This is a genomic window from Haloarcula sp. CBA1129 (genome assembly GCF_008729015.1).
GTDB lineage: Archaea > Halobacteriota > Halobacteria > Halobacteriales > Haloarculaceae > Haloarcula.
This window is the reverse complement of record NZ_RKSM01000001.1, coordinates 2,300,746-2,410,626: the sequence shown is the minus strand read 5'-3', so window position 1 is coordinate 2,410,626 and position 109,881 is coordinate 2,300,746. Positions and strand designations below refer to the sequence as shown.

113 protein-coding genes and 1 pseudogene (1 of these 114 only partly in view) are annotated in these 109,881 nt (G+C 63.6%); 62 read left to right on the top strand and 52 right to left on the bottom strand.

Annotation, left to right across the window (positions count from 1 at the left end):
- The first annotated feature begins 239 nt into the window (after positions 1-239).
- The 3 genes from Har1129_RS12135 (at position 240) to Har1129_RS12130 (ending at position 2,461) form a co-directional block, all read left to right on the top strand.
- Positions 240-773, top strand: a complete 534-nt coding sequence (locus Har1129_RS12135; RefSeq protein ID WP_004593839.1) for an inorganic diphosphatase — start codon at positions 240-242, stop codon at positions 771-773.
- 131 nt (positions 774-904) lie between these two features.
- On the top strand, positions 905-1,030 hold the full coding sequence (locus Har1129_RS21215; protein WP_255518345.1) for a hypothetical protein: 126 nt from the start codon (positions 905-907) through the stop codon (positions 1,028-1,030).
- 87 nt (positions 1,031-1,117) lie between these two features.
- Positions 1,118-2,461 (top strand): alkaline phosphatase family protein, encoded by a 1,344-nt coding sequence (locus Har1129_RS12130; protein WP_151100891.1) that lies wholly within the window; start codon positions 1,118-1,120, stop codon positions 2,459-2,461.
- Positions 2,462-2,509: 48 nt separating this feature from the next.
- On the opposite strand, the gene Har1129_RS12125 is transcribed toward Har1129_RS12130, so the two are convergent.
- Together Har1129_RS12125 and Har1129_RS12120 are read right to left on the bottom strand one after the other, a co-directional pair.
- Complete coding sequence (locus tag Har1129_RS12125) at positions 2,510-3,583, bottom strand: tubulin/FtsZ family protein (RefSeq protein WP_151100890.1); 1,074 nt, start codon at positions 3,581-3,583, stop codon at positions 2,510-2,512.
- 100 nt (positions 3,584-3,683) lie between these two features.
- Positions 3,684-3,959 carry a helix-turn-helix domain-containing protein gene (locus Har1129_RS12120; protein ID WP_151100889.1) on the bottom strand — a complete coding sequence of 92 codons (276 nt, stop codon included), beginning with the start codon at positions 3,957-3,959 and terminating at the stop codon, positions 3,684-3,686.
- A 141-nt stretch (positions 3,960-4,100) separates the two neighbouring features.
- Here Har1129_RS12120 and Har1129_RS12115 point away from each other — a divergent pair, with 141 nt between their 5' ends.
- Complete coding sequence (locus Har1129_RS12115; RefSeq protein ID WP_151102142.1) at positions 4,101-4,631, top strand: type II toxin-antitoxin system RatA family toxin; 531 nt, start codon at positions 4,101-4,103, stop codon at positions 4,629-4,631.
- 15 nt (positions 4,632-4,646) lie between these two features.
- On the opposite strand, the gene Har1129_RS12110 is transcribed toward Har1129_RS12115, so the two are convergent.
- Positions 4,647-5,309 carry a halocyanin domain-containing protein gene (locus tag Har1129_RS12110; protein ID WP_151100888.1) on the bottom strand — a complete coding sequence of 221 codons (663 nt, stop codon included), beginning with the start codon at positions 5,307-5,309 and terminating at the stop codon, positions 4,647-4,649.
- Positions 5,310-5,437: 128 nt separating this feature from the next.
- Here Har1129_RS12110 and Har1129_RS12105 point away from each other — a divergent pair, with 128 nt between their 5' ends.
- On the top strand, positions 5,438-6,187 hold the full coding sequence (locus Har1129_RS12105) for a hypothetical protein (RefSeq protein ID WP_151100887.1): 750 nt from the start codon (positions 5,438-5,440) through the stop codon (positions 6,185-6,187).
- 47 nt (positions 6,188-6,234) lie between these two features.
- Complete coding sequence (locus Har1129_RS12100; RefSeq protein WP_151100886.1) at positions 6,235-6,417, top strand: hypothetical protein; 183 nt, start codon at positions 6,235-6,237, stop codon at positions 6,415-6,417.
- A gap of 29 nt (positions 6,418-6,446) precedes the next feature.
- Here Har1129_RS12100 and Har1129_RS12095 read toward each other — a convergent pair whose 3' ends face one another.
- Positions 6,447-7,196 (bottom strand): hypothetical protein, encoded by a 750-nt coding sequence (locus tag Har1129_RS12095; RefSeq protein WP_151100885.1) that lies wholly within the window; start codon positions 7,194-7,196, stop codon positions 6,447-6,449.
- A 78-nt stretch (positions 7,197-7,274) separates the two neighbouring features.
- Between Har1129_RS12095 and Har1129_RS12090 the strand changes: the two genes are divergently transcribed.
- A complete protein-coding gene (locus Har1129_RS12090) occupies positions 7,275-7,580 on the top strand; it encodes a MazG-like family protein (RefSeq protein ID WP_151100884.1) in 306 nt (101 codons plus the stop codon).
- On the opposite strand, the gene dnaJ is transcribed toward Har1129_RS12090, so the two are convergent.
- Positions 7,581-8,735 carry a molecular chaperone DnaJ gene (gene dnaJ, locus Har1129_RS12085; RefSeq protein ID WP_151100883.1) on the bottom strand — a complete coding sequence of 385 codons (1,155 nt, stop codon included), beginning with the start codon at positions 8,733-8,735 and terminating at the stop codon, positions 7,581-7,583.
- A 111-nt stretch (positions 8,736-8,846) separates the two neighbouring features.
- On the opposite strand from dnaJ, the gene Har1129_RS12080 reads away from it, so the two are divergent.
- A complete protein-coding gene (locus tag Har1129_RS12080) occupies positions 8,847-9,365 on the top strand; it encodes a hypothetical protein (RefSeq protein WP_151100882.1) in 519 nt (172 codons plus the stop codon).
- A gap of 74 nt (positions 9,366-9,439) precedes the next feature.
- Here the strand turns inward: Har1129_RS12080 and Har1129_RS12075 are convergent, their stop codons facing one another.
- Positions 9,440-9,748, bottom strand: coding sequence for a HalOD1 output domain-containing protein (locus tag Har1129_RS12075; RefSeq protein WP_151100881.1), 309 nt, complete (start codon positions 9,746-9,748; stop codon positions 9,440-9,442).
- A 634-nt stretch (positions 9,749-10,382) separates the two neighbouring features.
- Between Har1129_RS12075 and Har1129_RS12070 the strand changes: the two genes are divergently transcribed.
- Positions 10,383-11,192, top strand: coding sequence for a TrmB family transcriptional regulator (locus Har1129_RS12070; protein ID WP_151100880.1), 810 nt, complete (start codon positions 10,383-10,385; stop codon positions 11,190-11,192).
- A gap of 34 nt (positions 11,193-11,226) precedes the next feature.
- Here the strand turns inward: Har1129_RS12070 and Har1129_RS12065 are convergent, their stop codons facing one another.
- The 9 genes from Har1129_RS12065 to Har1129_RS12025 form a co-directional block, all read right to left on the bottom strand.
- Positions 11,227-11,544, bottom strand: coding sequence for a hypothetical protein (locus Har1129_RS12065; protein WP_151100879.1), 318 nt, complete (start codon positions 11,542-11,544; stop codon positions 11,227-11,229).
- 351 nt (positions 11,545-11,895) lie between these two features.
- Positions 11,896-13,800, bottom strand: coding sequence for a molecular chaperone DnaK (gene dnaK, locus Har1129_RS12060; RefSeq protein WP_151100878.1), 1,905 nt, complete (start codon positions 13,798-13,800; stop codon positions 11,896-11,898).
- Between the two features lie 165 nt (positions 13,801-13,965).
- Positions 13,966-14,652, bottom strand: a complete 687-nt coding sequence (locus Har1129_RS12055) for a nucleotide exchange factor GrpE (RefSeq protein WP_151100877.1) — start codon at positions 14,650-14,652, stop codon at positions 13,966-13,968.
- 68 nt (positions 14,653-14,720) lie between these two features.
- Positions 14,721-14,912, bottom strand: coding sequence for a DUF1328 family protein (locus Har1129_RS12050; protein WP_058997447.1), 192 nt, complete (start codon positions 14,910-14,912; stop codon positions 14,721-14,723).
- A gap of 45 nt (positions 14,913-14,957) precedes the next feature.
- Positions 14,958-15,578, bottom strand: a complete 621-nt coding sequence (locus tag Har1129_RS12045) for a hypothetical protein (RefSeq protein WP_151100876.1) — start codon at positions 15,576-15,578, stop codon at positions 14,958-14,960.
- A 90-nt stretch (positions 15,579-15,668) separates the two neighbouring features.
- Positions 15,669-16,559: an RNA-guided pseudouridylation complex pseudouridine synthase subunit Cbf5 gene (locus Har1129_RS12040; protein WP_151100875.1), complete on the bottom strand. Its 891-nt coding sequence runs from the start codon at positions 16,557-16,559 to the stop codon at positions 15,669-15,671.
- A 4-nt stretch (positions 16,560-16,563) separates the two neighbouring features.
- Positions 16,564-17,142 carry a (d)CMP kinase gene (gene cmk / locus Har1129_RS12035; protein WP_151100874.1) on the bottom strand — a complete coding sequence of 193 codons (579 nt, stop codon included), beginning with the start codon at positions 17,140-17,142 and terminating at the stop codon, positions 16,564-16,566.
- A 45-nt stretch (positions 17,143-17,187) separates the two neighbouring features.
- Positions 17,188-18,078, bottom strand: coding sequence for a DUF106 domain-containing protein (locus tag Har1129_RS12030; RefSeq protein ID WP_151100873.1), 891 nt, complete (start codon positions 18,076-18,078; stop codon positions 17,188-17,190).
- A gap of 87 nt (positions 18,079-18,165) precedes the next feature.
- Positions 18,166-18,816, bottom strand: a complete 651-nt coding sequence (locus tag Har1129_RS12025) for an adenylate kinase (protein ID WP_151100872.1) — start codon at positions 18,814-18,816, stop codon at positions 18,166-18,168.
- 105 nt (positions 18,817-18,921) lie between these two features.
- Between Har1129_RS12025 and Har1129_RS12020 the strand changes: the two genes are divergently transcribed.
- Positions 18,922-19,365 (top strand): peroxiredoxin, encoded by a 444-nt coding sequence (locus Har1129_RS12020; RefSeq protein ID WP_151100871.1) that lies wholly within the window; start codon positions 18,922-18,924, stop codon positions 19,363-19,365.
- Positions 19,366-19,498: 133 nt separating this feature from the next.
- Here the strand turns inward: Har1129_RS12020 and Har1129_RS12015 are convergent, their stop codons facing one another.
- Entirely contained in the window at positions 19,499-20,374 is an 876-nt protein-coding gene (locus tag Har1129_RS12015; RefSeq protein ID WP_151100870.1) for a homoserine kinase, read from the bottom strand.
- 123 nt (positions 20,375-20,497) lie between these two features.
- On the opposite strand from Har1129_RS12015, the gene Har1129_RS12010 reads away from it, so the two are divergent.
- Both Har1129_RS12010 and Har1129_RS12005 read left to right on the top strand, forming a co-directional pair.
- On the top strand, positions 20,498-22,726 hold the full coding sequence (locus tag Har1129_RS12010; RefSeq protein ID WP_151100869.1) for a histidine kinase N-terminal 7TM domain-containing protein: 2,229 nt from the start codon (positions 20,498-20,500) through the stop codon (positions 22,724-22,726).
- Between the two features lie 11 nt (positions 22,727-22,737).
- A complete protein-coding gene (locus tag Har1129_RS12005) occupies positions 22,738-24,096 on the top strand; it encodes an NAD(P)/FAD-dependent oxidoreductase (protein WP_151100868.1) in 1,359 nt (452 codons plus the stop codon).
- 105 nt (positions 24,097-24,201) lie between these two features.
- On the opposite strand, the gene Har1129_RS12000 is transcribed toward Har1129_RS12005, so the two are convergent.
- Positions 24,202-24,810, bottom strand: coding sequence for a DUF6149 family protein (locus Har1129_RS12000; RefSeq protein ID WP_151100867.1), 609 nt, complete (start codon positions 24,808-24,810; stop codon positions 24,202-24,204).
- A 131-nt stretch (positions 24,811-24,941) separates the two neighbouring features.
- Between Har1129_RS12000 and Har1129_RS11995 the strand changes: the two genes are divergently transcribed.
- From Har1129_RS11995 to Har1129_RS11945, 11 genes are all read left to right on the top strand, one after another.
- Positions 24,942-26,192 carry an NAD(P)/FAD-dependent oxidoreductase gene (locus Har1129_RS11995; protein WP_151100866.1) on the top strand — a complete coding sequence of 417 codons (1,251 nt, stop codon included), beginning with the start codon at positions 24,942-24,944 and terminating at the stop codon, positions 26,190-26,192.
- 48 nt (positions 26,193-26,240) lie between these two features.
- Positions 26,241-26,462 (top strand): hypothetical protein, encoded by a 222-nt coding sequence (locus tag Har1129_RS11990; RefSeq protein WP_151100865.1) that lies wholly within the window; start codon positions 26,241-26,243, stop codon positions 26,460-26,462.
- Between the two features lie 52 nt (positions 26,463-26,514).
- The gene (locus tag Har1129_RS11985) at positions 26,515-26,931 is read left to right on the top strand and encodes a hypothetical protein (RefSeq protein WP_151100864.1); all 417 of its coding nucleotides are present in this window, start codon (positions 26,515-26,517) and stop codon (positions 26,929-26,931) included.
- Between the two features lie 72 nt (positions 26,932-27,003).
- On the top strand, positions 27,004-27,843 hold the full coding sequence (locus tag Har1129_RS11980) for a hypothetical protein (protein ID WP_151100863.1): 840 nt from the start codon (positions 27,004-27,006) through the stop codon (positions 27,841-27,843).
- An 82-nt stretch (positions 27,844-27,925) separates the two neighbouring features.
- The gene (locus tag Har1129_RS11975; protein ID WP_151100862.1) at positions 27,926-28,699 is read left to right on the top strand and encodes a hypothetical protein; all 774 of its coding nucleotides are present in this window, start codon (positions 27,926-27,928) and stop codon (positions 28,697-28,699) included.
- Between the two features lie 54 nt (positions 28,700-28,753).
- A complete protein-coding gene (locus tag Har1129_RS11970; protein ID WP_151100861.1) occupies positions 28,754-29,287 on the top strand; it encodes a DUF5815 family protein in 534 nt (177 codons plus the stop codon).
- A gap of 48 nt (positions 29,288-29,335) precedes the next feature.
- Positions 29,336-30,115 carry a hypothetical protein gene (locus Har1129_RS11965; RefSeq protein WP_151100860.1) on the top strand — a complete coding sequence of 260 codons (780 nt, stop codon included), beginning with the start codon at positions 29,336-29,338 and terminating at the stop codon, positions 30,113-30,115.
- Between the two features lie 69 nt (positions 30,116-30,184).
- Positions 30,185-30,415 carry a hypothetical protein gene (locus Har1129_RS11960; protein WP_049943992.1) on the top strand — a complete coding sequence of 77 codons (231 nt, stop codon included), beginning with the start codon at positions 30,185-30,187 and terminating at the stop codon, positions 30,413-30,415.
- Between the two features lie 155 nt (positions 30,416-30,570).
- On the top strand, positions 30,571-33,822 hold the full coding sequence (gene carB / locus Har1129_RS11955) for a carbamoyl-phosphate synthase large subunit (RefSeq protein ID WP_151100859.1): 3,252 nt from the start codon (positions 30,571-30,573) through the stop codon (positions 33,820-33,822).
- A 110-nt stretch (positions 33,823-33,932) separates the two neighbouring features.
- Positions 33,933-36,953: a PAS domain S-box protein gene (locus Har1129_RS11950; RefSeq protein WP_151100858.1), complete on the top strand. Its 3,021-nt coding sequence runs from the start codon at positions 33,933-33,935 to the stop codon at positions 36,951-36,953.
- A gap of 228 nt (positions 36,954-37,181) precedes the next feature.
- The gene (locus Har1129_RS11945; RefSeq protein WP_151100857.1) at positions 37,182-37,808 is read left to right on the top strand and encodes a hypothetical protein; all 627 of its coding nucleotides are present in this window, start codon (positions 37,182-37,184) and stop codon (positions 37,806-37,808) included.
- A gap of 165 nt (positions 37,809-37,973) precedes the next feature.
- Here Har1129_RS11945 and carA read toward each other — a convergent pair whose 3' ends face one another.
- Positions 37,974-39,020 (bottom strand): glutamine-hydrolyzing carbamoyl-phosphate synthase small subunit, encoded by a 1,047-nt coding sequence (gene carA, locus Har1129_RS11940; RefSeq protein WP_151100856.1) that lies wholly within the window; start codon positions 39,018-39,020, stop codon positions 37,974-37,976.
- A gap of 102 nt (positions 39,021-39,122) precedes the next feature.
- On the opposite strand from carA, the gene Har1129_RS11935 reads away from it, so the two are divergent.
- The 3 genes from Har1129_RS11935 to Har1129_RS11925 all read left to right on the top strand — a co-directional run bounded on the left by Har1129_RS11935 (position 39,123) and on the right by Har1129_RS11925 (position 41,776).
- Positions 39,123-39,536 carry an Lrp/AsnC family transcriptional regulator gene (locus Har1129_RS11935; protein ID WP_151100855.1) on the top strand — a complete coding sequence of 138 codons (414 nt, stop codon included), beginning with the start codon at positions 39,123-39,125 and terminating at the stop codon, positions 39,534-39,536.
- A gap of 184 nt (positions 39,537-39,720) precedes the next feature.
- A complete protein-coding gene (locus tag Har1129_RS11930; protein WP_151100854.1) occupies positions 39,721-40,596 on the top strand; it encodes a mechanosensitive ion channel family protein in 876 nt (291 codons plus the stop codon).
- 79 nt (positions 40,597-40,675) lie between these two features.
- On the top strand, positions 40,676-41,776 hold the full coding sequence (locus Har1129_RS11925) for an AI-2E family transporter (RefSeq protein ID WP_151100853.1): 1,101 nt from the start codon (positions 40,676-40,678) through the stop codon (positions 41,774-41,776).
- A 37-nt stretch (positions 41,777-41,813) separates the two neighbouring features.
- Here Har1129_RS11925 and Har1129_RS11920 read toward each other — a convergent pair whose 3' ends face one another.
- The 3 genes from Har1129_RS11920 to btuC all read right to left on the bottom strand — a co-directional run bounded on the left by Har1129_RS11920 (position 41,814) and on the right by btuC (position 46,641).
- Positions 41,814-44,231, bottom strand: coding sequence for a DEAD/DEAH box helicase (locus Har1129_RS11920; RefSeq protein WP_151100852.1), 2,418 nt, complete (start codon positions 44,229-44,231; stop codon positions 41,814-41,816).
- A 71-nt stretch (positions 44,232-44,302) separates the two neighbouring features.
- Positions 44,303-45,574: a heme ABC transporter ATP-binding protein gene (locus Har1129_RS11915; RefSeq protein WP_151100851.1), complete on the bottom strand. Its 1,272-nt coding sequence runs from the start codon at positions 45,572-45,574 to the stop codon at positions 44,303-44,305.
- Positions 45,571-46,641, bottom strand: coding sequence for a vitamin B12 ABC transporter permease BtuC (gene btuC, locus Har1129_RS11910; protein ID WP_151100850.1), 1,071 nt, complete (start codon positions 46,639-46,641; stop codon positions 45,571-45,573). Before btuC ends, Har1129_RS11915 begins: the two co-directional genes overlap by 4 nt.
- Positions 46,642-46,699: 58 nt before the next feature.
- Here btuC and Har1129_RS11905 point away from each other — a divergent pair, with 58 nt between their 5' ends.
- The 3 genes from Har1129_RS11905 to Har1129_RS11895 all read left to right on the top strand — a co-directional run bounded on the left by Har1129_RS11905 (position 46,700) and on the right by Har1129_RS11895 (position 50,552).
- On the top strand, positions 46,700-47,812 hold the full coding sequence (locus tag Har1129_RS11905) for a PGF-CTERM-anchored ABC transporter substrate-binding protein (protein ID WP_151100849.1): 1,113 nt from the start codon (positions 46,700-46,702) through the stop codon (positions 47,810-47,812).
- 4 nt (positions 47,813-47,816) lie between these two features.
- A complete protein-coding gene (locus Har1129_RS11900; protein ID WP_151100848.1) occupies positions 47,817-48,545 on the top strand; it encodes a 5-formyltetrahydrofolate cyclo-ligase in 729 nt (242 codons plus the stop codon).
- A gap of 87 nt (positions 48,546-48,632) precedes the next feature.
- Positions 48,633-50,552 carry an ATP-binding protein gene (locus tag Har1129_RS11895; protein WP_151100847.1) on the top strand — a complete coding sequence of 640 codons (1,920 nt, stop codon included), beginning with the start codon at positions 48,633-48,635 and terminating at the stop codon, positions 50,550-50,552.
- Here the strand turns inward: Har1129_RS11895 and Har1129_RS11890 are convergent, their stop codons facing one another.
- From Har1129_RS11890 to Har1129_RS11880, 3 genes are all read right to left on the bottom strand, one after another.
- A complete protein-coding gene (locus tag Har1129_RS11890) occupies positions 50,553-51,953 on the bottom strand; it encodes an NAD(P)/FAD-dependent oxidoreductase (protein ID WP_151100846.1) in 1,401 nt (466 codons plus the stop codon). It abuts the gene before it with no gap.
- Between the two features lie 92 nt (positions 51,954-52,045).
- Positions 52,046-54,562, bottom strand: a complete 2,517-nt coding sequence (locus tag Har1129_RS11885) for an RND family transporter (protein WP_151100845.1) — start codon at positions 54,560-54,562, stop codon at positions 52,046-52,048.
- 3 nt (positions 54,563-54,565) lie between these two features.
- Positions 54,566-56,491 carry a COG1361 S-layer family protein gene (locus Har1129_RS11880; RefSeq protein WP_151100844.1) on the bottom strand — a complete coding sequence of 642 codons (1,926 nt, stop codon included), beginning with the start codon at positions 56,489-56,491 and terminating at the stop codon, positions 54,566-54,568.
- 204 nt (positions 56,492-56,695) lie between these two features.
- On the opposite strand from Har1129_RS11880, the gene Har1129_RS11875 reads away from it, so the two are divergent.
- On the top strand, positions 56,696-57,316 hold the full coding sequence (locus Har1129_RS11875; RefSeq protein ID WP_151100843.1) for a TetR/AcrR family transcriptional regulator: 621 nt from the start codon (positions 56,696-56,698) through the stop codon (positions 57,314-57,316).
- Here Har1129_RS11875 and Har1129_RS11870 read toward each other — a convergent pair.
- Positions 57,313-57,855 (bottom strand): response regulator, encoded by a 543-nt coding sequence (locus Har1129_RS11870; protein WP_151102141.1) that lies wholly within the window; start codon positions 57,853-57,855, stop codon positions 57,313-57,315. The genes Har1129_RS11875 and Har1129_RS11870 overlap by 4 nt on opposite strands.
- A 124-nt stretch (positions 57,856-57,979) precedes the next feature.
- On the opposite strand from Har1129_RS11870, the gene Har1129_RS11865 reads away from it, so the two are divergent.
- Together Har1129_RS11865 and Har1129_RS11860 are read left to right on the top strand one after the other, a co-directional pair.
- Positions 57,980-58,588, top strand: a complete 609-nt coding sequence (locus Har1129_RS11865; RefSeq protein WP_151100842.1) for a hypothetical protein — start codon at positions 57,980-57,982, stop codon at positions 58,586-58,588.
- A 76-nt stretch (positions 58,589-58,664) separates the two neighbouring features.
- Complete coding sequence (locus tag Har1129_RS11860; RefSeq protein WP_004593774.1) at positions 58,665-58,952, top strand: hypothetical protein; 288 nt, start codon at positions 58,665-58,667, stop codon at positions 58,950-58,952.
- Here Har1129_RS11860 and Har1129_RS11855 read toward each other — a convergent pair.
- Entirely contained in the window at positions 58,949-59,800 is an 852-nt protein-coding gene (locus Har1129_RS11855) for an NAD(+)/NADH kinase (RefSeq protein WP_151100841.1), read from the bottom strand. The genes Har1129_RS11860 and Har1129_RS11855 overlap by 4 nt on opposite strands.
- A 109-nt stretch (positions 59,801-59,909) precedes the next feature.
- Here Har1129_RS11855 and Har1129_RS11850 point away from each other — a divergent pair, with 109 nt between their 5' ends.
- Positions 59,910-61,034: a KaiC domain-containing protein gene (locus tag Har1129_RS11850; RefSeq protein ID WP_151100840.1), complete on the top strand. Its 1,125-nt coding sequence runs from the start codon at positions 59,910-59,912 to the stop codon at positions 61,032-61,034.
- Here Har1129_RS11850 and Har1129_RS11845 read toward each other — a convergent pair.
- Positions 61,031-61,744: a DUF4013 domain-containing protein gene (locus Har1129_RS11845; RefSeq protein ID WP_151100839.1), complete on the bottom strand. Its 714-nt coding sequence runs from the start codon at positions 61,742-61,744 to the stop codon at positions 61,031-61,033. The genes Har1129_RS11850 and Har1129_RS11845 overlap by 4 nt on opposite strands.
- Positions 61,745-61,900: 156 nt before the next feature.
- On the opposite strand from Har1129_RS11845, the gene Har1129_RS11840 reads away from it, so the two are divergent.
- The gene (locus tag Har1129_RS11840) at positions 61,901-62,344 is read left to right on the top strand and encodes a universal stress protein (protein ID WP_151100838.1); all 444 of its coding nucleotides are present in this window, start codon (positions 61,901-61,903) and stop codon (positions 62,342-62,344) included.
- Here Har1129_RS11840 and Har1129_RS11835 read toward each other — a convergent pair whose 3' ends face one another.
- Together Har1129_RS11835 and Har1129_RS11830 are read right to left on the bottom strand one after the other, a co-directional pair.
- On the bottom strand, positions 62,345-62,776 hold the full coding sequence (locus Har1129_RS11835; RefSeq protein WP_151100837.1) for a universal stress protein: 432 nt from the start codon (positions 62,774-62,776) through the stop codon (positions 62,345-62,347).
- Between the two features lie 69 nt (positions 62,777-62,845).
- The gene (locus Har1129_RS11830) at positions 62,846-64,696 is read right to left on the bottom strand and encodes an ATP-binding protein (protein WP_151100836.1); all 1,851 of its coding nucleotides are present in this window, start codon (positions 64,694-64,696) and stop codon (positions 62,846-62,848) included.
- Between the two features lie 87 nt (positions 64,697-64,783).
- On the opposite strand from Har1129_RS11830, the gene Har1129_RS11825 reads away from it, so the two are divergent.
- From Har1129_RS11825 to Har1129_RS11810, 4 genes are all read left to right on the top strand, one after another.
- Complete coding sequence (locus Har1129_RS11825) at positions 64,784-65,575, top strand: endonuclease/exonuclease/phosphatase family protein (RefSeq protein WP_151100835.1); 792 nt, start codon at positions 64,784-64,786, stop codon at positions 65,573-65,575.
- A 42-nt stretch (positions 65,576-65,617) separates the two neighbouring features.
- Positions 65,618-65,953: a hypothetical protein gene (locus tag Har1129_RS11820; protein WP_151100834.1), complete on the top strand. Its 336-nt coding sequence runs from the start codon at positions 65,618-65,620 to the stop codon at positions 65,951-65,953.
- An 85-nt stretch (positions 65,954-66,038) separates the two neighbouring features.
- The gene (locus Har1129_RS11815) at positions 66,039-66,389 is read left to right on the top strand and encodes a winged helix-turn-helix domain-containing protein (RefSeq protein ID WP_151100833.1); all 351 of its coding nucleotides are present in this window, start codon (positions 66,039-66,041) and stop codon (positions 66,387-66,389) included.
- Positions 66,389-66,691, top strand: coding sequence for a hypothetical protein (locus tag Har1129_RS11810; protein ID WP_151100832.1), 303 nt, complete (start codon positions 66,389-66,391; stop codon positions 66,689-66,691). The genes Har1129_RS11815 and Har1129_RS11810 overlap by 1 nt, the downstream gene beginning before the upstream one ends.
- Positions 66,692-66,693: 2 nt before the next feature.
- On the opposite strand, the gene Har1129_RS11805 is transcribed toward Har1129_RS11810, so the two are convergent.
- Both Har1129_RS11805 and Har1129_RS11800 read right to left on the bottom strand, forming a co-directional pair.
- Positions 66,694-67,944 carry a DNA double-strand break repair nuclease NurA gene (locus tag Har1129_RS11805; RefSeq protein WP_151100831.1) on the bottom strand — a complete coding sequence of 417 codons (1,251 nt, stop codon included), beginning with the start codon at positions 67,942-67,944 and terminating at the stop codon, positions 66,694-66,696.
- Positions 67,945-68,080: 136 nt separating this feature from the next.
- Complete coding sequence (locus Har1129_RS11800; protein WP_004593761.1) at positions 68,081-68,473, bottom strand: hypothetical protein; 393 nt, start codon at positions 68,471-68,473, stop codon at positions 68,081-68,083.
- Between the two features lie 160 nt (positions 68,474-68,633).
- Here Har1129_RS11800 and gpmI point away from each other — a divergent pair, with 160 nt between their 5' ends.
- Entirely contained in the window at positions 68,634-70,193 is a 1,560-nt protein-coding gene (gene gpmI, locus Har1129_RS11795; protein ID WP_151100830.1) for a 2,3-bisphosphoglycerate-independent phosphoglycerate mutase, read from the top strand.
- 17 nt (positions 70,194-70,210) lie between these two features.
- On the opposite strand, the gene Har1129_RS11790 is transcribed toward gpmI, so the two are convergent.
- Positions 70,211-70,879: an RNA 2'-phosphotransferase gene (locus Har1129_RS11790; RefSeq protein WP_151100829.1), complete on the bottom strand. Its 669-nt coding sequence runs from the start codon at positions 70,877-70,879 to the stop codon at positions 70,211-70,213.
- Positions 70,880-71,064: 185 nt separating this feature from the next.
- On the opposite strand from Har1129_RS11790, the gene Har1129_RS11785 reads away from it, so the two are divergent.
- A complete protein-coding gene (locus tag Har1129_RS11785; protein WP_151102140.1) occupies positions 71,065-71,799 on the top strand; it encodes a GNAT family N-acetyltransferase in 735 nt (244 codons plus the stop codon).
- Positions 71,800-71,891: 92 nt separating this feature from the next.
- Positions 71,892-72,383 (top strand): pyridoxamine 5'-phosphate oxidase family protein, encoded by a 492-nt coding sequence (locus tag Har1129_RS11780; RefSeq protein WP_151100828.1) that lies wholly within the window; start codon positions 71,892-71,894, stop codon positions 72,381-72,383.
- A 7-nt stretch (positions 72,384-72,390) separates the two neighbouring features.
- Here the strand turns inward: Har1129_RS11780 and nadC are convergent, their stop codons facing one another.
- The 4 genes from nadC to Har1129_RS11760 form a co-directional block, all read right to left on the bottom strand.
- Complete coding sequence (gene nadC, locus Har1129_RS11775) at positions 72,391-73,206, bottom strand: carboxylating nicotinate-nucleotide diphosphorylase (RefSeq protein ID WP_151100827.1); 816 nt, start codon at positions 73,204-73,206, stop codon at positions 72,391-72,393.
- On the bottom strand, positions 73,206-74,759 hold the full coding sequence (locus Har1129_RS11770; protein WP_151100826.1) for an L-aspartate oxidase: 1,554 nt from the start codon (positions 74,757-74,759) through the stop codon (positions 73,206-73,208). The genes nadC and Har1129_RS11770 overlap by 1 nt, the downstream gene beginning before the upstream one ends.
- 2 nt (positions 74,760-74,761) lie before the next feature.
- Positions 74,762-75,889 (bottom strand): quinolinate synthase NadA, encoded by a 1,128-nt coding sequence (gene nadA, locus Har1129_RS11765; protein ID WP_191906195.1) that lies wholly within the window; start codon positions 75,887-75,889, stop codon positions 74,762-74,764.
- Positions 75,890-76,158: 269 nt separating this feature from the next.
- Positions 76,159-77,655: an amidohydrolase gene (locus Har1129_RS11760; RefSeq protein ID WP_151100824.1), complete on the bottom strand. Its 1,497-nt coding sequence runs from the start codon at positions 77,653-77,655 to the stop codon at positions 76,159-76,161.
- A gap of 81 nt (positions 77,656-77,736) precedes the next feature.
- Between Har1129_RS11760 and hmgA the strand changes: the two genes are divergently transcribed.
- Entirely contained in the window at positions 77,737-78,954 is a 1,218-nt protein-coding gene (hmgA, locus tag Har1129_RS11755; RefSeq protein ID WP_151100823.1) for a hydroxymethylglutaryl-CoA reductase (NADPH), read from the top strand.
- A 24-nt stretch (positions 78,955-78,978) separates the two neighbouring features.
- Here the strand turns inward: hmgA and Har1129_RS11750 are convergent, their stop codons facing one another.
- On the bottom strand, positions 78,979-79,329 hold the full coding sequence (locus Har1129_RS11750; RefSeq protein WP_151100822.1) for a hypothetical protein: 351 nt from the start codon (positions 79,327-79,329) through the stop codon (positions 78,979-78,981).
- Positions 79,326-79,850: a DUF5817 domain-containing protein gene (locus tag Har1129_RS11745; protein WP_151100821.1), complete on the bottom strand. Its 525-nt coding sequence runs from the start codon at positions 79,848-79,850 to the stop codon at positions 79,326-79,328. The genes Har1129_RS11750 and Har1129_RS11745 overlap by 4 nt, the downstream gene beginning before the upstream one ends.
- A gap of 95 nt (positions 79,851-79,945) precedes the next feature.
- Here Har1129_RS11745 and Har1129_RS11740 point away from each other — a divergent pair, with 95 nt between their 5' ends.
- On the top strand, positions 79,946-80,284 hold the full coding sequence (locus Har1129_RS11740; protein WP_151100820.1) for a cupin domain-containing protein: 339 nt from the start codon (positions 79,946-79,948) through the stop codon (positions 80,282-80,284).
- A gap of 37 nt (positions 80,285-80,321) precedes the next feature.
- On the top strand, positions 80,322-81,119 hold the full coding sequence (locus tag Har1129_RS11735; protein WP_151100819.1) for a hypothetical protein: 798 nt from the start codon (positions 80,322-80,324) through the stop codon (positions 81,117-81,119).
- 23 nt (positions 81,120-81,142) lie between these two features.
- Here Har1129_RS11735 and Har1129_RS11730 read toward each other — a convergent pair whose 3' ends face one another.
- Complete coding sequence (locus tag Har1129_RS11730) at positions 81,143-81,367, bottom strand: hypothetical protein (protein WP_151100818.1); 225 nt, start codon at positions 81,365-81,367, stop codon at positions 81,143-81,145.
- Between the two features lie 81 nt (positions 81,368-81,448).
- On the opposite strand from Har1129_RS11730, the gene Har1129_RS11725 reads away from it, so the two are divergent.
- A complete protein-coding gene (locus Har1129_RS11725; protein WP_151100817.1) occupies positions 81,449-81,676 on the top strand; it encodes a hypothetical protein in 228 nt (75 codons plus the stop codon).
- Between the two features lie 142 nt (positions 81,677-81,818).
- Here Har1129_RS11725 and icd read toward each other — a convergent pair whose 3' ends face one another.
- Together icd and Har1129_RS11715 are read right to left on the bottom strand one after the other, a co-directional pair.
- Entirely contained in the window at positions 81,819-83,081 is a 1,263-nt protein-coding gene (gene icd / locus Har1129_RS11720) for an isocitrate dehydrogenase (NADP(+)) (protein WP_151100816.1), read from the bottom strand.
- Between the two features lie 158 nt (positions 83,082-83,239).
- Positions 83,240-84,232: a transposase gene (locus Har1129_RS11715; protein WP_151098853.1), complete on the bottom strand. Its 993-nt coding sequence runs from the start codon at positions 84,230-84,232 to the stop codon at positions 83,240-83,242.
- Between the two features lie 77 nt (positions 84,233-84,309).
- Between Har1129_RS11715 and Har1129_RS11710 the strand changes: the two genes are divergently transcribed.
- The gene (locus tag Har1129_RS11710; protein WP_151100815.1) at positions 84,310-85,152 is read left to right on the top strand and encodes an isoaspartyl peptidase/L-asparaginase; all 843 of its coding nucleotides are present in this window, start codon (positions 84,310-84,312) and stop codon (positions 85,150-85,152) included.
- A gap of 43 nt (positions 85,153-85,195) precedes the next feature.
- Positions 85,196-86,092 carry a type II methionyl aminopeptidase gene (map, locus tag Har1129_RS11705; protein ID WP_151100814.1) on the top strand — a complete coding sequence of 299 codons (897 nt, stop codon included), beginning with the start codon at positions 85,196-85,198 and terminating at the stop codon, positions 86,090-86,092.
- A 199-nt stretch (positions 86,093-86,291) separates the two neighbouring features.
- On the opposite strand, the gene Har1129_RS20975 is transcribed toward map, so the two are convergent.
- Positions 86,292-86,489 (bottom strand): hypothetical protein, encoded by a 198-nt coding sequence (locus Har1129_RS20975; RefSeq protein WP_151100813.1) that lies wholly within the window; start codon positions 86,487-86,489, stop codon positions 86,292-86,294.
- Between the two features lie 243 nt (positions 86,490-86,732).
- On the opposite strand from Har1129_RS20975, the gene Har1129_RS11695 reads away from it, so the two are divergent.
- The 4 genes from Har1129_RS11695 to Har1129_RS11680 all read left to right on the top strand — a co-directional run bounded on the left by Har1129_RS11695 (position 86,733) and on the right by Har1129_RS11680 (position 89,671).
- Entirely contained in the window at positions 86,733-87,269 is a 537-nt protein-coding gene (locus Har1129_RS11695) for an HIT domain-containing protein (protein WP_151100812.1), read from the top strand.
- A 133-nt stretch (positions 87,270-87,402) separates the two neighbouring features.
- Entirely contained in the window at positions 87,403-88,290 is an 888-nt protein-coding gene (locus Har1129_RS11690; RefSeq protein ID WP_151100811.1) for a Rieske 2Fe-2S domain-containing protein, read from the top strand.
- A gap of 46 nt (positions 88,291-88,336) precedes the next feature.
- Complete coding sequence (locus tag Har1129_RS11685; protein ID WP_151100810.1) at positions 88,337-89,251, top strand: cation diffusion facilitator family transporter; 915 nt, start codon at positions 88,337-88,339, stop codon at positions 89,249-89,251.
- A 33-nt stretch (positions 89,252-89,284) separates the two neighbouring features.
- Positions 89,285-89,671 (top strand): DoxX family protein, encoded by a 387-nt coding sequence (locus Har1129_RS11680; RefSeq protein ID WP_151100809.1) that lies wholly within the window; start codon positions 89,285-89,287, stop codon positions 89,669-89,671.
- 43 nt (positions 89,672-89,714) lie between these two features.
- On the opposite strand, the gene Har1129_RS11675 is transcribed toward Har1129_RS11680, so the two are convergent.
- Both Har1129_RS11675 and deoC read right to left on the bottom strand, forming a co-directional pair.
- The gene (locus Har1129_RS11675; protein ID WP_151100808.1) at positions 89,715-90,998 is read right to left on the bottom strand and encodes a tRNA (N(6)-L-threonylcarbamoyladenosine(37)-C(2))-methylthiotransferase; all 1,284 of its coding nucleotides are present in this window, start codon (positions 90,996-90,998) and stop codon (positions 89,715-89,717) included.
- A 50-nt stretch (positions 90,999-91,048) separates the two neighbouring features.
- Positions 91,049-91,753 carry a deoxyribose-phosphate aldolase gene (deoC, locus tag Har1129_RS11670; protein WP_151100807.1) on the bottom strand — a complete coding sequence of 235 codons (705 nt, stop codon included), beginning with the start codon at positions 91,751-91,753 and terminating at the stop codon, positions 91,049-91,051.
- 162 nt (positions 91,754-91,915) lie between these two features.
- On the opposite strand from deoC, the gene Har1129_RS11665 reads away from it, so the two are divergent.
- Positions 91,916-92,752 carry a DUF63 family protein gene (locus Har1129_RS11665; RefSeq protein WP_151100806.1) on the top strand — a complete coding sequence of 279 codons (837 nt, stop codon included), beginning with the start codon at positions 91,916-91,918 and terminating at the stop codon, positions 92,750-92,752.
- A 7-nt stretch (positions 92,753-92,759) separates the two neighbouring features.
- On the opposite strand, the gene Har1129_RS11660 is transcribed toward Har1129_RS11665, so the two are convergent.
- The gene (locus Har1129_RS11660) at positions 92,760-93,173 is read right to left on the bottom strand and encodes a hypothetical protein (RefSeq protein WP_151100805.1); all 414 of its coding nucleotides are present in this window, start codon (positions 93,171-93,173) and stop codon (positions 92,760-92,762) included.
- Positions 93,174-93,530: 357 nt separating this feature from the next.
- Here Har1129_RS11660 and Har1129_RS11655 point away from each other — a divergent pair, with 357 nt between their 5' ends.
- Complete coding sequence (locus Har1129_RS11655) at positions 93,531-94,007, top strand: hypothetical protein (RefSeq protein WP_225307809.1); 477 nt, start codon at positions 93,531-93,533, stop codon at positions 94,005-94,007.
- A 1-nt stretch (position 94,008) separates the two neighbouring features.
- On the opposite strand, the gene Har1129_RS11650 is transcribed toward Har1129_RS11655, so the two are convergent.
- Entirely contained in the window at positions 94,009-94,230 is a 222-nt protein-coding gene (locus Har1129_RS11650) for a hypothetical protein (protein ID WP_151100804.1), read from the bottom strand.
- 86 nt (positions 94,231-94,316) lie between these two features.
- Between Har1129_RS11650 and Har1129_RS11645 the strand changes: the two genes are divergently transcribed.
- A complete protein-coding gene (locus Har1129_RS11645) occupies positions 94,317-95,042 on the top strand; it encodes a nucleoside phosphorylase (protein ID WP_151100803.1) in 726 nt (241 codons plus the stop codon).
- Positions 95,043-95,155: 113 nt separating this feature from the next.
- Positions 95,156-96,669: pseudogene (locus tag Har1129_RS11640) on the top strand (HPP family protein).
- Here Har1129_RS11640 and Har1129_RS11635 read toward each other — a convergent pair.
- Entirely contained in the window at positions 96,666-97,874 is a 1,209-nt protein-coding gene (locus Har1129_RS11635) for an NAD-binding protein (protein WP_151100802.1), read from the bottom strand. The pseudogene Har1129_RS11640 and the gene Har1129_RS11635 overlap by 4 nt on opposite strands.
- A 29-nt stretch (positions 97,875-97,903) precedes the next feature.
- Here Har1129_RS11635 and Har1129_RS11630 point away from each other — a divergent pair, with 29 nt between their 5' ends.
- From Har1129_RS11630 to Har1129_RS11620, 3 genes are all read left to right on the top strand, one after another.
- Positions 97,904-99,184, top strand: a complete 1,281-nt coding sequence (locus Har1129_RS11630; protein WP_151100801.1) for a potassium channel family protein — start codon at positions 97,904-97,906, stop codon at positions 99,182-99,184.
- Positions 99,181-100,995, top strand: coding sequence for a TrkA C-terminal domain-containing protein (locus Har1129_RS11625; protein WP_151100800.1), 1,815 nt, complete (start codon positions 99,181-99,183; stop codon positions 100,993-100,995). The genes Har1129_RS11630 and Har1129_RS11625 overlap by 4 nt, the downstream gene beginning before the upstream one ends.
- Before the next feature lie 114 nt (positions 100,996-101,109).
- Positions 101,110-101,388 carry a ubiquitin-like small modifier protein 1 gene (locus Har1129_RS11620; protein ID WP_151100799.1) on the top strand — a complete coding sequence of 93 codons (279 nt, stop codon included), beginning with the start codon at positions 101,110-101,112 and terminating at the stop codon, positions 101,386-101,388.
- 18 nt (positions 101,389-101,406) lie between these two features.
- Here the strand turns inward: Har1129_RS11620 and Har1129_RS11615 are convergent, their stop codons facing one another.
- The 3 genes from Har1129_RS11615 to gatD form a co-directional block, all read right to left on the bottom strand.
- Entirely contained in the window at positions 101,407-103,062 is a 1,656-nt protein-coding gene (locus Har1129_RS11615) for a histidine kinase N-terminal 7TM domain-containing protein (protein ID WP_151100798.1), read from the bottom strand.
- Positions 103,063-103,113: 51 nt separating this feature from the next.
- On the bottom strand, positions 103,114-104,004 hold the full coding sequence (locus tag Har1129_RS11610) for a GNAT family N-acetyltransferase (protein WP_151100797.1): 891 nt from the start codon (positions 104,002-104,004) through the stop codon (positions 103,114-103,116).
- Positions 104,005-104,093: 89 nt separating this feature from the next.
- Positions 104,094-105,341, bottom strand: coding sequence for a Glu-tRNA(Gln) amidotransferase subunit GatD (gene gatD, locus Har1129_RS11605; RefSeq protein ID WP_151100796.1), 1,248 nt, complete (start codon positions 105,339-105,341; stop codon positions 104,094-104,096).
- Positions 105,342-105,534: 193 nt separating this feature from the next.
- Here gatD and Har1129_RS11600 point away from each other — a divergent pair, with 193 nt between their 5' ends.
- The 4 genes from Har1129_RS11600 to Har1129_RS11590 all read left to right on the top strand — a co-directional run bounded on the left by Har1129_RS11600 (position 105,535) and on the right by Har1129_RS11590 (position 108,716).
- Positions 105,535-106,134, top strand: a complete 600-nt coding sequence (locus tag Har1129_RS11600) for a hypothetical protein (RefSeq protein WP_151100795.1) — start codon at positions 105,535-105,537, stop codon at positions 106,132-106,134.
- 73 nt (positions 106,135-106,207) lie between these two features.
- Positions 106,208-106,444 (top strand): hypothetical protein, encoded by a 237-nt coding sequence (locus Har1129_RS20970; protein ID WP_225307808.1) that lies wholly within the window; start codon positions 106,208-106,210, stop codon positions 106,442-106,444.
- Positions 106,441-106,716, top strand: a complete 276-nt coding sequence (locus tag Har1129_RS20965) for a hypothetical protein (protein WP_225307807.1) — start codon at positions 106,441-106,443, stop codon at positions 106,714-106,716. The genes Har1129_RS20970 and Har1129_RS20965 overlap by 4 nt, the downstream gene beginning before the upstream one ends.
- A 434-nt stretch (positions 106,717-107,150) precedes the next feature.
- On the top strand, positions 107,151-108,716 hold the full coding sequence (locus tag Har1129_RS11590) for a Na+/H+ antiporter NhaC family protein (protein WP_151100794.1): 1,566 nt from the start codon (positions 107,151-107,153) through the stop codon (positions 108,714-108,716).
- A gap of 30 nt (positions 108,717-108,746) precedes the next feature.
- On the opposite strand, the gene Har1129_RS11585 is transcribed toward Har1129_RS11590, so the two are convergent.
- Positions 108,747-109,394 (bottom strand): ArsR family transcriptional regulator, encoded by a 648-nt coding sequence (locus Har1129_RS11585; RefSeq protein WP_151100793.1) that lies wholly within the window; start codon positions 109,392-109,394, stop codon positions 108,747-108,749.
- Between the two features lie 99 nt (positions 109,395-109,493).
- Positions 109,494-109,881 carry the 3' portion of a hypothetical protein gene (locus tag Har1129_RS11580; RefSeq protein ID WP_225307806.1) on the bottom strand. 971 nt of this gene lie beyond the right edge of the window, so only the last 388 of its 1,359 coding nucleotides appear in the window; the start codon falls outside the window, past its right edge — the gene reads right to left on this strand; it ends in the stop codon at positions 109,494-109,496.

Below are 109,881 nucleotides of genomic sequence, written 5' to 3'. Positions count from 1 at the left end.
CTGTGGGGCATTAACCACCACACAACTAGCAGCTACACTAGTGTAGGGAAAGTTATATTATGCTGGCATAGTTGAACTACGTTTCCGATTAATCTGCTTTCAGATTGTCGTTTACAGGTAGTAAGTGTTATCTAAGAATATATCTATGTTTAGATATTATTGGGTTATATAGCGCATAATACCGAATAGCTGTGGCTATTACGAAAGGATTTTTTGACGGCGTCGCGCAGTCGCCGGTGATGACGAACCTCTGGGAAGACCTCGAAACTGGACCGAACCCCCCCGAAGAGATCTACGCTGTCGTCGAGTGCCTGAAAGGCGAGCGTAACAAGTACGAATACGAGAAGGACATTCCCGGCGTCGTCCTCGACCGTGTCCTTCACTCGAACGTGCATTACCCGTCTGATTACGGTTTCATTCCACAGTCGTACTACGACGACGAGGACCCGTTCGACGTGCTAGTCCTCGTGGAAGATCAAACGTTCCCCGGCTGTGTCATCGAGGCCCGCCCCGTTGCCCTGATGAAGATGGACGACGACGGCGAGCAAGACGACAAGGTCATCGCCGTCCCCATCGAGGACCCCCGCTACGATCACATCGAAGACCTCGACGACATCCCACAGCAGACCCTCGACGAAATCGACGAGTTCTTTTCGACCTACAAGAACCTCGAAGAGGGCAAAGAAGTCGAAACGCTGGGCTGGGAAGACAAAGAAGCCGCAAAGGACGCTATCGTCCACGCACAGGAACTGTACGACGAAGAGTTCAACTGACGCTCCCGAAACCACCTTTCGCGGTTTTTGTTCCGCTGCCGGCGCATTTCCAGAAGTAATACCGGCAGGTGTGTCCGATTATGTATGAGCATGGGTAATCTTTTGTCCGTGTAACCGCTATCGGTACGTGTATGGCTACTGATGACACCGACGCGGCACTGGACCACACGACTGTCACTCCGCGAGTCGAGCGGCAGTCGACACCCGGAATCGCCCATCTAACCGTGGTTCCGGAGAATGCGGATCAGTCGCGTTGACAGTTCGGTTGTGTCGATGATATTGCCGCTTTCGGTGACGCGGCTCCGAAAAGAAGTTTCTTGTTCCTGACCTGACTAACGGAGTGTATGGGATTATTCGACCGATTGAAGGGCGACGACGCACCGCGTGTTGCCTTCTTCGGCATTGACGGCGTACCGTTCAGCCTTATCGACGAACATCCTGACGTGTTCCCGAACCTCACGGAGATGGCGTCGGACGGAAGCGCTGGACCCATCGACAGCATCGTTCCCCCCGAGTCTAGCGCCTGCTGGCCGGCACTGACGACTGGCGTTAACCCGGGACAGACGGGGGTCTACGGCTTTCAGGACCGTGAGGTCGGCTCCTATGACACCTACGTCCCGATGGGGCGTGATGTGCAGGCGACGCGGCTCTGGGACCGCGTCACCGACGAGGGCCGCAACGCGACGGTGCTGAACGTGCCGGTCACCTTCCCGCCTCAGCGGAACGTCCAGCGGATGGTGTCGGGCTTCCTCTCACCGGGCGTGGACAAGGCCGCCTACCCGGATGAACTCCGTGACCATCTTCAGGACAGCGACTACCGCATCGACGTCAACGCCAAGCTCGGCCACGACGACGATAAGAGCGACTTCGTCGAGGACGCCCACAAGACGCTAGAAAAGCGCTACGAGGCGTTCAAACACTACGTCGAACAGGACGACTGGGACCTGTTTTTCGGCGTGTTCATGACGACGGACCGGGTCAACCACTTCCTGTTCAAAGACTACGAGCGCGACGGCGAGAATCAGGACGCGTTCCTCGAGTTCTACAAGCAGGTCGACGCCTACCTCGGAGATCTGCGTGACCGACTCCCCGACGACGTGACGATGGTCGTCGCCTCGGACCACGGCTTCACCTCGCTTGACTACGAGGTCCACTTCAACGAGTGGCTCCAGCAGGAAGGGTGGCTCGACTACGAGACTGATGACCACTCCGAACTCGGCGATATCAGCGAAGACACCAAGGCGTACTCGCTCATCCCCGGTCGGTTCTACGTCAACCTAGAGGGACGGGAACCGAACGGTAGCGTTCCCGAATCCGAGTACGAGTCCGTCCGCGCGGACCTCAAAGAGAAACTCGAATCGCTCGAAGGCCCGGACGGCAAGAAGGTCGCCGACCGCGTGGTCACCAAGGAGGACGCCTTCCGCGGCGACCACGACGACATCGCGCCGGACCTCACTGTCGTCCCGAACCACGGTTTCGATCTGAAGGCCGGCTTCAAGGGCTCTGAGGACGTGTTCGGCGTCGGACCGCGCAACGGCATGCACAGCTTCGACAACGCGACGCTTCTGGTCGATGACCCGGATGTCCGCATCGAGGACGCCGACCTCTACGACATCGCACCGACGATTCTCGACCTCCTCGACCACGACTTCGACCGCGCGAAGTTCGACGGCAGCAGCCTCGCCTGAGGCGCCCGTCTGGTTGGGGGAGGTCCGATATTCGTCCCGGAACCAGCGCTAAAACAGTCCGTCTAGCTTGTCGTTCGTGAACTCGTCCGGGTCCGTCGTCCCGCCTTGGGAGTCGGCTGCCTCGCGGGCGCGCTTCATGAACTCGTCGACCCGCTCGGACCGTTCGACGCCCGACAGGACGATGAGCGACGCGATTTTATCGGAGCCGAGCGGGAAGTCCCCACCCCGGACCTCCATGCTTCCAGTCTGGTCCTCAACCCAGCGGCGCGCCCGTTCGACGCCTTTCCGCGAGAGCCGTTCGGGGTCGCCCGCGACGACGAGGAGGGCAGAGTCGGCTTTGACCGCATTGGGCAGGCTCATACTCGTAAGGAGTGCTTTCCGGGTGACACTAGTGATGGTGTTGACGTTCTCGCCGGCGTCCTCGCTGGCCTCGGCACTGGCGTAGCCGATAGAGGCGATGCCGCCGCCCCTGAGCGTGTTGATGATCTCCGAGGAGTCGACGACACTCTCGCCGACCCCTTCGACTGCCTCGCCGGAGGCAAACAGCAGCCCGACACGCTGTGAGATGGCGTCGTTGACGCGTTCGAAGCCGGCGGCGACGCTGTCGCCGCTACCGCGATAGGCGTCGTTGTCGACGAGCAGGAGGGAGTCCGCCTCACGGGCGGCGGTTTTGAGCGAGCGACCGGCGTTGGCCTGATAGAGGCCGCCCTCGTCTCGGCCGGGGAGGATGCCGAGGACGTACACCGGCTTCTCGTAGATGCGCTTGAGTTCGCGGGCGAGCATTGGTGCGCCCCCGGAGCCGGTCCCACCGCCAAGTCCGGCGACGACGACGATGGCTTCGGCCTCGGTCGTGATACGGCCGTCGAGCTCGTCGAGCACCTCGGTGGCGTTCTCCTGCATAATCTGGGCCCCGAGCTCGTTGTCACCGCCGACGCCGTGACCTTTCACGCGGTCCTGTCCGATGAGGGCCGTGTCGATATCGAGGCTCTGGAGGTCTGCTCGTGCCGTGTTGACGGCGAGGGCCCCCCGGACAGCGTCGAACCCCATGTCATAATCGAATTGGGCAAGTGACTGGGTTACTTTCCCGCCAGCCTGCCCGACACCAATCAGGACGACTTTCATATCAAATGTCTCGTGAGGGTGACTAATCAACGTTGTCCTCACACTGTGAACGGGCGACAAGGAGGACGAAACGGCTCTTGGCGCGGAGTGCAGAGTGTGGTTACTCGACCCGGAGCGTGTAGATCCGTTTACGCGCGTCGGCGAACGAAAACCGGGAATCGATGACGCCGACATCTTCGAGGCGGGAGAGAGCGTATCGGACTGTCCGCGGTGGCAGCAGCGTCTCCTCGGCGAGCTGACTTTGAGTCAGGGTGTCGTTGTACTCCAGAACTTTCGCGACGAGTTTCGCGCTCGGCGGGAGGTCGCGGACGGCGTCCCACCCGCTGGTCTCGTGCTCACTGTCAGTCTCAGCGGACTGGATGTCGGATGCACTCATGGTACTTTCACTGTATCCAATACAGAGTAATAATATTTTCTGTTCACAATTATGCCCTGTAGAAATGTTTCGGCAAAAGACGTGGCTACGGCCGGGCTCCATGCCCGAAAGTTTACCTTCGGTACATCCGGTGTCACAGACGTGGACGAAGTCGAGGTCAGCACGGTCGTGTACGTCCCACCCGAAGAGGTCTACGAGTTTTTACTGGACTTTCCGGGCTACGCACGATATTCGGAGTATCTCGACCGCGTGGTACAGGACGGCGACGGCTCGCCGGGAACGAACTACGACCTCGTGTTCTCGTGGTGGAAGCTCTCGTACACTGCTCGGTCGGAAGTGACCGACGTGTCGCCGCCGACGCGAATCGACTGGCGCATCGTCAAAGACATCGACGCAGAAGGATACTGGGCGGTCGAACCCGATCCAGAGAGCGTTCCAGCGGACGTGGAAACGGCGTCACGAGTGCGGTTTCACGTCGCATTCGACCCGGGGTCGGCCTCGGACAATGCCGTCGACCTCCCCCGACTCGTTTCGATGGACTGGGTTATCGAGAAAGTCAAGCCGCTCATCCGAAAGGAAGCGACCAAAATCGTCGAACGCGTTGTCGAGGATCTTGAAGGGCAGGAACGGGACGTCGATCTAGAGATTCACGCCGGTCCGGATTCGGTGTAACGCGACGACAGAGCGTTACTCGGGCGTCTCGTAGTCGCCGCCGTACCGGATGAAGAAGTACGCGAGTCCGAGCGTCGCGACCATCACGAACGAGGTTGCGACGCCGAGCGTTTTCGCGCTGTTTGGCACTTCCGGTGGGCCGGCACTCTCGCCACCACCGCCGCCGCCTGAGGACTTCGTCGGGTAGTCCGTCCCGACGACGACGGCCCCTTTCATTCCGAGTCCCTCGTGGGGGACACAGACGTAGGGGTAGATGCCGTCCTCCTCGAAGGTGTGCTCGTAGTTGACGCCAGCGCTCGAGACGGCGCTCCCGGAGTCCAGCGGGCCCTCGCCGTCCGAGACGACGTTGTGGCCGCCGCCGTTGCCCGTCCACTCGAACTGGACGGTCGCGCCGTTGTCGACGTGAATCGCCGGTGGGCCGAAGCCGAAGGCCCCGCCGTTGGCTTGGACACCGACTTCCACCGTCGCCGAGTCCTGCCCGGTCGCATCGGCGACAGAGCCGTCAAAGTTCCCGACCTGATCGAGGAATCCGCCGAAATCCGGCGGGCCACCGCCGCCACCGCCGCCTTCGGTGCTTTCTTGTGCGGTTGCAGTGCCTGCTGCGGCCGACGCAGCCGTGGCCCCTGCCGCCGTCCGCAGGAAGCCCCGACGGGACACGTCCGCTCTACCGTCTGTCATACCTGACCGTTTGTGACTCCCCGTCCTGAATATGTCGGTTTCGAATCGGAGCAGTACTCTTCACAGCGATATCACAACAGCCACGAGTGCCGTGAAACATTTAACGCCGGTAGAACGAAACCACCGGTATGTCTACCGGAAGCCACGGGGTCGTTGGCGGGATCCGTATCGACCTCAATAGATTACACGAAACGTGGATGGAACTCGTGTATCCACGCCAGCGAAACACTGACAACACCGTTCTCGGGACGTGGACACCGGATTCGTCGCTTGGGATGGCCCTCTACCGCCTCTGGTCTGCGCTTGGGGTCCCAGTCATCGCGCTGGTCTACCCGCTGGTGCTGTGTGGCGTCGTCCTGCGGTATCAGACCCGCCGTATCGACGGCACGGCGACGCGTCTGGGTGTTGTCGGTGTCGTTTTCCTCTCTGTGCTCGTCTGGGGCGGCCTCGCGGCCCTCGCCCGGTTCGAGCCGGGGAGCATCGACCTTGTGTCGGGCGGGTTCACCGCCGTCGCTGTCGCCGGCGGGGTTGCGACGCTGTCGGCGGCGCTCGCCGTTACCTTCCGACGGGTCGGCGGTCGCGGGACGACAGTCGCACTGGCGTACCCGTTCGCCATGACGGCTTTCTTCCTGCCGCCGGTCGTCGCAGCGCTGTACTCGACGACGGTCGCCTCGGTCGTCATTCCCGCAAGTGACTCGCTGTCCCGGTGGTTCCTCTACGAGGTGCTGGCTTCCGTCGGTGCTGCGGAGTTCTTCATCCAGAACTTCGACCGGGAAGGCATCGCCTACGTCATCATCTGGCTCGGCATCTCCATCCCGCTGGGATGGCTGCTCGGCGTGCTGGTGACGCTTGCGGACTTCGTCCGTCCGACAGAGTGACCGCAAAGCCAACGTTTAGACGACCTCGGCTCCAATGATCGGCTGTTATGGAATTCGATACGACAAAGACTGCAGTTGCCTTTCTCGTCCTTGTCGGCGTAATGGTGAGTGGCTCGTTCATGGGAATGCCTTCGAGTATCGCACTCCCCGTCAGTGTCGGACAGATAGTCGTCTTCGCGCTAATTCTAGCCCTCGGCGTCAAACACGGCGAGTACCGCGCCACTCGCTAAACGGCCCCGTAGCGGACGATTAAAAGGACCTACGACGGCGTCGCGTCGTCCGGTCGAACGACGGTTTCTTCTGGCACATCTCCCTCGGCAACAGCGATATCCGCAGTCTCGTCACCGCCGAACACGACCGTCGCGCCGGCCCGCATCGGTGCGAGCAGTCCGGCGACGACCGCTCCCGCTGTGGTCATCGGTGCTCGAAGCGCGACCGTCGTCTCCTCGTCAACGTCGTAATCTGCGACGACACGGCCGCTCTCGGCCATGAGCTCGCCGTGCGTGTATGTTCTGTCGGCCGCCAGCACGTCGTCGTCGGGCGCGACCTCACCCGGCGGCTGCAGCGGGTTCTCGCTCCACAGTTCTCGCTCGAACTGGGCGATAGTCGGGTCGTCGACCGGGCCGCCGTAGGCCAGCCCCTTCGTCCCCGGTCCCTGCGTGTAGCGGTCGAGCCACGCCGCCGGTGCGACGAGCGCTGTCGCGTCAACCGCGTTCGGCGGGTCCATGTCCACGACCGCGCCGTCGAGCGCGGCCGCGAGGAACGCGAGCAGCGCGTCGGGCGCGTCGCGGAGGTAGCCCGGCTGGTCATCCTCGGTCGGCTCTTTCGGCCCGACGACGACGGCGACCCGCGTCCCGTGCCGGACACCGTAGTGACGCAGCAGATTCCCGCCTTTCCATGCGTTCGTGGCGAAGTCGGAGTAACTGTACGGTGTCGACCGCTCCGGCGAACGAAAGAGGACGCCGTCGCGGTCGCGCGCCTGTGCGACGAGGTCACCGAGTACCTGCATGCGTCGTCCTTTGGCCCCGCCGATGAAAAACAGCGCGGCCACAAAGCCGATGTAAGTGGCCCACCCGCCGCTCTAGAAATGAAACGACAGGAACAAGTTGCCGACGTACTCAGACACAGCGACATCGATACGCCACCCGCCTATCGATTGCTCGACGTGGTGGCCGAACTCGGTGATATCGCGGCCGAAGTCAACGAAACGACCGGCTACGGCACCGACTCGGCGGCGCTGTCGATACGGGAGGAGGACCTCGGTGACGCTCTGTTCGCGTTGCTTGCGCTATGTGAACAGCTTGACGTTGACGCCGACGCCGCACTCTCGGCAGCGATTGCGAAATACGAGGGACAGTCCGGGACAAACGGGACGGCAGCGAGCGGTGACTGACTACAGCGAGTTCTTCAGCTTCTCGAAGAAGCCTTCCTCGACGTCGACTTCCTCGCCGCCGGCCTCCGCGAACTGTTCGAGGGCCTCCTTCTGTTCGGTGTTGAGGCTGTCGGGCGTGACGACCTGCACCTGTACGTAGAGGTCGCCACGGCCCCGACGGCGGAGGCGCGGCATACCTTTCCCCTCTAGACGGAACACCTCGCCGCTCTGGGTGCCGCTGGGCACGTCGACCTCCACCTCGCCGTCTAGCGTCGGAACGGTGATGGTGTCGCCGAAGACGGCCTGCGGGAACGAGATGGCCTGCTGGTGTTGCAGGTCGTCGCCGTCGCGCTCGAAGTCCGGGTGGTCGCGCACACTCACCTCGATGAGCAGATCACCGTTCGGGCCGCCGTTCTCGCCGGGCGCGCCCTCGCGTCCCATCCGGAGGGTCTGCCCGCTGGCGATGCCGGCCGGAACCTCGATTTCGAGGCTCGCGTCGTTCTGGACGACGCCGTTGCCGCGGCAGGTCGAACACGTCTCGTCGTACAGCGTCCCCTCGCCCTCACACCGGCGGCAGGTCGTGGTCTGCTGGACCCGTCCCATCGGCGTCTGCTGGACCTGTGTTGTCTGGCCCTGTCCGTTACACTCCGGACAGGTCTCCGAGTCGGCCCCCGGCGGATGCCCGGCCCCGTCGCAGTCGTCGCAGGCTTCCGGCCGGGTGACGTTCAGTTGCTTCGTCGCACCGTTGTACGCCTCCTCGAGGTCGATCTCAAGTCGCGTCTGGAGGTCTTGCCCCTGTCGCCGACGGCTGCCACCGCGGCCGCCGCCACCGCCACCACCGAAGAACTGGTCGAAGATGTCCTGCATATCGAAGCCGCCGGCACCGCCGCCAAAGGGGTCTCCGCCCATCCCACCGCGGCCGCCGCCACCGCCAGCGCCGCCGCGCTTCTCGGCCTGCTCGAAGCGCTCGTGGCCCATCTGGTCGTACATCTGGCGCTTCTCCTCGTCGGTGAGGACCTCTTTGGCCTTCTTGGCCTGCTTGAACTTCTCCTCGGCGTCGGGGTCGTCGCTCACGTCCGGGTGGTATTCCCGGGCTTTCTCCCGATAGGCCTCCTTGATATCGTCTTCGGAGGCGTCCCGAGAGACACCCAGTATCTCGTAGAAATCCTGACTCATTCGTTGTACAAGGCTTAGACGATTGAGCTACTTCAAAAGAACGGGTTGCCGACTAGTCGTGTTCGACCCGTACCGGGGCGCTTATTTTCGTGCCGGGGGAGGGTTTGGGCAATGAGTCCTGAGTCGTCGCGTGGTCACCGGGGTCTCGTCACGGTCGAGCGAGTCGCAGTCTGGGGGCTCGCGGCGCTGGCCGTCGTCGGGCTGGTCGCACTCGTCGCCGGCCCCGGCGCGGACTTGCGGACGGCGTCCCCATCGGTCACCATCGACGGCCAGTTCGACGCCGAGGCGGGGACAGTCACGCTCACCCATGCCGGCGGGGACCGGCTCACGGACACCAGCACGCACACGCTCGAACTTGTCGTCACCGACGCCGACCGGAACCATTCGACCACGTTGACATGGGCCGGGGCGGACCAGTTGCCCGTTGCGTCCGGCGATACAGTCGTCGTTGACGATCCGCGCGTGGATTCCGACGGTGACGGGAACTACCTCGACGGCGATGTCTCAGTCGGCTTCTTCTTCGACAGCAGCGATACCGTCGTGGTTCGCTGGACCGGCCGCCCACTCGGTGCGCCGGGCGAGCGGACGACGACGCTCGGCACAGTAACGCTCGGTAACGAGACTGGCTGACTGATACGTCTCACAGGGAGTCGTCCGGGCAGCGTCTCCGGCAATCGATAGCGACGCCCCTGTCCTGCGAGCGGTCACGAGCGGACGGGCTGAGTACGGACATACACGTCCCCGGTTCCGGTCACGGTCACTGCGTACTGCCCCAACTGAAACGAGAGCGAGACGGCACTGTCCGGGCCTGATGAATGGGTAAAGAGTTCGTCAAGCGCGTCCGGATCGAGTGTTTCAATGAGGGGAGCTAACTCTATGGCCTCTCGGTCAGCCGCGATTGCGACCGTTTGTATCACCGCGACTGATGGTGAGACAGCGCCCCAGTCGAACTCCGCGTGGAGGGTGTCCGGGTTGTCGGATGTCCGGTCGGGCCGCCTGTCGGACCCACTCATTACTAGATATATGTTCATCTATCATCTTAATTCTACTGTCAATTTATTAGTTGAAAATATGATGTATGAAACGGCTGTCTACTACTCGAGTAAACACCGGTGAAGCGTTTGTGACCGTACCAGTGCTAATTACATTTTATAACTGTAGACTGATACAATAGCTATCCGATGAACTTGCTTTTCCAAGCAAACTGTTTCCGCCGAGCGGTGAAGTTATGGCCGAAACACGGGCAGTGGGATGACCGCTGTGGTGTCTCTGACAGCAACGGTCCTCGGTAGAATCACGTTCCGGACGCGTCGCTCGAAGCCTGTCAGTGTCGTTTCGTGAAAGTAGCACGCAGCAGATGTGGTTGGGACACATAGAGTGCTGCGTGCCACTTACTCATACTCAGCACCCATGTATAACAGTTGTGTGATTAATTGAGTAAACAAAAGTGTAGTGCCGAAACAATATAGCCATAGATCGTCGATTACAACGGCTAGAAGCCCGTTCCGTCACAACACGCTATGGACCGTCTGTCGGCCAACGATCACCGAGACAAGAGCCGGCAGTGTTACAGTAACAACGTCTTTTACCTGTGGGCGTCATCTCTCTATATATCCTCGGGTTTGACCGAGATGAAGGTTGGGACACATGACATCTGATGCAACACACGAAGAGGCGGTCAGTTTACTTCAGGAGTTGGGATTGAAAGAGTATGAGGCGAAATGTTTTGTCGGACTTTCTCGGATGTCCAGCGGCACAGCAAAGGGGCTGAGCGAGGTGACGGAGGTTCCGAGGACGCGCGTCTACGATGCCGTCCGAATCCTCGAAGCGAAGGGGCTGGTCGAGGTACAGCACTCGAGCCCACAGCAGTTCCGGGCTGTCCCGCTCTCTGAGGCCACCGAAACGCTTCGCACTCAGTACGAGGACCGCGTCGAGCGCCTCCAGTCCACACTGCGCGAGATGGGGAGCATCGAGTCCGAAGACGAAGAGGCCGAGCTACAGGAAGTCTGGTCGCTTTCCGGGTCCGATGCTATCGAGAACCGGGCCGCGGCGATCATCGAGGACGCGACCGAGGAAGTAGTGCTCGTCATCGGCACTGAAGCGGTCCTCTCAGAGTCGCTGATCGAGGAACTCAATTCGCTCGACCCGGACATCGAACTCATCGTCGGGAGCGGGTCCGCCTCGATCCGTGACCGCGTGGAACAGCAAATCCCACGCGCCACCGCGTTTCTGTCGGAGTTGGGGTGGCTCCACGGTGAACTGACTCCTGCGGAGGACGCTGCTGTCGGACGACTCCTGCTCGTCGACCGGTCGACGCTGCTCGTCAGCTCAATCGACCCCCAGACTAGCGACGAACAGGCCATCTTCGCGACCGGACTCAGAAACGGGCTCATCGTCATCGCACGCCGGCTCCTCTCGCAGGGCGTCGTGGAAATGACACCGCTAGAACAGGATTAGCGAGCGACGCGGCTCGGGATTATCACCCGTTCTCTCACTCGTTGTACTGCTCGGCGAGAAACGCAAGTAGCGGCCGGACCCGCTCGTACTCCGAGCCGCGTGTTACCCAGTGAGTCTCCCGATCCCATTCGATGAGCCCCATCTCTGCCAGTTTCGGGAGCTGGCAGTGATAGAGCTCCGCCGGGATCGGCGGCTCTCCAACTGGCGTCCGATCGTCATCAAACGCCGAAACGGATGGCCGCCACCGCTCTACGTCACGTAACGCGAATAGTATCTGGCGGCGGTCTTCATGTCGCACCGCGTCGAGTTGCGTGCTCAGACGATGTGGCTGCATCTGGTTCTGATTGTTCATTGTACGGGTGTATGTCTGACTACCTGATAGATATGCACTATTTTAACCACTCTAACAGTTTTGATTATCAGAGTGACTAATCCGGAGCTACGACCACAGATGTCCCGAATATCGGTGTGAAACGGTGGACCTACGGTGGCGGCACTACCCGTTACTGCCACCGCAAAGTGATAGTATTCTGCTACTGACTCCCATCGGTAACTCTTCTAACCCAGTCCAACTGCTTCACAAATCCGATAACACCCCGTAGACGTGTTCACTCGGTTTCAGTCCTCCGAGCGAATAAAAAATCCGCGCCGCTTGCTTTTCGGAACGCCGTTAGACTACGTCTGACGGGCTGATAGAGACGATCTACTCTTCGTCGTCTTCGTCGACGTCTTCGAAGTCAGCGTCGACGTACTCCTCGCCCTGCTCGGCCGCGCCGCCTGCTGCGCCGCCGGGACCGGCAGCCCCGCCGGGGCCGGCTGCGCCACCCGGACCAGCGCCCGCGGCTCCGCCGGCGGCCTGCTGGGCCTGCTCCTGATACATTTGCTTCCCGATTTCCTGTAGTTCCTCGCTCAGGGTCTCGGTGACCTCTTCGTAGTCTTCCTTCTCGGCGTCCTCGTCTTCGAGGACTTCCTCGACGTCCTCGATTTTCGCCTCGATGTCGGAGCGGAGGTCGTCGTCGATCTCCTCCTCGTTCTCGTCGAGAAGCGTCTCAGCACGGCGGACGGATGCCTCGGCCTCGTTGCGGGCTTCGATGCGCTCGCGGCGCTGCTCGTCCTCCTCGGCGTGCTGTTCGGCTTCCTGTTGCATCTCCTCGATCTGGTCGTCAGAGAGGCCAGCACCGCCTTCGATGGTGATGTCCTCCTTGTTGCCCGAGCCCTTGTCCTCGGCTTCGACGTTGACGATGCCGTTCTCGTCGATGTTGAACGACACCTCGATCTGGGGCGTGCCCGCGGGGGCCGGCGGGATGCCCGAAAGCGCGAACGCACCGAGCAGTTCGTTCTCCTCGGCGATTTCACGTTCACCTTGGAAGACGCGGATCTGGACCTGCGTCTGGTTAGCCTGCGCGGTGGTGAAAATCTTCGACTCCTCGGTCGGGATCGTGGTGTTCTTGTCGATGAGTCGCTCGAACAGACCGCCCTTGACCTCGACACCGAGGGACAGCGGCGTCACGTCGAGCAGGACGATGTCGTCCACGTCGCCCGAGAGGACGCCAGCCTGAATGGCCGCGCCCAGTGCGACGGCCTCGTCGGGGTTGACGTTCTTTTTCGGCTCCTGATCGGTCATCTCCCCGACCTTGTCCTGAACCTGCGGCATCCGCGTCGAACCACCGACGAGGATGACCTCGTCGATGTCGCCCTTGTCGTAGTCGGCATCGGACAGGGCCTGCTCCGTCGGACCGACGGTGCGCTCGATGAGGTCCTCGGTGAGTGATTCGAACTTCGCGCGCGTGATCTTCTGTTCGAGGTCCAGCGGCCCGTCGTCCGTAGTCGCGATGAACGGGAGGTTGATGCGGGTCTCCTTGCGTGAGGAGAGTTCGATCTTGGCTTCCTCGGCGGCCTCGGTCAAGCGCTGGAGCGCCTGCCGGTCGTCGCGGAGGTCGATGCCGTGTTCGGCCTCGAACTCGTCTGCGAGGTAGTCGATGATCGCGTGGTCCCAGTCGTCGCCACCGAGGTCGTTGTCCCCGTTGGTCGCGACGACCTCGTAGACGCCGCCACCCAGATCGAGGATGGACACGTCGAAGGTCCCGCCACCGAGGTCGTACACGAGGACAGTCTGATCGGACTCGTCGTCGAGGCCGTAGGCCATCGCGGCCGCCGTCGGCTCGTTGACGATGCGCTCGACCTCGAAGCCGGCGATCTCGCCGGCGTCCTTGGTCGCTTGGCGCTGTCGGTCGTTGAAGTACGCCGGGACCGTGATGACTGCCTTCTCGATCTCGTCGCCGAGGTACTCTTCGGCGTCGTGTTTGATCTTCTGGAGGATCATCGCCGAGACCTGCTCGGGCGTGTACTCCTCCCCGTCCAGTTCGACCGTGTAGTCGTCTTCGCCCATGTGGCGCTTGATCGACTGGATGGTCTGGTCGGGGTTCTTTATCGCTTGGTTCTTCGCCGGTTTCCCGACGAGTCGCTCGCCGTCGTCGAACGCGACGACAGAGGGTGTCGTGCGCTCGCCTTCACCGTTGACAATGATTTCGGGATCGCCACCTTCCATGACCGCGAACGCGCTGTTCGTGGTCCCAAGGTCGATACCCAGAATCTTGTTGCTCGCCATCTTACCCGCTCATAGCGGATTGCGCCGGTTAAAAGTTGCTAGATGTACTGATTGGAAAAACGGTCAACGACCACTCCTCCGGGCGGTTTTATACTCAACGGCGTTGCCTGACCGGTGATTATTTACCGTACCGCAATACGACCGCTACACCGCCGGAGTTGCCCGCTACTCCTCGCTCTCGCTGACGGTCACCTGCGCCTCGCGCAGCACTTTGTCGGCCATCTCGTAGCCGGGCCGGTGGACATCTGCGATTGCCCCGTCCGGCTGGTCGCTGTCGACGCGGGCGAGCACCTGATGCTGTGTCGGGTCGACGTCTCCACCCGGTTCGGGGTCGATCACTTCGACGTTCTCGGCGTCGAGCACGTCGTCGAGCTGGCGGAGCGTGGACTCGACCCCGCCTCTGATGTCCGTGTCTTCGTCCTGTTCGAGCGCGCGCTCCAGATTGTCCCGAACGTCCAGCAGGCGCGTCACGAGGTCCTCGGTGGCGCGCTTCTGTTCCTGTTCGCGGCGTTTGTCCATCCGCTTCTTGTAGTTCTGGAACTCCGCCTGCTTGCGCTTGAGCTTCGATTCCAGTTCCTCGATTTCGTCGTCTTGCTGTTTGACCTGCGATTCGAGACTGTCGGCACGCGTCCGTAGCGCAGCGAGTTCCCGAGCGATGTCTTCGGGGGCAGATTCGGCGACTCGGTCGATCAGGTCGTTGTCGACGTCGAACTCGCCGAGGTCGACCTCATCCGCGGTGACATCCTCGGGCACGTCCTCGAAATCTGCGTCGACATCGTCGTCCGCTTGCGCCTCGCTCGCGGTCGACTCCGCCGTCGCGGCCGTGTCGTCGGCTGCGTCCTGCTCGGTCATATCCGATAGAAGTCGTCACATGGATAAAAGGATTCAGAAACGGTGTGGCGACACTACCGACGCCGGTGTCACAGGAGGAAGCTAACGACCATCAGGACGAGGAACACGACGACGAGTATCTTCGCGATTCGCATGCTAAGCCCCGCAACACCCCCCAGTCCGGCCAGTCCGGCGACGACGGCGAGGACGAGGAACAGCAGCGCCAGTTCGAGGAACCCACCGCCGGGCTGGAGCGGGACCGCCGTCAGTAGGTGGTTCATGGTTCTCTACAACACACTAGTCCCGGTTTAGTATGTGTCCCCTAATCAGGGACCGACGGCGAACGCGCCCGGGTCGTACTGGAATCGTGTGCGATAGGCCGCCCACTCGTCGAGTTCTTCCAGACGGTATTTGCTAAAGGACGGGTTCCGAACTAGTTCCAGTTCCGCGAGGCGCTCCCGGACCGGATCGAAAAGGGTCGCCCAGTCGAGTTCTTGGAGCGATTCATCCGGGCCCTGCTCGCTTGCGGTGAACGTTAGTCCGTCGTCGGTTCGCTCGATGGTCCCGTACTGGTACCGGCTCCAGACAGTGTATTCACCGAACGGCACGGTTTCAGTGGGCGGCGGCGGTCGACGGTACTGCGCTTGGAACCGCTGGTGTGTTTCGTCGCCACCCCACAGCACCCCGCGGGTGAGGAGTTTGATACGTCCCTTGGTGTCTACACCGCTGTTGTAGACGACGCGGGCGTGTTCGTACTCGTTGGACTGGAACTGCTCGGCGACGCCGTCGGTGTGGTGGACGTCTATCTCGTGTTGATACGGCAGCGGCGTCTGGCACGCACGTTCGAGCACCGAGACCGTCTCTGCGCCCCGGCGCAGGTCATCGTACGGCCCCGTGCCACGCCACTGCGCCGGGTCGGCCTCGTCGGGATCGACCCATTTATCCATGGTAACAATACGTGAGAGACGGCCTTAGCTTTTCGCGCGCCTCATGCATATCCGACCCGGAATAATCAACGCTACCTCCAGAACGACGACTTATACCAGTACGCGGTCGATTTCGACGACGAGGCCGCTGTTGGCATCCGGGTCGCCGACGAGCGTCCCCAGACAGACCGCAGCCCCGTCGGGCGTGACAGAGACGACCTGAGACCCTCTCTCGGGCGTCGCTTCGCCCACTTCGGCCGGCCCGGCTTTGATGACGCCCGGCGCGTACACCGGCGCGCCCTCGGCGACTTCACGCGCCGCACTCGGCGCAATCGTGACCCGTGGCAGGTGGACCAACGCGCGCTCGGCCGGCTGGATGATTCCGCGCAGTTGTGCTTCGTCGCCGTCTTCAGCAAAGGCCAGCGCGTCCACGAGGTCGTGCATCGTCGACAGCGACCCGTCGTCGAAGCTCCCGGTCGCCGTCCGGCGGAGGTCGCCCATGTGCGCGCCGGTCCCCGCCGCCAGCCCGATGTCGTGACACAGTTTCCGGATGTACGTGCCCGAAGCACACCGGACTCGCAGGAGCAACCGGCGCTCGCCCTGTTCGAGGATATCCAGCGAGTGAATCCGGCGAGCGCGTAGCTGACGCTTCACTGCGCTCTTTCGGGGCGGCTTCTGGTAGACCTCGGTCTCGAACTCGGCGACGATATCCGTGATGTCTGCCGGGGCTTGGTCGTGAAGTTCGAGCACGGTGACGTACTCCTTGATGGCGTCGTCGAACACCTGCGCCATCCGGGCGGCGTCGCCGAGCAACACGGGCAGACAGCCGGTCACCTTCGGATCGAGCGTCCCGCCGTGGGCGACCCGATCCTGTCCGGTGGCGTCTCGAATCCAAGCCGCGACCTGATGGGCCGACGGGCCCGGGGGCTTGTCGAGGTTGATGACACCGAAAGAGCGAAGCGAATCGAGGTCCCGTTCGTCGGGCGGGGCACGGAGCGTCATCGGCTCAGAACTCGTACCGGATGTTCTCGACCGGTGCCTTCCCTTCGTCGCCGTCGGGACTGTACGATTCGACGGCGTGCAAGGTCACGCTCAGAACGCCCTGTGGGTCCCAGCGGGCGGTGTTGACCGACAGATCGTAGATAGAGAGATCATCGAAGTCGATGTCGTAGTAGTCGCTGTAGCGTTGGGCCTCGCTCTCGCCGCGTTCCCGCGTTTCAGTCTTGGCCTGCTCGAAGGGCTTGTTCTCCCGCGTCGCGATGCGGTCGGCGCGTACGTCCAGCGGTGCGGTCAGCCACAGCTTCATATCGGCGTACTCGCCCGCCATCCAGCCGGCGAGGCGCGATTCGAGCACGAGGTCGTCACGCTCGGCGGCGATGTCCCGGAGTCGGCGGTCCAGATCGCGATCAATCTGGGCGTCCTCCTCGGCGGCTTTGTTCAGTTCGAGCGGTGTCATCCCGCGTTCCTCGGCCAGCGAGCGGAAGATATCGCCGCCGCTGACGTGCTCGTAGTTCAGGGCGTCGGCCAGACTCTTGGCAAGCGTGCTCTTGCCGCTGCCGGCCGGGCCGGAGACGGTAATCAACATAGAGATGTTCGGGACGCCCCGATAGAAAGGGCTGTCTCTTCGCGCCTATCCGGTCGGCGTCGTCTCGACGTTGAGCGCCTTCCGGATGATCTGGGTAAAGGACAGCGAGCACAGGAAGTACCAGACGATCCACGCCTGAATCGGGCCAGCGACGCTGTTGCTCCACGCCTCGACTTCGCCGAAGATGGGGAGCGTGATGACTGGGCTCGCGTCGACGCCGGCTCCGAAGACAATCCAGTAGAGCCAGAGGAACAGTGGGATGTTGACCAGCATGATCCACACCATCGGGCGGAACTGCTGTTTGAACATCCCCATCTGATCGGTCATCAGCTCCATCTGCTCCTCTTCGAGCCGATCCAGCGCCTCCTGATCATCGCGTTCTTTCGCGGCTTTGCGGCGCTCTTTCAGGTCCTCCATCTTCTCTTGATGGTCACCCATCCCCGACATGTCCATGAGGTTGTCCTGCAGAATCGTCGAGGTAGTTCCGGTGATGATCGCGAGCACCAAGATAACGACGTAAAACGGCAGCATGTCGTTGAGTGGCCCGAGGACAATATCGATGACCCCGCCCGCGATAACGTCCCGGACGGAGGTCATCGAGTAGCCGGCAAACAGGCCGAGCGTTCCGAGCCCGGCGAGCTTGTCCCACTTCGACCAGCCGCTGTCGTCGTCATCGTCGCTCGGGGCCGCGTCGGACTCTTCGAGCGCCTCACGGACGCCATCCGGGTCGTCGATAACAAACCCTTCGCCGTCAGCGTCGATGAGCAGGCCAGACTCGATGAGCCGCCCCCACTCGCCGCTCGTGAGATCGTCACTCACGTCGCTCCAAGTGACGGTCCCGTTCTCTTCGGCCGCAGCGAGCACCGTCGAGAGCGCATCAGTCATTGCCTCGCCGTCTTCGGCGAGTCGTTCTACCTTCGGCGCGGTACGTGCCATTGTGTGTGCTTGAGGTGCGACGGCATATCAACGTTTTACTCTGACTGTCTCGACGATATCGGCCTCGAACGGTGGTTCCGTCGCGTTTCAGGCCGTGTGTGCGTCGACGGCGTCCTGAATCTCGCTCCAGACTTCGTCGGGGGTCTGCTCGCCATCGACGGCGACGAAGCCATCGTGGTCCCCGTAGTGGTCGATGACCGGTGCGGTGTTGTCGTCGAACACGTCCAGTCGGTTGCGGACAGACTCCTCGTTGTCGTCGTCGCGCTGGATGAGGTCGCCGCCACAGTCGTCACAGACTCCGTCCTCTTCGGGCTGATTGAACTCGACGTGGTAGTTCGCGCCGCAGTCGTCACAGACCCGCCGGCCCGTCAGTCGGTCGACCAGTTCCTCGCGGGAGACGTCGAGCGAGAGGATCACGTCGAGGTCGGTCATCCCTTCCAGTTCCTCGGCCTGTTCGAGGTTACGCGGATACCCGTCGAGCACGAACCCGTCGGCTTGGGAGAGCGCCTCCTCGACAATGGCGTTGACCACCGCGTCCGGCACGAGGTCGCCCGCTTCCATGTACTCCCGAGGCGTGTCGTACTCGGTGTCGATGTCGCTGATGTCCATGTCCTTGTTCGCCCGGAGCGCGTCGCCGGTCGTGACGTGTTCGACGCCGTACTCGTCGGCGAGGTTGGCGCTCTGGGTTCCTTTGCCGGCTCCCGGCGGCCCGAGAATCAGGATTCGCGGATTCGACATGGGCAGGGTTTCTAAGGGGTCGGTTAAATGGTTGTCCAAATCCTGCCGTCGGGACGTGCTGCCGCCACCCAAAGGCGTGTAGGTGCTCCGGTCTGATGTCGGGTAATGCTCGAACCCGGAGCACCCGCGCCCGACATCAGCGCACAGAACCAGTTCGGCGAACCCGTCTCGCCCGACTTTGAGGAACCGACGGTGCTGTTTTTCTATCCCGAGGACTTCACCAGCGGCTGTACCATCGAGGCCCGCGAGTTCCAAGACCACCTCCCGCAGTTCCGTGAGGGAGGCATCACCGTCTACGGTGTCTCGATGGACGACGTGGCGACCCACGACGAGTTCGCCGAGGCGGAGGGCCTGCTGTACGACCTGCTCGCCGACCCCGATGGGTCCGTCGCCGACGCGTTTGGCGTGGACACCAGTGGCGGCCGGACGGCCCGTCGGACGTTCGTACTGGCCGACGGCGAAGTCACGTCAGTCTACGAGCCGGACCCGAAAGGCCACGCCGAGGAGGTGTTGCGCGACGTGCGCAACGAGTACGTTCAGGGTGGATAGTGCTGTCCTTCGTGTTGTTGTAGCGGACGCAAAGAGCCAGCAGGTCCCGCTCGGTAACTGAGTTGCCAGTCGATACCCACAGGGCTTGCTGGCTGTTCGAAACAGTACGACGGCGACGTACCGAACGCCCGCTCTAGAACACTTCCGCTCCGCCGCCGATCCGAGTCTGGTACACGCGGGCGTCGACGCCGCGCTCGCCGAAGGCGTCGAGCATCGTGCTCGCAATCTGCCGGCGGTCCGCCTCGGCGCAGGCGGCGATGACGGTCGGGCCGGCCCCGGAGATAGTGACGCCAGTCGCACCGGCCGCTAGGGCGGCCTCTCGGACCTGTTCGTAGCCGTCGATGAGTTTCGCGCGGGCCGGCGTCACGACAGTGTCGTGCATCCCTCGACCGACGAGTTCGGGGTCGTCGCGGTGCATCCCCGTCGTCAGCGACGCGGCGTTACCCACTGTCTCTACCATCTGGTCGACGCGGGCGGTTTCGGGGACGACGTTGCGCGCGTCCCGCGTGGACACGACGATATCGGGCAGACACGCGACAAGCGGGATGTCGGCGTCGACCTGCGTGACGCCCTTTTCGGTCGCGATGGTGAATCCGCCCATGATCGAGGGGGCGACGTTGTCGTCGTGGGCGTCGCCAGAAACGACGGCCTCGCCCTTGGCGGCGATGGGAACCAGTTCCTCGCGGGAGTAGCCCCGGTCGTACAGTTCGTTCAGCCCGACGGCCGCCGCGGCGGCGCTGGCCGCGGAGGAGCCAAGCCCAGACGCGGGACGGACGCCCTTGTCGATCTGGATGTGGGCCGGCGCATCGAGCGCGTCAGCGACAGCACCGACGGTGTTCTTGTCGGGGTCTTCTGGGATGTACTGGCTGCCAGCGCCAGTCACCTCGATGGTGACCCGGTCGGCTTTCTCCAGACGGACGACGTCGGCCGGACGCTCCAGTGCGACGCCGAACACGTCGAAGCCGCTCCCGAGGTTCGCACTGGTAGCCGGCGCCCGGACTGTCAGCATGCCCGGGAATTTCAGCAGTGTAGGCAAAAAGGTAGCGAACCGACACTGTGGCCGTTTCGCAGTACTGAGAACGCGGCCCAAAGGCATAATACTGGGAAACTTGACGTTGGGATAGGTATCGATATGGATGTCGACATCGCCACGGTCGCCATCCTCGGGAACGCGGGTGGGGCACTCATCAGCTTCGCAGTTGCGGTTATCGCCACTCGACACCAAGATGCTCCCGGCGCACGCCAGTACGGCTGGCTCGCGCTTGCCGGGGGGTGTTGGTGTGCTGTCTCTCTCGGGCAGGTCATCGCCACCAACCCGTCCGTTGCAGAAACGGTGTACGTGCTGGCACGGACCACATCGGCCCAGCTGGTCGCCCTCTGGACCGTTTTCGTGCTTGTCTATACCGGTCGACGCTCGTGGCTCCGTCCGTCGCGTCTCGCTCCGCTTTTGCTTGCGGCGAACGCGGACGTGTTGCTCCTGCTCGTCGGCCAGGGACGCTTCGTTGCGGCAACGGCCGTCCCCATCACTCAAAACGGCGCGACGCTGTTCGCCGTTCAGCGTGGAGCAGCCTACACAACAACTCTTGCAGTCTCTTATGTCCCGTTACTGCTCGGATATGTGCTCCTGATCGAGTTCCTGTTTCGGTCACAGAACATCTATCGGCGGCAGACTTCGGCAATCATCATTGGAACCCTCCTTCCGATGCTTATCGCCATGCTGTACGATTTCGGGTACACGCCGCACCCGGCCGTCGACTTCACGCCGATGGCGTTCTCGATGAACGTGCTGTTCGTCGGCTGGGTACTGTTCAAGGACGAGTCGCTGTCCGTGACGACGCTGTCGGGGGACATCCTCGTCGACAACCTTCCCGACCCGGTCATCGCTCTCAACGACGACTGTGTCATCATCGATTACAACGCCGCGGCGGCTAGCGCACTGGAGCATCCAGACCCGGACGGGGAGTCACTCGATACCCTCGCTCCGGGACTTTTGAACCACATCGAGCGTGGCGAGGTGTTCTCGTTCGGTGATTCGTTCACGTACTACAACCCACAGACGACGAGCCTCACCGACCAGTCCGGGACGGAACGCGGTCGGCTCGTCGTTCTCAGGGATGTGACCGGCCAGCAGCGACGGCAGGACCGACTCGAATCGCTGCAGGCCGCGACCCAGCAGTTCATCGAGGCCGAGACCGCCGAGGCAGTCGCGGAGATGGCTGTCGAGTTCGCGACGGCTGTTCTCGACCAGAACGCGGCGGGCGTGTTCCTCGAAGACGAGAGGGTTCTTGAACCGACCGTCATCAGCGAGACGATTGCAAATAACGTCGAGGAACAACTGTTGTACGGCACGCCGACGGACGAGCCCGAGAGCAAGCTCTGGCGGACCTACGAAACCGGCGAGGTACAATCCGTCTCGCTGGACCGAGATGGGCTCGGCCCGCTTGACAATGCGCTTATGCTGCCGCTTGGCTCCCATGGCGTGATGGCCGTTACGTCGTACGACGACACCTTCGCCACGGAAGACAGGCGATACGCCGCGATTCTCGCACAGACGACACAGGTGGCCCTCGATCAGGTCGAGCGCGAGCGCGAACTCCGCCAGAGCCGTAGCTCGGTCCAGCGACGCCGCGAGCAGATCGAGTTCTTCAACGGCGTCCTCAGACACTCGCTGCACAACGCGATGGTCGTCATCCGCGGCCGCGCGGAGCACATCAGAAACGACGTGCCGCGGTCGAAACGGCGGCATCTCGACAGCATCAGCGACTGGTGTGGGAAGCTCACGGAGATGAGCGAAACGATACGCGACATCAACAACACGGTGACGGCGAGTGAAGCTGAGCGGTTAGACGCCGTCGACCTCAATGCCACGCTCCGTCGCGCAACTGAGTCGCTCCGGGCCGAGTACGACTCGGTGTCGGTTTCCTGTGAGCTGGACAGGAACTACAGCGTGCAGGCGAACGAACTGCTCGAAGAGGTCCTCCTGAGCATCCTCCGGAACGCGGTCGACCACAACGACGCCGACATCCCGCAAGTGACGGTCTCGGTCCAGCAGGCCAGCGACTGGCTGCAGGTCCGCATCGCCGACGACGGCCCCGGAATGAGCGACGAACTGAAGACGACGGTGTTCGAACGCGGGCTCTCACCCGACCAGACCGCCGGCGGCTTCGGCCTCTACTTCGTCTCGGTCATGATGGAGCTGTACAGCGGGACGCTCTGGTTCGAAGACAACCACCCGACTGGGACGGTCGCCGTCCTCGAATTCCAGCAGGCGGTGACAGCCGATGAGGCGGAAGCCGATAATCAGCCCGACGAAACAGAGACGGTGGCGACCGAAGCGCAAACTAAATCCCACAACCACTGATACGTCGGGGTATGATTGGCGTCGTCGGTGGCGGTATCGCCGGCCTCTCGGCAGCGTACCGGCTCCAACAACGTGGTCACGAGGTTCGTGTGTTCGAGGCCAGTGAAGACCTCGGTGGCTTGGCAGCGACCTACGAGACGGCTGGTGACCCCATCGAGAAGTTCTATCATCACCTCTCGAAATCCGAGGAAACCATCGTCGAACTCGCCGAGGAACTGGGCCTCGGTGACGCGGTCGAGTGGCACATCGGGGAGAACGCCTACTACGTCGACGGCGTGGTCCACCCGATGGACAAGCCTTGGGAGATTCTCTCGTATCCCCATCTCTCGCTGTACGACACGTTCCGGTTGGGGATGCTCGTCCTCGACATCGACGTTCGCGGCGGCGTCCCATCTTTCGACACCTACGAGCGACTGGAGGACTTCGAGGACGTGCCCATCGAGGAGTTCGTCGTCGAACACACGACGCGGGGCGTCTACGAGAATTTCTTCGAGCCGCTGCTGGACGCGAAGTTCGGCGACCGGAAAGACGACGTGAGCGCCGCGTGGCTACTCGGGCGGGTCAAGTTCCGCGGCGAGCGAGACATCCTGAACGGTGAGATTCTGGGCTACTTCGACGGTGGGTTCGGAAGATTGCTCGACGCGCTGGCCGACGCCGTCGGCCGTGACAACATCGCGACGGGCACGCGCGTAACTGACCTCGATACGAACGGCGGGGCCGTCTCGTCGCTGACGGCCACCGACGGAACCGGGACGGCGGTCCACGAAGTCGACGGCATCGTCGTCGCGACGATGCCGAACGTTCTAGAAGAGCTGACGGGTTACACCTGCGATATCGACTTCCAAGGGACGGTGTGTTCGGTCATCAGCATGGAGGAGTCACTGCTGGATACGTACTGGCTGAACATCGCCGACGAGGCCCCCTTCGGCGCGCTCATCGAACACACGAACTTCGTCTCTGCCGAGCGGTACGGCGGCGAACATCTCCTGTACGTCGCGCGATACATTCAGGACGAGTCCGAAGCCGTCTGGCAACAGAGCGACGACGAGGTCGCCGAGACGTGGCTGGGGGGCATCGAATCGCTCTTCCCCGAGTTCGACCGCGACGCAGTCAACTGGATCCGGACGGGTCGCAACCCCCGGACAGCGCCGGTCTACGAGCGCGGCTATCTGGACATGGTCATCCCGTACGATCTGGGTGACGCCGTCGCGGACGGCCTCTACTACGCCGGGATGGCCTCGCGGGCCCAGTACCCGGAGCGCTCGCTCAACGGCGGCATCGTCGCGGGGTTCGAGTGCGCCGACCGGATCGCACGCGGCCCCACAGCGGCGACAGGCTCCGAGTCACCGCTCTCCGAAGCCCGCCGCTGAGCGTTCTGTTTCTCGAAGCGATATTCTCCGGACCGGCCACCCGTCGGCCGATTCCAGTGATTGCTGCTGATACCGGCAAAGACACACTTCCGACCGCCGCTCGACTCAGTCGCCGGCCGCGTTTTCCACGTCGTCCTCGTCAAGGACCGGCGCGTCGGCCGGACTCACGTCCTCCGGCTCCTCGCGGCCGCCGCCGACGATCATCTCGCCGTCCTCGGTTTCGACGTAGACGTCGTCGGCGAAGCCACCGACGGCGTGGGGGTGTTCCGGCTCGTCAAGCTTCTCCGGCGTCGACGGCGCGTCGGCGATACCGCCGGCCGGTCGGAACGTCCCCAGCGGGTCCGAGATGGTGATGCCGTGCGTGTCGAAGAAGTCCGCGTACCGCTCGTGGTGGGCTTCGAGTTCGTCGGCCGGGAACTCCATCATCTCCGTCCAGCCGTGGTTGTAGAAGTCGAAATTCGCCTGAATGTGGGTTATCTCTCGGGCCTCAGCCTCGGAGTAGTCTGCCTGCAGCGCAGCCACGTACGTGTCCATCGTGGCGTCGAAGAAGTCATCGAGGTGGTCGCGGCGCTCCTCTCGGTGGGCCTCGTCGGCCTTCCCGAGGAAGATCTTGGTGTGGAGTTTCACCAGCCCGTAGTTGGCCACCGACCGGACGCCGGGTGTGGTCAGCGCCTTCTTGCTCGCCCAGTGGCGCGGGTTCTGGTAGATTTTCATTTCGATTGCGAATACGGGCCCCAGCGCCTTCAAATCCTCGACTATCGGCGTCTTCAGCTGTGTCTATCTCGCTATCGCAAACGATACGCAGATAGCAATCCACATTAGGCCCGATTTCGTATCGGCCGTACATGAGCACGTCGCACGTAATCATCGGTGACGGCATTGCGGGTGCGTCCGCAGCCGAGACAATCCGGGAAGCGGACCCGGACGCGTCGGTCACAGTCCTGACCGACGAGGGGGAGGCACTGTACAACCGGATTCTGATCAAGGAGTTCGCCAAGGGGAAGCTGCCGGAAGCGCCGATTTCCATCCACGAGCCGGAGTGGTACGACGAGCGCGACATCGATCTCCAGCTGAACACCCACGTGACGGACATCGACCCTGACGCCCACGAGATCGAGACTCATGAGGGCGACACCTACGAGTACGACAAGCTGCTGGTGGCAGCGGGCGGGACGCCGGCACAGCTGCCGGTCGAGAACAGCGACGCCGACGGCATCCACCACTTCTGGACGTTCCAAGACGCCCGTGGCATCCGCGAGCACGCCGACGAGTCCGACCAAGGCATCATCGTCGGGGCGGGTCTGCTCGGTATCGATCTCGCGGCGGTCTGTGCCGCACAGGAAATCGACGCGAAGTACCTGATGCGTGGCAACCGCTGGTGGCGCTACGCGCTCTCGGAGGACGGTGCGGAGATCATCCACGAGGCGCTCGAAGAGAACGGCGTCGAACCCGTCTTCGAGTCCGGCGTCGACCACTTCGAAGTCGACGACGACGGCCACGTCACGGGCGCGGTCGACCCCGACGGCAACCACTACGACGGCGAGTGGGCCGGCGTCGCCATCGGTCTGGACTTCAACACCGAGTTCCTCAACGGGACGGGGCTCGAACTCGATGACGGCGTTGTCGTCGACGAATATATGCAGACCAACATCGAGGACATCTACGCTGCGGGCGACCTCACGCAGTTCTACGACACTATCCTGAACTCACAGGCGCAAAACGGCGCGTGGGGCTCGGCCAAGGAGCAGGGATCGGTCGCCGGAACGAACATGGTCGCCGACGCCGAAGAGAAGGAGTTCCGCTGGGTTTCCTCGTACTCCATCACGCACTTTGACTTCCCGTTCCTCTCGTTCGGGCACCCGACTCGTGGCGACGACGAGGCCGAACGGAAGTACTCCGACAGCGAGTGGCGGCGTCTCGCCTTCGAGAACGGCCAGCTCATCGGCGGCGTGCTGATCGGCGACCTCTCACAGCAGTCGGCGTTCAAACAGCTCATCCGCGAGGAGCGCCAAGTTGCAGAGCAGAAGGAACTGCTACTGGAGAAGGAAGTGGACCTCGAAGAAGTGAAGGCACAGACACCCGCGCCGGCCGAATAAGGCTCGCCGACACCGATATTTTTACGCGTTGTGGACGTAGCGACGCATATGCGTGATGCCCTCCACCGGCTGGTCGCTTGGCTCACCGGAAGCGGATCCGGCAACCCGGACGAGGCCGACCCGTCGGACGACAGCGTCTTTGCCGGGTCGCTGCTCGACTCGTCAGTCAACTACAGCCACGGTCAGAGCGACGCGCAGGCGGCCAGCGAGATGGATGAGATACAGGCGGAAGCCGAGCGCCTCGCCGAACAGGACCAGCACCGCGAGTAACTGCCAGCGGGAGAACGACGCTCTTTTTTCGCCCTAAAGCGGAGAGTCGCGTATGGATGGCGGCAGCGGCGATATGACCCTCGCGTTCGACCTCGACGCTCTCAAGCAACTGGCCTATCCGGACAGCGTGTTCAACGACGCGCGCCAGTGGTCCGAGTACGTCGGCGTCATCTCCGAACAGCCCACCTACGTCGTGACGAACTTCACCCGGAAACACCGTATCCGGCAAGACTTCTTCTCCGGCCCGCGCGGTCGTGAGGAGAGCCTCGAAAACGTCAAAGAGCAGTTCGACACTGACCGGCACGTCTTCGTCGGCGCTAACGACGACGACGCCGCCCTCGCTGAGACGGCGGGCTGGGAGTACCTCCCCGTCACGCAGGCCGCGGAGGCGGCCGACTGGGACCTCGGCGAACCGGAGACGCCGGACGCGACAACCGACGAAGACGAGGAGCGCGACGACTGGCCGTAGCGATACACCCCCACTGCTGTCGGGGCCTTCGCTTCGACTAGTTTTATATTTTCCCGGAGAGCGACTGAAGATATGGCCCTCCATACCGGCGACGCGTTACGGCGCGGTATCGACGATGTAACCAGCGAAAGCGGCCTTCTGGTCATGGGCGTTTTTCTCCTGTACAGCCTCGGAAACACTGTCGCAAGTTCGTCGGTAATGGGATTGCTGTTCGACGAGTTGATGCCGCAGGGCAGCCCCAGCGGCTCTGCCGGGGCGGGCGGCCCGGGGTTTTCGATGACAGATTTCGTCGGGCCGTTCAGCCTTGATCTGGCGGCTCCAGTCGCCGTGGTGTTGCTGCTGGTGTTCCTCGTGCTCGGACAGCTTGTCAAGTTCTGGGGTATCCGGCTGTTCGCAGACCAGAGCGAAATCAGGAGCGACAACGCGTCGGAGCGTGCCGTGATGACGGCTGTCCTCGGTGGCGGCATCGCAATCGTGATGTTCGCAATCTCGATGAGCTCGACGTTTTTCCAACTCAACGGACAGGTTATACTAAGTCTCGTCGCGTCGCTCGGTAGCGTGCTCGCCTCTCTGGTCGTCGGCCTTGCACTCGTCTACCTGCTGCAGGCGATTGCCCTGTACGACGGCGGGTACGTCGAGACGCTCAAACACGCTGTCGCGCGATTCATGGACGCTCCGGCCCAAATAATCGTCCTGCTGTTCATTCTGGCGCTTCTCGGTATCGTTCCGGGCATTCCTGCGACGGCGTCCGTCATCTCGATGGTCCTGCCCGGCACGTTCGACCTGCCGTCCCAGTCTGTTCTACAGGTCGCGTCGATGGTGCTAAACGCGCCAGTGCAGGCGTTCAGCCTCGCCGTAATTACGGACGCCTACATTCAGGTTCGAGCTGATCAAAACGATGACGCGTTCTGAGAAGTGGGCTTGATTGCGCACTGTCTTCCGTCACTCCGAAATATTCATTCAGCTTTATAGTTCCCGGTTACGGGTGGTGTGTATGGCCCTCCAAATCGGCCGTGCCTTCCAAGACGGTATCGACGAACTACTCAGTGAGCGCGGGGCGGTGTTTGCCGGCGTATTCATCGTCTATGGATTACTCAGCTCTGTCGTCTGGGCGTCGCTTTCGAAGGCGTTCACAGAGCTGTTTCTGGGACAACTGCCGAGCGATGCACAGGTAAATCAGGCGGCAATGGCTGGTGGGACGCCACTGGCACTTGACTTGCCGATTGCAGTTGCCGCCGTCGGCGCGCTCGTGCTGTTTGTGGTCAACGAGGCGCTGAACATCGTCGCGATCCGTGCCTTTGCCAGCGATGACCGTGCACCGATTCCGGACAATGTGGGCCGGCGACTGGGAAAAACTGTTGCAGTCGCGATTGTAGCCGGCATTTTCACGACCATCGCAGTGGGCATCGGCCTCGTTCTGCTTATCATCCCCGGACTGGTGTTTGCACTCCTGTTTTTCTTTGTCCGACAGGAGATTGCGCTGAACGACAGCGGAATCATCGAATCAATCAGCAACAGTGTCGGTATCGTCACCGACAACCTCCTCGCCACGTTTGTTCTGGCTATTGTGCTTGCGGTGCTCGGAATCGTTCTCGGCGGGGCTTTCAGCCTCCTCCCGATATCGCTACCGCCGATGGTCCTGACGACGGTCTCGACGGTCCTCTCTAGTGTCGTCGGCGTGTTCTCGATCGCTGTGACGACCGTCGCGTACCTCCAAGCAACGGAGTCCGGCTACACACAGGAAACAGAGTCCATCGGCGGGCTCTAATCCACTGTAGTTCGTATCGCGGCCTTTAACCACGCGAGCGACCAATCGCGGGTAATGGCTGAACCGCGCGTGCCCGGCGGACGTGAGTCCGAACTCGAACTACCCTGTGGCGAACGCGTCGACACGCATGACCTCCATCTGGGCATGCGGGAGTTCGCGTGCGACTGCGGGAAGACACACGCTGTCGTGCTTGACCCGCACCCGCTGGCACGGTTCGTGCCGGAGTTTCTCACTGAGGTGCTACATGCGACTATCGAGACCAACGACGACTACGACGAGTTCACCACCGTCCACCTGATGGGCGTCGTCATGGAGGAGTTTCCGGAGAAGGTCGTCGCCGCCGACACCAGTGAGGACGGGTCGGTTGGGTTCTCGCTGGCGTGGGTGAGCGGCTTCGACTCCCGCCGCCTCCACGAAATCGTCGTCGAACTGCTCGTGGAACTGATGGAACACGCCATCAGCCACGCAGAGGACGACGACGTGATGGCGGAGTTCGAAGAACAGATGCTCCAGTTCGACGTTGACGCGTTTGTCGAGCAGTACCGTGACGAACGGAACTTCGACGGCCGCTCGGATACCGCGATCTGAGACCGATAACGACCTGAGTACTTAGTGGGGTCGGCTCACACATGTGGTATGGCGGGTCGCGTCGCGGTCCTGCTCGTACTCTTGCTTGTTGCGGGCTGTGGCGCATTCAGTGGAGCGGAGCAACAGACGGTGACTCCAGTTCCGGTTCCCGAGCAGTCTCAGGACGACTCGGTCGAAGCGGTCATCACTGCGGACGGCGTCGACGCTAGGCGACTCGCGGCGGCACATCGCCGGGCAACTCGGAACCGCTCGTACGTTCTGGGAATGCGGCTATCGCTGGAATGGGGGACGCAGATCGTTTCGCTTGTTGTCGAAGACAGCTATCACTACGAATATCGGACCGAAATTGTCGACAAGAACTACACGAAGCGAGTGTACACCGACGGAGCCCGTCGCTACATCTACGACGAGCGAGCGCAGGGAGCTTGGACTGCGACGAGGCGACCCACACCGGTCAGCGATCTCCTCGACCCGGACCCTGCTCGACTGGTCGAGGCATATCTCGCGACGAACAGCAGCGTCGACCGGCCGAGGGACGGCTGTGATACCTGCCCCGTGATACTCACGGCCACGGAGCCGCCGGCGGCGTTCGAACCGGCCGACAATTACAGCGTTCGGGCAGCGGTCCGACCGGATGGACTCGTCCAGTCGCTCACCGTCTCGTACTGGGACCGCTCCAGAAACGCTCTGGTCGACTACGAAATCCGATACTCTGCAATCGACGACACGGATGTCTCCCGACCGGCATGGGTCCGACAACACTGGGCGAACGCGACAGACAGCGACCCCGCACTGTCCGACAGCCACCGACGCGACGCCGTCGGCTGATTTCCCGAAATCAGCCGTCTGACTGTTGTCTGACGGTGTTATATGGTGAATGCGGTGTTGTAATCGTGTATGGCTATGCGTGAGGGAGAGTTCGAGCGCATTCTGACAGTGCTCGAAGAAGCCGACGCCGACGGCACACTGACGGCCCGCGAAATCTGTGACCTGCTGGAAGAACACGACGAGGCGTTCGGGAGCGCCCACCGTGTTGCGACAGTTCTGGGTCGGCGTGCTCAGTCCGGCGAGGTCGAAGTCATTCAGGGCCAGCCCTACCGGTATCGCGTTCCCGACCGCGACAACTGACAGCTCTTGGCACCGCTGCCGTCCGAATTCTATCCTGCGCCCCTATATGAGACAGCCAATCATATGACGCTCACGCATTACGATATTCGAAATTAGGCTTCGAGCTTCGCATCCTTTCGCCGGGCTTATTACGATGTGTAGACTCCGCTCGTACAATGACAGCGGACGAGGACCGTACAATCCTGCTCATCGGCAGTGGCCCGATCAAGATCGGACAGGCGGCCGAGTTCGACTACTCCGGTGCACAGGCGTGTCGTGCCCTTCAGGAAGAGGGTGCCCGCGTCGTGCTCGTGAACTCGAACCCGGCGACGATTATGACTGACCCGGAGATGGCGGACAAGGTGTATCTCGAACCCATCAACACCGAAGCTATCTCTGAGATCATCCGGAAAGAAGAGCCCGACGGCGTCATCGCTGGCCTCGGCGGCCAGACCGGCCTCAACGTCACGGCTGAACTCGCCGAGGAGGGCGTCCTCGACGAGTACGACGTGGACGTGATGGGGACGCCACTGGACACCATCTACGCGACGGAGGACCGCGACCTGTTCAAACAGCGGATGGAAGACATCGGCGAACCGGTGCCGCGCTCGACGACCATCACGCTCGACGAGGGCGAGTCGGTCACCGATCTGGACGAAGAATCGCTCGTGGACCGTGTCGAAGCAGCCGTCGACGAGGTCGGCGGACTCCCGGTCATCGCACGCACGACGTACACGCTCGGTGGCTCCGGCTCCGGCGTCGTCGACGAGATGGACGAACTCATCGAACGCGTCCGCAAGGGCCTGCGCCTCTCGCGCAACAACGAGGTCCTCATCACCGAATCCATCTCCGGCTGGGTCGAACTCGAATACGAGGTGATGCGCGACGCCGACGACTCCTGTATCATCATCTGCAACATGGAGAACATCGACCCGATGGGTATCCACACCGGGGAGTCGACCGTCGTCACCCCCTCGCAGGTCATCCCCGACGAGGGCCATCAGGAGATGCGTGACTCCGCGCTGAAGGTCATCCGTGACTTGGGGATTCAGGGCGGCTGTAACATCCAGTTCGCTTGGCACGACGACGGTACACCCGGCGGCGAGTACCGCGTCGTCGAAGTGAACCCGCGCGTCTCCCGCTCCTCGGCGCTGGCCTCGAAAGCGACCGGCTACCCGATTGCCCGCGTCACCGCCAAGGTCGCGCTCGGCAAGCGCCTCCACGAAATCGACAACGAAATCACCGGGGAGACGACCGCCGCCTTCGAGCCGGCTATCGACTACGTCGTGACGAAGGTCCCGCGCTGGCCCATCGACAAGTTCCGCGACACGGAGTTCGAACTCTCGACGGCGATGAAGTCCACCGGCGAGGCGATGTCCATCGGCCGGACCTTCCCCGAGAGCCTGCTGAAGGCGCTTCGCTCCTCGGAGTACAACCCGGCTGCTGACTTCAACGAGATCGACGACGTGGAACTCGAAACGGAGTATCTCGAAAAGCCGACGCCCGACCGCCCGTACGCGATGTTCGAGGCGTTCTGCCGCGGCTACACTGTCGAGGAAGTCGTCGACATCACTGACATCAAGGAGTGGTACGTCGAGCGGTTCAAGGAGGTCGCCGATGCCGCCGACGCCGCCCGCGAGGGCGACTACGAGACCGCCGCACAGGCCGGTTTCACCGATCAGGAGATTACCGCGCTCGCCGGCGGCGAGTTCAACGACACACACGTCTCGTGGCTCCCAGCGGACCTCGACGAGGACGGCGGCGACGAGCCCGAAGTCGAAGCCGCGACCGACGGCTCTGGTGTCACAGTTGACACTGTCGAGACGGACACCACCGACCGCGACTTCAAGCTGGTCGACACCTGTGCCGGCGAGTTCGAGGCGACGACGCCGTACTACTACTCGACGCGGGACCCGTTGTCGGGTATCGACCGCAACGAACTCCAGATTGACCCCGACCTCGAAAGCGTCGTGGTCGTCGGTGGCGGGCCCATCCGTATCGGACAGGGCGTGGAGTTCGACTACTGTTCGGTCCACGCGGTCCGCGCGCTGGAGGAACTGGGCATCGACGCCCACGTCGTCAACAACAACCCCGAGACGGTGTCGACCGACTACGACACCTCCGACGGCCTGTTCTTCGAGCCGGTCACCGCCGAGGAGGTCGCCGACGTGATCGAGGCGACCGACGCCGACGGTGTGATGGTCCAGTTCGGCGGCCAGACCTCCGTCGACATCGGCCACCCGCTCGAACAGGAACTGCAGCGCCGCGACCTCGACTGTGAGATCATGGGAACGTCCGTCGACGCGATGGACCTCGCCGAGGACCGCGACCGCTTCAACAAGCTGATGGACGAACTCGGCATCTCACAGGCCGAAGGCGGCTCCGCCACCTCGAAGGAAGAGGCACTTGATCTGGCTCACGACATCGGCTACCCCGTCCTCGTGCGCCCGAGCTACGTGCTCGGTGGCCGTGCAATGGACGTGGTGTACAACGACGACGATCTCGAAACGTACATCGAGGAAGCGGTCCGCGTCTCCCCGGACAAACCCATCCTCGTCGACGAGTTCCTCGCCGACGCCGTCGAACTGGACGTCGACGCTGTGGCCGACGAGGACGACATCCTCATCGGCGGCGTGATGGAGCACGTCGAGACAGCGGGTATCCACTCGGGCGACTCCGCCTGTATGATTCCGCCCCGGTCTCAGGAAATCAAGGACGTGATGCCGCGCATCCGCGAAGTCGTCGAGGACATCGCCGACGCGCTCGATACGGTCGGCCTGCTGAACGTCCAGCTCGCTGTCCGCGACGGCGAGGTGTTCGTCCTCGAAGCGAACCCGCGCTCGTCCCGTACCGTCCCGTTCATCTCCAAGACGGCCGGCGTGCCAATCGCGAAGATCGCCGCCAAGGTGATGTCCGGCGCGACGCTGTCCGAACTCGATGTGCAGGAGCAGATTCCCGAGCAGGTCTCGGTCAAAGAGGTCGTGCTGCCCTTCGACCGCCTGCCGGGGTCGGACCCGCGTCTCGGCCCGGAGATGAAATCCACCGGCGAGGTCATGGGGACCGCCGGCTCCTTCGGCAAGGCCTACCAGAAGGCTCAGATGGCCGTCGGCAAGGCAATCCCACTCGAGGGAACGGCTATCGTCGACCTGCCGATTCTGGGCTTCGAGGAGCACTTCGACGTACAGGACTTTGACGACTACGAGGACACGGAGGCCATCATCGACGCCATCCAGAGCGGCGAGGTCGACCTCGTTCTCTCCCGCGACCGCGACGTACTGGAAGCCTGTGTCGAGGAGACCGTGACCTACTTCTCGACCCACGAGAGCGCCGAGGCGGCGCTGGAAGCGATCAACTCTGCCGACCAGCCACTCGCAGTTCAGGCCATCGACGAACGGCCCAAGACCCAGCGCGAGTGGGGCGCTGAGTAACGCGCTGACTCTCTCGGCGGTCCAGTCGTCGATTTATCGCGGTGCGATTTCATGTCATTCGAACAGATCGGCAGCAACGCTTATTCATCAGACACGCCGACACATGTGTCATGGCCGATGTTGTTCGTGTGTTACACGTTGAGGACGACCCCGAGTTTGCGTCGATGACGGCGGCGTTTCTCAGCCGCATTGACGACCGATTCGACGTGGTCTCGGCAACGTCGGCAAACGAGGGACTCACCCGGCTCAGCGAGGACCCAATCGACTGCGTCGTCTCCGATTTCGATATGCCCGAGCAGGATGGCATCGAGTTTCTGGAATCTGTCCGGGCCGTCGATGAAGACCTCCCGTTCATCCTCTTTACCGGCAAAGGCTCCGAGGAAGTGGCCAGCGAGGCGATTTCGGCCGGTGTGACTGACTACCTCCAGAAACAGCAAGGCACTGACCAGTACACGATTCTGGCCAACCGCATCACGAACGCGGTCGAGCAGTACCGGTCACAGCGAGCGCTGGACGCGAGCCGAGAGCGCCTTTCGCTGTTTATCGACAAGTCACCGCTCGGCGTTATCGAGTGGGACGAGAGCTTTGAGGTGGTTCAGGTCAACGAGAAAGGCGAGGAGATTCTGCGGCGTGGGGAAGCGGAGCTCGTCGGTAAGGGGTTCGAGACACTCGTCCCAGATTCGGCGCTGGATACGGTCGAAAAGACCATCACGGCGCTTCAGGAAGCTAGCGGCGGCTACAATACAGTACTCGATATCGAGACCGGCGACGGCGAGGAGATCGTCTGTGAGTGGCACAACCGCATCATCCGTGAGAACGGAGAGACTGTCGCGATCTTCTCGCAGTTTCAGGAGATTACGGAGCGCCAGCGGCGACAGCAGCGAATCGAGGCGTTACACGACACAACGCGGGAGCTGATGCACGCCGAATCACGCGAGGACGTCGCTGAACTGGTCGTCGAAACCGCACGCGACCTGCTCGGATTACCACTCAGTGCTGTCTTTCTCGTCGACGAGTCGGATGGTCGCCTCCGACCGGCCGCAGTGACTGACCAAGCACAAGCGGTCATCGACGACCAGCCGACGTTTAGCGAGGGCGACGGCCTCGTCTGGGACGTGTTCGAATCCGGCGAACAGCGCGTCTTGGACGACGTATCCACGCACCCTAACCGCTACAATCCTGACACCGACATCAGCAGCGAAATCCTGCTCCCACTTGGCGACCACGGCGTGCTGATCACCGCATCGACCGACGCCGCCGCCTTCGAGGACGCGTCGGTCTCGCTGATGCGAACCCTCGCTGCCAACACCGAAGAGGCCCTTTCCCGACTCGACCGGCAGCAGGAACTCAGAACGCTCACTGAGCGCCACGAACTCGCGCTTGAGGGTGCCGAACTCGGCGTCTGGGACTGGAATGTCCAGACAGACGAAGTCGCCTTTGACGAGCGCTGGGCCGAGATGCTCGGCTACTCGCTCGACGAACTGGAGCCGTCGGTCGACACGTGGGATGAGCTGATTCATCCCGAAGACCGCGAACGCACCTACGAAGCGCTCAACGCCCACCTCGACGGTGAGACGGAGATATACGAATGCGATCACCGACTCGAGACGGCCACTGGTGACTACCGCTGGATTCGCGACATCGGCAAGGTGTTCGAACGCGACGAGAACGGCGATCCGCTCCGCGCGGTGGGGATCCATCAGGACGTGACCACCCACAAAGAACGGAAACAGGCGCTCGAAGACACGAGCCGCAAACTCCAGGTAATTCTCGACACAGCGCCGACGTACATCCTGATGAAAGACACCGAGAGCCGCTTTCTCTTCATCAACAGTGCGGCCCGTGACCTCTATGGGATCGACGCTGACGAGTCCGTCGTCGGGATGACCGATTACGACCTGCTCCCGGAGCACATCGCGGACCAGACCCACGCCGACGACCAGCGTGCGCTTGAAACCGGAGAGACGGTCGAACTTGAGACGGTGATCCCCGTCGACGGGACAGACCGGATTCAACTGACGCGGAAGACACCGATTCTCGATGAGAACGGCGAGCCGTACGCACTCTGTGTCGTTGCGACCGATATCACCGAGCAGAAGCGGCGCGAGCGGGAGCTGGCCCGACTCACCGACGAGTACGAGGCGGTGTTCGAGAACACGAACGATGCCATTGCACTCGTTGCTGTTGAAGGCCCGTCGGACGACCCGACGTTCCGATACGTTCGGACGAACGAGGCCTACGAACGGCAGACTGGACTCGACACCGAGTCACTGGCCGGACAGACCCCAACCGAGGCTGCCGGTCAGGACATCGGTCGTCGAATCGCTAACCACTACGAGCAGTGCGTTACCGCCGGCGACACCGTCACGTTCGAAGAACGCGACCTCCACCCTACCGGCGTCTGGGAGACCCAGATCACACCGATTTTCGCCGACGGGGAGATAACCCGGCTTGTTGCCATCTCCCGGGATATCTCCGACCGCATCGAGTATCGAGAGGAGTTGGAGCGACAGAACGACCGACTCGAAGAGTTCGCAAGCATTGTCTCCCACGACCTCCGGAACCCGCTCAGTGTCCTCGAAGGGTCACTCACCCTTGCCAGAGACACCGGCGACGACGAGCAGCTCGACCGCTGCTACCGTGCAATCGACCGCATGAAGGAACTCATCGAAGACCTTCTGACCCTCGCTCGTGAGGGGGACACGGTATCCGAAACGGAACCGCTCGATCTCGAATCGACTGCGCTGTCCTGCTGGCACGCCGTTGACACGTCTGATGCCACTTTCGACATCACTACTGAGAGCACGATTTACGCCGATGAGAGCCGCGTTCGCCAACTCCTCGAAAACCTCATTAACAACGCCGTGACACACGGCGGTTCGGCTGTCACCGTTGAAGTCGGTGATCTCGGCGATTCGGGATTTTACGTCGCCGATGATGGCGGCGGTATCCCACCGGAGAAACACGAGACAGTGTTCGAAAGCGGGTACACCACAACCGACGGCGGCACCGGCTTCGGCCTCGCTATCGTCAAGGAGATCGCGACGGCACACGACTGGTCGGTGTCCGTGACTGAGAGCGAGGCCGGTGGCGCACGGTTCGAGTTCAGGGGCGTCAGACAGGCGTCCTGAAAGGCTCTGTTGTGATGGCTGTTCGTCAGCCACCTGCCGCTCTCTAAAAATATCACAAACCATAGCTCCTGTTCGAAAATATTGCTTATTAGTGGGTTGTAGGTGCGTATTGGTGAGTGGATGTCTTTCCATGAGTCAATAATGGCACGTTCGTAACACTCATCTCTGCGGCTGTGGCACTAGCGGTATGAATCGCGTTGCAATCGCTGTCGCCGCTCCGAGAACCAGATGATAGAGAACGTCACCGAGCGGGCGGAGACAGTCGCCGAGATGGCCCCCAGCGGTTCGGTGACGACGGCGGTACTCGCTGGCCATGAGAGCCGGTTTGCGGAGGTCCCGCCGCTGAACAACCCGCCGTTGACGTACCTCGACGGCGCGGAAGCCCCGGCATATCTTTTGACCAACGGGAAACGCGGCATCGGGCGCGGAACGAAGCGCAAGACCGACTCACCGGTCGGGGACCGTCGGACGGTCATTCTGGTCACCGGTCGGCGGACACTCTGTCTCATCGGGAAAGACGAGGACGACGAAGTCATCGAGATTCCACACGAGGCAGTTGCCGACGTTACCACCAAGTCCGGGTTCCGCGCGCACCGTCTTGCACTCCGAACCCCCCGGAAGATGTACCACTGCTGGGTGCACCGCAAGACCGACAAGACAACCCTCAACGCGGCCGCCGAGTTCATCGAGAACCATCAGCAGGACAGTCCGGACGCCATCGACGGCGACGACACCGCTAACCGGATCATGTACCGCGGCCGCCCCGTCGCGCCGCAGGATACCACGACCAAAACCGAAGACAGCGACCAGACGACGTACTATCGCGGGCAGCCAATCGACGACGACAGCGACTGAAAGACGTGGCTCATACGAGTGCGAACCGCGCTACTGCTCGCGGGTCACGTTGTTCCCCGTTCGCAACTCCGAGGGCCGCGCTTCGCGCGCCTCTCGTTACTCCTCACGGTTCGCTGACGCTCACCGTTCGGGATTTGGAGACCCCTCCCTGCGGTCGGGCTCTCCCTACTCCCCCGCCATCCCCAGCACATCATCGAAGAAGCCGAGCGAATCGTGCGGGCCGGGGTTGGCCTCGGGGTGGTACTGGCGCGTGATGATGTCCAGATCGTCGTTTTCCAGCCCCTCCGGTGTGTCATCGTTGACGTTGACTTGGGTCACGTCGAGTTTGTCGCCGGGGTTGGCGACGGTGTAGCCGTGGTTCTGGGTCGTCATCACGACTTGGTTGGAGCGCAGGTCACGGACCGGCTGGTTCACGCCGCGGTGGCCGAACTCCATTTTTTCGGTTTCGCCGCCGAGTGCGTTAGCGACGACCTGCTGACCGAGACAGATGCCCGCGAGCGGCACGTCGCCGACGTAGGTCTCGACGAGTTCGCCGGCCTGCTCGAAGTTCTCAGGGTCACCGGGGCCGTTTGAGATGAACAGCAGGTCCGGGTCGACAGCCGCCACGTCGTCCTCACTGGCGTCGTAGGGGAAGATGTGAACTTCGGCGTCACGTTCGACCAGCGACTCGGTGATGGACCCCTTCGCACCGCAGTCGACCAGCGCGACCGTCGCACCGTCGCCGCCCTCGTTGTGGACTTCTACGTCGTCGACGGAGACCTGCGCGCCGATGTCGGTGTGGTCGGACATGTGCTTGCACTCGTGGAGTTCGTCGAGCGCGTCCTGCTCGGTCACGTCCGGGCCGGCAGCGATACCGCATTTCATCGCCCCCTCGTCACGGATTTCGGTGACGATGTCGCGCGTGTCGAGGTGGTCGACGGCTGGGACGCCCTCGGATTCGAGCCACTCGGCCACGTCGTCGGTCATCTCGCGGGCCACTGCCGCGCGCGGGTGGACGCGGTCCGACTCGAAGCGTTCCTCTCGGACGCCGTAGTTCCCGATGAGCGGATAGGAGAACGTCAGGACCTGCTCTTCGTAGGAGGGGTCGGTGAGACTCTCCTCGTAACCGGTGTACGCTGTTGTAAAGACCAGTTCGCCGCGGGCCGTCCCCGGAGCGCGAGCGCGCGCCTCGATGACGCGGTCGCCTTCGATTGCCACGTAAGCGTCAGCCATTACGAGATGCGTATACTATAGTCGGCCATAAGGGTTGCTTTCGAAGACGAGTTTCGAATTTCGCAATCCTCAAGTCACGACCGGTGGAACTGTCACATCTCGATGGACGACCTCGACAGAGAGATACTCTCGATACTCCGACGGGATGCCCGAACCCCGTATACGGAAATCGCAGACCGAGTCGGCACGTCTGAAGGGACCGTACGGAATCGCGTCGATAGACTGGTCGAGGACGGCGTAATCGAACGTTTCACTGTCGCGACTCGGACCGGCAACGTGAAAGCGATGATAGAGGTTCGGGTCGACGTGAACGTCGACACGGCCGCGGTTTCGGATCGCATCGCTGATTGGCAGGAGGTCGATTTCGTGTGGCAAGTCTCCGGCGAGGAGGACATCGTCGTCGTCGTCGACGCCGCCGACACCGACGCGGTCAACGGCCTCATCACGCAAGCGCGTGAGTTGGAGGAGGTCGTGGGCACGAAGACGAGATTGATTCTGAACGAACGGGTTGGGTGATGCGCACGGCTAGCCGCGCGCGAACCGACCGCGAGCAATTGCAATTCACCGAACGAGGCTCATTCTGAACGAACGAGTAGGGCAATCGGTCCGAAGCCGCGCGACGTGACCGCCGTGTGCAAAGCGTCGCCGCGGTCGATCCGCGTGGCTGACATTCATGGTCGTCGCCCCGGAATGGTGCGGTATGCAGGTCACGGACCCGTTTTCAGGGGACCTCGCCTCGACGTACGCGCAACTCGCGGAGGACGGCGCGGAGTTTCTCGTCGTCGGGGCGGTCCTCTATTTTCTGGGCCGGTTGCTCGTCGTCCCGGCTATCCGCTGGGGACTGGAGCGCTCTAGAGTCGATAAGACGCTTGAGAGCGCGCTCGGAAGCGCCAGTCACCTTCTCGTCGTCATCCTCGCGGTGGTCGTCGCAGCGAGCGTCGCCGGGTTCCAAGGGACACTCGCCGGATCGACGCTTGTTGCGGCCGGCGTGACGGTCGCCGTCGGACTGGCCGCACAGGACGTGCTCGGCAACTTCGTCTCCGGCGTGTTCATCGTCACCGACCCGGACCTGAACGTCGGCGACACGATAGAGTGGAACGGCAAGCGCGGCGTCGTCGTCGACATCGATCTCCGGGTCACACGCGTCCGGACGCCCGACAATGAGCGAGTAATCGTGCCGAACACCGATCTGGCGACGAGCGCGGTGACCAACCGGACCTCGACGGGGCCAATCGGCATCTCGTATGACTTCGGCGTCGGCTACGACGCCGACCTCGACGAAGTGGAGGCCATCATCAGGAACGTCGCCCGCGACATCGACCACGTCGCCGAGAAGCCGGAACCGGTGGTCGGGGTCGACAGACTCGCCGACGCCGCCGTGGTAGTGACCGGGCGGATATGGATTCCGAACAACCGCCGGAACAGACTCCCCAGCGTCCACTCGGCGTTCGTCCGTGGCGTCCACGAGGCCTGTCGCGCCGAGGGCATCGACCTCAGCAACACGACCCAGCACGAACTCTCGGGCGACATCGGCGTCCACGACGGGCCTAGAGCGGCCGACGAGCGAGCCGAGTGACGGCCGCTCCGTCCGGCGTCTGACTCCGCCTCGTCTCCAGCGACCGTACGTTTATATTTGTCCCTAAAATGGTACGTATATGGACGAGAAGCGCTTCGTCGTTGCCCTCTTCGGTCTCGTTGTCGCGGTGGTGGTCGGCGTACTCGCGTATCAGTTTATCGCGGCGTTGACTGTCTCCGTGTTCCTCTATTATTCGACGCGGCGGTACTACAGTTCCTTGCGCAGGCTCCGCCTTCCGGCGCGAGTGCGTGCGGTCGTGGTGATGGCTTCGCTGGCGATCCCGCTCCTGTTGCTCGTCAGCTATGCGAGCGTCTTGCTTATCGTCGAAGCCCGGCAGTTCGTCACCCAGTACGCGCTCGTCGACGTGGCCGCGACCCACGTCAGTTGGCTCGACGGCGCGGAGTCGGTCCCCGACCTCACTGCCGAGGGGCTGTACAGCGCCTACCAGTCGGGACAGCTCTCGCCGTTCGTCGATTTTCTCAGCGAGAACGCCATGGTGCTTACCTCGGTCGCTTCCCAGTTCCTTCTCAATCTGTTCATCACGACCATCGTCACGTACTATCTTCTGGTGGACGGGCGGCGTATCCGGGAGTGGCTGCTTCGGTTCGATGACGGAGCCATCATCCGGGAGTACCTCGAAGCTGTCGACGAGGAACTGGAGGCGGTACTGTTCGGTAATCTCCTGAACGTGTTGGCGATCTCGCTCATCGCCATCGCTGCGTTCACCGGTTACAACGCGGTCGCCCCGGCGGCTGTCGAGGTCCCGTATCCGACGCTTGCCGGCGCGTTGACCGGTATCGCCAGTCTGATTCCCGTCGTCGGGATGAAGATTATCTATCTCCCGCTGACCGGCATCGCCGCGCTACCGGTGGTGCTCGACGGACAGTCCTCGCTGCTCGTGTACGTGCTCGGGTTCCTCCTCGTCGCGGTGGTCGTCGTCGACACGATTCCCGACCTCCTGCTCCGGCCGCTGCTCAGCGGTGAGAACACACACGTCGGCCTCCTCATGCTCGCGTACACGCTCGGCCCCGTCGTGCTCGGGTTCTACGGGCTCTTTTTCGCCCCAATACTGCTCGTCGTCGGACTGACGTTCGCGAACACGGCGCTGCCACGGTTGCTCGGTGCCAGCGAACCGGACAGCCTGTCACCGGACCAGATGCGGCTCAACGACTTCCGGTAGAGACGTTCGGTACGCCCGCGTCCTCCGTGCCGCTCTCTCACTCCGCTACGCCGTCCGTCAGCCCGTCCAGCAGGTGTATCGCGCCGTGTTTGTCAAGCGGGTCGTTCGCGTTTCCGCAGTGGGGGGACTGCACGCAGGCCGGACACCCGTCGGCGCAGTCACACGAGCGCAGCATCGACAGCGTGGTGTCCATCAGCGGCCCGATGTCGTGATAGCCGGCCCGCGTCAGGCCGATGCCGCCGGGGTAGCCGTCGTAGATGAAGATCGTCGGCTCGCCGGTGTGTGGGTGCCGCGGCGTCGACAGCCCGCCGATGTCGCCGCGGTCACAGAGGTACTCGAAGGGAAACATCGAAATCATGGCGTGTTCGGCGGCGTGGATGGCTCCCGGGAAGTCGCCGGGGTCGGTTGCCTCATCACCGGGATGGCTCCCATCACCTCCCTTGGAGCCGCTTCCGGCCCTGTACGCGCCTTGTTGTATCTCGCTCTCCAAGTCCGACGGCACCGTGTGGTACAGCGCCTTGGTCTCTAACGTCGTCTCGGGCAGGTCGAGCGAGCGCTGACCGAGCACCTCCCCGGATGAGCCGTCGCGGCGCTCGTAGCCGGTAATCTGCTTGCGCATCGTCACCGACGCGAAGCGGACCGGCACGTCCTCGCGGGTCGGTAAGCGCCGCTCTGTCAGGTCCGCCTCGACGGTGATGGTCTTGTCGTGCAGGACGCGGGTGAAGTAGTCGGCCCACGTCCGGTCGAGTTCGGCGACGCCCGCATCGAGGTCGAGGTCAGTCACCTCGTAGCGCCGGCCCTGATGATGATAAACCGCGCCGGGGTGAGCGTCCCGCAACGCGTCCTCGACGGAGAGTTTCGCTATCACGTCGCCTTTCGCGACCAGTTTCACCTCGCCGTCGTCGACGGTCCGCAGGTTCATCTCGTGGTGTGGGCTGCCGTTGCCGAGCCAGCGCATCCCCTGATCGGTCTGGCGACGGTCGAGTTTCCCGGCCGATTCGAGGTCGGCGACGACATCGGGGAACGTCTCGCCGAAGTGGCGGTCGTCGGCCGGTGAGAGCCAGTTTTCGCAGGCGGCTGCGTGGACGTGGTTCGGAAGCAGTTGCTCGTTTTCGGGGTTGGTCACGGCTTGCTCGGCCCCGGTCTCGAACAGCGCGTCGGGGTTGCGCAGGACATACTGGTCCAGTTGATCCTCGCCGCCGACGAGGGCGACCAGCGCAGGGTCGGTGCCGCGGCCGGCCCGCCCGGCCTGCTGGAAGGCTCGCATCCGCGTGCCGGGATACCCGTCCAGCAATACGGCGTCGAGGCCGCCCACGTCGACGCCCAGTTCGAGCGCGCTGGTCGACCAGACGCCCCGCAGGTCCCCGGACTGCAGGCCCTGTTCCAGTTCGCGCCGGCGGTCGTCGGTCAACGCGGCCTGATACGCACCGACGCTATCGGCGAGGTCGTGCTCGCCGCGGCTCCGGAGTTCGTCCGCGCTGTCGCTGGCGTACCGCTCGGCCGTCTGGCGTGACCCGGCGAAGACGACCGTCTGGAGGCCCCGTTCGACGAGGTCGACGAACAGCTGTTTCGTCTCGACGTGATTGGACTTCCGCCGGCCGCTCCCCCAGCCGCCACCCTCGTACTCCGGGGGGTTCCACAGCAGCCAGTGACGCGGCCCGCTGGCGCTTGCGTCCTCGTCGACGAGCGCAAACGACGGCTCGGGCTGGCCGGTGACAGCAGCGGCGTGTTCGACCGGATTCCCGATTGTCGCCGAGCAGCAGATCCACTCCGGACCGCCCGCGGTACCGCTATCGTCCCCCGCGCCACTGCCCGCGTCGAACCGCTCCGCGACCCGCTGGAGGCGGCGCATCACCAGCGAGACGTGGCTGCCGAACACGCCGCGGTAGCCGTGCACCTCGTCGATGACGACGGTTTCGAGCCGCCCGAAGAACCAGTCCCACAGGCGGTGGGCGTGGGGCAGGATGCCGTAGTGGAGCATGTCCGGCGTCGTCAGCAACACGGTCGGCTGGCGCTCCCTGATGGCTTCCTTCTCGGATTTCGATTGTCGGCCGGTGTACTGGGCGACGGAGACGCCGGAGGCGAAGCCAAGCCCCTGTGCCAGTTCCGACAGTGTCTCGGTCTGGTCGTTGATGAGCGCGACTTGCGGTGCGACGTACAGCGTCGTCGCCCGGCGGTCCAGTGCCCGCTCGAAGGCGGGAACGGTGTAGGCGAGGCTCTTGCCGCTTGCCGTTTCGGTCGCGAGGACGACGTTTCGACCGTCACGGACCGCCTCGATAGCGTCCACTTGGTGTGCGTAGAGGTCCGTGATGCCCCGGTCTTCGAGGACGCCGGTGAGTCGGTCCGCAACGTCGCAGTCCGCGGTCCGCGCGTCCCGGCCGGGCACCGTCCGCTGGTCGACGATCTGTCCCTCGTAGTACGGCCGGTCCCGGAGCCACGCAATCGTGTCGTCCACGGGCGAGGTACGGGAGCGAAAAGTATCGGTGTTGCTGTTTCCCGTCGCCGCAGGCGCAGTCTGCGGTGGCCTCAGTCAGTGGTGGACTGCTTGAGCGGCGGTGTCGCGCCACGCGTCGTTGCGGGCGGGAGGGACCCCACCGCCGCAGGGAGCGCAGCCAGCGGTACGGTGTCGTGACCGCTGCTGGCATGGCTACCCTCCGCTGTTTCGACAGTGAGACGAGCGCTGCCTGCCTCAATAACTGGGCTGTTGCCGTCACCGGGTTCGCCCGCAATCACGACTGCATCGGCGGCAGCGGCGAGGTCGACGGCGCGCTCACGGGCCGTGTCGTCGATGCCGGCGAAGGCCGGGACCGTGACCGCCTCGCAGTCGAGGTCAGCCGCCCGCTCGGCGGCCGCGTCGCCCGCCGGAACGACGCCGACACTCACCCGACAGCCAGCCCCGACGAGTTTCGAGACGGCGGCGGCCGCTGGCTTGCCAGTCCCGACGACGTGGACGCGACGAGAAACCGACTCATGTTCGGCCAGCGGCGTCACGAGCGGCGCATCGGTTCCTGGCTGGGTCGTCACCAGTGTCTCCGCGTCGAACGCGTCCCGGAGCGTGTCGCTCGTGAGGACGTCCACTGGACGGCCCGCTGCACGGACTTCGCCCCCCGCGAGCAACACCAGTTCGTCGCAGTACCGCGCAGCCAGATTGAGGTCGTGTATCGCGGCGATTGCCGCCTTCCCACTGTCGACGAGCGAACGGACGAGTTCGAGCGTCCGGACGGCGTGATTGATGTCGAGGCTCGCCGTCGGTTCGTCGAGCAGCAGGACCGGCGTCTCCTGTGCGAGTGCCCGAGCGAGGAGGACGCGCTGGCGCTCGCCGCCGGACAGCGAGGTGAACGGGCGGTCGGCAAACTGGGCGACGCTCGCGCGCTCCATCGCCCGTTCGACGGCGCGCCGGTCGGCCTCGTCCATCCGGTCGAACCGGCCGAGATGCGGCGTTCGCCCCATCTCTACGGTCTGTCTGACAGTGAAATCGAAGGAGAGGTCGGTGCTCTGGGGCGTGCTCGCGACCAGTCGGCTCACCGCCTTCGCCGAGCGGTCCGAAACCGGTTCGCCGTCGACGCGGACAGTCCCGCGGTCCGGGTCCAGCGTCCCCTTGACCGTCCGCAGGACCGTCGTCTTGCCCGCGCCGTTGGGACCGACGAGACCGACGAGCGACCCACGGTCGACGGTAAAATCGACGCCCGAGACGACCGACTGGCCGCCGAACGACACTGCGAGGTCAGAAACGTCGAGCATCGGCCCAGAGTGGTCCTGTCCCGGATCGGCACTGTTGGACTCAGCTACGCCGTTCATAGCTCGTGTACCTCCCGCTTCCGGAGCAGATACAGGAAAAAGGGCGCGCCGAGGACGGCGGTGACGATGCCGACCGGGACCTCGGCGCTGCCAGAGCGTGCCAGCGTGTCCGTGGCTACGAGGAACGACGCGCCAGCGAGGGCCGCCGTCGGGAGCAGTATCCGGTGGTCTGGCCCGACGAGCAGTCGCATCACGTGGGGGACGATGAGGCCGACGAAGCCGACGATGCCGGCGACGGCGACGCCCGCCGCCGTGATGACTGCTGACAGCGCGAGCAGGACCCGTTTGGTCCGTTCGACCTCGATACCGAGGCTCTGTGCGTCTTCCTCGCCCAGCAGCATGACATTCAAGTCGCGTGCGTAGGCGAGCAGGACGACGAACGGGACGGCCACGAGGAGGGCGCTGGTGGTCACCTCGGGCCACGACGCGCCCTTGAGATGGCCCATCAGCCAGAACAGCGCCCGGCGGATGCTCTCGCCGCTGTGGAGCAACAGGAACGAGACGACTGCGCCGAGAAACGTCTGTATCGCGACGCCGGCCAGCAACAGCGTCGCGACCGGCGTGTGGCCGTTCCGTGTCGCGATGAGGTAGACGCCGAAGGCCGCGACCAGCGCCCCCGCGAAGGCCGCGCCGCGGAGCCCGAGCCCGAACGGGATCACGACCGGCGCGACGATGAAACCGACCGCGCCGACCGCCGCGCCGGAGGAGACACCGATGATAGAGGGGTCGGCCATCGGGTTCCGGAAGATTCCCTGCATGACTGTTCCCGCGGCGGCGAGCGAGAAGCCGACGACCGCGCCGAGCAGTATCCGGGGGAGCCGGACTTGCATCACAATCTGTCTCTGGAGGTCGCTTACAGCGTAGGCGAACACGTGGGCGGTGGTCACGTCGACGGCGGGACCGGAAAGCGAGATACCCGTCGGGACAACGACGGCGTTGAGCAGCACTTTCCCGACGACTGCGGGCGGAATCCACACCGGGCCGATGCCGGCGCTCGTCGTCACCACGGCACAGAGGACGGCGACCAGCCCCGCCGACCACCCGACGGCCCGACCCGCGAAACGCATGTATGAAAGCCCAGTTGCAGTAGATAAGTATTTATTGCTCCTGATACCCGCCTAGGGCATGCGACGACTTTCTCTCGTCTGCGTTCTTGTCTTGCTTGTCGGCTCGCTCGCGGGTGTCGCGCCAGCCACAGCGACAGCCACCACGCAGGCCGACGACTGCTCGTTTCCGGTCACGGTGACCGACGCGACCGGGACCGAGGTCACTATCGAGGAGCGCCCGGAGCGAGTCACGACGACCAATCCCTCGGCCGCACAGACGATGTGGGAGATCGGCGGCCGGTCACAGGTCGTCGGACTCACGCAGTATGCGGGCTATCTGGACGGCGCTGAGAGCCGGACGAACGTCTCGGCGAGCTTCGGCGTCAGCGTCGAGCGCGTCGTCGGCACGAACCCGGATCTGGTGGTTGCCCCGAACGCCAGCGCCGGTGACGTGGCCCCGCTCCGGCAGGCCGGCCTCACCGTGTATCACCTCCCGGCCGCGACAACTATCGAGGACATCCGGGCAAAGACGGCGACTATCGGTCGCCTGACCGGTAACTGCGGGGGCGCAGCCGGGGCCAACGCTTGGATGGACGCGAACGTCGACGCCGTTCGACAGGTCACCGCGGACGCCGAGGACCGACCGACGGCGCTGTACCCGCTGGGTGGGGGGTACGTGGCAGCCGGAAACACCTTCGTCACGTCGCTCATCGAGCTTGCGGGCGCGGAGAACGTCGCGGCCCGAAACCACACGCAATACCCACAGCTCAGCGATGAAGTCATCCTCCAGCTTGACCCGGACGTGCTCTTTGTCACCGAGAACACGGCGACTATCGCGACGACCGAGCCCTACGCCAGCACGACCGCGGGCCAGACGAACGCGACGGTCTCCGTACAGGTGCGGAACATCAATCAGCCCGCCCCGCGAAGCGTGGTCTCGTTTGCCCACAACGCCACCGCACAGCTCTATCCGGACCGCTACGACGCCGACAGCTACGTTCCCCGGTCGGCCGTGACGGCGACCGAGACGGCGGCGGGCGGCGTGACGCAGACGGACGAGCCGACGCCCGCGGACCACACGCCGAGCAGCGACCAGCCCACGACCGACGCCAGCGGCCCCGGATTCACCGCCGTTGCGACGCTCGTCGCATTGCTCGCGCTGATTGGCACACTCTCCCGTCGGAGGCTGTAGCGCCATGGACAAACAGACTATCCGCGAGACGGTCTGGGACGCGCTGGAAGAGCGCGGAATCGCCCGCTTCCCATTCCCGCCCCACGACCGGATTCCGAACTTCGACGGTGCGACACAGGCGGCCGAGCGCCTGACCGAGACGGCGGTCTGGGACGCCGCGGAGACGGTCAAAGCGAACCCGGACTCGCCACAGCTTCCGGTCCGACGGGCGGCGCTGCGGGCCGGCAAGACGGTGTACATGGCCGTGCCCCTGCTCCGGGACGAGCGGTGTTTCTACGAACTCGACCCGGCCGAACTCGACGACATCGAGGCGGCACCGGCTATCTCGAACGTCGCTGACCACGCCCGTCAGGTCGGGCCAGAAGCCGTCGGCAGCGTCGACCTCGTCGTGTCGGGTTCGGTCGCGGTCACCGAGGACGGCGCGCGAATCGGCAAGGGCGAGGGGTACAGCGACCTCGAATACGCCGTCCTCCGGGAACTGGGGCTGGTCGATGAGACAACGCCGGTCGTGACGACGGTCCACGAGCTACAGGTCGTCGGCGGTCCCGGTGGCGTTGTCGACGCCGACGTGCCCGTCGATGCCCACGACGTGCCGATGGACTGGGTTGTGACGCCGGAGCGCACTGTCGAGACAGAAACCACGTACGCGACACCGACGGGCGTCGACTGGGACGCGCTTTCGGCTGACCGTATTAAGGACATACCGGTGCTTTCGGCACGTCGGCCTGACTGAGATTTCAGCCGTTGTAGCTGTGGTCAAACCTTGGTAATCCAAGCTTACCGGCGGTACAACTTTAGCCCCACACGCCTTGGAACCCGTATGGATACACCCGTGGCTGCGTCGAACCGTCACGGGGGCGATGGCGCTGTCGGTGAGCTGTGTGTCCTCTATGTCGATGAGGACTGTGACGACATCACGGCAGTCAAGGAGGCGCTGGGAGGGAGCACCGACGAGTTCACAGTGACCGTGTGCGACACGGCTGCCGACGCGCTCAAAACCCTAGACAACGCGTCCTACGACTGCATCGTCAGCGAGTACCGACTGCCGGACCGAGACGGAGTCGAGCTGTTGCGGGCCGTTCGGGACCAATCGCATGACCTCCCGTTTCTGCTTTTCACTGACCACGGCGACGAGAGCGTGGCCAGCGATGCCATTTCGGCTGGCGTCACGGACTACATGACGAAGACGCCTCTTTCAGAGCAGACGGAGTTGCTCCGACAGCGGATTGCCTCGGCTGTTGCTCGCCATCAGGAGGAGGCGGATATCCTCGACCGAATGACCGACGCGTTCTTCGCGGTGGACGAGAACTGGGAGTTCACGTACGCCAACGAGCGCGGCAGACGTGTTATCGGCCGTGCGATGGAGGTGGACGGTGATACCACTGCCCTGCTGGGGCGGAACATCTGGGAGACGATTCCGTCGTTGGAGGGAACTGAGTTCAGCAAGCAGTACCGGCAGGCGATGACACAGCAGGAGCCCACCTCGTTTGAGGCGTACTTCGAGCCGCTGCAGACGTGGTTCGAAGTGTCCGTCTACCCGTCGTCGACGGGGATTTCGGTGTACTTCCGTGACATCACCGAACGCCAGAAGCACGAGGAAGAGATCAGGGGCAGAGAACGGGCGCTCAGAGAGATCTATCGGGTCATCTCCCGCAAAGACTTGGACTTCGAAGCGAAAGTCGAGCGCCTGCTCGAAATCGGGCAGAACGTTCTCGGGACCGAGACGGCCGCACTCTCACGAATTGATGGCGACAGGTACGTCTTCGAGATCGTCCACGACCCGACGGGGGCCACCGAGGCGGGCGATGCGGTCCCGCTAGACGCGACGAACTGCGAGCGGGCCGTCGTCGAGGAGCAGACGCTGGTGCTCGCTGATATCGCCAAAGACCGGCCAGAACTGACCGAGAGAGTGGGCTACACCGAAATGGGCGTTTCCTGTTACCTCGGAACGCCTGTTGTCGTCGACGGCTCGGTGTACGGCACGTTCTGCTTCTACGGCACGGAGCCCCGCGATTCCTTCTCCGAGTGGGAAGTCACGCTCGTCGAGCTGATGGGGAACTGGGTCAGCTACGAACAGGAGCGCGAACGCCGTGAGCAGGAACTCACCCGCGAGCGAAACCGGCTGGAGGAGTTTGCCAGCGTCGTCAGCCACGACCTTCGAAACCCGCTCAACGTCGCGTTCGGGCGACTCACGCTCGTTGACGAGGCCTACGACGGGAATCAGGAGCACGTCGAGGCGCTCCGGCGGTCGCTCGAACGGATGGACGAACTCATCGACGACGTCCTCGCGCTCGCCCGCGGCGGCCACAAGGTCATCGACGCGACCGAAACCTCGTTAGACGATATTATCACGGCCGCTTGGGACACCGTCGAGAGTTCGAACGCGACGCTCGAACGGGTCGACACGGACGCCCGAATCACGGGCGACCAGACGCGGCTCCAGCAGCTCTTCGAGAACCTCTTTCGCAACGCCGTGGAGCACAGCGACGACGCCGTGACCGTTCGCGTCGGGACGCTCTCGGACGGACGAGGGTTCTACGTCGCGGACGACGGCCCCGGGATTCCCGAGGACGAGCGCGAGACCGTGTTCGAACGCGGCTACACTACGAGCGACGACGGGACGGGGTTCGGGCTGGCAATCGTCTCAGAAATCGTCGACGCACACGGTGGCCGGATAACTGTCGCGGAGAGCGAGGGCGGCGGGGTGCGCTTCGACGTGACCGGTATCGACGTCGAGTGACTACAGCTGGTCGACGCAGTCCCGGATGAGCCCGTCGACGTTCTCCGGCAACGTCGGGTGGTAGGCCCGGTCCGGGAGGTCACGCACGTCCAGTCCCAGTTCGACGATAATCTGGAACGCCTTGGCGAAGCTGTCCGCGTGGTAGTGCATCCCCTGCCAGCCGAGCACCGTCCCGTCGTCGGCGTCGACGACGAGCTTCGCCAGCCCTTCGGGCACGTTCTTCGATTTGAACACGCCGTCGTCGCTGGCCTGACGCGTCGCGGTGACGACGTCGTAGCCGGCCTCCGTCGCCGTCTCCTCGTTGTGGCCGACGCGAGCGAACGGATAGACGCCCAGCCCAGAGAAGATGACGTGGTGGTGGACGTTCCGGTATTCTTCGAGCGAGCCACCGGCTTCCTGCCGGACGATGTTCTCGGCCGCGGTGAAGCCCTGCTCCTTGGCGACGTGGAGAATCGGCTCCTTGCCGTTGACGTCGCCGACGGCGTAGATGTGGTCGGCGTCACGGGTCTGCATCGTGTCTTTCGCCCAGTTGCCTTCGACGGAGATAGACGTGTTCTCTAGGCCCAGCCCTTCGACAGTCGGGCGGCGGCCGGTAAAGAGGAATAGCTGGTCGGCCTCGAACGTCTCCTCGCTGCCGTCGTCGTACTCGACGGTGAGGCGGACGCCGCCGTCCTCGGTCTCCTCCAGTTCCTGCTCGTAGCAGTTCGTCGGGATGGTCACGTCCCAGTTGTCCTCATAGATGTCCAGCGCCTCGTCGCCGAACTCCGGGTCGCCCTCGTCAATGGGGCGGTCGTCGTGCTCGATGACGGTGAGCTCCATGCCGCCGGCCTCCGCCAGATACGGGACCATCTCCATCCCGATATAGCCGAAGCCCATCACGATGCCGGAGTCGGGGAACTCCGTGGCGTCCAGCACTTGGTCGCTGGTCATGAAATCGACCTCGTCGATGCCGGGCGTGTCCGGGACGTTCACGCTGGACCCGGTCGCGATGACGACGTAGTCTGCCTCGTGTTCTTCGCCGCCGGCCCGGACCGTGTGCTCGTCGACAAACGTAGCGGTGTCGTGGATAAATGTCACATCGTCACGCTCGGCCATCTCGTGGATGGAGTCCCGGCGGTGGCCGGCCCAGCCGAGCACATGGTCGTCCTTGCGTTCGACGACGGCCTCCAGATCGACTTCAGGCACATCGCCGACGAGACGGTCGTCGTGGCGCGCCTGAAAGCGATGGGCTCCTGCAGAGAGTACTTCTTTGGACGGCATACAGCCACGGAGGATGCATAGTCCGCCGCCGGGCTCCCCGTTGTCGATGAGCGTGAGTTCGATATCCTCCTCTTCGACAAGGTCGCCGGCGACCGCGGCTCCGGCACTCCCATATGCGCCGATGATGACGACGTGAGTCATACCTGTGCTAGGGCGATGCCATCAAATAAAGGCTTCAGTGGCGTGTTTCACCCGGACACGACCGGCGGTGAGTCGTGCCCGAGGGTCGCAGATCAATCGTCACCGTCGACGGGCGCGGGTGGACGCGACCGCCCGATCCCGAGTACGCCGCGAACCGTCCAGTCGGCGTTGAACACCCGGTCCCAGATGACGAGTGCAGAGGGGATTACCAGCAGGGACGCGAGGAAGGCATATCCGATCGACAACGCTGTCAGAATGCCGAACTGGCCGATTGCAGGGAACACAGCCAGTCCGAGCACGCCGATGCCGAACGTCGTGGTGAGCATACTCCCGAACAGCGCCCCGCCGGTCCCGCGAACAGTCCGATCCAGTGCGGTTTCGAGGTCGTTTTCCTCGAACTCGTCGGCGAATCGGTGGGTGACGTGGACCGAATAGTCGACCCCAAGTCCGATAGTTATCGCTAGCATCGTCGCTGTGAGCGCGTTGAACGGGATGCTGAGCAGCCGCATCGTCCCGCCGAGCCACGCGACCGTGACGACAACGGGGATGATGTTCACTAAGCCGAGTGACGGTCGCCCCTCAAGCATGTTGTACATGAGGATGAGGAACAACGCCGACCCGACGAGTGCAATCGCCAGTGACTGGATCGCTGACTCTAGAATGAGGTCTGAGACAGCTTGGAACACGACGACCGAGCCGGTCGCTGTGGCCTCATATCGGAAGTCATCCGCAACGTCCCTCGTATCGGTGGTCACCTCAGCGTCGGTCGCATCCGACTCGACCGTGTAGACGACGCGTGCGCTCCGATAGTCCTCAGTAATGTATTCTAGCGCCGTACTACGGGCCGGGGAGTCGAGCAGAGACTCGTATATCTCTTCGAGGTTGTCGTCCGGGACGCCGTTGTCGTTCCGGTCGTTGCGCTCGACCAGCCGGCGGAACTCGGGGTCGCGTGCTGCTTGGTCCTGAATGACCGTCACGATAGACGTCGAATCGGCGCGCCCGTCCTCGCGGACAAACGAGTCCGGCGGGTCGTTGCCCGCCCGGTACATCTGTTCCAGCGCCGCATCGTTGCGCATCGGCCCCTCTACGTACACCGTCGCCTGACTGGACTGTGTCGTGTCGAACCGCTCGTCGAGGAAGTTCGTCACCTCCGTTACGGTGTACTCGCTCGGGGCAAACGGTTCCGGCAGGGCCTCGACGAAGTCGGGATTTTCCTCGGGCGGCAGGAAGTCCTCCTGACTGAACGACGTCGAGACGCCAGTGGCGTAGTAGCTGGCACCGACCGTCGACACGAGAATGAGCACGAGGAAGATGAGCGGGGCGCGGTTCGCGATGACGACGCCGCCGCGCAACACGCCACTGAGTGCCGAATCCTCTGCTCCCAGCGGCGTCTCGCTGAACGTCGGGATGGGGTAGGACTGTCTGAGTCGGTCCAGTTCCACCTTTGCGGCGGGGAGGAACACCCCGAAAATGAGGAACGTGAACGTGATACCGATAGAGGCCACGTACCCGAAGTCCTGAATCGGCGGCAGCGCGCTGGTGAGGTTCGCGGCGAACCCGATGACTGTCGTGCCGGTCACGATGAAGAAGGCGACAAGCAGTTGGTCAGTCGTGACCCGCATCGACTGTTGGATGGACGCCCCGGTCTCGCGTTCCTCGCGATACCGGTTGACGGCGTGAATCCCGAAGTCGATACCGACTGCCAGTAACAGCGGCGGCACGGCGATGAGCATCTGCGAGAAGGGGATGCCGGCAAGCCCCATGAAGCCGAACGTCCAGACGACGGCCATAAACAGCGCGAGCAGGCCGAGCGCCATGTCCGCGAGGTCACGGTAGGCAATCGTCAGGAAGAACAGGATGAACAGCACTGCTGCGGGGACAGTCAGAATGAGCGAGTCGCCAACGACGTTCGAGAACTCGTCGGCGACGATACCGCTGCCGAACAGGGTAATGCCGCCGTGGTCAGCACTGGCAACAGTGAAGCCGGCCTGCCTCTGGATGCTCGTCAGCGGACTCGAACCACCCTGCCCTGACCCGGACGAGATGCCGGCCGGGACCTCGTGTGTGACGACGCCGATTGTCGCCGACGCCGAGGCTGCCTTGCGGTTGAACTCCTTGCTCAACAGCGACTCGAACCGGGGGTTCTGTTCGGCCGCACGTCGAACGGCGGCATCGATCTCGCCCGGTGTCGCGGATTCGACCGCATAGATCTGCTGCTCAGTCGTCGTCGCGTCCGGGTTTAGCTGTTGGGCGACGATGCTGGCGGCGCTTGACGTCGATGTCACACGGAGCGTCCCGTGCTGTTCTAACCGATGCTGTGACCTGAGCATCCGGAGCAGCGCCGGCTTCGAGAGCACGTTGTTCTCCCGCTGGATGAGCTGTGTGCTCCCTGTATCCGGTGAGAAGGTCGGTGAGAACTTGTCGTTGACCTCCTGCAGTGCCTCCTCGGCCGGAAGCCCGGTCGTAAACTGCGACGTCCCGGAGTTGGTCGAGACGCCCCCGAGGCCGGCACTGAAGACCACCGTCACGACTAGGAAGAGGAGAACCACCTTCCGTGAATCGTGGACGATGCGGTCGTCCGCCCAATCGATGTAGCGCTGGTAGTCCATGCGTTAGCGGAACCTGAAGTAGCCGCCGATGGCCAGAGCGGCGACGAGTGCGACGCCGATAATCGCCGTCAGCGGCGAACTGCCACCGCCGGAGTTGGTCACTGAGACCGGGAGTCGGTAGGTGTCGGACACCGGTGTATCTCCGTCCGGTTCCTCGTACTGGAAGTCCACCGAGACGGGGTAGTCTTTCGTCATCGCGGCACCGCCTGCGCTGATCCCGAACTCGATGGTCGTGGACTCACCTTGATCGAGGCTGTTGACGTACGCCTGATCGTCCGACACGGAGATCGGGGACTCGGCGAACAGCTTTGCCTCGATATCGGTCAGTCGCTCGCCGGCGTCGTTGGTGATGGTCACTTCGAGCGTGCTGGACCCACCAACGCCGACGGATGCGTTCGTCGTCTCGATGATGAACTCATCAGCGCTGCCGTCGACACTCTGTCGGATTTCGAGCGTGTCGCTTTCGCGTTTGTCGCCCTCGCTGTTGCGGTAGTTGGCGACGAAGTCGAACTGCCGCGGGCCGGAGTTCGCGTTGTCCGACACGTCGGCGTCGAACGAGACGGTGGCCGACTCGCCCGGTTCGAGATCGCCGACCGCGTACTGGGTCTCCTTCGGCGAGATGTTGTCGTGGGTGCTCGCCCAGTTCAGGACGACGTTGCGTACCGTCTGGTCGCCGGTGTTGGTCAGCGAGGCTTCAAGGGTGCCGTCGTCGCCCGCCTGAAGTGACGACTCTACGTCACCCATGGCGAAGGACTGTTCGGGCTCGGGCGTGAGGCCCAGCGAGATGCCGTCCTCGACGCCCGCGTCACCCTCAGGGTCGTCGTAGCTCACGGACGCTGACAGCGCGTAGCTCCGGGTCTTGGCGTCCTCGCTGGCGTGGGCGTCGACGCTTATCGTCCGCGTCTCTCCGGGTTCCCACGACCCCACGAACTGCGACGTGGACCCGGACTGGCCGAACGTGATTGCGCTGCTCTGGGATGTGAGCTGGACCGTCGCGTCGGAGACCGTCACGGGACCGTCGTTTCGGACTGTCACGTTGTAGGTCCCGGAGTCGTCGACAGCGACGGCGCTGTCGGTGCTTTCGACGGTGAACGTCTGTTCCCGGGCGGGGGTGATGCCGAGCGAGGACGCGGTGGCGCTCTTGCGAACGCCGCTCGTGTCGTCGAAGTCGACCTGAAGATCGAACTGATACGGCTCGGCTCTGGCGTCGCCGCTCGCGCCGACGCGATACCGGAGGGTACGCTGTTCGCCGGCCGCCCACGTATCGATGAACCGAGAGCTGCTGGTGTCACTACCGACGGTAAGTTCGGGATTTGTTGATTGCAGCGTCACCGAGGCTTCCCGTGCCGGCTCGTCGCCGGTGTTCTCGACAGTGACTGCGACCGTGCCGGTTGAGTCGACGCGCGCACCGGAGTCGACGTTCACGACATCGAAGGCCGCGTCGTCGTCGATTTCGAGTTCGAGCTCGATCCGCTCGGTCGTGGTCTCTTCGTCCCGTGCGCCATCGTTTTCCGAAATGTAGCTCGTGTACTCGTATTCGACGATGACGGGCACTGTGTAGTCGCCCGGGCTTGCGTCGTCAGCGACGCTCACTTCGAAGGAGATGGGTTCTGTCTTTCCCTCTGGGACAGACCCGACGGCCTGTTTGCTCGTCGTCACTGTAATCGGGGCGTCGCCGTCGTTGACTTTGACTGTGGTCCCGCGGGCAGTCGTCACCTCGCTGCTCTGGACACCTTGGGTCGAGGACCCGGAGTCGATCGTTCCGCTGTTGACGAGGACGACATCGAGCGTCGTCTCCTCGCCGGGCGTGACGGTGTTATCGACGAACGTTGCGTCGAAGTCGGGGCTCCCGGTTACGGCGGCAATCGCCGTTCCGGACGCCATGAGCAATGCGACAACAGCCAGCGTCAGTATTGTTCGTGGTTTCATGCGTAGGGACACTTCGGACATTCCTTGCCGTTGTTTCTGTCCGGAGCGGCCGTCATGCTTGGGAGATCGGGATATGTACCCACATACGTCTGTGCAGACTCCCGCCCGGACCGTGTACATCGAACGAACGTTCGGTCGCCTATCAACGTTGTGGTTCAGTAACAGTGGGAAGGTATTTACTGCCCGAACGAATATTCGGTCGGGATGAGTGATGGAATTCCGTTCGCCGGGGAGCCAGCGGACTCGCACGAGGCGATAATGCGAGCTACGTTCCGTGCCCTCCGGGAATACGGGTATGCCGGACTTTCGATACAGCGAATCGCGGACGAGGCCGACCTCAGCAAATCGACGTTCTATCACCACTTCGATGGCAAGGAGGACCTCCTGCTGTCGTTCCAAGAGTTCATCCTCACGGAATTTAACCGTATCTTTCAGATCGAATCGACCGGTGACCCCGAACAGGACATCGAGACGTTTGTCAGCCTGATTCTCGACGATTTCCCTGACTGCGTCGAGACACCGGACAAGAACGCCGTGCTCGGTTCGTATATCGAGATGCGCGCACAGGCGGTCCAGAATCCGGACTTCCGCGAGAAGTTCACTGAGACGGACGAACTGTTCGCTCGGCAACTCGTCCAGATCATCGAGGACGGCATCGAACAGGGAATCTTCGCTGATGTCGACCCCGACACTGTTTCGCGGTTCATGATCACGATACTCGATGGCGTAATTCTCCAGAGCGCAACACGCAACGACAACCCTGTCGCCGCGGTTCGGGATACCATCGACGAGTACATCGAAGAGACGTTGCTTCTCGACTCCTAATTGCGGCTGATAGATTGATACGTCTCTTTCAGTTCCTCGAAATCATCGTTCTCGGCTTTCAGTATCCACTCCAGCTCTTCGGCCCGTTCCTTCAGCCTTGTGTACTCCGTGCTCGATTCAAGCTGTGAGGCGGACTTCTCGCGTTCCAGTACGGACAGCTTAGAGGAGATTCGGAAGTACTCATCGAGCCTGTCGTCCTTGTCGGGTCTGTCGAGGTGTTGCTCGAGCGTCGACAGGAGCGTCGACTGGTCGACCGGCTTCTGGAGGTAGTCGTCGAAGGGCATCTCCAGAATGTTCAGGTCGGCGTTGACCGCGGTCAGCATGATAATGATGCCGTCGTACCCCCGCTCGCGCAACCGGGACAGCACGTCGTCACCGTTGATGTCGGGCATTCGCCGGTCGAGCAACACAGCGTCGAACTCCGGGCCGGCAGTGTCGAGCGCCGCCCGGCCACTGTACGCGACCGTAGTCTCGTAGCGCTCGTCGAGTTTCAGGGCCTGCGTGTCGGCGACGTCGTGTTCGTCGTCGACGACGAGCACCCGCGGTGGGCCGCCTGTAGTTCTTGACACGGTAGTAAACCGTTCTAGGGCTGGCAACTGTATATGTTTTATCGGCAGCCGCCTCTCGAAAAGCGTTAACCGATGGCCCATTGAGTGTGCACCGATGAGCAAGTCGTCGGCGGGCACAGGCGGTCGACACCGCCTTGGGAGCCTCGCGGCCGTAGTCGGTTGGATAGGGGCAGGAGCGGTCGTGCTCGCCACCGTCGCGCTGGTGGTGCAGTCAGTGTTCTCGCTCGGACTCTCGGAACAGGTCACCATCGGCCTCGGGCTGGCGCTCGGTGGGGGACTGGGTGGTGTCTCCTACCTCATGGTGACTGATTCACCGGGCGAGACGGCCGACGAGACGGTGACCGTCTCGACAGATGCTGAGCACACACCGGAGCCACAACCGGTCGACCTCTTCGACGGCCACCCGGACCCGGTATTGTACTTCGCCGACGAGGGTCACGGCCCGGTCGTACGTGCGGCCAACGAAGCGTTCGGGACCACGTTCGACGTGCCATCCGACCGGCTCGACGGGACCGCCCTCTCGGAGGCGTTGCTCGTGGCTGGCATCGACGAAGTGGACGCCGAGACGGTCAGCACGGCTGACCTCGATGTCGTGGCTCTCTCGACCGCAGCCGACGAACCGAGGCAGTTTCGGCTGCGGACAGCCGGTGCCCCCTCGACCGGCTACCTCCTGCTCACACCGCTGGGGACGGCGGGCGATTGAACGGTCGAACCCAGCCCGCCGGTCGGCAGCGTAACGGAACTTTAAAGATTCCATCCCGGCGAGATTCTGGATAGGAATGCTCGCGTCACCGCTGCAACTCATCGATAGTTTCCTGCTGAACTACACCATCGGTGATGTCCTGCTACTCGGCTTTGTCGGTGGGCTCGTCGCGATTCTCCCGCAACGGTCACTCCGGATGCTGGGACTGCACACGATTGCGCTGGGCGCACTGCTCGTGATTACGCCGGCGTCGGCGATGGAACCAAACAGCGCGAGCGTCCTCGCGTCGTCGTTCCAGTACAAACTGTTCGGTCTGGTGTTGCTTGTCCTCGCACCGGTGCTGTACGCCGTCGGTCGGCGTTAGGCTAGCTTGTCCAGTGCGGTGAAGAAGTCAAGCGGCGGCCCGGCAAGCCGGACCGGTTCGCTCGCACGCGAGACGGTTATTCGCTCCGGCGGCACCACGTCTTTTCTGACCCGTCCGTCACTGACGACGACGCCGCTGTCGGCGTCCGTGAGTTCGACGGCGATTTCGCTGTCAACGTCGACGACCAGCGGCGGCGTCCCGGTTTCGTCTGCCATTCCCGTGATGATGAGGCCTGATACGTCGGGGTGGACGAGCGGGCCGCGTTCGCTGAGGTTGTACGCCGTCGACCCCGTGGGTGTCGCCACCAGCACGCCGTCGGCGTGGCCGGACGTGTACAGCGAGTCGTCGACGTACACGTCGAGCGTGGCCCCGCCGCCGTGACCCCGACGCTCGCCCTGCACGACGACCTCGTTTAGGGCCGGCGACAGCTCCCAGTCGTCGCCGCTTGCTTGGAGCCGCGGCTTGGCCCGCGTCCGTGCGCTCCCGGTCTTCTGGATGTGTTCGACCTCGGCGACGACTGTCTCGATGGCTTCCTCGGGCGCGATCGCGTTCAGAAAGCCCACTTCACCGAGGTTGACGCCCAGTATCGGCGTTGACCCCGCACCGCGGGCGGCATACAGAAACGTCCCGTCGCCGCCGATACTCACGACGAGCTCACAGGCGGACATCTCCTCGACGGGAGCCGAATCTGGCACGGCGGCCTCCCACGCGTCGTGGTCACCCAGCGTCCCGGCGGTCGTTTCGTCCACGACGACGGCCGCCGACGTGGCGCGCAGTCGGTCACACAGTGTACTCGCAAGCGACATGGCCCGGTCGTTGTCCCGCTGTGCGACGATACCGACAGTCATTGCCCGGACCTTCCGGCCAGCCACATATAAACCCTCTTCGACGGCAATTATATCAGTCCCGACGCGTATCCCCTTCCATGGGCCGTTCGTGTGGCTGGTGGTCGGACGTATGAGCGGGGATAACGAGTCCGACGACGACTGGTTCGAAAGCGCGCTGGATGACGAGGACGGCGACAGCCAACCGACGGACGCCGACGATACTCCGGTGCCAGAAGCGGAGAGCGACGCCGAGGAGTCGGCGTCTGCGGACACTGGGCCGGTTGAGGCTGACAGTGATGACGGCACGCGCAGTGGTGATAGCAGTCCGTTCGATGACGACGGAAGCGCCGTCTCTGACTCGGACAGTGACAGTAGTCCGTTCGATGACGGTGGCGATGACCCCTTCAGTAGCGGTGGGAGTAGCACTGTCGACGCAGACGCTGGGTCTTCCAGCGACGACGATGGCGGGCTCTTTGACGACGACTTCGCCTCCGCATTCGAGTCTGCCGGCAGCGGCGACGGTGACACCGGTAGCGACTTCGAGGAGGAGTTCGAGTCCGACATCCCGCGGGTCGACATCGGTATCGAGGGCCTCGACCAGATGATTCAGGGCGGGATTCCACAGCGTCATCTCATCGTCACTATCGGTTCGGCCGGAACCGGGAAGACGACGTTCGGACTGCAGTTCCTCCACCACGGCCTGCAAAACGGCGAGAACGCGGTGTTTCTGACTCTCGAACAGTCCCACGAAGCGATACTGGACACCGCCGACGACCGTGACTGGGGGTTCGCGGAGTACGAAGAGCGGGGCCAGCTAGCGATTGTCGACCTCGACCCGGTGGAGATGGCGAACAGCCTCGACAACATTCGCGGTGAGCTGCCGGCGCTCATCGAGAAGTTCGACGCCGACCGGCTGGTGCTCGACTCCGTCTCGCTGCTTGAGATGATGTACGATGACCAGTCCCGTAGACGCACCGAAGTGTTCGATTTCACACGGTCACTGAAACAGGCCGGTGTGACGACGATGCTCGTCTCCGAGGCCAGCGAGAGCAACCCCTTCGCGTCCCGACACGGCATCATCGAATACCTGACGGACGCTGTGTTCATCCTCCAGTACGTCCGGTCAGACACCGGCGAAACGCGACTCGCCGTCGAGATACAGAAGATACGGAACGCGAACCACTCGCGGGAGACGAAACCCTACGAGATAACGAACGACGGCATCTCGGTCTACCAGCAGGCCAACATCTTCTAAACGGTTGCCGTCCCGACCGACTCCGGTTCCTCTTGCTCGTCAAGGGCAGCGTTGTAGCCGCCGGCCCAGAGGTCCGTCGCAACGACCACCATGTAGAAGGTAACGAAGGGACTGAGAACCACGGCAATAAGCGAGCCGATGAACGGAACCACGTTCAGCAGATTCACCACCACGTTTGCGGCGATGAACAGCGCAATCGAGACCAGCCATGGCGTCGCGTACTCCGGGGACAGGACCAGCTTCCGCAACGTTCCGAAGTCGAACCCGGCACCGAACTCGCCGGTACAGGCGAAGTGAATGATAGCCGCCGTCGCTACGTAGCCGAACACCAGCGACAGGACGAACGATATCGCAAGCCCGCCAAACAAACCGGCCAGACCAGCACCCGCCCCGGCGCGGGTGCCCGTCGCCATCGCGAACAGGCTACCGCCGACGGTCACCCCGAACACGATGAGCGGGACGAGCATGTACACGATGCCGATGACCCATGCCTTGAGGCCGTCGACGAACAGTTCGCCCCAGTCCTCGAACGCCGGCGGCTGTGTTGCCCCTTCAGCCCGTTTACGGACCGCCTGAACGAGATACCCGTAGACGAGGATGCCGGGCACGATGAGAAACGAGAGGAGGCTGAGGCCGCCACCGATGAGTACAGTCGTCGTCCAGTCGTCGTCTTCCATGGGATACCTGAGCGTGTCTTCGAGCGAATCCATGGTTATTGCCCACGTTCCACACAGTTAGTTACAGACACCTTGCCGACCCGTTCGCTCGGCTTACCGCGGGACTCCACCGTCACGGTCACACGGGGTGTCGCTCTGACGCTGCCGGCTTGCGGAACCAATAAATCACGACCGGGTGACAGACTGGATATGGTACTACTCGTGCCTTTCGACGGTTCGGCTCTGTCGGAAGCCGCGCTGGAGCGGGCGACAGAGTTCGCGAACTACCGCGGCGAAGATGTCACTGTCCTGTCGGTTATCCCGGACGACGCGGCGTACGCGCGGGAGCGCGGTTGGGTCGACGCCGATGCGACGTTCGCCGTCGAGACCGTCGCCGACCGGATGCGAGAGCAGGCCGCATCGGTCGCCCCAACGGCGTCGTTCCGCTACGAGATCCCGGACGACGTAAGCTCGATGGCATCGACGACGACGGACATCACCCGGACGATCAGAGAAGTCGCGCACGACGAAGGGGCCTCAATCGTGTTCATCGGCAGTGAGAACGCCGGTCGGGTGTCGTCACCGGTCTGCAGCGTCGGCTCGCCGGTGTCGGAAGACCCCCAGTACGACGTTCACATCGTCCGGCACGCGTAGCTATCTGACGACAGTTACCGGAACGGTGGCTCGCCGGACGACGATTTCGGCGACGCTGCCAAGCAGGATGCGGGACATCCCAGAACGGCCGTGGCTCCCCATGATAATCTGGTCGATGTCGTGGTCGTCGGTGGACTCCACGATGACCTTCGTCGGCCGACCGACCTCGATGACGCGCTCGACTGACTCGACGCCGCTCTCGGCCACCGCCGCTTCGAGGTCGTCGAGCAGTTCCTCCGCTGTGGCCTTCTGTGTCTCGTACCACTCCTCGGAGAAGGACGGAATCGACGCCTCCGCGCTGTAGCCGGCCTCTGCGGGGTTGATGACGTGCAAGAGAACAATGGTTGCCTCCGGATGTTCCTCGGCTGCGAACTCACAGGCTGCCGTCGCTTGGTCGGAACTGTCGACCGGAACAAGGATTCGCTTTGCCATACGCCCACTTCCGCTGGGGCCCGTTTGAATCTTCGGCCCGCTGCAAGCCACGGGCTGGCCTGCGGTTTGTCACTCCCGACCGTGGCGGGTCACACACGTCGAGAGGCCGATGAGTTCCACCGGTTCGGAGTTGTCGGGCGAGTAGACGACCCGCTGGCCCTTCTCCATGTAGGGAACCTTCGATTCGAGGTTGCTCGGGATGTTCACCGCCGAGATGGCGTCTTCGTCGCCCAGATTGAGCACCATCGTCGTGTTGATCTGTTTGAACACTGGGTCAGCGATGTCCTGTGGGTCTTGTGTGATGAGATACAGTCCCAGACGCTCCTTTCGGCCCTGTTTGGCGGCCTCAGTGAACTTCCCGATGACTTTGCGGCCTTGGACGCTGTCGGCGTCGGTGAGGAAGTTGTGGGCCTCGTCCATGCCCAGCACGAGCGGCGTCTCCTTGATACGGTCGTAGTCCGGATCGTTCGAGAGCTTCTGGTCGATGAGCAGGCTGGAGACGGCCAGCACGATAGTCGATGCCGTCCGGGAATCCGTGATGTGGTACGTCGGAATGACCGTCAGGCCGCCGTCGCGGACGAACTTCGATATCTGGTCGGTGATGGGGCGGGCGTCCTGATCGAAGACGGAGCCAAAGCCCTGCACGCGGCGCTTGACGGCGTCGAACGTTTTCTCGTGGACGTCACCCGCCTCGTCCAGTTCCTCCTTGAGCGCGGGGTCTCCAAGGAAAGTCCGGAAGTCGCTGTACGTGCCACCCTCGCCGTATTCCCGCTCGAAGCGCGGGAGCAGCGTGTTCACAAGCGCGCCGTACTGGTTGTCGTTCAGGCTGGAGCCAGCGATGAGCCACGGATTGTCGTGGACGAGCGAGAACGGAATGGTGAACTCCACCTGCTCGGCGCGGTGGTGGCTAGCGTTGTAGTCGGCCCCGGCCACCTTCGGGACAAACGCGATGGTATCGTCGTGGCCGCCGTAGGCGACGCCTTCCCGCTCACAGCGGCGTTCAAAGTCGTCGGTCATCGCGGGGTTGTCGTCGTGCATCTGGGCGTACTCGTCTTGGGGGTCGAACTGGACGACGGCGAGTTCGGGCGTGCGGCCGTCGCCCATCTCGTAGGTCCGGCCGAGATACTGCCGCAGGACGTTCTTCGAGCTGTGGGTCTTCCCGGACCCGGTTCCGCCGGCGACGAGGGTGTGCCGGAACACGAGCGGGTCGCCGGCGTCGTAGTCGTCTTTCAGCCGGTAGTCGATGGTCGGCGGCTCGGCGGCCGTTCGAACCTTTTCGCCACCGACGGAGAGATGGCCCAGAAAGACGCCGCCCTCGGGAATTTTCAGGCCGGTCTTGATTTCGGATTTGTCGGTGGCCTCCCGGACGACGGTTTCGGGTTTTGGCACCCGGTCTGTCATCCGTCGTTTGAGTTCGCCGTCATCGGAATATAGCACGGCCACAGGCTCCAGTTCGGCGATGCACTTGAAATCACGCTCGTCGATGCCCCGCTCACGCATCGCCCGCCGGGCGTGGATTTCGGTCGCGTCGTCGGCGTGAAACTCTTGGGCGTACTCCAAAGCCTTGATGCGACAGAACAGGCGCTCTCCGTCAGGGTATGGAACGAGCAGATACGTCCCGATGCGCAGGCGCGAACGGTTCCGCGCGGTGACGTAGGCCCGCAGGACCGTTTCGTCCTCCTTCTCGCTGATCCGGAGGCCGTTCGCCGCCGAGAGGACACCGAGGCCGGTGTCTGTTCCCGCCGGTGTCACGTCCATATCTTCGAAGTCGTCATCTGTAGATTGAGCTGTCGGGTCGGTCCCCGCCGATGCGTCGACAGCCCGGTCGCCGTCGTCGGTCGTCTCGGACGACGGTGCGGCCTCGTCGTCGGCCGCCGCGTCGTCGCCGTCGAAATCAGTGAAATCCCCGAGGTCGGACATACCCCAGTTCAGGGTAGCCGGGGATTAACACCTTTCCCCAGCAGCATGAATGTGAAACCTTACACGGATGGCTGTCAACGAACGCATATGAATGCGACGCGGGTGATGTCTTTCAATGTGCGGTACGACACCGCCGGGGATGGGGCAGACGGGTGGCCCCACAGGCGGCGGCTGGTCGCGGGAATCATCCGGTATCACAGCCCGGACGTGATCGGGGTGCAGGAGGCGATGGCCCACCAGCTCCGGGAGCTAGAGGTGCTGCTTGACGGCTACGAATGGGTCGGTGACCCGCGTGACTCCGTTGACGCCGGCGGGGAGCACACGGCCATCGGCTACCGGACCGACCGCTTCGACTGTACGGCCACGAACACGTTCTGGCTCTCCGAACAGCCCGCCGAGCCGAGCAGCGTCGGCTGGGACGCCGCCTACCCCCGTGTGGCGACTTGGGCGCGCCTCCGTGACTGCGACACCGACGAGGACCTGCTGTGCCTGAACACGCATCTGGACCATCAGGGGGCTGACGCGCGTGTCGAGGGTATCGAACTGGTGCTCGACCATCTCGATTCTGCCGCCCGGGATGCCCATGCAGTGTTGATGGGTGACTTCAATTGCGTCGTCGGCGAGCCGGCCTACAAGCGCGCTGACGGACACGAACTCCCGGACGGCCGCAGGCTCGTCGACGCCCGAGACACAGCGACTATTACCCACGGTCCGACGACGAGCCGAACGGACTTCCACGACCTGCTCCCGGAGATGGGTATCGACCACGTCTTCGTCAGTGAGGACGTAGGCGTCGACACCAGAGCGGTCATCGCCGACCGCGACGACGACCACTACGGCTCCGACCACCTGCCTATCGTCGTCGACTTCGACTCCTGAACTGGGGAGAGTCTTTTGCCGCTGGGGCGCGTATTCAGCAGTATGTTGCTTATTCGGGGGACAGCAGGCGGGACGGCACTGACCGGGACGCTGTACGAGCCGGGCGAGGAGCCGCCCAAGTTCAACGGCGCGCCCGACGAGGGGACGCCCTACGTCTGGGTCTGTGACGCCTTCTACGAAGTCGAGAGCGGTGGCCAGATCCAGTCCATCGGCGACCGCGAGATCCGAATCGCCTTCGAATCCCCGATGCCCCGCGGCTTCGAGACGCGGGATGCGGCCATCGACGCTGCCAAGGAACACGTCCGAACGCAGTTCGCCCGGCTCGGTGTGGCTGGTGAGACGGTCGACGTGACGGTGCAGCAGGCCGAGACGGCATAGCCACATAGTCCGCTGTCACCGACCGTTTTCTGGGTCAGCGAACGACCGGTGAGTTATACCACGGTGACGGGCGAACCCACTGTGCGTGGCCGAGGACCTGTCCCCGACCGAGGTGTTCGCCCTCCTCGATGACGAATACGCTCGCGCGCTCCTTGCAGCCACGAGTCACAGACCGATGACAGCAACTGAACTCAGCAACGACTGCGATATGTCCCTCTCGACCGTGTACCGCCGCCTCGACGCCCTCGAAGACTGTGGCCTCGTCGCCGCTCGAACGCAGCTCGCGGACGATGGCCATCACCCGGACGTGTACGAGGCACAGATGGACGAACTCACCGTGTGTCTTACCGACGGGAGATTCGATGTCAGCCTCTCCGTGGAGTCGTCGACACACGAGTTCGCCGACGCGCTGGTCGACCTCTGGGAGGGACTCTGATGGAGTTCCTCGGACTCGCTGACGAGACGTGGGTCACCGTGAAATTTGCCATCCACTTCGCACAGACGGGATTAGGGCTGTTAATCGCCGCGTTGGCGCTCGTCGGCTACCGTCGACAGCGGACCCGCTCCATGCTCGCACTCGCCGTCGGTATCAGCCTCCTCACCTTCATCTCGTACCTCGTCACTCTTGGTGCCGTGCAAGTCTTCCCGCGAGTGGTCTTTCCTATCCCCGGTACCATCACGGAACTCGCTGGGCTGCTCGTACTCCTCTATGCTATCGTCCTCGCCCGCCGTGGCTAGCCTCAGAACGATTCCTCGACGGCTCCCCACCGGATGTCGTTGTACTCCCGCTCGCGGTCGGTCTCGAACGTCCGCTCGATGCGGCGGGTGAGCTCTTCGCTCCCCTGTCGGTCGATCTTCGCCAGTTCGTCGGCCTTTCCGATAGCTAGCGGCGGCCCCTGCTCTTTGGCCACGTCGTGGAGTATCTGCTGGGTGAGTTTGGCCCGGCGGTCCGGTTCCTTGGTGAAGGCATAGGGGGCCTCGACGCGGAACACGAGGTCGGACCGGGGGTCGTAGAGCACGAAAAACGTCACTTCGTAGGCCTCGGGGTCGAGCGACCGCTCGATGCCCAGCGCGTCGCCGTCGGCGGCCATGATGCCGTCGGTGCCGGCCCGCGAGCGGAACCAGTTCGTCGCGGTCAGGCAGTCGGTCAGCGTCTCGCCCTCGTCGTCGTGGCGCTCCAGAATTCGGCGGAAAAAGGCGGTGTCGTTCACCCACGGAGCGTTGGTCTTGCGCCGTAGCGCCCGGGTGAGTGCCTTCGTCGATGAGTTCTTGATGAATCCCACCATCGGCACGTCCCGCTCGACGAACCGCTCGACGAGGTCGACGTAGTTGTTCACCACCGTCTTGGGGCGGTCGTCCTCCGCGAGCAGGTCGGCCAGTTCGGTGTCGCGGTCGGCCCAGCGGAGCACACCGGTCGGGTAGATCGGCCCGTCGAGGATGAACAGGTCCTCGACCATCTCGGCGTTTGTCAGCGCGTGCTGGCTCTCGGCAAGGTACAGCGCCAGCGCGTGCACGACTCGCTGCTCGTAGCGGTCGACCTGTGGTACGTCGAGGACGCGCCGCTTGGCGTAGCCGCGGTCCCCGCCCTGCCAGTCGCCATCGAATCCCAGCGTCGCGTCGTTCGAATGGACGGCCATGATAATGGTCCGGCCACGGTGGAGTTCGACGTCCGACGGGACGCTGCCCATCGCCGCTTGTGCCACGTCCAGCACCAGCCCGTTCTTGAACGTCGTGGGGTTGATGGTACCCGAGTCTAGGCCGTGCTGGGTCGGAAACGGCGGGTCCGCCAGCGCGATGTCCTCGATAGGGACCTTCCGGCGGCGCTGCTCGTCCAGCGGCTCCAGAATCTTCGTCCCGTCCTGCCACAGTGGGTCGAGGAAGCCGTCCCACACCGCCTCGGCGGCCGCCTCCTGATCGCTCGTTTCGACGGTCTCGCGTACCTGCCCAGCGAGTTTGGCGATGCCGTCGACGTGGACCGGGTCCAGCGTCATGCCCGTGCGTTCGCGGGCACGGGCATAACCCTTTGGTCACCTGTCGGGTCGGCGCTTATACTGTCGGCTGTATGTCTGTGAAGAAGTTCGCCACCACGGGATGGCGAAGATCTTGAAATAGCTACAGCCGACAGTATTACTCCTTACCGGACTCCTCGCGGAGAAGTCGTTCGATGGCCTCAGCGATCTCCTCGTAGGACTGCATCGTCAGGCCATCCGTGGTGATGAGCACGCCTTGGCGTTCGGTCGTCGCCCGCAGGAGGTAGCCGTTGGAGAATGCGCGCACAGTGAACCGGTAGTCACCCAGCTCGGACTCCTGATAGGCGTTCTTGGTCTGCTTGTACCCCTGCCACTCGTGGCCGACGAAGTCGTTGAGGTCAGCGTCCTGTTCGAGGTCCTCCCGCAGGTAGAGTTGCTCGAAGTTCGCACGCGTGAAATACGTCACCGAGCGGAGCGAGTCGCCCGTCGCCGTCCGGGCTGTCGTAACGATTGCGTCGGCCAGATCGTCCGAGAGAATGTTCCGAGTCATGCCCGACCGAAGGCGGGCCACCCTCTTAATTTCAGGGTTCCCGATACCGGCAACGATAGCGGGGGAATGACACCACCAGCACTGCCGAATTTCGCATTATCGACCGTCACGTTCGGGACTGACCGACAGTGTATTACGCCGGTCGCGTGACCCACCGGATATGGACGTCGGACTCATCATCTTAGACGGGTGGGGCCTGAACCCGGACGACGGTGTCCGGGATGCCGTCGCCGCCGCCGACACGCCGAACTTCGACCGTTACCGAGACGCAGGCGCAGCGTCGACGCTTGCGACCCACGGCCGCCGGGTCGGTCTCCCGGAGGGCCAGATGGGCAACTCCGAAGTCGGCCACCTCAACATCGGGGCCGGCCGCGTCGTCAAGCAGGACTCCGCCCGCGTCAGCGACAGCATCGCTCGCTCGCGGGGCGAATCCCGGCCCGACGACAGCGCGCAGGACCCGCCATTCTTCGAGAACGAGACGGTTCTGTCGGCCTTCGAATACGCCGAGGAACACGGCGGACGCGTCCACTTCATGGGGCTGGTCTCCGATGGCGGTGTCCACTCCTATCAGGACCACCTTCACGCGCTCATCGAACTCGCCAGCGAGCGCGGGACTGATGCCGTCTCCCACGCCTTCACCGACGGCCGCGACACCTCGCCGACCGGCGGCGAGGACTATCTCGCCGACCTCGAAGCCCACGCCGAGGCACACGGTACGGGCCACGTAGCCACTGTCTGCGGCCGGTACTACGCGATGGACCGCGACGAGAACTGGGAGCGCACCCGCCGGGCATACGACGCCATCGTCCACCGCGAGGGCGACCACCACGCCGCCGACGCCGTTACGGCGGCCACCGAATCCTACGCCCGTGACACCACCGACGAGTTCATCGAACCGACGACCGTCGGCGACCACGCCGGCCTCGAAGACGGCGACGCGGTGATTTTCTTCAATTTCCGGTCGGACCGCGCCCGGCAACTCACTCGTATGCTCGGCGACATCCGGCCGGAGGACTGGGGGGCTGACACCGAGCCGCCGGACACCCGACTGGTGACGATGACGCAGTACGACGAGACGTTCGACCTCCCCGTGGCGTTCCCGCCGAACCAGCCCGAGGACGTGCTCGGCGAGGTGCTTTCGGAAGCCGGAAAGACCCAGATTCGGCTGGCCGAGACGGAGAAATACCCCCACGTCACCTACTTCCTGAACGGCGGCCGCGAAATCGCCTTCGACGGCGAGAGCCGCAAAATCGTCGACAGCCCCGACGTGGCGACTTACGATATGCAACCGGAGATGAGCGCGCCGGAACTGGCCGATACCGCCATCGAATCCATCGAGACCGAGGACCCCGACGCGATGGTCCTGAACTTCGCGAACTCGGATATGGTCGGCCACACCGGCGACTTCGACGCGGCCGTGACAGCTGTCGAGGCCGTCGATGAGCAGTTGGGCCGACTCGTAGCGGCCATTCAAGCCGCCGGCGGCCACGCCCTCATCTGTGCCGACCACGGCAACGCTGACGACATGGGGACCGTCGAGGACCCTCACACGGCCCACACGACCAACCCCGTCCCGTTCATCTACCTCGCCGCCGACGGGACCGCCAGCGGTCGGTCCGCTCGCGACGGCGGGACACTAGCCGACCTCGCGCCGACGATGCTCATGCTCATGGGAATCGACCAGCCGGGGGCGATGACCGGGACACCGCTTATCGAGTAGCGGGCGACGCAACAACGCTACTCGTCCAGCAGTGAGAGATACTGCGGCGGCACGCGGTCGGTCGTGTACGTCTCGGTCCCCCGTTTGACGACCCGGCGATTGTCGGCCCGCATCGCCGCGGCGTCGACGACGAACACGACGGGATTGTCAGCGTGGCGACGGCCTACCTCGCGGGCCGCCGTGACGGAGTCCGAGAGGTGGACCGTCTGGCGGTTCATCGGCTTCAGTCCCCCCTCGCGTATCGACTTGGCGTTTCGCGGGGCGGTCCCGTGATACAGTGTCGTCGGGACTGGATTGTCGGTCGTGTCGAGAGACACGTCGACGGAATGGCCGTAAGCTGCCCGAACGCGTCCGTCGGCGGCCGCTGCACCCGCCTCGTCACTGATCCCGGTCCGCTCGAACCGCCCTTTCGGGTCCGTGGCGACGACACCCGCTAATGCCTCGTTGTCGGCCCAGTCGTACGTTCGCTCGACTGCGGCGCGGAGGGAATCAAACGCCGTCCACCCCGCTTCGTCTAACTCGATGCCTGCGTCTTCGGGAAAGTGTCTGAGCGCTCCCGAGACGAACTTCGAAAGCTGTCGCCGCCGTGCGCCGTCGAGAACGTGGACGCCGGGGCCGTCACAGACCGGGCAGGTGTCGCCCTCGAAGAAACCGTCCTCGGGACAGCGATGGACCGCGTCTGGCATGGTCGGGGATGAGTCACGACTGCACAAAAACGTCATGCGGACGTACGCGATGCCCGTAGTCTCGACACGTATCCAGACGCTCTCACCGGCGGCTACGGCGGCGCTGCTGGCAAGGCTGCATGAACAACCATGCAATATTGCCGGGTATCTTCAAGTGGATACAGTCATCAATGAGCGATAGCGAAATGCCGTCCCCAACAGACCTCGAACTCGGTGGTGACCGGGCCAACGTGTATCGGTTCGTGGAGCGAAACGGACCTGTCGCGCCCGCTGACGTGGCCGAAGCCGTCGGCGTCGACCCCGAACAGTTCCAGCACCACCTCTCGATTCTCAAACGGGACGACCTTATCGAGACCACTGAGGACGGAAAGCTCACTGTCGCACTCCATCACGGTGAGACGGCCGAACACTACGAGGCCGGCGTCAGCTACGAGATACGGCCCTCCCGGCCATCGGATCTCTCAGGCGTCGTCGGGACGATACGGGCGGTCACCAGCGAGGAGCCGTATGTCATTGCGGCTGGCGTCGCCGAGCAACTGGCCTACGAGAACACGCTCGTCCGCTGGGGCCCCCACCGCTGTCGCATCGTGTTCGTCGCCACTGTCGACGACGATGTTGTCGGCTGGGTCCACGTCGCCATGTCTGAGGTGGACGAACTCGCATCGACGGCCGAACTCACGCTCGGTGTGATAGAGACGTACCGCCGCCACGGGATCGGCAGTCACCTGCTCCACCGCGGGGTCGAATGGGCCGCGAGCCGTGGCTGTCGGAAGGTGTACAACAGTCTGCCGGCGACGAACGAGCGAGCAATCGACTTCCTAAAGGAGGCCGATTGGACGGCCGAGGCTGTTCGCACAGACCACTACGAAATCCGCGGGGAACTGGTCGACGAAGTGATGCTGGCCCGTCGGCTGGACTGAGACGGACCGACGGCAAGCGCCACTGCCTGCCGAACGGAGCGCCTGTGGACACTGCCCTGTGCCTTTATGATTATCTGCCGACAAGTGGGGACATGACAGTTACTGAACTGGAAGACTACGGGATGCTCCAGATGGACGGCGAGGACATCGACAAGACCCTCGAACGGAAGAGCGTCGGCGTGCTCGGCGTCCCGACCGACTCCGCGCCGCTGTTGCGCCCGCTCGGTTTCTGGTACGACGGCGAGTCCGCGCTCTACTTCGTGTACGTTCTCGGTGCCGACAGCCAGAAAGTGACGGCGAGCGACCACGCGGACATCGCCCAGTTTCTCGTCTACGACATCGAAACGACGTTCAACTGGCGCAGCGTCCTGCTGACGGGGACCATCGAGCGAGTTCCCGACGACGAACGCGCGGCAATCGAAGAACGGATAGACACCTCGTGGAAGCCCGACCTGTTCGAACGGGCTGCCGAGTCGGAGGCCACAGCGCTGTATCGGTTCCGAATCGACGACCGGACCGGCATCAAGCAGCTCGAACTCCCGCCCGAACTCAGAACCGAATCTTCGACGCGTGGGCCGGACTGACCGGCACTCAGCCCGTTCGGAATGAGAAATCGAGCGTCGATGCGGAGTGGGTCAGCGACCCCATCGAGATGATGTCCACGCCCGTTTCGGCGTAGGCCGGTACGTCCTCAACGGTAATACCGCCGCTGGCCTCGGTGAGCGCGCTAGCCTCGGACGCCGCCACGAGTTCGACGGCCCGCTCGGTCTCGGCGGGGGTCATGTTGTCCAGCAGGACGATGTCTGCCCCCGCTTCGGCGGCCCGCGGCGCGTCCTCGGGCGTCTCGACCTCCACGTCGAGCTTCGTCGCGAACGAGGCGCGTTCTCGGAACTGCTCGACGGCGTCGACGAGCCCCATCTCGGCGACGTGGTTGTCCTTGACCATCACCATGTGCGAGAGGTCCAACCGGTGGGTGTCGCCGCCGCCGGCCGCCACCGCTCGCTTCTCGATGCCGCGAAGGCCGGGCGTGGTCTTGCGCGTGCCGGCGATCTCTGGCGGAGAGTCGGCCGAGGCCGCGGCGTCGACGGCCGCGCGAGTCTTCGTGGCGACACCGGAGGCGTGGCCGGTGACGTTCACCGCGACGCGCTCGCCCCGGAGCGCGGACTGTGCGGGTCCCGCAACACGCAACACTACGTCGCCGGCGTCGATTCGGTCCCCGGCGTCGACCGGCGTCTCGACGGCGCAGTCGAGGTACTCGAAGACGGCGGCGGCCGCGTCGAGGCCGGCGACGACGCCCGACTCCTTGGCGACCAGCCGCCCCGTCGTCTCACCGGGCACGTCGTTGGTCACGTCGTGGTGGCCCACGTCCTCGCGGAGCCATCGCTCGATGTCGCTGTCGGTGAGCATCAGTCGGCTGTGGACTCCGGCGGGTCCTCGCTCGCGTCCACGAGATTGTGCGTGCCAACGCTTTCCTCGTTTTCCGCGGCGTGGCGCGCGACCAGCAGCGCGGTGACGCTGGCGTGGCGGAGTTCGTACAGCGACCGGCTGGTCCGGGTGCGGACGTAGGCGTCCACTTCGCCCTTGAGCCGGCGGAGGACGGCCATCGCGCGCTGGAGGTCGGCCGGGTCGCGCTCGACGCCGACGTTCTCGTCCATCACGCGAGTCAGCCGCTGGAATTTGTCGCGGGCGAACCGCTCGGGCAGGTCTGGGTCCCGTTCCAGCAACTCCGGCGCTTCGATTGGCTCCGACTTGGCTCCGGCGGCGTCCTCGCCGGCGCGCAGGCCCCAGACCAGCCCCTCCAGCAGAGAGGTGCTGGCGAGGCGGTTCGCGCCGTGGACGCCGGTCCGGGAGCACTCGCCGACCGCGTAGAGGCGGTCCAGCGTCGTCCGGCCGCGGTCGTCGACGCTGACGCCGCCACAGAGGAAGTGTTCGGCGGGGGCGACCGGGATGCCCTCGGTCCAGTCGATGTCGTACTCCTCACAGCGCTCCGCGAGGTCGGGGAACTCGGCGGCGAAATCGAGCGGGGAGACGTCCAGCGTGACCTCACCGGTCGCTTCCCGCTCGGCTTTGACCGCCCGGGCGACCACGTCACGGGGCGCGAGTTCGGCGTCCGCGTGGTAGTCGGGCATGAAGCGCTCGCCGTCGCCGTTGCGCAGCAGACCGCCCTCGCCGCGAACGGCCTCGCTGACGAGGAAGGCGACATCGCCCGCTCCGGCGGTTCCACCGCCTCCGTCCGAGCCGCTTTGCGGCTCGCTAACACACGCCGTCGGGTGGAACTGCACGTACTCCATGTCCTCGACCTCGGCCCCAGCGAGTGCGGCCATCCCGATGCCGTCGCCGGTCGTGTTGTCGGGGTTCGTCGTCCGCGGGTAGAGGTCGCCGATGCCGCCGGTCGCCAGCACGACGCTGCCGGCGAAATACGGCTCGACCTCGCCATCGGATTCGAGCATCGCGCCGTGGACGCGACCCTCATGGCGGACGAGTTCGAGCGCGGCGGTGTCGTCCAGAATCTCCACGTCGTCGTGGTCGTCGAGATAGTTCAGGAAGGGGACGTGGATGTGTTTGCCCGTCGAGGCGTCGACGTGGAGGATGCGGTCCTCGCTGTGGGCGGCCTCGCGGGTGAAGTCGTGGCCAGACCCGTTCTGGTCAAACTCCACGTCTAGCGTCTCCAGCAGCACGTCCTCGACAGCTTCGTTGGCGTTCTCGACCAGCACGTCGACGGCGTCGGGGTCGGCGGTGCCGTCGGAGGCGGCCATGATGTCCTGTTTGAACTCTTCGGGCGTATCTCGGGAGACGGCGATGCCGCCCTGAGCCCACCATGAAGAGGACCCTTCCGGGCGGGTCGCCTTCGTAGCGAGCGTCACGTCGGCACCTTCACGGGCCGCGGACAGGGCCGCCGCCAGCCCGGCGATGCCAGAGCCGATGACCAGCACGTCGGTCGTACTCGGGTCGTCTGTCATTGTTAGATCTCCAGCATCCGGTCCATCGCGACCTGTGCCAGCTCCTTCTCCTCGGGCGCGACCTCGACGACGTTTCGCTCGCGGCCCTCGACCAGTTCCTCTAGCACCCATGCGAGGTAGTTCGGGTCGATCTGGCGCATCGCGTTGCAGTCCATGCAGGCGTCGCCACACAGCGGCACGACGTTCACCTCGGGATGCCACCGCTGAAGGTGATGCGTGAGGTGAATCTCGGTACCGATAGCCCACGTCTCGCCGGGGTCGGCCTCGGCAACGGACTCGCAGATGGTCGACGTAGAGCCGGACACGTCTGCGGCTTCGACGACCTCGCGGCGACACTCGGGATGGACGATGACGTTCGCGTCGGGGTGGTCCTCACGGATGGACTCGATGTGGTGTTCGCGGAACCGCTCGTGGACCTGACAGTACCCTTCCCAGAGTATCACGTCGTTTTCGACGGCCTCGGCGGCGTCGGTCCCCTCGGCATCCCAGGGGTCCCACTCGACCGTCTCGTCGGCCATGTCGAGTCGGTGGGCGGTGTTCTCGCCGAGGTGTTTATCGGGCAGAAAGAGGACCTTGTCGCCCTTTTCGAAGGCGTACTCGAAGGCCTTGTGCGCGTTGGAGGACGTACAGACGAGGCCGCCCTGCTCGGCACAGAACGCCTTCAGGTCGGCGTAGCTGTTCATGTACGTGATGGGGATTATCTCTTCGTCGTCGTCGAGCGCCGCGGTCAACTCCGCCCACGCGGCGTCGACCTGCAGGGCTTCGGCCATCCCGGCCATCGGGCAGGACGCCTCCATCGACGGGAGAATCACGGACTGGTCGTCGTCCGTGATGATGTCCGCCGACTCGGCCATGAACGTCACACCGCCGAAGATTACGTAGTCAGCGTCGGACTGGGCGGCTTCTTTGGAGAGTTGGTAGGAATCGCCGATGAAGTCGGCGTGTTCGACGATTTCCTGACGCTGGTAGTTGTGGCCGAGAATGACCACGTCGTCGCCGAGTTCGTCGAGCGCGCTCTCGATGCGCTCGGTCCGTTCGGCTGTCTCAAGATCCCGATACTCCGGCGGGAGCTGCTCGAGGTTGTCGTACTTGAAGAGGCTGAGGTCCGTCTCGAACGCGGCGGTTTCCATTTCGGGCACGATGTATCCACCTGTGGGTACTCACACTTCGGAACTCTTTCGTGAAAAGATTTTATCTTCAAAGGTGCGGGTTGGTGGCGGAAAAAATTGTATCGCTGCTGTTGGTGGATACCCTAGTCCTGTTTCCGGTGTTGGTGGCGTATCGGTTTTTGTATCCGGTTTTGGCGATCTAACTACTTCTATATCGGTGATTGTCGAATTATGTTATTTGTTACCGAGAAACAGGAAACGTGCTGCTTCGATACTGCTGTCTGTCAGCCCTACTGCCCGGATTCGAACACGATGTCGCCGTCGCTGACAGTCAGCGAGACGGTTATGTCCGAGATATCGTCGACCGGTACGTCCCACGGAGAGGCCGATAGCACGGTAAAGTCCGCGACCGACCCCGGCGTGACTGTGCCCATGCGGTCCTCGTCGAAGCCCGCGTACGCGGCACCGCTGGTGTACGCCCGAAGTGCTTCGCCGACCGTCAGGCGCTGGCCCGGTTCCGGCGCAGTGACTGCCTGCTGAACTCCGTACAGCGGGGACAGCGGCATACAGTCACTCCCGAAGGCCAGTTGTGCGCCGGCATCCACGAGGTCGCGAAACCGGTTCGTCAGCGCACGGCGCTCGCCGAGTCGCTCATCGTACAGGCCGCCCGAGGCTGCCCAGCGGTGGAAGTTCGGCTGCGCCGAGACGACCAGCGGCGACGCCGCCAGTCGCTCTACCAGATCGCCGGTGAGGACTTCGGCGTGTTCGACGCGATGTCGCTCGTCCGCGGCGTCGACCGACTCGACGGCGGAAAGCAGCGCGTCGATAGCCGCGTCACCGATGGCGTGGGCGGCGAACTGGAGGCCCGCGTCGTCGACTGCCGACACCAGTTCCCGGAGGGCATCAGGGTCTGTCCGCCACTCGCCGACGCTGTCGCTGTCCGCGTAGGGTTCCCGGAGCCGCGCGGTTTCGGCCCCGAGCGACCCGTCGATGTAGGTCTTGATCGCGCCCGTTCGGACCCGGTCGCTCCCGTGGTTCGTCACCAGCCCGAGTTCTCTGATCGCATCGAGGTGGTCCACCCAGTAGTTGAGCCGCACCCGCAGGGCCAGTTTCCCCTCGCTATCTAGGTCGCGGTACACCCGCGGGGCGTGCGACTGCCGCACCATGTCGTGTATCGCAGTAATTCCCTTCGAGAGGGCCATTTCCTGTGCGGCCAGCAGGTACTCTCGGGTCTGTGTGTGGTCTGGCGCGATAGCGTCGAAGACGGCTTCGGCGGCCTCCTCGACGAGCACGCCAGTCGGTGCGCCGTCTTCGGTCCGAACGCCGTCGTCGGGCAAGTCAAGTACGTCCAGCGCGGCGTGGTTCACCGACACCGTATGGATGTCCTCGCGCGCGGCCGCGACCGGCCGATCAGTGCTCACTCGGTCCAGCGTTGCCGCCCGCAGCAACTCCCCGTCCCAGTCGCTCTCGTCGTAGCCAAAGCCCAGAATCCAACCCTCGCCGTCGTCGGCCGCCAACAGTCGGCCGATGCAGTCGTCCGGGCCGTCTGCTCCGGCGAGATCGGCTTCGACAACGCGCCGACCGACCATATCCAGATGCGTGTGCGCGTCGACGAAACCGGGCAACAGGACGCCGCCCCGACAGTCGACGGTTTCGGCACCTGCAGTCGAGAGTTCGTCCGGGTCTCCGACGGCCGCGACCCTTCCGTTCGTCACTGCGACCGCCGACGCCGGGGCGCTGCCGGACAGCGGTCGGACCTCACAGTTCGTGAATACGCGGTCGACCATACGGAACCCCCGAACGGCGACTGCAAAACGCTTGGCCTGCCAAGAGCAACTGTTAGGAGTCCCGAAGCCACACCGGTCAGTATGACCGACTCCGACGTCGTCGCGCTCGCAGAGCGCGTTCGTGACGGTGAGTTGCGGCGCTACGAACTGGAAGACCACGCCGACCCCGACACCGCGGCGGCGGCACGCAGACACCTGCTGGCCGAGGAGACCGACGCGGACCTCTCGGCTGTCGGCGACTACACCTTCGACGCCGCCGACGCCGAGAGCAACATCGAGAACATGATCGGCGCGGCACAGGTCCCGATGGGCGTCGTCGGCCCGCTACCCGTCGATGGCGGGGCCGCCGAGGGCGACCACCACCTCCCGCTGGCGACCAGCGAGGGCGCGCTGCTGGCCTCGGTCAACCGCGGCGTCTCGACGATTCGGAACGCCGGCGGTGCGACGGCTCGCGTCCTCAAATCCGGGATGACCCGCGCGCCGGTGTTCCGCGTCGAAGACGTGGCCGAGGCGGGCGAGGTGTCGGCTTGGGTCCGCGAACATGTCGACGATCTCGCCGACGCCGCCGAATCGACGACGAGCCACGGCGAACTGCAGGACGTGACGCCCTACGTCGTCGGCGACAGCGTCTTCCTCCGGTTCTCCTACGACACCAAGGACGCGATGGGGATGAACATGGCCACCATCGCGACCGAGGCGGCCTGCGATGTTATCGAGTCCGAGACGCCGGCCGACCTTGTCGCCCTGTCGGGCAACCTCTGTTCGGATAAGAAGCCCGCCGCCATCAACGCCGTCGAGGGCCGCGGTCGGACCGTCGCCGCGGACGTGCTCATCCCCCACGAGCAGGTCGAGGAACGACTCGATACGACCTCCGACGCTATCGTCGAGGCCAACACCCGCAAGAACCTCGTCGGCTCGGCGAAGGCCGGCGCGCTGGGGTTCAACGCCCACGCCGCCAACGTCGTCGCCGCCGCCTTCCTCGCGCTCGGCCAAGATATCGCGCAGGTGGTCGAGGGGAGCAACGCCATCACGACGGTCGACGCCCGCGAGGACGGTTTGTACGCCTCCGTCACCATCGCATCGCTGGAGGTCGGCACCGTCGGTGGCGGGACGGGCCTGCCAACCCAGTCTGAAGCGCTTGACGTGCTGGGCTACGGCGGCGGCGGCGACCCCGCCGGCAGCAATGCCGACGCGCTCGCGGAGGTCATCGCCGCCGGCGCGCTGGCCGGCGAACTCTCCCTGCTCGCGGCGCTCTCGTCTCGGCACCTCTCCTCGGCACACGCCGACCTCGGGCGGTAGCGTCGTTTTCGGGTCAGTGCGCTATCACTGCCGGCGCTGGCTCACCAAGAAGCCGGCACCTGCGACGAGTACGACCACGCCAGTCAGCAGGAGCCACTCCCGGCCCAGTAGCGGCCCGAGCACCAACAGCGCCCACGCAACGGCGAAGACGCCGTGGGCTATCGCGAACAGTCGCTGGCCCCGCCGGGCGAACACGACCGTTCCCAGTGTGAACCCGAGCGTGAGGACGACCGCCGAGAGCGCGACTGTACTCACCCGCAACGAGCCGACCGCCACCGGCTCGACGACCGGCGTGAGCAGAAACAGCAGGCCAGAGAGGCCGACAAGAATCCCGACGGCAATCGGCCCGGGCTCGAAGTCCAGTGTGGCGGTCATAGCAGCCGGTAGTGCCCCCGACTCTCGGACACCTCGCCGGCCCTGACGAGCTTTTCGAGCGCTCGCCGGGTGTACGACGACGGAACGCCGCGGTCCTCGGCGTAAGCCACGACATCGTCCTCGGTCGGTTCGTCCAGTTCCCGCAGCGCGTTCGTGACCGTCTCCTTGCGGCTCGATCCGCCCGTCGCCCCCTGTTCGGCGCGGTCGGCGGCCGCCGACACGGCCTCGGTGTCGACCCCCGAATCTTCGAGGTACGTCTCGTCGTCCACGCCCGCATCGTCGACCTGCCGTTCCATCTCAGCGTAGGAGTCTAACTCCGCGAAGGCGTCACCCTCCCCCTGTCGGTTCGCCAGCATCGACGCCCGCACCTCGCGGGCGTGAGCCTCGTCGTCCGTCTCGATGAACTTCCGACGCTTCTCGTGTTTGCGGCGCGTGCCACACCGCGGACACTGGGTCGTCTCCGGTCGTCCCTCGGTGACCCACAGTGCGCTGCAATCGCTACACCCGACGACCGCGTACATACCTCTCTGTCAGGGCCGGACGGTACTGAATCCACCGACAGCGAACTGTTGGAAACGGAGAACGCTTAGGTGGGCCGGGTGCGACACCACAGCGCATGGAGGAAGTACCACAGGCGGCCTGTGAGACAGTCGAAGCAGTCGACGGCGTCCACCTGACACAGATGGCCGTCGGAGAACAGATGAGCGTCCAGCAGTTCCACATCGAACCCGGCGCGGCCGTCCCGGAACACAGCCACCACCACGAACAGGTTGGCTACGTTGTGAAGGGGACCTTCACGTTCCACGTCAACGGTGAAGAGTACGTCATCGGACCCGGAGACTCATACGTCGTCCCGAGCGAGGAACCACACGAGGCGCGCAACGACGGCGAGGAACCGGTCCGTGGGATTGACGTGTTCAGTCCGCCCAGACGGAACCCTGACTGGGAGGACTAACCACAACTGTTTGAGGCCTGCGACCGTATGGCAACCAATGGTGCGGGCAGTGGCTGCTGTCGTGACGCTTGCGCTCGTACTCGCTGGGTGTTCGGGCATCGTCCAGCAGGACAGTCCCAAGACGGTCACGCCGGCAACAGTGCCGACCGACGGCGTCGGGTATCCGCCGGGGGTGAGCGACGGCGCAGTGGTGCCGTCAACGCTGGCCAGCGCCCACGCACGGACGCTCGCAACGACGAACTACACGCTAGTCACTCGTGAATGGGTCACCGACCGCAACGGGACGGTACTCCGGTGGTCCAACCACACGCGCTACGTCGCGGCGAACGACACGACCTACGCCGGTCACTTTCGCCAGAACGGCACGGAACTGAACGCTTTCACCACCCGCATTGACTACTGGACCAACGGTTCTATCGTCGCGGCCCGGTACGGCGAACAGGCGGATCGACCCCGCCGTGTCAAGTGGCCCATTCGCGATGACGGCCCGGTCTCGGATCTCTCGAAGCGCCGGACCGTTCTTCGCATCGGGGACGCTATCGATCTCTCCGTTGTCGACCGGAACGATGGCGGCGTCGTCCTCGTCGGCACCCGTTTCACGAACCCTGACAGACTCAGGACACCGCTGTTCGTGAGCGCCCCTCACAACGTCTCCGTCCGACTCCGAGTCCGTCACGATGGTACCGTTTCAGCACTTCGGCTGGCTTTCGATGCCGAACGGAGTGATCAGCAGGTCCGTGTCACGCAAACTATGCGGCTGCGAAATCTCGGGTCGACGGCAGTGAGACAGCCGGAGTGGGTCGGAAATACAACCAAGCGGTCGCTTCAGGAGTAACCGACCGCCTGTAGCGAACAGATTTAGGCGCCACCGAGCGCAGGCAAGACTCGGCGTGAGGCGATCATATAGCCGGTGTACAGAAGGACCAGACCGATGTACACCTCCCAAGCAGCGAACGCGGAGACACCGCCCGACAGGTCGGCGAGAGCGGCCTGTTCGGTGAGTGCTCCCCCTACAGTTAGCCCGGTCGCGAGAAGTGTCGAGAGCAGGAGTTCGAATACCTCTGGAACCGATTCTGAGACCATGTATGCACAGATATCAGTGTGAATGCGCTTGTAGCTCTTTCGATCCGAGAGAGCTTAGTAGGCCCACGAGAACGGACCTGTATGAGCCAAAACTGGAACGCGGACTACGCGACACTCGCAAAGCGCGGGTTTATGCTTGGGGCTGGGCTGTTCCTTCTCGGCATCGCGGGGGAGATAGCCGGAAGTGCCGTTCTTGGGACACTCCCAGCATGGGGCAACACGCTACTGGTCGACATGGAACTGATCGGTATTCTCGTCGGACTCCTCGCGCCGCTCGTGTTCGGCGTGGTCCTTCCACTGACTGAGTAACGCTTCTCGAACCGGATCCCTACATAAAAAACGACTCCCGAGCTACGGCTCCGTTCTCCTGACAGTATCTCTGCCCGTCTCGCCAGTCTCGGACTGGGGGCGTGATAAAAAAAGTAGAGTTCGGGTAGTCTGCGTGACTCGGTTATGCGAGCTTCTCTATATTCTCGACGACCTTCTCGGCGAACTCGCTCGTGGCGAGCTTCGTGCCGCCCTCGATCTGGCGTTCGAGGTCGTAGGTGACGTTGCCCGAGGAGATGGTCTCCTCGACAGCGTCGCGGACCAGTTCGCCAGCGTCCTTCCAGCCCATGTATTCGAGCATGAGGCGGCCGGAGAGAATCATCGCAGTCGGGTTGACCTTGTCTTCGCCGGCGTACTTCGGGGCGGAGCCGTGGACCGGCTCTGCGAGACAGCGGGCCGAGCCGAAGTTCGCACCGGGGGCGATGCCGAGCCCGCCGATCTGTGCGCCGGCGGCGTCGGACATGTAGTCCCCGTTGAGGTTCATCGTCGCGATGACGTCGTACTCGTCGGTACGGGTCAGGAGCTGCTGGAGCATGTTGTCGGCGATGCGGTCGTTGACAACGAGCGCGTCCTCGGGCGCTTCGCCGTCGTACTCGTCCCACAGCTCGTCCTCGGTGATGACGTGCTCGCCGTACTCCTCTTCGGCGACCTCGTAGCCCCAGTCGCGGAAGGCACCTTCGGTGAACTTCATGATGTTGCCCTTATGGACCAGCGTGACGCTGTCGCGGTCCTCTTCGAGGGCGTAGTCGATGGCCTCGCGGACGAGGCGCTTGGTCCCGAACTCGGTGATCGGCTTGACGCCGATGCCGACCGGGCCGTCGTGGATGGTCTCGTCGAAGTTCATCTCGTCCTCGACGAACTCCTTGACCTCCTCGACTTCGTCGGTGCCGGCCTCCCACTCGATGCCGGCGTAGACATCTTCGGTGTTCTCCCGGAACGTGACCATGTCCATCTCCTCGGGGTCTTTCACGGGGGACGGGACACCGTCGATGTGGTATGTCGGGCGGACGTTCGCGTAGAGGTCGAGCGTCTTCCGGAGCGCGACGTTCAGCGAGCGGAAGCCAGCGCCGACCGGCGTCGTCAGCGGTCCCTTGATAGCGACGTTGAACTCCTTGATGGCCTCGACGGTGTCGTCGGGCAGATTCTCGTCGTACTTGTCGCGGGCGGACTCACCGGCGTAGACGCGCATCCAAGAGATGTCACGACCGGTGGCGTTCGCAGCAGCTTCGAGCACCTTCTGTGCGGTCGGACCGACGTCCGTCCCGATACCGTCCCCGTGGATGATGGGGATGATCGGGTTCTCCGGAACGTCGAGTTCGTCGTCCTCCGTGACCTCAATCTGCTGTCCCTCGTCGGGAACCTCCACTTTGTCGTAATCGTAGCCCATATTCCGCCAATTGACAGTCGCCCCTAAAGGCGTGCCGCTTTGCCTCAGACATGGTAACACAGTGCGTAAAGAAAGGGCGACAACCGCACACCGGCACGTCACAACGGCCATCGGCGGAGGTGATATGCCTTTCGTGTGAGGGTGTCATAGAACTCTTCTCACACCGTGATGAGCGTACTTCCCGGATTGTCTCCGCGTTCGTAGTTGGTGATTGCGACGACGAGACGAAGACACAGGGCGAGAAACACCTGCGCTCGGGCGTGGACGCGGCCTCGGGCGTGCGTTCGCCCGAGGCCGCAGTCCTTGACTGATTCGTTGGTTCGTTCGACTCCAGTGCGGCGGTTGTACGTCTCGTCTAAGGTTGATTGCTTCAGCTGAACGTCCTTGCTGTGTTCCTCAATACGGTCTTCGACCCTGTACTCGATGTCTTTCGGATCGTCGGTGTTTCGCGCGTTGTACGGAGCGACTGGCACGACCCCTGCGGCCAGCAGGTGGTCGTGCCAGTCGAGCGTGTCGTAGGCGCTATCGCCAATCATCCATCTCGGCTTGGTGACGGCGAGCGCGTCACGCGTGACGCGCATCGCCGTCTCCTCTGGCGCTTGTTTGCTCTCGGTGAACTCGGCTGCAATTGGGATCTTTTGCCCGGTCGAGACGATCGTACAGCCGTAGCCGTAGTAGTACTCGTCGTCGGTGGGATCGTAGCACTTCGAAGCGTCTTGATCGGCAGGCATCGCTCTCACGTCGGTCGAATCAATGCAGTAGGTCAAGTCGAGCAGGCCGCGCCAGACGGCCTGCTCGACGAGGTGGTCGAAGACCTTGCCAACGACGTGTTCGAGATCGGTGAGAAAGCGATCGACCGCGTCTCTTGACGGCGGTCGATCGAAGCCACAGCTCAGCCAAACTACCGTGTTCTGAAGCTCCCGCTCAACCGGACGAATGCCGTAGATGTCCTTGTAGTAGCAATGGAGGAAGCCACGCATCAGCTCTGGTGGCTCGTGCTCTCGTGTTCGCCCCGTCTCCGCCGGGGCGAACACGTCGAACTCTGCGAGAAACTCGAAGGAGAGATGCTCAAGCAACGCTAACGTCTCCGTCTCCGCGACATTGAAGAACGACTCTACCGAAGGATCATCTTGCAGGGTCGCTGAGTCCATACCACCTCAGCATTCACCCTGCTCTTTGGTGTGGTAACCGTTCTATGACACCCTGTTTCGTGTGTCAACAGGTCTGTATGCACGTCATCGTTCACGGCGGCGCGGGTAGTCCCCCGAACTCGCCGGCTGATCGGCAGGAGACACTCACCGATGCCGCCGAACAGGCGTCGGAGGCTGAGTGTCCGATGGACGCAGTACTGGCCGCGATTCGCCCGCTCGAATCCGACCCGGCGTTCAACGCCGGCGTCGGCGGGGCCGTCCAGAGTGACGGCGAGGTGCGGACCGATGCCGGAGTGATGACCGACAACGGTCAGGCCGGTGCAGTGTGTGCACTGTCTGGCGTTGTACACGCCGCAGATGTGGCCCGTACCGTGGGAACTGAGACGCCCCACGTCCTCCTCGCTGGTGACGCGGCCGTCGATTTCGCGGCAGGCATAGGCATCGAAACCGGCCGCGACCTCACGACTGCAGAGACGCGAGAGCGATACGAGCGTACGGACCCGCCTGACGGTGGCCCCGCCGACCATCTCGACTGGGTCCGTGAGCACTTCCGCGGCACTGACACCGTTGGTTCGGTTGCGACCGACGGAAACCGGCTCGCAGCAGCGACATCGACCGCCGGGCGCTGGTTTGCGCTGGCGGGTCGGGTCGGCGACGTGCCACAGATCGGCGCTGGGTTCTACGCAGATTCCCGCGGCGGCGCGAGCGCGACCGGTGAAGGAGAGACCATCGCTCGGTTCGGGTTGGCCCGGCGCGCCGTCGAACTGCTTGACACGTACGGCCCGCGACAGGCCGCCGAAGAAGCGATTGCCGAGTTCGAGGACGCTACCGGCGGCCGTGCTGGCGTGATTGTCCTCGACCACGCCGGCCACACCGGGGCCGAACGGAACACCGCCGCGATGCAAACCGCGAGGCGATAGCCAGAGGGAAACCCCTTTGCCCGCCACCGACTAACCGGCGTGCATGACTGACGTGGACTTCAATTCCGAGCAGTACGAGAAATGCCGCGAAGCGGGCGAGATTCTGGCACAGGTGCGCGACGAAGCGGCCGAACGCGTCGAGGTGGGCGTCTCCCATCTCGAAATCGCTCAGTGGGCCGAGGACAAGATTCGAGAGTTGGGGGGCAAGCCGGCGTTTCCGGTCAACATCTCCATCGACGAGGAGGCGGCCCACGCCACGCCCGAGCGCGACGACGATGCGACGTTCGGCGAGGAGATGGTCAACCTCGACATCGGTGTCCACGTCGACGGCTGGCTCGCCGATACCGCCGTGACAGTCGACCTCTCCGGGCAGGACGAACTCGCCGAAGCTCCCGCAGAGGCGCTGGACGCCGCGCTGGACGTTGCCGGCCCCGGCGTCGACGTGGGTCAGATCGGCGCAGCCGTCGAGGATGTCATCGAGGGGTACGGCTACAACCCCGTCGTGAACCTCACCGGCCACGGACTCGGTCACTGGGAGCAACACACCCAACCGAATATCCCGAACCGCGAGGTCGCACAGGGTGCGACGCTTGACGTGGGCGACGTGGTCGCTATCGAGCCGTTCGCCACCGACGGCCGCGGCAAGGTGCAGGAGGGTGCCGACGAGGAGATTTTTGCCCTCGAGCGGGAGGGGTCGGTCCGGAACCGACAGGCCCGACAGGTCCTCGAACAGATAACCGAGGAGTACCGGACGCTGCCGTTTGCCGCCCGCTGGCTGGACTCGCCCCGGGCAGAGATGGCGCTTCGTCGCCTGAAACAGCAGGACATCGTCCACGGCTACCCGGTGCTCAAGGAGCAGGACGGCGCGTACGTCAGCCAGAAGGAACACACCGTCATCATCACTGAGGACGGCTGTGAAGTGACGACGCGCTCGCGGTAATACGGCTACGAAACGACGAGCGACTGTTTTCAAGCACTGTCAGTGGCCTCCTCCGTGATCCGTATGAAAGGGTGGGGTGTGTGGGCCACGCAGTCAGAGACCGCGTGGCGTACGGAAACGGTGGGGTGGGGGGTGTGTGGGCCACGCAGTCAGAGACCGCGTGGCGTACGGAAACGATGGGGTGGGGGTGTGGGGATGGTCAGGCGTTGTTCATCCGCGTAGACGTGGTCGTGCCACAGATCTGACACTCACTGACCCGGTACGGTTCTCGGGAAAACGCCGCGTTTTCGCGTTTATCGGACTCTGTCTGTATCTGGACACGCACGCCGTGTGGTGTTTCACGGTCACACGTTGAACAGTGTTCAGCCATGTCAACGCCGTCGTTTATCGCTGCCATCCCAGTCAATACAAGACGGGTACACAGTATAAAAACCGCATTCCGTTCTGGTCTGTTTAGCACTGTTTATCGCCAGACGGCAGCCGTATTTTGGCAGTTACGGCTTCAGAGGAGCGGAAAATGTTTAATAACTCTCCTAAAGCTGCAGAAAGTGGTCTGTGGCCGTGAACGGCCAAAACCTTTATGAGGTGCTTCTGCGGCAATAGTCACGTCGCTTTTGCTGGTGGGTCGACAACTGGCGGTATGGACAAGGTGTTTGCGCCGTGGCGCATCGAGTGGGTCGAACGCGAGGAAGGCAACCCTGATGTCGACTGCGTGTTCTGTGCGTTTCAGGCACAAGACGACGACCGGGCGAACAACCTCGTGGCGCGAAGCGACCACGCCTTTGTCCTCCTGAACAACTACCCGTACAACCCCGGGCACGTGATGGTCATTCCCCACACCCACACCGGTGAGTACGGCGATCTCGACGACGAGACGCTGCTGGACCACGCCCGACTGAAACAGCGGACGTTCGACGCCCTCGAAACCGCGCTGTCCCCGGACGCGTTTAACGCCGGGCTGAACCTCGGTGGCTCCGCGGCCGGTGGCTCGATCGACGACCACCTCCATACTCACGTCGTCCCGCGGTGGAACGGCGACACCAATTTCATGCCGGTCATCAGCGACACGAAAGTCATCGTCGAAGCCGTCGAAGACACCTACGACCGACTCTACGCCGCCTTTGCGTCACAGGACGGAACGACCGTTCCCGACGACGGGGCTGTCCGAATCGAGTAACCTCGGCCGTCCCGGCCAACCCGTCTGAAATGTCGTCTTTTCACGTAGATCTGTGGTGAAACAGCCGATTTCCGCCAGCTGAAAAGCATCGGGTGGGCCTTTTTCAGTGGCCTCCAAACTGTCGCATGGTCCCATGACACAAGAGAGCCCTCCAAATCACGGTCCGCGTGATAAGTACCCATCCCCGTCCGGTCGCCGCCGCTTCGTTAAAGGACTGGTCGGCGCAGGTGCGCTGTCGGGAGTGACGACTGTCGGCGGCCTCGCAGTTGACTCGGCGACCGACCAAGGCGGTGTCGGTGGCGGTACCGTGTCCTATGTCGGCATCCGGAATATCGCTGGACCGGCGAACCGGCCGATGCCAATCGTCCCGCTGGAGATCTCTGATGGCGCACTTCGTGGCATGTGGCCGTCCGTCTCAGAAGTGACAGCGGGCGGTACTACCTTCCGTATCGCCAGCGGAGAGCTGGGTGGCGTGAGTTATTCCCAGCAGTGGTTCCAGTACTGCGGGCTTGAAACCGCCGCGGGACTCAAGCCAGACCCCGAGCGTGACGGCTTCCTCAGGTCAAAGGCGACATATAACTGGCAATCACAGCTGGACGACGGAGACAAACTCCGCGTCGAACACTTCGAGGACTACGAGTCGTGGGGAAACAACATCGGCAGCGACGGTCTCGGCAAGCCAGCGGTCGCCACTTGGCGCTCACAGGGCGAGGACGTCAAAGAGATTCAGGTGCAGGTGCTCCGGACACCCGCCGTCTCGAAGATGGTCGCCGGTGAAGACGAGTACAGCGACCTCGCCGGTGAGATCCGTGAGTTCTTGAACGCGGCCACTGACGAAGATTTCATCGCATGGGTGAACCGCTGTACGCACCTCTGCTGTAATCCCGGGTATAAAACGATGTCCGGGAGCGCGAAGTTCGAGGCCGCCGACAAGGTGTATTGTAACTGCCACCAGTCGGTATACGATCCGTTTTCGCCAACGACGGCGACCTTTGCGTCCCGGCCTCGGCCACAGGAGTAGCTCAGTGTCGAAGCGGCTTTGACGGCGGCCCGACAACGGGGGAGCAATGTCACGCCGCGCGACGCTCAGGCGGGTCGGCCTGCTCGTTCTCGGCGTCAACCTTCTCCTCGTGCTGCTGAAAGCCAGCGTCTGGCTCACCACCGGGAGCTTCGCCGTCCAGTCCGAGGCGGTCAACAGCGCCGCCGACACCGCCTACTCGCTGGTCATCGTTGCTGGGCTGTACCTGACGACGCGTCCGCCGGACTTCGAGCATCCCCACGGCCACGAACGCATCGAGCCGTTCGTCTCGCTGTTCGTCGCCGCGGGTATCTTCGCCGCTGGCGGTTTCGTCCTCTGGAATGCCGGAACTGCCCTGCTGAGCGGAAACATTTCGGTGACACAGGGTCCAGCCGCCGTCCTCGTGCTCGCGTTTTCGGCTGTCGCGAAGTACGCCCTCTATCGCTACTGTCTCCGTGCGGGCACAGACCGGAACTCCCCGGCGCTTATTGCGACGGCGAAGGACAATCGCAACGACATACTTACCGCGGGAGCGGCGCTGGTCGGTGTCGGCGGCGCGATGCTTGGCTACCCCATCGCCGACCCGCTGGCCGCACTCGTCGTCGCTATCGGTATCATTTACACCGGTATCGAAGTCGTACAGGAAAACGTCACCTATCTCGTCGGCGGCGCACCACCGGAGGACCTTCGTCGCGAAATCCTCCGCAGCGCGCTGGACCACCCACAGGTCCGCGGCGCACACGACGTTATCGCCCACTACGTCGGTCCTGAGATTGACGTGAGCCTCCACATCGAGGTGGAGGGCGACCTGACGCTGTTCGAGGCCCACGACATCGAGACGGCGGTCATCAAATCCATCGAGGAACTCCCGGAGGTCGACGACGCGTTCATCCACGTCGACCCGAAGGAACTCGGGGAGTGGAAAGACGACGAGGAAGTGGAACGGCTCGCCGACCTTGAGTGACGTTTTAATAGTTGCCGTGCCATGCAGTGGCATATGGGTGATGACTCATCACGGAGTCGGCTAGCGCTTGGACGACTGCTCTTTGGCCTCGGTGTGGCCCTCCAAGCTGCCGAGGACTTCCGGGACATGGAAGACGCTATCGAGTACGCTGAGTCGGCGGGTGTCCCCGCGCCAGAGTTGCTGGCCCCGCTGGCTTCGGGGATGATGCTGGTCGGCGGGCTGGGAACCGCGTTCTGGCGACTCCCGCGTCTCTCGACCGGCGCTGTCGCCACGTTCCTCGCCGTGGTGACTCCGACGATGCACGACTTCTGGAACGCCGATCCGGACGACCGGAGCGGCGAGCGCCTGGCCTTCTTCGGGAACCTCGCGATGTTCGGCGGGGCGTTAGCGTTCCTCCGTGAGGCCTACAGCGGCGACTGACGACTCAGTCGAACCCCACTGAAAACGTGAGCCGGCGACCCGTTTAGTCCGCCAACTGCGCCCGCTCGATTGGCTCGCCGAATGCGTACACGGTGTTGTGGCTCGTGATTTCTACGTCGACCGTGTCGCCGATTTCGAGGCCACGCTCTTGTGCGTCGGCGATGACGACCTGTCGGTAGGCCTCGTCGTAGCCCACCAGCGACTCGTCGGTGCCGTCCTCGACGAGCAACACAGAGGACGTGTGGCCGACCATCTCCTCGTAGGCCTCGGCCATCAGTTCCATCTTCGCCTCGCTCATCTCCTTCGAGCGGTCCTTCTTCGTCTGCCCGCCCAGACCCTTCATGTCGGCGGCGTCGGTCCCGGGCCGCTTCGAGAAGCGTGTGACGTTGATTTTCTCGGGGCGGGTCTCGCGCAGCAGCGCCATCGACTGCTCGTGGTCGGCCGACTCCTCCGTCGGGAAGCCGACAATGAAGTCCGTCGACAGCGTCCAGTAGTCCAGATACTCGTCCAGCGTCTCGACGACCTCCAGATACTCCGAAACGGCGTGCTGCCGGCGCATATCGGCCAGTACGTCGTCGCTGCCGGACTGGACCGGCGCGTGGATGAAGTTGTACAGTTCGTCGTGCTCGGCGAACACCGCTGCGAGTTCCTCACGGACGCCGTGGAGGCCCTTGGGGTTCGCCATACCGACACGGACTCGAAAGTCGCCGTCGATGTCGGTACAGATGCGGTCCAGTAGCTCCGGCAGCAGGCTCGTCCCTTGGTTCGTGTCCCAGCCGTAGACGCCCGTATCTTGACCTGTAATGCGGATTTCCTTTGCGCCGGCGTGGACGAGCGCGCGGGCCTTCTCGACGTTCTCCTCGACTGAGGGCGATTCGATTTTCCCGGTCGCCTGCTTGGTGATGCAGTAGGAGCAGTCGGACATACAGCCCCGGGCGATAGGGAGGATGCCGACGACGCCGTTGAGCACCGTTTCGGTGTCCGGCGTGATTGTCGGACACTCGCCGTTGAGGACGTACTGGGGCACGTCGTCCCAGTGAAGCACCTCGGCGTCGATGTCGGCACTCTGGAACTCCTCTCCCTGTGCGAGCGCCATGCAGCCCGTGATAACGAGGTCTGCCGGCGTTTCGTTATCGAGTTCTTTGGCCCGTGCGAGCATATTGCGTTCGGTCTTCTCAAGCACCGTACAGGTGTTGAGTATCGCCACGTCGGCGGACTCCGGCCCGTCGGCGGGGTGGTGCCCGCCCTCCCGGAGCGCCTGCTCGATCTGCTGGGTCTCACCTCTGTTCGAGGTGCACCCGTACGTCTCGATGTGATACCGGGCCATTCATCCAGATACTATCGCTAGGTCGGCAAAAGGGCGACGGATTGGTCCGGTCAGTAGCCGTCGGTCGTACCCGCGTCGTCCCGGTCTCTCTTCGGTTCGGGTGCGGCGTCACCCTCCGCCCTGCCCGTCGCGGCCTGCCATTCCTGAACGATGGTGTCGCCGCTGGAGGCCCCGATTCGTTCGGCTCCGGCCTCGAACATCGCCTCGGCGTCGGCCCACGACCCGACGCCGCCGCTGGCTTTCACCGGGAGGTATTTGCTGAGGATTTCCACGTCGTGAACCGTCGCGCCGCCCTCGCTGAACCCTGTCGCGGTCTTGAGATACGCCGCGTCGGCGTCGGCGACGAGCTGTCCGACCCGTTCGAGTTCAGCGTCGGTCAGCAACGGCGCTTCGACGATGACCTTCACGGGAACCGGGACGCTCGCGACGACCTCGGTGATGTGGTCCCGAACGGCGTCGTCCTCCTCGGCTTTGAGCAATCCTATGTTACACACCATATCCAGCTCGTCGGCCCCGGCGTCCCAAGCTAGCTTGGCCGCCTGACAGACACTATCTGTCTGACCTTGGCCGTGCGGGAAGTCGATGACGGCCGTGAGCGGGACGTTCGCGTATTCAGTCGCCAACGGAAGCGCCCACGGCGGGATACACGCTCGCATCCCGTACTGCAGTGCTTCGTCGAGGCAGGTTCGTATGTCGGCCGGTGTCGTCGTCGGTCCGAGGACCGTATGCTCGATCCGGTCTGGGACGTCGTCCATAGATGGGGTGACACGTGGTGTCTACGTAAAGACGGTGGGCCGCGGGCGGTGTGGTTCTCCTGTCTTTCCGTAATCGCTTCCCGATGGTCGCCGCCCGTCCTGATGGGCCCTCCGTCGGCCGCGTTCGGAAGTTTTTCCCACATCGGCGTCGGCGTGAGGGACATGGTACTGCCTTCGGGGTTAGCGCTCCCGCCGCTTGAGTACACCGTGGCGCTGCTTGCGGGCACGCTTGTGGTGACAGCGCTGTTGTACGCCCTCGAACCACCGATCGACCAGCGGACTGTGGTTGCGCTGACGCCGTGGATGGCACTCGGCGGCGCGCTCCACGCGTTCCACCAGCCGCCGATTGAGGCCTACCGGCCTGTGGTCGCGCCGCTGTTCGGCGCACCGGCGGTGTATCTCACGACGTTCGTCACGCTGGGCGTCGTCTGGATCACGCTGACGCTGTTCAGCGTCCGACGCGGCCACAGCGAGACGATATCACGCAATCTGGGGTACATCGGCATCGGACTCCTGACGGTGTTGCTCGTCATCGCCGTCGTGATGGCGCTTGAATCCGGTCTGCTGGGGCTCATCTGGCCCACCGTCGCGGTCGTCGTCGCAACTGTCGTCACCGCCGTGACAGTGCTCGCGGTCGCGCTGTGGCGAACGCCGGTCGTGGTTCGGATGCGCTATGCGGCCCCGACCGTCGTGTTCGCACATATGCTTGACGGCGTCTCGACGGCAGTCGGCGCTGACGTTATCGGCATCACTGAACGAACCCCAATTCCGGCCCGCATCATGGAGTTTGCCGGCACGCTCCCGACAGCCCCGTATCTCGGCAAAGGCTGGCTGTTCGTGTTCGTCAAACTGCTCGTCGCGATTGGGGTCGTCTTCCTGCTGGATGACTATCTCGAAGAGGACCCCGTCGAAGCAAGTCTTCTGCTCGCGTTCGTGACCGCTGTTGGCATCGGCCCGGCCACGAACAACATCGTCCTGTTCCTGTTCAGTCCGGTCTGAGGAGAACCTATTCTGCCAGCGAATCGTCGAGTCGTTCCTGCTGTTCCCGTTCGAGTCGTTGGCACCCGAACACGAGCGGCTCCGGAATGTCTATTGCGTTCGACTGCAGTGACTCGAACACGGCGGCTACCTCCTCGAACCGTGGTCCGCGACCGGCGACCAGTGGCTCTGTATCCCACGTAATGAAATCGTGGTCGGACAGCATCGGCAGGTGACAGTGGTACAGTTTCTGTCGCAGGACCTCCGGATCGCGCGGGACGTTGGGATTGACGGCACTCTCGGGGAGCGGGACCGTCTCGTCCGGGTGGGCATCCGACAACGCGATAATGAGCTGCCGCCGTGGCTCGGCCGTAACGGCCTTGAAAACCTCGTCCCAGCGCTTAATCACCCGCTTCCCGTTCTGATAGCGCTGTTGTGTCATAGTATAATTTATCGTAGATATTGAGATGACGGCATATATATTGTTGTGGTGTGATATATTGGGTGAATCGGTCCCCGAGTCCGGGCGTACCGGCCGGACCCGGAACGCTACAACAGTGCTGTTGAGCCGAGTTTGGTGACCTTGTGCTGCCATAGCGTGCTCTGCCGGAGACATGATACACTGCTGTCGTGACTGTCGCAGTGTAACCGCTACCGCTAGCGCGTTCCGTGATCTTTCTGGAGTCGCGTGTCCTCACAGCGCTCCCGCGTTATCGCACCGTTTCGCCGGAACTGGTGGTTCTTCTCTGATCCGATGGCATGACACAATGCTCATTGGCACCGCGAGCAAGGGAAACATGTGCTTGACTACCCCATCACCCAGTGGGCGTTCGCCTGTGTTGTCGCTGGCGCGGTTGTCGGCCTGTTGTTGAACATCCCGATGATGACACAGGACGAGGGGTACCTGCCGGCGCACGTCGCCGCGGCCGGACTCACCCGTGCCGACCCGGCCGCAGTGGGTCGCCCCCTCGCCGTCGCCGTGCACCACGGCACCGCCCTCGTCGCGGCGCTACTGTACGGCGCGGTCGTCGCAGGGCTCTCGTTCGTGCTTCCGACGGCAATCTCGCTCAACGGCGTCCCGCTGATACCCCATCTCCTCGGTGTTGCAGGCATCTCCGCGTTCATTTACTACTTTTTCGCTCGCATCGCCATGCCCCGCTTCGGCGGCAGCGTCCGCGACGACGCTGACGAGGTCATCCGACAGTGGGCACTCACGGCGTTTATCTTCGGCACGGCGCTCGCGCTGTTCGTCCCGGTGCTCGTCACATGGCTGTAAGCTACGTGTCCTCAACCCGCTTCGAGAGGTTTCTGTAGGCCCCGAGATACAGGAATACGCTGGCAAGCAGCGCGAACGGGACGACGAGGGTCCACGAGGGGCCGCCCGGCGTTCCCGCGCCGACGGTGTAGCCGGTCAGCAGTCCGAGGACGACGCCGGCGGCGATAGCGATACCCGCCGGCCCTCGCATTCGCCTGTCGAACAGCGAGATTTCGTCTGCCATATGTCCTCTCTCTCGGGGGTCCGCCCTCACTGTTGCGACCGACGGGAATCCACTGACTACTAAATAGTTCCGTCCGACTGGCCGGTATGGCGAAACAACCCCATCTACTCGTCGAACCGGGTGACCTGACAGACATCGCGCTCGTACCGGGCGACCCCGGGCGCGTCGACCGCATTGCAGGCCTCTGTGACGACCACGAGGTCGTCGCGGAGAACCGCGAGTACAAGCTCGTCAATGCGACCTACGACGGCCGCGAACTGACGATCTGCTCGACCGGTATCGGGTCGCCGTCGACGGCCATTGCTGTCGAGGAACTGGAAGCGGTCGGCGTCGAGACCCTCATCCGCGTTGGCACGACCGGCGCGCTTCAGGAAGGCATCGAAATCGGCGACATGGTCGTCGCTAACGGCGCAGCCAAGGACGAGGGAACGTCCCAGCGCTACGAATCCAAGTCTGTCCCGGCTGTCCCCGACTACGACGTGCTCTCGTCGCTAGTCGACGCCGCCGAGGCGAACGACGAAGACGTTCACGTCGGCCCCATCGCCACGGACGACGCCTTCTACGCGGAGACGGACGAGTACATCAACGACTGGGAAGACGCCGGTCTGCTCGCCGTCGAGATGGAGGCCGCCGCGCTGTTCTCGCTGTGTCGTCGCAAGGGCCTGCGCTCGGGCGCTATCTGTACCGTCGACGGGAACCTCGTCGAGGGGACACAGAAGGGCGAAACCGAAGACGAGGAGCTCCCCGAGAAAGCCAAGAACAACGTCGAGCGCGCCATCGAAATCAGTCTGACAGCGACCACGTCGCTGTAGGCGTCGGGACTGTCGGACTTCAACGGCCCGTCGGGCTGGCGGACCCGTGTGAGCGAGCGGTCGCGCCGCTTCCCGGCGGAGGGCTTAACAGACCATCTCCCCTGCAAAACGGTATGCTCGACCAGTTCCGGAAGCGACTCCACGCGGCGGCCAGACGACTCCGGCGGGTCGAGCGCCGCGAACTACAGGACTTCAGGCGGTGGGCCGAGGTAACCGAAAACCTCGTCCACCTCTCGATGCTGGTGTTCGTCCCGCTGGCTATCGTGTTGGTGACGACGCTGGCGAACGCTGTTCCACAGCTGAGTTTCCTGCTGTTCCCGCCGCTTGCAGCGGGGTCGTACACGCTCTTTGTCGACCCGACGAGCAAGTACGCCGACCCGAAGCGGTTCGTCGCGGGACTCACCATCGGTGCGGTCTGTGGGCTGGGCGCACTCGCCGTCTCGAACAGCTATCTCATGGCCCCGGGCGGCCAGTTCGGCGTCAGCGCGCTCGGTGCCGGCCTCGCCGTCTTCGCGACTGGCGTGGTCACTGGCCACTCGACATCGAGGAGCCGTCGTCGTACTCTACCGCCCTGCTGGCGCTGCTGGTCGAACCGAACCAGCGGGCGGTGTTCGTCGCTAGCATCTTCCTCGCCAGTTCGCTCGTGGCAGCCCTCTTTGTTGTCTGGCGCGAGGAGTTCTACGAGCAGCGGGCGACATACCTCTACGAGTCGATGTCGGGCGACGACCACGTTCTCGTCCCAATGCGCGGCGACTCAGCGGGGCAGACCGCAATGCTGGGCGCGCGGCTCGCCGCCGCCCATGAGGCCGGGAAAGTCGTCCTGCTGGACATGGTTTCAGACAGCAACACCACCACGACCCAGCAGTCGCTCACGCGGGACACGATACAGCTGGATATCCGGTCGGAGAACGGGTCGGACTCGCCATCGGCACAGACTCGTCCTGTCGCCGACGGCGGTGACCCAGCAAACGCGTCGGTGTCGCCCGACCAGACGGACCTCGAAGCGGAGATCGACTGGCTTGAGACCCACGCCGACCGAATCGAGACGCGGACTGGTGTCTCCTGTCAGGTCGTCGTCGCAAGTGACGACGGGTCACCGGCGAAAACGACGCTGCAGACCGCAACCGAAACGAACTGCGACCTTATCGTCGCGCCCTATGAGAGTCAACACGGAGCGCTGACGCCGTATCTACAGCGGTTGTTCCGCAGCAAGAGCGACATCGTCGTCCATCGGTCACGGAGCGACCGGACCCGCTGGAAGCACGTCATTGTCCCCGTGCGGTCTGTCAGCGATGTGGCCCACAACATGGTCGATTTCGCCACGCGACTGGCCGGTCGGAGCGGGCGGGTCGCTGTCGCGACCTGCATCGGCTCTCGTGGAGACCGCCGCCGGGCAGAGGAGATGCTCGCGGACCTCATCGACCCGTACGAGGGTGCGTTCGAGACACGGGTCCCCCGGACGGACATCCAGACGTTCCTGTCCGATACCGCTCCGCAGTACGACCTTGTCATGATTGGGGCGAGCCGCGACCGGAGCAAGGCGTCACGGTTCATCTCGCCGCCGACGTTCGAACGACTGGAAAACGTGGAAACGGACGTCGCTATCGTCGACCGCGGCCGAGCCTAGATATCTGCGTCGTCCTCGTCGCGCACGTCGAGCAGGTGGTCGGCGATGTTCTCCATCCCTTCTCGGCCCAGCGCGGACTGGACGATGAGATGGCCACCGAGTACTGCCGGGCTGATGACCGTGTCCGCGCCAGCCCGGCGGAGCTTCTCGATGTTCTCGCGGTCGGTCGCCGCGGCGACGATGTTGACCTCTGGGTTGAGTGTCTGTGCCGTCAGGATGCCCAAGGCGTCCTGTGCATCGTCGTTTGTCGCCGCGACGACTGCGGCTGCGTCCTCGATACCGGCCCGTAGCATCGGTTCTTCGTCGCTCGGGTCCGCGGTCAAGACGGCGATGTCCCGTTGCTGGAGTTGCGTGGCCGTCTCCGTGTCTGGAGTGATGACCACGAACTCTATCGCGCCGGTCAGTTCCTCGATAATCGGTTCCGTCAGGTCGCCGTGGCCGAGCACCAGTACGTGGTTCTCGAGCAGGTCCAGTTGTGCGTCAGTCATGTTTCCGAGTGCCTCCGAAAGCCGCTTTTCGATTGCCGGGCCCAGCAGCGACCCCAGCGCGATGGCGAAACTGGCTGTCCCGAGGACAACCACCGACATACCGAACAGTTTCGCCTGCTGGCTCTGTGGGGTTACATCGCCGTACCCGACGGTACTGGCCGTCACGAGCGTGTAGTAGAACGCGTCGGTCACCGTCGAGAGGTTGGCGAACTCGTCCCGGAGCGCGTACGAGCCCGCCGTCCCGTACATGAGCGAACCGAGGAGCGCAGCGCCCGCGGCCAGTTGCGCCGTCGAGAGGTCGATCGGGCGGTCGAACCGGCGCCGGTTCAGCAGCATCGTCGGGAGCGAGACTATCGAGAGGACGACGAGCGGAGCCGAAACCGTCGAACTCGGCACGGTGCCGACGAGCGGGAGCGACACTGCTGAACTCTGTACGAGGCCTTGGACTGCCGCGACGGGAAGCAAGACCACGGTCGCGTACCACGCGACCCGCAGCCGACGGCGGAGCCCGATGACACTGACAAGTAGCGTAAACCCCGTGAGCGCACCGGTGAATCCGGCGGTCCGCTGGATGCTCGGCGGGATGAGGTCCCCGAGCGGCCCGCTAATGGACACGGCGCTGATGTTGACAACCCCGGTAATAAACGACAGCACCGCCACTATCACCGGCAGGAGAATGGTCGCCCGCGCCCCGAGCCAGTCCCGTGGTCTGTCCATACCCATCCAGATTACAGCGGTCGGTGTAAATGTACTGTCCGCGGGCCGGAAGCGATTTACTACCGGCCACGCAGGATGTGGACATGGCTTCGCTCCCGGTCGAGGTGTTGATGGGGATCTATCTGGGGCTATTGGTGGGAGTGATCCCGGCGCTCGTATCGTGGGCGCTGGGGTTCAGTTTCAAGTATTTCACCGGCATTACCGTGCCGGGGTTCGGTGTCGTCGTGCTGGCAATCGCGCTTGCCGGCGTCAGCGGCGGCCTCATGGCACTGGCGGACAAGTCGATTACGCAGGCTCCCAACGCCGAGCGAATCATCACCGCAATCGTTCTCGTCGGGATGGTGTCGCTGTACGCACACAGCAAGGGTGACCAGCTCGGCGCGGAGTTCCCGAAGCGCCTCTCGCTGAAGGGGCTGCGCGAGAAGAAACTCTCTTCGGACGTGGTCGAATTCGTCGGCGGCCGCGACGAGGTCCGTCTCCGCGTTGTCGGCGATGTGGCCGACATGGAGGGGTATCCCCCGCTGTCGGAGTCACTTCGGGCCGAAATTCGGAGTGAGGAGTGGCGGTTTCCGGCCGACCTCCGTATCGGCGAACTCGAACGGCGGATGGAGGAGCGCCTGAAATCGGAGTTCGATCTCGGCGATGCCGCCGTCTCAATCGACGAGCAGGGACGAGCGACGGTCGTCGCTGCGCCCCCGTTTTCGGGCCTGTCGAAGCGCGTGGGCGACAACCGCCACGGCGTCTCGGTGGACGCGCTGTTGCCGACCGGTCTCGCCCGCAACGACGAGGTGACGGTGCTGACTGCGGACGCACAGGTCCGAGGGACCGTCGTCAGTGCCCGGTCGACCCCGTCGGTCGACGAGACGCCCGCTGAGACGCCGACAGAACCGGAGATAGCCGACGCCGAGACGCCCCCGACGCCGGTTCAGGCACCGACGACCGACGGCGGTGAGGGCCGACTCACGGTCGCTGTGACCCGGACGGACGTACAACCGCTCTTGCGGTCGGTCCAGCCAAAGGTCGTGGTTGAACCCCGCGGGACACACCGGGAGTACGAACTCGTCTCCCTGCTCCGCCGGGCCGGAAGCCGATTTCGGCGACTTACGGTCCGCGCCGACGGCCCGCTGGACGGGACGACGCTCAGGGACGCCCACGTTCGGGAGGCCTACGACGTTGCCGTCGTCGCTATCCGGACGCCGGACGGCTGGCAGGTCGCGCCACGCGGCGACGCGACCGTCGAGGCCGGCGACGAACTGTACGCGATTGGCCGCCGCGCCGACCTCGATGCCTTCGCGGAGGCGGTCGCATGACGCCGCTCGGTCCGACACTATTCGCACAGGTCGGGGCGAACCTGCAACTGGGAACGGTGCCGCGGGCACTGGTCGAGGGCGTTGTCTGGCTCCTCGCCATCGCGATTCTCGCCGCGACGCCGGCGGGCGCTATCGCCGTCTTCTACCGCTGGTACGTCCGTGAACGGATTCAGACCGGGTTGGCGCTCCTGTTCGGACTGACTGCGGTCGTCCTCGTTATCGGCGCGACAACTGCGCTCAGTGAGGTCATCCTCGGCGACGAGGACGTGCTGGCGGCCGGCGCAGTCCTGTTGAATATCGCCGCGTTCCTCGCTGGCGGCGTTGGGGCCTACGGTGGGATGCGCGTCGGGGACCGACTGGGCGTCGACCTCTTTGCCGCGACCGGCGGCCGGAACATCGACGCCGACGTGAGCGAGATCGTCCAGACTGTCGGCCGCGTCACGTCCGTTCGCCTTCCCGAGGACATCGACGACATCATCGGCTACGACCCGATGCCAGACGAGACCAAAGAGACCCTCGCGGACCGGCGGTTCCTCTTCCCACGGCGGCTGACGAAAGACGAACTCAGGGACCGGCTGGTCGTCCGGCTCAAGACCGACTACGGCGTCGGCCACGTAGACGTCGAACTGGCCGACGACGGGACCGTCGACTACCTCGCGATTGGCTCGCGAGCGGCCGGTATCGGCCCGACGCTACCGCCCTCGACGAATGCCGTCGCTATTCAGGCCGATCCGGCTCATGCTGCGAGTGCCGGCGATCTGGTTCAGGTCTGGGAGCAATCGCCAGCGAAACGCGTGCTCACCGGCGAACTCCGTGGCGTTGCTGACGACGTAGTAACGGTCGCTATCGACGCCGCCGACACGCCGAAACTCGACCCGGAAACGCAGTACAAGCTTGTCACGCTCCCGGTTCAGGACCGTTCCGACCGGGAGTTCGCGTCGCTGCTCCGGGCAGCCGACGAGACGATGGGCACTGCCACTGTCGAACCGGGGAGCACGCTCGACGGCGCACCGGTCGGCAGTCTGGCGGTCTCGGTGGTCGCGATCACCCGCGACGACACAGCGCCGGAGACGATTCCGTCCCGCGAGCGCGTCCTCGCGGCCGGTGACACGATCTACGCAATCGCCACCCCGGACGCGTTGCGGCGACTGGAACAAGCCACGGAGGGGACAGGCGAAACGGCTACGACAGCGGCTGTGACGGATGAGTCGGAAGACAGCACTGGCGACGAAGATGGCCAGTCAGCGTCGTCCAACTCTGCTGACCCGAACGACCAGACCGATGGGACGGCGGGGACAGGAGTAGCGGCCGATACGACTGCTGCTGATGCCGATACCAACGACAGCGCGGGTGACGTCGACCCAGTCGGGACTGAGACCGACGCCGACGCGGACACAGCCACGGCTGACAGCGCCACTGTCGATGGAGCGACTGACACCGCCGCTGAGGATGGGCCGGCTGCTACTACTGCTGACGCTGATCTGGCTGATATTGACGCTGACGACAGCACGACCGAGACCGGCGACGAGTCTCCGGACGACGACCCACTGGAGTCACTTCGGAACGCTGCTGTGGAGGACACAAGCACCGATCTGACTGCGGATGAATCGTTTGACGACCTGCCGGCGGACGACGGCGACGATACCGTCGAGGTGTGGGACCCCGAAGAGCGGATCGGGGAGGTGGACGAAGAGCCTGCTGCCGACGAAGTCGACGGCAGCGACTCGGCGGATTCCGACGCGCCGGGTGCGGACGGAGACAGCGTAGACGACGAACCGACCGCTGGCGACGAGTCGGAGAACCCAAACTGAGTGGGGGTATCGTACTGCCAGACGTACGCCGTCGCAGACTGTCCGTCTCCCGCCCGCCTGAACGGCCACACCGCGGTCCGGAACCCTCTTTTGCCGGACGCTCGGAGTACGGGTATGGAGTGGAAACTGTTCGCACACCTCCGAGACGTGGCCGACGGCCAGTCGGTCAGCGTCGATATCGAGGGAGACGCCACGGTCGAAACGGCGCTCGATTCGCTGCTCGCGGCGCGACCGGCGCTCGCCGAGGAGGTGCTCGACGAGAACGAGGAGTTGGCCGACCACATCCGGGTGCTCGTCGACGGTGAAGACCCGTTCGCCGCTGGCGAGGGACTGGCGACAACAGTCGATGCGGAGACGGAACTCGCGTTGTTCCCGCCGGTTAGCGGCGGTTGATGCGGACTGTTGGTCAGGTTATTTTTCCAGTGGCCCCGCCACTGTCACGTTTGAGATAACGATGCGAACGCCGTCCTGATACGCAGTGTCGAGCGTCACGTCCCAGCCGTGGGTCCGGGCGAGCATCCGCAGGTTCGGGAGGGTCATCCCCGCTTCGGCGTCCGGCATCGCGCCGCCGTACTCGAAAAAGGCCTCCGAGGCTGTCTCGCCCGCTGGGGTCCCGTCGTCGGTGATGACGATCTCGTCGGCTTCCCGTTCGACGGTGACCGTCGACGCGCCGTTGTGGGCTGCGAACGTGAACCCGCTCTCGAAGAGATCCCGCAGGCGGGTCGGATCGGCGATGACCGCTCCATCTACGTCAGCCGCCATCGTGAGACCGTCGGTGTCGGCGCGTTCCCAGGCTCCGTCGACGACTGGCTGGAGGTCGACGGCCGTCGTTTCGTCGATTGTCTGCCCGTGTCGAGCCAGCGTCGCGAGTCCATCGACGATTTCGGACATCCGATCGGCTGTCTCAGACGTTGACTGGAGGGAATCTTTTGCCAGACTGACGTTGCCCCGATTCAGGGCGTCACCGGCGACGGAGACACGGCCGGTGATTATCTGCAGCGTGTTCAACAGCTCGTGTCTGATTGCGGTGGCGAACCCCTCCAACTGCTCGTTCTGTCGATCAAGCTCGCGTCGTCGCTGCTCGCTTTCGGTTACATCGGTGAACACGAGCATCCGACCGATATCGACCTGTCCAAGCGAAAACGAGGTATCGCTGACGAGGTAGTACTCTGTCCCGCCGTCCCGGTTCCGTTCGAGAATCTGCTCGTCCGTTTGCAGTATCTCTGTGACGGCCGGCAACACCGCCTCAAGCTGCTGTCCGCGGCTCCTAGACAGCGCGGGGAAGAGCCGCTGTGCCTCACCGTTGGACTCCTTGATCTGGTGCCCATCATCGAGGTACACCACTGCCTCGTCGACGCCATCGGTCAACTGCACGGCGAGAAACGCCTCGTCGTACACGTAGAGGACACCGAACGCGAACAGTGCGACACCGAGCGGTTCGTGATTGATGTCGAGCAGGATGTCGCTGACGAACCCGACGATATCGAGCACTGCCGGAATCGCCGTGATACCGACAAGAACGCCGAGTGGACGGGTGTCGTAGTCGGCCTCGAGGAACAGTTCGAACAGCATGAAGAAGCCGACGGTGACGAGCGCGTAGGAGAGCCCTGTCACCACCCAGTGAAACACGCCGTGTGTGATCGCCAAGTGTGGGAACGGATCAGAGACGAACTGCGTGGCGAAGTAGAGCCCGTGAAGCGGATTCGTCAGCTTCACTGTCACGATAGCGAGGTACACGCTGACGGCGACGACGCGATATAGTCGGTTCCGGTGGAAGGCCCGCCCGGTGTATGCCGAGCAGAAGTATAGCCACGCCCCGACCGTCGCCAGACCGATGATGAGGCTGCCGAGGTAGAACGCGTAGCCAAGTGTTCCGGGCGTGATCAGGAAGCCGAGTTCCAGCGCCGCCCAGCCGCCGCTACAGAGGAGAAGCCCGACCATCCCGCGGCGGGTATCGGGATCTTCCATACGAGTCGCTCTGTAGAGCCCGACACCGCAGCCGACTGCTGCGAGACCGTATGCCACGACATATAAGAGAAATGCTGGTGAACTCCCAACCAGATTCATCTACTATCGGTATGGCTGGCATCTGAATGAGTGTTATGTCCGCGTTATCGGTTATGATAACTCACCGATCCCGTCAATCTCGAACACGTAGTCCGGACACTCGCTAATGTCTCCGCCGGCGTACGCGGCTTGGGCCACGTGGCGCGGTGTCTCGGGGATAAGGACCCGTGTCCCGTCGACGCCGAGCGTCGCCGCATCGGCGGCTATCGCAGTGAATAACGCCCGTGCGGCGTCGACATCGCTCCACACCCCGACCGCGTACTCCGCGAGTCGTTCGCCGTCAGATTCGGTCGTCCGGACACGACACGCCATTCCTCGTGGCTTATCGCCGACGGTCAGGACCGCCTGCTTGGTCGCTAAACTGTCGAGTGTCGCCCGTGTCAGCGTCGAGAGCGCCCAGCTCTCCCCGCTATCGAGCGCAAGGCCGGACAGTACGTCTCGGCCGTCGCTTTCCTGCCAACAGCGCCACGCTGTGGCGGGGTCGTTCCCGACACTCATCTCAGGCGTCTCGTCCGCCGGATCTGGGTGTACCCAGCGGAACGACGTGACCGCTTCGAAGCCGGTCGCCAGCGACTGGCCGAGGCCGGCCTCGTTCCAAGAAAACACCATGCTCCGACCGACTGACGCACCGGCGTCGGCCGCCCAGTCGATGAGGTGGTCGGTTAACAGCGACCCGAACCCCTTCCCTCGGTGGTCCGAGTCGACGCGCATCCCTTGGAACCACGCCTCGGTCTCGGTGAGCATGACGGCCTGAGCGAGGCCGACAGCGTGGCCGTCACCCTCGACGACGAGGGTTTTCCGGTCCGCGCCGTCGGCGTCGACCCAGTCGTGGAACACGTCGGGGATGTAATCGGCCATCGTACGGTCGGCCCAGACGTCGCTGGTCAGTTCGACAATGTCGTCGTAGTCGTCGTGACGAGCCGTCCGAACAGTCGGCGACATGCGGGCAGGCTCTCTCGCGACAGTAAAAAAGGGTCGCTTCGATGCGCCGGGCCCGACCCGTCACGCGCAGGCTACCACACCGCTCGGTGCTACAGCCACGGCGTCGAGCGCTGCTGAATCTCGCCGGCTAGAGGCTCCTGCATAGTGTCGGCAACGTCGTCGCTGTTTGCCAGCGCCCACATGAGCTTCACCTTCGCGGTACCGGGGAGCATATCTTCGCCCTCGATGACGCCGGCGTCGAGCAGGTCCCGGCCGGTGTCGTAGACGCGGTCACAGACCCGCCCTTCGAGACACTGGCTGGTCATGACCAGCGGGATATCCAGTTCCTCGATAGTCTCGATCCAGTCGGTGTTGACGTGGCCCAGTCCCGTTCCCTCGATGACGATGCCATCGCTGTCCTCAGCGGCGGCTTTCAGCAGCGACGGGTCCATCCCGGGGGAGAACTTCAGGAGTTCCACGTCGGTCTCGATGTCGTCGTGCAGCGCCAGATCGGCGGCGTCCCGCTCGGCGTACTCCCGGCGGAACGTCACCGTGCTCTCGCCGTCGATGTCGTAATCGACCTCGCCAAGCGGTTTCGCGCCGATGGTCTCGAAGGCGTCCCGACGCGAGGTGTGGTTCTTCCGGACGCGAGTGCCGCGGTGGAGCGCACAGCGGTCGTCGGACTCGTGGGCGTGCATACAGACCAGCACTTCCGCGCAGTCGCTCGTGGCGGCCTCGACTGCTGAGACGGCGTTCATCACGTTGTCCGAGGACGGGCGGTCCGCCGAGCGCTGACTCCCCGTAAACACGATGGGGACCGGCGTATCGAGCATGAACGACAGCGCCGACGCGGAGTACTGCATCGTGTCGGTGCCGTGCATGACGACGATGCCGTCCGCCCCGGCCTCGATTTCCTCGTGGACTGCCTTCGCGAGGTCCTGCCAGACCGCCGGGGTCATGTTCTCCGAGAGGATGTTGGCGACGACGCGGCCGCGGTAGTTCGCCATGCCGGCGAGGTCCGGCACCGCCCGCAGTACGTCCTCGGCATCGAACTGGGCCGTCACTGCCCCGGTCCGGTAGTCGATTGTCGAGGCGATGGTTCCGCCAGTGGAGATAAGCGAGACTGTCGGGAGGTCGTCGTCGAACTCGATTTCCGATGTCCCCTGTTCGTCCTGTGCGCTCTCGACGTCGTACACGTCCGACTCAAGCACGTCGACGGATGCGCCCTCACGGTCGATACCGACGTTGTACCCGCCGTCGAGTTTAACGACAAGGTGGTCGGGCGTACTCGACGGGAGCACCACGCCCTCGTAGGTCTGGGCCGCGCGCTCGACGCGGACCCGGTCGCCTGCGTTCATGCGCGGCACTTTCCGCCGGTGGGACTTGAACCCACTCGTTTCGGCGAGCGATCTCGGCCACACGCTGGACCTGCCACCCGGTCGGCGGGTGGTGTCCGCCGCGGTTCCGGTCCGGGACATTGACATCCGTTACTGTGAACTGCAAACGGTACCAGACCACAATGTTATCCCACTCGACATTCTCCTAACAAGTATGGCAGACAACAAGAACGGCCGCGAAGCCCAGGCCCAAAACGAGGAGCGCCGCCAGCGGGAGCGCGCTATCGCTGAGGAGCTTGAGCGCGCGGACGAACCCGAGCCGCCGGTCGACCCGACGGAACTCGCGTATTTCGAGACAGAACTCGAAGTGCTCGAATTCCCGGCAACAGCGGCTGACGTGGTCGCTACGGTTGGCGACCACGAGATCGAGTCCGTCGCCGGAACGTACACTGTCGCAGACCTCCTGCCTGATGCGGAGGTCGAGTCCTTCGAGTCGCCGGCCGAAGTCCGGACGCGAGTCCAGCGGCCGACGGTAGCGGGGGCGATGAAACGCGTTGTGGAGGCCGCCGCCGAACACCAGAGCGCGTCCTTTGGCGCCTCACAGCGGGACGGCTACGAGCGGACGTTCCGGGAACTGCGGGCTATCGATGCGGATGACGACGATGAGGGCATTCGGGCTATCGCTGATTGGATTATCGAGCGCATCCACGAGCAGGAGAAGCCCCCCGGGTCTCGTGACGTACGCCGACAGGCGGCGAAGTTCTGCCGGTCGAACGGCTACTCGGTTCGCAACGACGAGTGGCTGGGTATCTGAGCGACACGCCGCTATCTCTCGGACTGCCGGCGGACCCCACAAGGACCATACTACTTGCGGCCCCACACTCTGTATGGCCGAACGAACCGAGGAACGGACCCGCGACGCGGACACGCAGTCGGACGGTGACCTCGGCGTCGATGTCGGCACGACAGCGTCGGTAGAGACGGACGGTACTGTCGGGGAATCGCGCGGCGCGGAGTCGTCTGCCGCCGAGGCGTCAACGACAGAGTCCGGGAGCTACTTTTCGCTCCGGGCGCTGCTGTTCGCTTTCGGTGCGGTCGGTGGCGGAATGGTCCTCGGCGGGTGATACCGCTCGTACCGTTCACGGAACTGGTCGGCATCCTGCTTGGCGGGTTCGTCTACGGACTGCTCGCCAGCGAGCGCCGATACGTCGAACTGGGGCTGGCGGGCGGTGTCAGCGGCGGTGCGACGGCCGTTCTGTCCCTCCTCCCACAGCTCGCTGCGGGGTTGAATGGGACCCGGCTGTTTGCTATCGCCGGCGGTGTCGGCCTCGTGCTCGCGCTCGTCGGCCATTACTTCGGCCGTGACCTCCGTAGCGGGCTGACGAAAGACTTGTAGCTCCTCCGACGACTGATGCCGGTCAGTGCCGCGATCAGACTTGCCGGACCTGTTGCACTGTCTTTCAGGGCCTTGTCAGCTAACTTGAAGTATTTCATACTGTGGGCTGGACGGCTGTCAAGAACTATGCCATCCCGGAGTGGCACATATCTTACAATAGGTACGGTCGACAGTAGCAGTCGAACACACTCTGTTACTGTCTTCTGCTGACACTCTCGTTTGCGGGAGGGACAGACCGCCTCCGGTTTCAACGTCAACGGTTTTATCGTCCGTTATTGATTGTCTACGTCTCGCCGAATAACGATAGAATAGAAGCATCCGTCCAAAATATAAATACTAATATGACCATATGATTCTTCTATTCGTGTTTCATACACGATATCTTGAGTTAGTAATTCTTATAACGCTCGTATGTAAACCCCGGAACAGAACGTATGGCACCAGAGACATACGGGCTTATCAGCCTGTTTCCGGCGATGCTCGCGATTGTACTGACGCTGTTCACTCGCCAAGTACTCCTCTCGCTGTTTGCAGGCATCTGGATCGGCGCGACGGTGCTCGTCGGCTGGAATCCGGCCGCTGGAGCCACTCGGAGCCTCCAGTTCGTCGTCGATAACGTGACTGAGCCGTTCAACGTCAAGCTGCTACTGTTCACGTTCCTCATCGGGGCAATGCTGGGGATGATCTTCCTCTCCGGCGGGATGAGTGCGCTGGCGTCACAGATGGTCAAGCGTATTCGGACCCGCCGGCAGGCGGCGCTTGGGACCTCACTACTGGGGATGACTATCTTCGTCGACTCGTACGCTTCGACGATGATTACCGGGTCGGTCATGCGCCCGATCACCGATAAGTTCGACATCAGTCGCGAGAAGTTGGCGTACATCCTCGACTCCACTACTTCACCGACCGCGTCGATATCAGTCGTCTCGACGTGGCTCGGGTTCGAGGTCGGACTCATCGCTGAGCAACTGACCACAATCGGGGTGGACCGAAGCGCGTTCCTGCTGTTCCTCGAATCGATTCCCTATCGGTTCTACAGTCTGCTTGCACTTGCGATGGTCTTCATCGTCGTCATCGCAGACATGGACTTCGGCCCGATGGCGAAGGCCGAACGCAGAGCCAGAGAGGAGGGGAAAGTCCTCGGCGACAACGCGGACCCGCTGATGGAGACACAGGAGGACGATATCGTGACGCCCGACCACGTCGACCCGCGGTGGTGGTACTTCGCCGCGCCAATCGCGGCACTCGTTGGCGTGACCGGCTTCTCGCTGTATTACTCCGGTGGTGGGTTCGCTGGCCGAAGTCTCACAGACGCGCTGTCGAATGCGGCCACCGCAGATGCCATCGTCTGGGCCTCGTTCTCGGCCTGTCTGGTTATCCTGACAATTCTGGTCGGACACGCACGGATCGCGGTCGACGAAGTGAGCGACGCCATCTTCGAGGGGTTCAAAATGGTGATGTTCCCCGTCGCGGTGCTCTCGCTTGCGTGGTCCATCGGTGCCGTGAGTCAGGCGCTCGGCGTCGGCCCCTACGTCGTCGCTATCAGTGAGGGGATTATCACGGCCGAGATGCTGCCCGCCATTATCTTCCTCAGCGCGGTCATTATCAGCTTCAGCATCGGCACATCTTGGGGAACGATGGGCATCCTGTTCCCTGTCGCGATACCGCTCGGACACGCGCTCGGCGCGCCGCTGGCTCCGGCCATCGCTGCGATTCTGACCGGTGCGCTGTTTGGTGACCACTGCTCGCCGATCTCAGATACCACGGTGATGTCGAGCATGTTCGCCGCAAGCGACCACGTCGACCACGTGAACACCCAAATTCCCTACGCAGTGCTGGCTGGCATCGTCGCAACCGGGCTGTTCCTGCTGGCCGGCTACGGCGTTTCGGCGTACATTGCGCTCCCTATCGGACTGGTCGCTGTCGGGTCTGTGACGTACCTGCTCTCAGAACAGTTGTCGGTCGAGGTTCCGAGTTCGTACGGTTCGAAAGCGGACTGAGACGGTCCACTTTCTGAAACACCGGCCTGCTCAGACGATTTCCCAGCCGTCGTCGGTCCGTTCGACCACATCGTCCTCCGCAAGCCGAGTGAGCGCTTCCTCGACGATTTCCGGCGGAGCCTCAATCTCTCGGGCCAGCGCCGGAACGGTATCGGTACCGTTTGCGAGTCCGCTGACCAGCTCTGCGTACAGTCGTCCGTCGCCGTTCTCGAAGCCGGAATCGATCCGGTCCCGTACGTCGGTCATGCGGGCTTGCACCCATCGCTGGGCCAGCGACAGTTCGTTCTCTAGCTGCTGGAGATGCTCCAGTTCGCGCGCCAAGTCGTGAAAGTCCCCATCGGATGTGGACCCCACGTCTATCGAGAGATGGCGACAGGAGGGCATCTCGAACTCGGGATTTGCCGGATAGGCGCTCTTGGTACCGAACTCGTATGGCGAGACACGGACCTCCAGACGGAGATTTCGGGCAATCGAGAAGTACTTCCGGCGTTGGTCGTCCGTCCGGGAACCGATGAGCCCGGCGTCTTCGAGCTTCTGGAGGTGGTCGATGACTGCTTTCGGGCTGACACCGATGTATTCGCTGATTTCCGTGACGTAGCAGGGTTTGTGAGCGAGTAGTTTGAGAATCCGCCGGCGGTTGGCGTTTCCAAGGAGATTGAGTAACTCGGCGGAGTCCATCGAACGTAGGTAGCGGGTCACGGTTCAAAAGCATGACTCTCGTCGGGTGGTTTGCTGGTGAGTCCCTCGAGAAGCTACTGGGTGGGCCTACGCCTCGCTCTATGCGCCGCTGTTCCCGCTACCCTGATTGCCGCCGCCGTTTCCTCGGTCGCTGCCCTGACCGTTTCCGTTGCTGTTTCCTTGGTTGTCGCCGCCGTCGTCCTCTTGGTCGTTTCCGTCGCTGTTTCCTTGATTGTCGCCGCCGTCGTTCTCTTGGTCGTTTCCGTCGCTGTTTCCTTGATTGTCGCCGCCGTCGTTCTCTTGGTCGTTTCCGTCGCTGTTTCCTTGATTGTCGCCGCCGTCGTTCTCTTGGTCGTTTCCGTCGCTGTTTCCTTGATTGTCACCGCTGTCGTCCTCTTGATCACTGCTCTGGTCGTTTCCGTCGCTGTTTCCTTGGTTGTCGCCGCCGTCGTTTCCTTGCGCGCCCCCGTTATCGTTTCCCTCGTCG

What these genes read in the sequence shown, in the direction of transcription:
- Har1129_RS12135 (WP_004593839.1), top strand. Translation starts at nt 240, where the DNA reads ATGACGAACCTCTGGGAAGACCTCGAAACTGGACCGAACCCCCCCGAA.
- Har1129_RS21215 (WP_255518345.1), top strand. Translation starts at nt 905, where the DNA reads ATGGCTACTGATGACACCGACGCGGCACTGGACCACACGACTGTCACT.
- Har1129_RS12130 (WP_151100891.1), top strand. Translation starts at nt 1,118, where the DNA reads ATGGGATTATTCGACCGATTGAAGGGCGACGACGCACCGCGTGTTGCC.
- Har1129_RS12125 (WP_151100890.1), bottom strand. Translation starts at nt 3,583, where the DNA reads ATGAAAGTCGTCCTGATTGGTGTCGGGCAGGCTGGCGGGAAAGTAACC.
- Har1129_RS12120 (WP_151100889.1), bottom strand. Translation starts at nt 3,959, where the DNA reads ATGAGTGCATCCGACATCCAGTCCGCTGAGACTGACAGTGAGCACGAG.
- Har1129_RS12110 (WP_151100888.1), bottom strand. Translation starts at nt 5,309, where the DNA reads ATGACAGACGGTAGAGCGGACGTGTCCCGTCGGGGCTTCCTGCGGACG.
- Har1129_RS12105 (WP_151100887.1), top strand. Translation starts at nt 5,438, where the DNA reads ATGTCTACCGGAAGCCACGGGGTCGTTGGCGGGATCCGTATCGACCTC.
- Har1129_RS12100 (WP_151100886.1), top strand. Translation starts at nt 6,235, where the DNA reads ATGGAATTCGATACGACAAAGACTGCAGTTGCCTTTCTCGTCCTTGTC.
- Har1129_RS12095 (WP_151100885.1), bottom strand. Translation starts at nt 7,196, where the DNA reads ATGCAGGTACTCGGTGACCTCGTCGCACAGGCGCGCGACCGCGACGGC.
- Har1129_RS12090 (WP_151100884.1), top strand. Translation starts at nt 7,275, where the DNA reads ATGAAACGACAGGAACAAGTTGCCGACGTACTCAGACACAGCGACATC.
- dnaJ (WP_151100883.1), bottom strand. Translation starts at nt 8,735, where the DNA reads ATGAGTCAGGATTTCTACGAGATACTGGGTGTCTCTCGGGACGCCTCC.
- Har1129_RS12080 (WP_151100882.1), top strand. Translation starts at nt 8,847, where the DNA reads ATGAGTCCTGAGTCGTCGCGTGGTCACCGGGGTCTCGTCACGGTCGAG.
- Har1129_RS12075 (WP_151100881.1), bottom strand. Translation starts at nt 9,748, where the DNA reads ATGAGTGGGTCCGACAGGCGGCCCGACCGGACATCCGACAACCCGGAC.
- Har1129_RS12070 (WP_151100880.1), top strand. Translation starts at nt 10,383, where the DNA reads ATGACATCTGATGCAACACACGAAGAGGCGGTCAGTTTACTTCAGGAG.
- Har1129_RS12065 (WP_151100879.1), bottom strand. Translation starts at nt 11,544, where the DNA reads ATGAACAATCAGAACCAGATGCAGCCACATCGTCTGAGCACGCAACTC.
- dnaK (WP_151100878.1), bottom strand. Translation starts at nt 13,800, where the DNA reads ATGGCGAGCAACAAGATTCTGGGTATCGACCTTGGGACCACGAACAGC.
- Har1129_RS12055 (WP_151100877.1), bottom strand. Translation starts at nt 14,652, where the DNA reads ATGACCGAGCAGGACGCAGCCGACGACACGGCCGCGACGGCGGAGTCG.
- Har1129_RS12050 (WP_058997447.1), bottom strand. Translation starts at nt 14,912, where the DNA reads ATGAACCACCTACTGACGGCGGTCCCGCTCCAGCCCGGCGGTGGGTTC.
- Har1129_RS12045 (WP_151100876.1), bottom strand. Translation starts at nt 15,578, where the DNA reads ATGGATAAATGGGTCGATCCCGACGAGGCCGACCCGGCGCAGTGGCGT.
- Har1129_RS12040 (WP_151100875.1), bottom strand. Translation starts at nt 16,559, where the DNA reads ATGACGCTCCGTGCCCCGCCCGACGAACGGGACCTCGATTCGCTTCGC.
- cmk (WP_151100874.1), bottom strand. Translation starts at nt 17,142, where the DNA reads ATGTTGATTACCGTCTCCGGCCCGGCCGGCAGCGGCAAGAGCACGCTT.
- Har1129_RS12030 (WP_151100873.1), bottom strand. Translation starts at nt 18,078, where the DNA reads ATGGCACGTACCGCGCCGAAGGTAGAACGACTCGCCGAAGACGGCGAG.
- Har1129_RS12025 (WP_151100872.1), bottom strand. Translation starts at nt 18,816, where the DNA reads ATGTCGAATCCGCGAATCCTGATTCTCGGGCCGCCGGGAGCCGGCAAA.
- Har1129_RS12020 (WP_151100871.1), top strand. Translation starts at nt 18,922, where the DNA reads ATGCTCGAACCCGGAGCACCCGCGCCCGACATCAGCGCACAGAACCAG.
- Har1129_RS12015 (WP_151100870.1), bottom strand. Translation starts at nt 20,374, where the DNA reads ATGCTGACAGTCCGGGCGCCGGCTACCAGTGCGAACCTCGGGAGCGGC.
- Har1129_RS12010 (WP_151100869.1), top strand. Translation starts at nt 20,498, where the DNA reads ATGGATGTCGACATCGCCACGGTCGCCATCCTCGGGAACGCGGGTGGG.
- Har1129_RS12005 (WP_151100868.1), top strand. Translation starts at nt 22,738, where the DNA reads ATGATTGGCGTCGTCGGTGGCGGTATCGCCGGCCTCTCGGCAGCGTAC.
- Har1129_RS12000 (WP_151100867.1), bottom strand. Translation starts at nt 24,810, where the DNA reads ATGAAAATCTACCAGAACCCGCGCCACTGGGCGAGCAAGAAGGCGCTG.
- Har1129_RS11995 (WP_151100866.1), top strand. Translation starts at nt 24,942, where the DNA reads ATGAGCACGTCGCACGTAATCATCGGTGACGGCATTGCGGGTGCGTCC.
- Har1129_RS11990 (WP_151100865.1), top strand. Translation starts at nt 26,241, where the DNA reads ATGCGTGATGCCCTCCACCGGCTGGTCGCTTGGCTCACCGGAAGCGGA.
- Har1129_RS11985 (WP_151100864.1), top strand. Translation starts at nt 26,515, where the DNA reads ATGGATGGCGGCAGCGGCGATATGACCCTCGCGTTCGACCTCGACGCT.
- Har1129_RS11980 (WP_151100863.1), top strand. Translation starts at nt 27,004, where the DNA reads ATGGCCCTCCATACCGGCGACGCGTTACGGCGCGGTATCGACGATGTA.
- Har1129_RS11975 (WP_151100862.1), top strand. Translation starts at nt 27,926, where the DNA reads ATGGCCCTCCAAATCGGCCGTGCCTTCCAAGACGGTATCGACGAACTA.
- Har1129_RS11970 (WP_151100861.1), top strand. Translation starts at nt 28,754, where the DNA reads ATGGCTGAACCGCGCGTGCCCGGCGGACGTGAGTCCGAACTCGAACTA.
- Har1129_RS11965 (WP_151100860.1), top strand. Translation starts at nt 29,336, where the DNA reads ATGGCGGGTCGCGTCGCGGTCCTGCTCGTACTCTTGCTTGTTGCGGGC.
- Har1129_RS11960 (WP_049943992.1), top strand. Translation starts at nt 30,185, where the DNA reads ATGGCTATGCGTGAGGGAGAGTTCGAGCGCATTCTGACAGTGCTCGAA.
- carB (WP_151100859.1), top strand. Translation starts at nt 30,571, where the DNA reads ATGACAGCGGACGAGGACCGTACAATCCTGCTCATCGGCAGTGGCCCG.
- Har1129_RS11950 (WP_151100858.1), top strand. Translation starts at nt 33,933, where the DNA reads ATGGCCGATGTTGTTCGTGTGTTACACGTTGAGGACGACCCCGAGTTT.
- Har1129_RS11945 (WP_151100857.1), top strand. Translation starts at nt 37,182, where the DNA reads ATGATAGAGAACGTCACCGAGCGGGCGGAGACAGTCGCCGAGATGGCC.
- carA (WP_151100856.1), bottom strand. Translation starts at nt 39,020, where the DNA reads ATGGCTGACGCTTACGTGGCAATCGAAGGCGACCGCGTCATCGAGGCG.
- Har1129_RS11935 (WP_151100855.1), top strand. Translation starts at nt 39,123, where the DNA reads ATGGACGACCTCGACAGAGAGATACTCTCGATACTCCGACGGGATGCC.
- Har1129_RS11930 (WP_151100854.1), top strand. Translation starts at nt 39,721, where the DNA reads ATGCAGGTCACGGACCCGTTTTCAGGGGACCTCGCCTCGACGTACGCG.
- Har1129_RS11925 (WP_151100853.1), top strand. Translation starts at nt 40,676, where the DNA reads ATGGACGAGAAGCGCTTCGTCGTTGCCCTCTTCGGTCTCGTTGTCGCG.
- Har1129_RS11915 (WP_151100851.1), bottom strand. Translation starts at nt 45,574, where the DNA reads ATGAACGGCGTAGCTGAGTCCAACAGTGCCGATCCGGGACAGGACCAC.
- btuC (WP_151100850.1), bottom strand. Translation starts at nt 46,641, where the DNA reads ATGCGTTTCGCGGGTCGGGCCGTCGGGTGGTCGGCGGGGCTGGTCGCC.
- Har1129_RS11905 (WP_151100849.1), top strand. Translation starts at nt 46,700, where the DNA reads ATGCGACGACTTTCTCTCGTCTGCGTTCTTGTCTTGCTTGTCGGCTCG.
- Har1129_RS11900 (WP_151100848.1), top strand. Translation starts at nt 47,817, where the DNA reads ATGGACAAACAGACTATCCGCGAGACGGTCTGGGACGCGCTGGAAGAG.
- Har1129_RS11895 (WP_151100847.1), top strand. Translation starts at nt 48,633, where the DNA reads ATGGATACACCCGTGGCTGCGTCGAACCGTCACGGGGGCGATGGCGCT.
- Har1129_RS11890 (WP_151100846.1), bottom strand. Translation starts at nt 51,953, where the DNA reads ATGACTCACGTCGTCATCATCGGCGCATATGGGAGTGCCGGAGCCGCG.
- Har1129_RS11885 (WP_151100845.1), bottom strand. Translation starts at nt 54,562, where the DNA reads ATGGACTACCAGCGCTACATCGATTGGGCGGACGACCGCATCGTCCAC.
- Har1129_RS11880 (WP_151100844.1), bottom strand. Translation starts at nt 56,491, where the DNA reads ATGAAACCACGAACAATACTGACGCTGGCTGTTGTCGCATTGCTCATG.
- Har1129_RS11875 (WP_151100843.1), top strand. Translation starts at nt 56,696, where the DNA reads ATGAGTGATGGAATTCCGTTCGCCGGGGAGCCAGCGGACTCGCACGAG.
- Har1129_RS11865 (WP_151100842.1), top strand. Translation starts at nt 57,980, where the DNA reads ATGAGCAAGTCGTCGGCGGGCACAGGCGGTCGACACCGCCTTGGGAGC.
- Har1129_RS11860 (WP_004593774.1), top strand. Translation starts at nt 58,665, where the DNA reads ATGCTCGCGTCACCGCTGCAACTCATCGATAGTTTCCTGCTGAACTAC.
- Har1129_RS11855 (WP_151100841.1), bottom strand. Translation starts at nt 59,800, where the DNA reads ATGACTGTCGGTATCGTCGCACAGCGGGACAACGACCGGGCCATGTCG.
- Har1129_RS11850 (WP_151100840.1), top strand. Translation starts at nt 59,910, where the DNA reads ATGAGCGGGGATAACGAGTCCGACGACGACTGGTTCGAAAGCGCGCTG.
- Har1129_RS11845 (WP_151100839.1), bottom strand. Translation starts at nt 61,744, where the DNA reads ATGGATTCGCTCGAAGACACGCTCAGGTATCCCATGGAAGACGACGAC.
- Har1129_RS11840 (WP_151100838.1), top strand. Translation starts at nt 61,901, where the DNA reads ATGGTACTACTCGTGCCTTTCGACGGTTCGGCTCTGTCGGAAGCCGCG.
- Har1129_RS11835 (WP_151100837.1), bottom strand. Translation starts at nt 62,776, where the DNA reads ATGGCAAAGCGAATCCTTGTTCCGGTCGACAGTTCCGACCAAGCGACG.
- Har1129_RS11830 (WP_151100836.1), bottom strand. Translation starts at nt 64,696, where the DNA reads ATGTCCGACCTCGGGGATTTCACTGATTTCGACGGCGACGACGCGGCG.
- Har1129_RS11825 (WP_151100835.1), top strand. Translation starts at nt 64,784, where the DNA reads ATGAATGCGACGCGGGTGATGTCTTTCAATGTGCGGTACGACACCGCC.
- Har1129_RS11820 (WP_151100834.1), top strand. Translation starts at nt 65,618, where the DNA reads ATGTTGCTTATTCGGGGGACAGCAGGCGGGACGGCACTGACCGGGACG.
- Har1129_RS11810 (WP_151100832.1), top strand. Translation starts at nt 66,389, where the DNA reads ATGGAGTTCCTCGGACTCGCTGACGAGACGTGGGTCACCGTGAAATTT.
- Har1129_RS11805 (WP_151100831.1), bottom strand. Translation starts at nt 67,944, where the DNA reads ATGACGCTGGACCCGGTCCACGTCGACGGCATCGCCAAACTCGCTGGG.
- Har1129_RS11800 (WP_004593761.1), bottom strand. Translation starts at nt 68,473, where the DNA reads ATGACTCGGAACATTCTCTCGGACGATCTGGCCGACGCAATCGTTACG.
- gpmI (WP_151100830.1), top strand. Translation starts at nt 68,634, where the DNA reads ATGGACGTCGGACTCATCATCTTAGACGGGTGGGGCCTGAACCCGGAC.
- Har1129_RS11790 (WP_151100829.1), bottom strand. Translation starts at nt 70,879, where the DNA reads ATGCCAGACGCGGTCCATCGCTGTCCCGAGGACGGTTTCTTCGAGGGC.
- Har1129_RS11785 (WP_151102140.1), top strand. Translation starts at nt 71,065, where the DNA reads ATGCCGTCCCCAACAGACCTCGAACTCGGTGGTGACCGGGCCAACGTG.
- Har1129_RS11780 (WP_151100828.1), top strand. Translation starts at nt 71,892, where the DNA reads ATGACAGTTACTGAACTGGAAGACTACGGGATGCTCCAGATGGACGGC.
- nadC (WP_151100827.1), bottom strand. Translation starts at nt 73,206, where the DNA reads ATGCTCACCGACAGCGACATCGAGCGATGGCTCCGCGAGGACGTGGGC.
- Har1129_RS11770 (WP_151100826.1), bottom strand. Translation starts at nt 74,759, where the DNA reads ATGACAGACGACCCGAGTACGACCGACGTGCTGGTCATCGGCTCTGGC.
- nadA (WP_191906195.1), bottom strand. Translation starts at nt 75,889, where the DNA reads ATGGAAACCGCCGCGTTCGAGACGGACCTCAGCCTCTTCAAGTACGAC.
- Har1129_RS11760 (WP_151100824.1), bottom strand. Translation starts at nt 77,655, where the DNA reads ATGGTCGACCGCGTATTCACGAACTGTGAGGTCCGACCGCTGTCCGGC.
- hmgA (WP_151100823.1), top strand. Translation starts at nt 77,737, where the DNA reads ATGACCGACTCCGACGTCGTCGCGCTCGCAGAGCGCGTTCGTGACGGT.
- Har1129_RS11750 (WP_151100822.1), bottom strand. Translation starts at nt 79,329, where the DNA reads ATGACCGCCACACTGGACTTCGAGCCCGGGCCGATTGCCGTCGGGATT.
- Har1129_RS11745 (WP_151100821.1), bottom strand. Translation starts at nt 79,850, where the DNA reads ATGTACGCGGTCGTCGGGTGTAGCGATTGCAGCGCACTGTGGGTCACC.
- Har1129_RS11740 (WP_151100820.1), top strand. Translation starts at nt 79,946, where the DNA reads ATGGAGGAAGTACCACAGGCGGCCTGTGAGACAGTCGAAGCAGTCGAC.
- Har1129_RS11735 (WP_151100819.1), top strand. Translation starts at nt 80,322, where the DNA reads ATGGTGCGGGCAGTGGCTGCTGTCGTGACGCTTGCGCTCGTACTCGCT.
- Har1129_RS11730 (WP_151100818.1), bottom strand. Translation starts at nt 81,367, where the DNA reads ATGGTCTCAGAATCGGTTCCAGAGGTATTCGAACTCCTGCTCTCGACA.
- Har1129_RS11725 (WP_151100817.1), top strand. Translation starts at nt 81,449, where the DNA reads ATGAGCCAAAACTGGAACGCGGACTACGCGACACTCGCAAAGCGCGGG.
- icd (WP_151100816.1), bottom strand. Translation starts at nt 83,081, where the DNA reads ATGGGCTACGATTACGACAAAGTGGAGGTTCCCGACGAGGGACAGCAG.
- Har1129_RS11715 (WP_151098853.1), bottom strand. Translation starts at nt 84,232, where the DNA reads ATGGACTCAGCGACCCTGCAAGATGATCCTTCGGTAGAGTCGTTCTTC.
- Har1129_RS11710 (WP_151100815.1), top strand. Translation starts at nt 84,310, where the DNA reads ATGCACGTCATCGTTCACGGCGGCGCGGGTAGTCCCCCGAACTCGCCG.
- map (WP_151100814.1), top strand. Translation starts at nt 85,196, where the DNA reads ATGACTGACGTGGACTTCAATTCCGAGCAGTACGAGAAATGCCGCGAA.
- Har1129_RS20975 (WP_151100813.1), bottom strand. Translation starts at nt 86,489, where the DNA reads ATGGCAGCGATAAACGACGGCGTTGACATGGCTGAACACTGTTCAACG.
- Har1129_RS11695 (WP_151100812.1), top strand. Translation starts at nt 86,733, where the DNA reads ATGGACAAGGTGTTTGCGCCGTGGCGCATCGAGTGGGTCGAACGCGAG.
- Har1129_RS11690 (WP_151100811.1), top strand. Translation starts at nt 87,403, where the DNA reads ATGACACAAGAGAGCCCTCCAAATCACGGTCCGCGTGATAAGTACCCA.
- Har1129_RS11685 (WP_151100810.1), top strand. Translation starts at nt 88,337, where the DNA reads ATGTCACGCCGCGCGACGCTCAGGCGGGTCGGCCTGCTCGTTCTCGGC.
- Har1129_RS11680 (WP_151100809.1), top strand. Translation starts at nt 89,285, where the DNA reads ATGGGTGATGACTCATCACGGAGTCGGCTAGCGCTTGGACGACTGCTC.
- Har1129_RS11675 (WP_151100808.1), bottom strand. Translation starts at nt 90,998, where the DNA reads ATGGCCCGGTATCACATCGAGACGTACGGGTGCACCTCGAACAGAGGT.
- deoC (WP_151100807.1), bottom strand. Translation starts at nt 91,753, where the DNA reads ATGGACGACGTCCCAGACCGGATCGAGCATACGGTCCTCGGACCGACG.
- Har1129_RS11665 (WP_151100806.1), top strand. Translation starts at nt 91,916, where the DNA reads ATGGTACTGCCTTCGGGGTTAGCGCTCCCGCCGCTTGAGTACACCGTG.
- Har1129_RS11660 (WP_151100805.1), bottom strand. Translation starts at nt 93,173, where the DNA reads ATGACACAACAGCGCTATCAGAACGGGAAGCGGGTGATTAAGCGCTGG.
- Har1129_RS11650 (WP_151100804.1), bottom strand. Translation starts at nt 94,230, where the DNA reads ATGGCAGACGAAATCTCGCTGTTCGACAGGCGAATGCGAGGGCCGGCG.
- Har1129_RS11645 (WP_151100803.1), top strand. Translation starts at nt 94,317, where the DNA reads ATGGCGAAACAACCCCATCTACTCGTCGAACCGGGTGACCTGACAGAC.
- Har1129_RS11635 (WP_151100802.1), bottom strand. Translation starts at nt 97,874, where the DNA reads ATGGACAGACCACGGGACTGGCTCGGGGCGCGGGCGACCATTCTCCTG.
- Har1129_RS11630 (WP_151100801.1), top strand. Translation starts at nt 97,904, where the DNA reads ATGTACTGTCCGCGGGCCGGAAGCGATTTACTACCGGCCACGCAGGAT.
- Har1129_RS11625 (WP_151100800.1), top strand. Translation starts at nt 99,181, where the DNA reads ATGACGCCGCTCGGTCCGACACTATTCGCACAGGTCGGGGCGAACCTG.
- Har1129_RS11620 (WP_151100799.1), top strand. Translation starts at nt 101,110, where the DNA reads ATGGAGTGGAAACTGTTCGCACACCTCCGAGACGTGGCCGACGGCCAG.
- Har1129_RS11615 (WP_151100798.1), bottom strand. Translation starts at nt 103,062, where the DNA reads ATGAATCTGGTTGGGAGTTCACCAGCATTTCTCTTATATGTCGTGGCA.
- Har1129_RS11610 (WP_151100797.1), bottom strand. Translation starts at nt 104,004, where the DNA reads ATGTCGCCGACTGTTCGGACGGCTCGTCACGACGACTACGACGACATT.
- gatD (WP_151100796.1), bottom strand. Translation starts at nt 105,341, where the DNA reads ATGAACGCAGGCGACCGGGTCCGCGTCGAGCGCGCGGCCCAGACCTAC.
- Har1129_RS11600 (WP_151100795.1), top strand. Translation starts at nt 105,535, where the DNA reads ATGGCAGACAACAAGAACGGCCGCGAAGCCCAGGCCCAAAACGAGGAG.
- Har1129_RS20970 (WP_225307808.1), top strand. Translation starts at nt 106,208, where the DNA reads ATGGCCGAACGAACCGAGGAACGGACCCGCGACGCGGACACGCAGTCG.
- Har1129_RS11590 (WP_151100794.1), top strand. Translation starts at nt 107,151, where the DNA reads ATGGCACCAGAGACATACGGGCTTATCAGCCTGTTTCCGGCGATGCTC.
- Har1129_RS11585 (WP_151100793.1), bottom strand. Translation starts at nt 109,394, where the DNA reads ATGGACTCCGCCGAGTTACTCAATCTCCTTGGAAACGCCAACCGCCGG.